Raw genomic sequence first — 111,880 nt, forward strand, 5'->3', positions numbered from 1 at the left:
GCAGGCCCACTACGGGCCCAGGGGAAGGCGATGACCGCGACCGACGGCAGGCTTGAGCTATTCCCGTGGGAAGTCCTCAACGAAGATGGGGAGCCCTGTGAAAGCGGGGTGTCAGACGACCGCGCGGCGGCTTCCCAGGCAGCGATCCGGGCGCTGGAGTCCCGCCCGGCGGGCTGGACGGCCCGTGTCTGGTCGGCTCGCCTCGACCCGTACAACCCCCTGCGGTACGACTACCGAAAGGTGATCGGCTGGGGGGAGCGCCAAGCCGAATCGGCCGGAGTCATCTGGAGGGACGACCACCAAACGCCTTGTCTTAGGCCTGGGCAGCGGCGAATGGATCGGGGTGGCCGGTCCGGCGTCTCGTCCCGGATCAGTCACCCCACCTAGACGGCAATCGGCGTCGTCGCGGCTTCTGAGTGCCGACCGCTCCGTGCCCTGTGGCTTTGCCTGGGTGCTGCTGGGGCGCGGCAGGGCCCGCCGGGCCTTGAGCGAGGAGAGCCGGCGGGTCTCCTACGTGAAGGAGGGCGAACATGGACGATCGTGAGCGCGCCCACCGACGCACCGAGCCCTTCAATCTGCTCGTCACAGCAGCGGCCGCAGCAGGTCCGCCGGGTCGATGCTGGGGAAGGGATCGGGAAGCTTGAGTTTCTCGCCGCACCTCGCCCGCGCCGCCTCGAGGTAGGTTCCCCCTTCGAGCCGCTGCAGGATCATCGTGAGATGCCGCTCGTCGTCCATCTCGACGACCATGAACCAGGGGATGCCCGCCTGGGCGTACAGCGCGTATTTCTTGATCCACTTCTGCCCCTGGTTGGACGGCGACCGGACCTCCACCACCATCCGCACGTGAGCCGCATCGTGGACGATGACCTTGTCGTCGGTCTCGGAGGTGACCACGATGTCGGGAATGAGGATCACGTCTTCGGCGATCCGCACGTTGATCTCGGTCTCGGTCACCAGGTCCGGCAGGCCCGCCGACTCCATGAGCGTGGCCAGCCGCCGCACGATCCGCTGATGGGGCTTGCCGGGCGCGGGGCTCACCAGCAGGCTCCCGCCGACCAGTTCGACCTTCGGGCCGTCCGACGGCAGCTTGAGGTACTCCTCCTCCGTCCATACGCCCGTGTGGCTCCAAGGCGCCGTGAAGTCGCCGCCCACAGCGAACACCACCATTCAGCCTCCCGACAGCGCCTCACCCAGTGTGACATGGACGGCATCGTAGGAGGCCGAACAACGCTTTGTAGCCGTTTCTACACAGAAAGTCCGGCTACTCCCACTCGATGGTGCCGGGGGGCTTGCTGGTGATGTCGACCACCACGCGGTTGATCTCGCGGACCTCGTTGGTGATGCGGGTGGAGATGCGCTGCAGCAGGTCGTACGGCAACCGGGCCCAGTCGGCGGTCATGGCGTCCTCGCTGGTGACCGGGCGCAGCACCACGGGGTGGCCGTAGGTGCGGCTGTCGCCCTGGACGCCGACGGAGCGGACGTCGGCCAGCAGCACCACCGGGAACTGCCAGATGTCGCGGTCCAGGCCGGCGGCCGACAGCTCCTCGCGGGCGATGGCGTCGGCCTCGCGGAGGATGTCCAGGCGTTCGCGGGTGACCTCGCCGATGATGCGGATGGCCAGGCCCGGGCCGGGGAAGGGATGGCGCCAGACGATCTCAGGAGGCAGGCCGAGCTGCTCGCCCAGGGCGCGGACCTCGTCCTTGAACAGGGTGCGCAGCGGTTCGACCAGCTTGAACTTCAGGTCCTCGGGCAGGCCGCCGACGTTGTGGTGGGACTTGATGTTGGCGGCGCCGGTGCCGCCGCCGGACTCCACCACATCCGGGTACAGGGTGCCCTGGACGAGGAATTCCACGTCGTCGTCCTCGCCGGAGTGGGCGGCGACGATCTCGCGGGCGGCCTGTTCGAAGACGCGGATGAACTCCCGGCCGATGATCTTGCGCTTGGTCTCGGGGTCGGTGACGCCGGCCAGCGCGCTCAGGAACCGCTCCTGGGCGTCCACCACGTGGAGCTGGACGCCGGTGGCCGCCACGAAGTCCTTCTCCACCTGCTCGGCCTCGCCCTTGCGCAGCAGGCCGTGATCGACGAAGACGCACGTCAGCCGGGAGCCGATGGCGCGCTGCACCAGCGCGGCGGCCACCGCCGAGTCCACCCCGCCGGACAGGCCGCAGATGGCGCGCTTGCCGCCGACCTGGGCGCGGATCGCCTCGATGGCCTCCTCGGCGATGTTGAGCATGGTCCAGTTGGGACGGCAGCCGGCCGCCTCGAACAGAAAGTGCCGCAGCACCGCCATGCCGTGCTCGGTGTGCACCACCTCGGGGTGGAACTGCACGCCGTACAGGCCGCGCTCGCGGTTCTCCATCGCGGCGACCGGGGTGACGGCGGTGCGCGCGGTGACGGTGAAGCCCTCGGGGGCGACGCTGGTGTGGTCGCGGTGCGACATCCACACCGGCTGCTTGGCCGGCAGCCCGCTCAGCAGCACCCCGCCGTCGATCACCTCGATGTCGGTGCGGCCGTACTCGGCGACGTCGGAGTTCTCCACCACCCCGCCGAGGGCCTGCGCCATGACCTGGTGGCCGTAGCAGATGCCCAGCGTCGGCACCCCGGTCTCCAGCAGCCCCTCGGGCGCGGACGGGGCGCCGTCTTCATACACCGAGGCCGGCCCGCCGGACAGGATGATCGCCTTCGGCCGCTTGGCCAGCATCTCCTCGACCGGCATGGTGCACGGGACGATCTCGCTGAACACATTGCACTCGCGTACGCGCCGCGCGATCAGCTGCGCGTACTGCGCGCCGAAGTCGACGACGAGAACGGTGTCGTGGGACTGCTCGACCTGCGCGAAGGGCACCGGGCAACGCCTTTCAAGGGATACGGGGCAGACCCCAAGTCTATGGCCGTATCGCCCCGGCCCATGCCGCCCGGTGCGAAGGGAGGACGGCGCGCCCGCGGGCCTGTGGGGTGGAAAGCAGGCCCGAGAGCGCGCCGTCCGGTCAGGTGATCTCGACGATCGGCAGCCGCAGCGCGGCCGGGGCGGCCTGGGGAACCACGGGGTTCTTGGGGGCCACCGGGGTGATGCGGCGATAGGGCGAGCCCAGCGGGGGACGCGGGTCCTGCTCGCCCTTGTTGGGCCACATCGCCATCGCACGCTCGGCCTGGGCGGTGATGGTCAGGGACGGGTTGACGCCCAGATTGGCCGAGATCGCCGAGCCGTCCACCACGTGCAGGCCCTCATGGCCATAGAGGCGGTGGTAGGGGTCGATCACTCCGGTCTGCGGGGAGTCGCCGATGGCGCAACCGCCGATGAAGTGCGCGGTGGTGGGGATGTCGCCGAGGTCCAGCCAGGACCCGCCGGGCATGCCGCCGATCTCCTCGGCCAGCAGCCGGGTGGCCTGGTGCCCGGCCGGGATCCAGGTGGGGTTGGGCTCGCCGTGGCCGCGGCGGGCCCGCAGTCCCCAGCCGAACAGGCCCTTGCGCGGGGTGACGGTGATGGAGTTGTCCCGCACCTGCATGACCAGGGCGATGATGGTGCGTTCCGACCAGTGCCGCAGGTTGAGCAGCCGGGGCAGCTGCCACAGGTGGGTGACGGCGTAGCCGAGGAACTTCAGCCAGCGCGGGGCCGCGCCGGAGCCGTCGGCGGACGGGCCGTCGATCAGCAGGGTGCGCAGCAGGCCCATGGCGTTGGAGCCCTTGCCGTAGCGGACCGGCTCGATGTGGGTGTCCTCGTCCGGGTGGAAGGAGGAGGTGATCGCCACGCCCGCCGAATAGTCGTCGCCCCGGCGGCGGAACCGCTCGGCGCCCAAGATCGCCTCGGAGTTGGTCCGGGTGAGCACGCCCAGCCGGTCGGAGATGCGCGGCAGGCGCCCGGTGGCCTTCATCCGGTGCAGCAGCTTCTGGGTGCCGTAGGTGCCGGCGGCGAACACCACCTGCTCGACCCGCAGGGTGCGGCGGTGCCGGCCGAAGGAGCCGGTGCGCACGATCTCCACCTCGTACCCGCCGCCCGGCAGCGGGGTCACCGAGCGCACGCCGGTCATCGGCATGATCTTGGCGCCCGCCTTCTCGGCCAGGTACAGGTAGTTCTCGGTGAGCATGTTCTTGGCGCCGTGCCGGCAGCCGGTCATGCACTCCCCGCACTCGTGGCAGGTGCGGCGGCGCGGGCCGATCCCTCCGAAGTAGGGGTCGTCGACCTCCTGCTTCGGCTTGTCGCCGAACAGCACCCCCACCGGGGTGAGGTGGAAGGTCTCGCCCCGTCCCATCCGCTCGGCGACCCGCTTCATCGCCCGGTCGGCGGGGGTCATGGTGGGGTTGGGCACCACGCCCAGCATCCGCTTGGCCTGGTCGTAGTAGGGCGCCAGCTCGGCCCGCCAGTCGGTGATGTGCCGCCACTGCGGGTCGTCGTAGAACGGCTGCAGCGGCTCATACAGGGTGTTGGCGTACACCAGGGAGCCGCCGCCGACACCCGCCCCGGCCAGCACCAGCACCCGGCCGCCCTTCTCGCCGCGCAGCAGGTGGATGCGCTGGACGCCGGTCAGGCCCAGCGCCGGCGCCCACAGGTAGCGCCGCAGCCGCCAGGAGTTCTTCGGCAGCGCCGCATGGCGCTCCCCCGGTCTGCCGGCCGGGTCGTCGAAACGGCGGCCGATCTCGGCCACGGCGACCTTGTAGCCCTTTTCGGTCAGCCGCAGCGCCGCGACGCTGCCGCCGAAGCCCGAGCCGACCACCAGCACATCGAAGTCGAATTTCACGTCCGCAGACATCCGATCTCGTCCTTCGGCTACCTGATCCGCAGCCGCTTCATGAGCTTGATCGCGGTCGCCATGCCGGTGGCGTAGCGGTCATAGCCCAGGAACGGCGGCGGGGCCAGCTCCACCAGGTGCTGGCTGGCAACAGTCTGCGGCTCGGTGTACTTGAGGATGCCCTCGGCACCGTGCCGGCGGCCCAGGCCGGACTGCTTCATGCCGCCCATCGGGGCGTCGTAGGAGGCGAACGCGGCGCCGTAGCCTTCGTTGATGTTCACCGTCCCGGCGTTGATGCGGGCGGCCAGGCGGCGGCCCCGGGCCACATTCCGCGTCCAGATGGAGGCGTTCAGGCCGTAGGCGGTGTCGTTGGCGAGGCGGACGACCTCGTCTTCGTCGGAGAACTTGTAGACGCTGACCACCGGGCCGAAGGTTTCGTTGGCGCACAGCTCCATGTCGCCGGTGACGTTCGTCAGCACGGTGGGCTCATAGAACAGCGGGCCGATGTCGGGGCGGGCCTTGCCGCCGGCCAGCAGCGTGGCGCCCTCCTTGAGGGCCTGCTCGACGTGCCGGCTGACGACCTCCAGCTGGCGCGGGTAGGTCAGCGAGCCCATGTCGGCCTCGTAGTCCAGCCCGGCGCCGAGCTTCATCGCCTTGACCTGCTCCACGAAGCGGGGCACGAACCGGTCGTAGATCTTCTCGTGGACGTACAGCCGCTCGATGGAGATGCACAGCTGCCCGGCGTTGGTGAAGCAGGCGCGCAGCGCGCCGCGGGCGGTGCGCTCGACGTCGGCGTCCTCCAGGACGATCATCGGGTTCTTGCCGCCCAGCTCCAGCGAGTAGCCCACCAGGCGGGGGGCGACCTTCTCGGCGATGGCCCGGCCGCCGCGGGTGGAGCCGGTGAAGGCGACGTAGTCGGCGTTCTCCAGCAGCGGGTCGCCGATCTCGGCCGGGTCGCCCACCACGATCTGCCACAGGTCGCGCGGCAACCCCAGGCTGATCAGCAGGTCCAGCACCCACAGGCTGGACAGGCAGGTCTGGGTGTCGGGCTTGTGGATCACCGCGTTGCCGGCCATCAGCGCCGGGGCGATGTCGCTGGCGCCCAGGCTGAAGGGGTAGTTCCAGGGCGAGATCAGCCCGACCACGCCTTTGGGCTTGCGCAGCTCCACCGTCCGGGTGGCCACCGGGAAGGCGCCCTGCCGCCGCCGGGGCTTGAGCAGCCGGGGCGCCCGCCGCGCGTAGTAGAGCGTGCACAGCGCCACGTCGAGGAACTCCTCATAGGCGTGCCGGCGGGCCTTCCCGGTCTCCATCTGGATGACGTCCAGGATCTCCTCGCGCCGGTCGACCAGGACGTCCACCATGCGCAGGAACGGCTTGACCCGCTCGCGCACCGGCAGCCGCTCCCAGGCCCGCTGGGCCTCGCGGGCGCGCTCGTAGGCGGCGCGCACGTCGTCGGCGTTCGACACCGGCACGGTGGCCAGCGGCTCCCCGGTGAAGGGGGCGGGAATGGTGGTGGTGCCGCCCGAGGCGGAGGTCACGTGAGAGGACAACCGCTCGATGAGGGCGGGGGCGAGCGTCAGCGCTGAGGCCGTAGGGGTTGCCATGGTGGCACCATATGACCACCCGGCCACTATTGACTACCTACCGGTAACCACAACTTGGTCACCGACCCTCTCAACTGCGGACGAAGTTCATCACCGGACGCCGAAACCGGGCCGAAAACCGTCCCGCCTGCCCGCTGTCGGCCAAGTGGCGGAATGACCATGCACTCGCGGTGTATCCCGGAATGAGCATCCAACGCGGGAGGGGAGAACCGCATGACCAGCGCACACCCGGGAGGCGAGGAGCAGGACAGGACACCGCCACGGCACACCGGACGCCGGGCGCACCGGCACCCGGCCGCCGCCAGGCGGCGGGAACGCACCAGGGAGGCCCTGCTGGAGGCGGCCCAGCGCCTGTGGGCCGAAGGCGGCATCCACGCAACATCGCTGGACGACATCGCCACGGCCGCCGGGCTCACCAAGGGCGCCGTCTACTCCAACTTCGCCGGCAAGGCCGACCTGGCGATGGCCCTGCTGGAGCGCTGCACCGCGGCCGGGTTCGGCACCGAGGCGCCCGAGCCGCCGCACGAGGACGGCGGCCGCCCGCCGCTGCAGCGGCTCCGGCACCTCGGCGAGCGCTACCGCCTGCGCCTGGAGACCGCGGAGGCCCGCCTGCTGGCCCTGCTGATGATGGAGTTCTGGCTGCTCGGCATGCGCGACTACGCCGCCGGCTGGCGGCTGGCCGACTGGTATGACGAGCGCCGCCGCCGGCTGGCCCGCGGCCTGCCCGGCACCGACGGCATCACCCCCGAGGACCGGGCCGCCCTGGTCATGGCGATGGACTTCGGGCTGACCGCCCAGCACCTGCTGGACCCCGACCGCGTCCCCGCCGACCTGTACGCCACCGGCCTGAATCTCCTCCTCGGCCCGCCCCTGCACCGGCCATCGCCCTAACGGCCGTCCGTCTTCGCCGGGCCGCCGTGCCGGAAAAGGCTCAGTAGGTGGGGACGATCTCCGGGGCGCCGCGGCGGCGGGCGTCGGCCTCCTGGTCGTCTTCTTGGTTTTGGGAGTCGCGTTCGGCCTCGACCCGCTTGCGGTAGTACTCGACCTCGCGGTCGATCTGGTCCTTGGACCAGCCCAGGACGGGGGCGAGGAGTTCGGCGGCCTCCTGGGCGACGCCGACGCCGCGGTCCCAGGCCTCGATGGAGATGCGGGTGCGGCGCGACAGCACGTCGTTGAGGTGGCGGGCGCCCTCGTGGGTGGCGGCGTAGACCACCTCGGCGCGCAGGTAGTCGTCGGCGCCGGTCAGCGGCTTGCCCAGGTCGGGACGCTCGGCGATCATCTCCAGCAGGTCGTCGATGAGGGTGCCGTAGCGCTGCAGCAGGTGCTCGATGCGGGCCACGTGCAGCCCGGAGCGGTCGGCCAGGCGCTGCCGGGCGTTCCACATGGCCTGGAAGCCCTCCCCGCCGACCAGGGCGATGCGGTCGGTGCAGGACTCGGCGACCCGGCGGTCCAGGCCGTGCACCACCGCGTCGATGGCGTCCTTGGCCATCACCCGGTAGGTGGTGTACTTGCCGCCGGCGACCAGGACCAGGCCGGGCACCGGGTGGGCGACCACGTGCTCGCGCGACAGCTTGGAGGTCTCCTCGGTCTCCCCCGTCAGCAGCGGCCGCAGCCCGGCGTAGACGCCCTCGACGTCGTCATGGGTCAGCGGGGTCACCAAAACCTCGTTGACCTTCGACAGCACATAGTCGATGTCGGCCTTGGAGGCCGCCGGGTGGACCTTGTCGAGGTTCCAGGCGGTGTCGGTGGTGCCGATGATCCAGTGCCGTCCCCACGGGATGACGAACAGCACCGACTTCTCGGTGCGCAGGATGATGCCGGTGGAGGAGTGGATGCGGTCCTTGGGCACCACCAGGTGGACGCCCTTGGACGCCTTGACGTGGATCTGGCCGCGGCCGCCCACCAGCTCCTGGATGTCGTCGGTCCACACCCCGGTGGCGTTGACCACCTGGCGGGCGCGGACCTCGCTCTTGTGCCCGGACTCCAGGTCCAGGATCCGCAGGCCGGTGACCCGCTCGCCCTCGCGCAGGAACCCGATGCACTGGGTGCGGGGGGCGATCTGCGCGCCGTACTGGGCGGCGGTGCGCAGCACGGTCACCACATAACGGGCGTCGTCGACCTGGGCGTCCCAGTACTGGATCGCCCCGACCAGGGCGTCCTTGCGCAGCGCCGGGGCCAGCTTGAGCGCCTTGCGGCGGCTCAGGTGCCGGTGGTGGGGCACGCCCCGGGTGCTGCCCATCTGGAACGCCAGCGCGTCGTAAAGGGCCACCCCGGCGCCCAGGTAGCCGCGCTCCCAGAAGCGGCGGGTGGTGGGCAGCAGGAAGGGAACCGGGCGCACCAGGTGCGGCGCGATGCGCTGCAGCAGCAGGCCGCGCTCGGTCAGCGCCTCGCGGACCAGGTCGAAGTTGTGCTGCTCCAGGTAGCGCAGCCCGCCGTGGATGAGCTTGGAGGAGCGGGAGGAGGTGCCGGAGGCGAAGTCGCGGGCCTCCACCAGCGCCACCGACAGGCCCCGGGTGGCGGCGTCCAGCGCGGCGCCCGCGCCCACGATGCCGCCGCCCACCACGACGACGTCGAACTCCTCGGTGGCCATTCGGTCCAGGGCCTGGGCGCGCTCGGCGGGACCCAGTCGTGAACTGCCCAATCCGGTGATCGGTGATCCGGCCATCGCGTCAGTCCCCCTGTCCCGAATGGTGCAGAGTGCTACTTACCCAACGGTAGGGTTCATACCCGGGCCGGACCACTGCTGCGAACGGCAGGCGAAGGTCACCCGCGCCCGCCCCCACGAGCGAAAAGGACGCCGAGAGCAGCGAAAAGCCCTCCCACCGGCGATGGGAGGGCTCTTCACGGCCGGCGCGCCCCCGGTGAAAACCGTGCGGCGGCACAGGACCCAGGGTGCGGCGTCACAGCTCGGGCGGGGTGATGACGACCTCCACCCGCTGGAACTCCTTCAGCTCGGTGTACCCGGCGGTGGCCATGGCGCGGCGCAGCGCCCCGATGAGGTTCATCGACCCGTCGGCGACATGGGACGGCCCGAACAGGATCTGCTCCAGCGTCCCGATCGTGCCGACCTCCAGCCGGGTGCCGCGGGGCACCTCGCCGTGGTGGGCCTCGCTGCCCCAGTGGTAGCCGCGGCCGGGCGCCTCGGTGGCCCGGGCGAACGGCGAGCCGATCATCACCGCGTCGCTGCCGCAGGCGAACGCCTTGGCGATGTCGCCGCTGTTGGTCATGCCGCCGTCGGCGATGACGTGCACGTACCGGCCGCCGGACTCATCCAGGTAGTCGCGGCGGGCCGCGGCCACGTCGGCGACCGCGGTGGCCATCGGCACCGCCACCCCCAGCACGGTGCGGGTGGTGTGCCCGGAGCCGCCGCCGAAGCCGACCAGCACCCCGGCCGCGCCGGTGCGCATCAGGTGCAGCGCCGCGGTGTAGGTGGAGCAGCCGCCCACGATCACCGGGACGTCCAGGTCGTAGATGAACTGCTTGAGGTTCAGCGGCTCGGCCCGGCTGGAGACGTGCTCGGCCGACACCGTGGTGCCGCGGATGACGAACAGGTCCACCCCGGCGTCGATCACCGCCTTGTGGAACTGCGCGGTGCGCTGCGGCGACAGCCGGGCCGCCACGGTCACCCCGGCCCGGCGGATCTCCTCGATCCGCCGGCCGATCAGCTCCTCTTTGATCGGCTCGGAGTAGACCTCCTGCAGCCGCCGGGTGGCGGTCACATCGTCCAGCAGCGTGATCTCGGCCAGCAGCGGCTCGGGGTCCTCATAGCGGGTCCACAGCCCCTCCAGGTCCAGCACCGCCAGTCCGCCCAGCTTGCCTATGGCGATCGCGGTGGCCGGGCTGACCACGCTGTCCATCGGCGCCGCCACCAGCGGCACCTCGAACCGGTAGGCGTCGATCTGCCAGGCGACGCTGACCTCCTCCGGGTCGCGCGTCCGCCGGGACGGCACGATGCCGATCTCGTCGAACGCATACGCCCGGCGGCCGCTCTTGCCCCGCCCGATCTCAAGCGTGTTCATGGCGCTCGCTCCGCTCGCGCGGCGAGCGGGCCGCGATGCGCGCCTTCCGGCCCGGCGGCGGTGCGGACCGCTTTGCGGTCGTCACCGTTCCTTCGGCCCGGATGCGCGCAGGCCCGCCCGCGATGGTCTTCAAGGACGTGTCGGCTCCAGGCCCGGGGTCTGCCGGACATCGGGCCTGGAGCATCATCTCAGCCGGGGGCCGCCCCGCCCGGGCCGGCCCGCCGCTGCTATGACCTGCGCTGGTAGTTGGGGGCCTCCACGGTCATCTGCACGTCGTGGGGGTGGCTCTCCTTGAGGCCGGCCGTGGTGATCTGCATCAACTGGCCCCGCTCCTGCAGCTCGGGGATGGTGCGGGTGCCGGCGTACCACATGGCCTGGTGCAGGCCGCCGACCAGCTGGTGGGCGACCGCGGCCAGCGGGCCGCGGTAGGGCACCTGCCCTTCGATGCCCTCGGGGATCAGCTTCTCCTCGCTGGTGACGTCGCCCTGCTGGTAGCGGTCCTTGGAGTAGGACTTGCCGCGCTCGCGGTTGCGCATGGCGCCCAGCGAGCCCATGCCCCGGTAGGACTTGTACTGCTTTCCGTGGACGAAGATCAGCTCGCCCGGGCTCTCCTCGACCCCGGCCAGCAGGCTGCCCAGCATCACGCTGGAGGCGCCGGCGGCGATGGCCTTGGCGATGTCGCCGGAGTACTGCAGGCCGCCGTCGCCGATCACCGGCACCCCGGCCGGCAGCGCGGCGCGGGAGGCCTCGTAGATCGCGGTGATCTGGGGGACGCCGACGCCCGCGATGACCCGGGTGGTGCAGATGGAGCCGGGGCCGACCCCGACCTTGACGCCGTCGGCGCCGGCGTCGATCAGCGCCTGGGCGCCGGCGCGGGTGGCCACGTTGCCGCCGATCACGTCCACGCCCCGGCAGTTGGCCTTGATCTTGGCGATGGTGTCCAGCACGCCCTTGGAGTGGCCCTGGGCCACGTCCACCACGATGACGTCGACACCCGCCTCGACCAGCGCCTGGGCGCGGGCGATGCCCTCTTCCCCGACGCCCACCGCGGCGCCGACCACCAGCCGGCCGTCGGCGTCCTTGGTGGCCCTGGGGTATTGCTCGCTTTTGACGAAGTCTTTGACGGTGATCAGCCCGCGCAGCCGGCCGGCGTCGTCGATCAGCGGCAGTTTCTCGATCTTGTTCTGGGCCAGCAGCCGGAACGCCTCCTCCTTGGAGACGTCCACCGGCGCGGTGATCAGCGGCATCGGGGTCATGACCTCGCGCACCGGCCGCGTCGGGTCGCTTTCAAAGCGGGTGTCGCGGTTGGTGACGATGCCCACCAGCACGCCCTCGGCGTCCACCACCGGGACCCCGGAGATCCGGAAGCGGGAGCACAACTGCTCCACATCGGCCAGGGTGTCGTCCGGGGAGCAGGTGACCGGCTTGGTGATCATGCCGTTCTCCGAGCGCTTGACCATGTCGGCCTGCTCGGCCTGCTCCTCGATCGACAGGTTGCGGTGCAGGATGCCGATGCCGCCCTGGCGGGCCATGGCGATGGCCATGCGGGCCTCGGTCACCGTGTCCATCGCCGCCGAGACCAGGGGGATGCGCAAGGTGATGTTGCGGCTGAGCCGCGTGGTGGTGTCGACCTCGCCCGGCTGGAGATCGGAGTAGGCCGGCACCAGCAGAACATCGTCGAACGTCAGCCCCGGAGGGAGGAACTTGTCGGGTTCCGCGGCGGGATTCATGGCTGCCTTCCCGGTCGTCGATTGGCCACAGGCGGTCTGTTGCGGCCCGGACACGGCGGTGTCCCCCCATCGTAGGGCGTGCCCGTCAAGGTCACTTGCCGGTGCGCGCACGCCCGCCACCGGGGACTATGCGAGAAACAACACACCACGCCGTCGGGAAAATCCCGGCATCCGGTGTCTTGCACAAGGTTGTGCCCGCGGGTTGACCACCTGCTCGTTGTGCGCAGTAGCGTGGGATTGTGCACGATGACGTCCCGCTCGACCCGTTCGCCGGCGACCCCAACGACCCGGCCGCAGCGCTCGGCGACCTCAGCGAGGAGATCACTCCGCTGAGCATGAGCGAACGCGAGGACGTGCTGGCCGACCTCGCCGACCTGGAGGTCTTCCGCGCGCTGCTGGAGCCGCTGGGGGTCCGCGGCCTGACCGTGGACTGCGGCGACTGCGGCAAGCAGCACTACATCGACTGGGACCTGCTGCACGGCAACCTGCGCCACCTGCTGGAGGAAGGGCTGCCGCGGGTGCACGAGCCCGCGCTGTCGCCCGACCCGGTCGACTATGTCAGCTGGGAGTACGCCCGCGGTTACGTGGACGGCGTGATCGACAGCGAGGAGGGCCGGAACAACCCCTGAGGGGGTCCGGTCAGGTCTCCTCGGGCAGGCCGCCGTCGGTTTCATCGGCCTGTGGCGGGGCCGCCGGCCGTTCCTCCGTGTTGTCCGGAGCCGGCTCCGATGGGTCGAGGCGGTCCTGGTCGGCGTGTGGTTCGCCCGGCTCGGGATCGGCGAAGGGCAGGAGGTCCTGACGCGGCTTGGGCGCGTCGCCCCCCGGCGCCTCCGGCTGCGCCCTGGGGGCTCGCCGCTCGCCGGACCCGCGCCGGTCCTCTCCCGCCCGGTCCTTGGGGAGTCGGTCTTCGTGGGGCTCGACGCGCAGGTCCGGCATGGGAGTGCGGAACGGCAGGGAACGCATCGGCCCGCCGTCGGCGGCGAGGACCGTGATGACGCCCTCGGCCGGGCGGGCGGTGTCCGGCCGTTCCCGGACCAGCCGGATCCGGGCGTGCGCCGCGGGTTCGCCGGCGGCCAGTTCTCCGGCGCCCGGTGCGCTTCCCGGCTGCTCGGCCGGCCCGTCCTGGGCGACGGCGACCCCGGTGGTGGCCAGCACCCCGGTCAGCAGCGGGCCGACGACGCCGAGCAGGACGACCTTGCGCGGCCCCCGCCGCGGTCCAGGCTCGGCGGCGGTGCCGTCCCCCTCGGCGGGGACGGGCCGCATGCGCCCGCCCGATCCGGGCCGCCGCTTTCCCGGGCGCGTGCTCTGCTGCGCCGGCGGCGCCGGCCGGCGCGGCAGGGACGGGTCGAAGGCTCCGGCGTCCACATCGGCGATCAGGGCCCGCAGCAGGGCGACGGCCGGGTCCGCCGGGTCGGCGGCGCCGGAGTCGGGCAGCGCGTCGCGGGCGGCCAGCGCCTCCACGATCGCGTCGCTGCGGCGCACCGCGGCCAGATCCCAGCACGCGGCCGTCGGACGGCCGGGACCGGCGGCGGCCGCACCGGCGGCACCGGTGGGAACCGAGGCGTCCTCGCTCCGCTCTGTCAAGCGCCCGACTCCTCACTGGCCATCGCCCGGAGCCGGGCCAGGGCCCGGTGCTGGGCGACCCGTACCGCTCCCGCCGTCATGCCCAGCACATTACCGGTCTCCTCGGCCGACAGCCCCGCCACCACTCGCAGCAGCACCAGTTCGCGCTGGTGCTCGGGCAGCCGGGTGAGCAGGTCGCGGGCGCGTTCGGCCTCGCTGTAGCGGACCACCGTCTCCTCTGGGCCGGGACGGTCGTCGGGGCCGTCCGGCAGGTCCTCGGTGGGCACCGCCGACCGCACCGCGCTGCGCAGCGCGTCGGCGATCTTGTGCGAGGCGATGCCGAAGACGAAGGACGCGAAAGGACGTCCCATGTCGCGATATCGGGGCAGGGCCGACAACACCGCGATACAGACTTCCTGGGCCACGTCGTCGGCGATGTGATAGTGCCCGGATATGCGCCCCAAACGGGCCCGGCAATAACGCACCACCATCGGCCGCACCTGACTGAGCAATACCTCGATCGCCCCGGGATCGCCCTGCACGGCCAGCGCGGTCAGATCTCCCAGATCCCCCTCATCGGAGGGCGCCGTCGCATGCAAGGCCCGGGCTTCGCTCGTCATCGCACGTCCCCCCGCTCCGATAGCCCCCGCGTCGTGTTCCCGGCGAAGCATCCCTCGGTCACGTAGAGCATGATGCCCAGCGCGGTCGGACATGTCTCCACTGTGCAAGACAACGGAATGGTCACAGTGCGCGGGCCCCCCGCCTAATATCACAAAACGCAATGATTCCATCCCGTAGGGTAATCTCTTTTGGTGCGGGATGGTCGCCGAACGGTCCGCATCGGCCCTCTCCACCCGTTGTGACCGGCAGAAGCCCGGCTTGAAAAGGCGCCGCCCGTCGCCGTTTCTCCGGTATTTCCGAAACAGTCTTCCGACACTTCGCCCGGTCGCGGGCTTTTCGGCCGAGGAGCGCAGGAAATTCTTTTTCAGTCCGCTGCGCCCCGCCCGGGCCGCGCCGGTTCCGCAGCCGTGATCACCCACCTGACCTGCGGAAACGGGACCGGCGCGGCACGCAAGAGGCCGGGCCGCCGCAAATCAGAAACCTCACCAAAAAGGGATCCCCGCCGCAGTCGGCGGGGATCCCCTGCGAACCGGTTGCATCCTCCCTGCTCAGGCGGCCTGCCGCCGCCGGAGCGGAGGGTCAGTGGCCGTGGCCGTGACCGTGGCCGTGACCCGCGGCGGGCTCCTCCTCCTCGGGCTTTTCGACCACCAGGGCCTCGGTGCTCAGCAGCATGCCGGCGATCGAGGCGGCGTTGGTGACGGCCGAGCGGGTGACCTTCACCGGGTCGATGACGCCCTGGGCCACCAGGTCGCCGTACTCGCCGGTGGCGGCGTTGTAGCCGTGGCCGACGGGCAGCTCGGCCACCTTGGCCGTCACGACGTAACCCTCCTGGCCGGCGTTCTCGGCGATCCAGCGGGCCGGCTCCACCAGGGCGCGGCGCAGCGCCTCGGCGCCGGTGGCCTCGTCGCCGGACAGCCCCAGCGTCTCGAAGCCCTCCTTGGAGACGTGCACCAGCGCGCTGCCGCCGCCGGCGACGATGCCCTCTTCGATGGCGGCGCGGGTGGCGGAGATGGCGTCCTCCAGGCGGTGCTTCTTCTCCTTCAGCTCCACCTCGGTGGCGGCGCCCACGCGCAGCACGCACACCCCGCCGGCCAGCTTGGCCAGCCGCTCCTGCAGCTTCTCGCGGTCCCAGTCCGAGTCGCTCTGCTCGATCTCGACCTTGATCTGGCGGATGCGGTCCTCGACGTCCTTGGGGTCGCCGGCGCCGTCGACGATGGTGGTGGTGTCCTTGGTGACGGTGACCCGGCGGGCCCGGCCCAGCTCCTCCAGGCCGATGGAGTCCAGCTTCAGGCCCAGCGCCTCGCTGATCACCTGGCCGCCGGTCAGCACCGCCATGTCGGCCAGCATCGCCTTGCGGCGGTCGCCGAAGCCGGGGGCCTTGACCGCGGCCGACACGAAGGTGCCGCGGATCTTGTTGGCCACCAGCAGCGCCAGCGCCTCGCCCTCGACGTCCTCGGCGATCACCAGCAGCGGCTTCTTGGTCTGGGCGACCTTCTCGGCGATCGGCAGCAGGTCCTGGACGTTGGAGATCTTGCCCTCGTGGATCAGCACGTAGGCGTCCTCCAGGACGGCCTCCATGCGCTCGGGGTCGGTCACCATGTGCGGCGACAGGTACCCCTTGTCGAACTGCAGACCCTCGGTGAACTCCAGCTCCAGGCCCATGGTGTGGGACTCCTCGACGGTGATCACACCGTCCTTGCCCACCTTCTCAAAAGCCTCGGCGATCAGCTCACCGATCTTGCGGTCCTGCGCGGAGATCGTCGCGACGTGGGCGATCTCCTCCCGCTCGCCGACCTCGCGGGCGGACTTGAGCAGCTGCTCGGAGACGTGGGCGGCGGCGGCGTCGATGCCGCGCTTGAGCGCCATCGGCGAGGCGCCGGCGGCCACGTTGCGCAGACCCTCGCGCACCAGCGCCTGGGCCAGCACGGTGGCGGTGGTGGTGCCGTCACCGGCCACGTCGTTGGTCTTGGTCGCCACTTCCTTGGCGAGCTGGGCGCCCAGGTTCTCGTAGGGGTCCTCCAGCTCCACCTCGCGGGCGATGGTGACACCGTCGTTGGTGATGGTCGGCGCACCGAACTTCTTGTCGATGACGACGTTGCGGCCGCGCGGGCCGATCGTCACCTTGACCGCGTCGGCGAGGGCGTTGACGCCGCGTTCCAGGGCGCGCCGCGCGTCCTCGTCGAACTCCAAGATCTTGGCCATGGAAAATTACGTCCTCTCCTGCGTCGAACCTTTTCCCTCACCCGGCCCATGCGCTGGCGGCCTTGGCCGGCGGGCGCCCGCGGGGATTTCGAAACGCACCGCCGGCGGCCGAAGCACGCCGCCGGCCGCGAAGACAAAGTGCCGGAAAAGGTTCACCGCCCCGGCCGCCCACGGGTCGATGCGAGGACGATCCCCACATCCCCGAAAGCTCCCCAAGGCACCCGATGCGCAATGGCGGACGGTGCGGGAGCCCCTGGCCGGCCGGGGCGGTGCATGGCGTTCAGCTGTGGCTTGAAATTACTTCTCGACGATCGCCAGCACGTCGCGGGCGGACAGCACGAGGTACTCCTCGTTGTTGTACTTGACCTCGGTGCCGCCGTACTTGCTGTAGAGGACGACGTCCCCGACCTTCACATCCAGCGGGACGCGGTTGCCCTTGTCGTCGACCCGGCCCGGGCCCACCGCCAGAACGGTGCCCTCCTGCGGCTTCTCCTTGGCCGTGTCGGGGATCACCAGGCCCGACGCGGTGGTGGTCTCGGCCTCAAGCGGCTGGACGACGATGCGGTCCTCGAGCGGCTTGAGAACAACCTTGGTGGCGGTCGTCACGATCTGACCTCCCCTTCGATGGTCCTCGACCGGCCATGAGCAGGGCCGATCGCACTGTGACAGAAGAGGCGACCTGGGACCGGCCTGTCGTCGCGGGTGCCAGACCGACCTTGTCGCATGATTGGCACTCTCAGGGTCCGAGTGCCAGTCATGGAGATTATGCCGTCCCCCTGACCTCGTCAACACAGGCGGGTTTGCGGTCACCGCACCGTCGCTTGCGGCTCGCAAGGCCGTCGGCCTGCCTTCTTCTCCTCGCCGTTTTCCCCGCCGTCCACACCCGCTGATCTGGAAAACCTTCCCGGCGCCCGGTGGGCGCGCCCCGTCGCATCAGTAGGGTCCGGGTGTGGATGTGGCGATATTCCGGCGGCTGCTGGAGGAGACCGGGCAGCGGGTGCTGGCCGAGGCGGCGCAGGCCGATCTGAGCACCACCGCACTGGTGGCGACCGCCTCCCGGCTGCGGGAGCGGTACCCGGCCGAGCTGGTGTCGGCGGCGCTCACCCAGGCGCGGCTGCGGGCCCGGGCGCACGAGAAGTTCGGCGCGGACGCCGCCCGCATGTACTTCACCCCGGCGGGCCTGGAGCAGGCCACCCGGGCGTGCGTGGCCGAGTACCGGGCGCGCCGGTTCGCCGACCGGCTGGGCGGCGGGCCGGTGCTGGACCTGGGCTGCGGCATCGGCGCCGACCTGATCGCCCGGGCCCGGGCCGGGTGCGCAGGCGTCGGCGTGGAGCGCGACCCGCTGACGGTGGAGGTGGCGCGGGCGAATCTGACGGCGCTCGGGCTGGCGGAGCGGGCCTTCGTGCGGCACGGGGATGCGACCGAGGCGGACCCCGCGGGGTTCGCCGCGGTGTTCGCCGACCCCGGACGGCGCACTCTGCGCGGCCGCGTGTTCGACCCCTCCTGTTATGAACCGCCGCTGGATGCGGTGCTGGATCTGGCCGGGCGGGCCCCGGCCGGGTGCGTCAAGGTGGCGCCGGGCATCCCGCACCAGGCCATCCCGCAGGAGGCGGAGGCGGAGTGGATCTCGGTCGGCGGCGACGTCAAGGAGGCGGCGCTGTGGACGGGGGCGCTGGCGGGACGGGCGCGGCGCCGGGCCACGCTGCTGGACGGGCGCGGCGGGGTGTGGACGCTGGCGGCGGCGCGGGATCCGGCGACCGCGCCGGTGCGGGAGTGGGGACGGTACCTGTACGAACCGGACGGGGCGGTGATCTGCGCCCATCTGGTGGCCGAGGTGGCGGCGGCGCTCGGCGGCGGGCTGGCCGATGCGCGCATCGCCTACATCACCGGTGACGACCTGGTCGCCACGCCGTTCGCCACCGCCTATGAGATAGAAGAGGTACTGCCGTTCTCGGTCAAGCGGCTGCGGGCCGTGCTGCGCCGGCGGCGGGTCGGGAGGCTGACCATCAAAAAGCGCGGATCGGCGGTGGACGTGCAGCGGCTGCGCCGGGAGCTGGGCTTTGCCGGCGGGGGCGGCCGGCGCGATGGGGAGGAGCTGACGCTGGTGCTCACCCGCGTGGGCGACTCCCCGGTGGCCCTGCTGACGCATCGACGGCCGCTGGACGTTTCGGCGAGCGGCCCGGCCGGAAGCGCCTGAGAACGGACGTTTCCACTTCTCCGGATACCGAATGGCATCCGCGAATTATGTCCGACAATCACCGGTCATGCCCGATCAATAACCGGGGCGACACGCCGGTCCCGTGAATTTTGCAACGTTCCTTCTCCACAAAATCACTCCCAATACCATTCGGAATCCGTTTTGATGGACCCCGTGACTCGTTCCCAGGCATCCGGAGCACCGGTGGAGGCGGTCTGCCCGCCCCCCGATGAGGCCACCCTGCGCTGGGTGGAGCAGTGCCTCGGCCCGGGTTCCAAGGTCAAGATGGTCCGCCCGCTGACCGGGGGCACGCGCCACGCCAACCACGCGCTGCTGGTGGAGAGCCGCTCCGGCCATCCGCACCGGCTGGTGCTGCGCCGCTGGACCCTTCCCGACCAGACCGCCGGGCAGGAGTTCTCTCCCGAACGGGAGATCGCCGCGCTGGCGCTGCTGGCCGGCTGCCGGCTGCCCACCCCGGAACTGGTGGCCGCAGACCCCGCCGGGGCCTACTGCGACGCCCCGGCGCTGCTGGTCACCCGGCTGATCGGCCATCCGCCCAACCCGGGGACCGAGGAGCTGTCGGAATACCTCATCCAGATGTCGGCCGCGCTGCTGGGGGTGCACTCGCTCAGCGGCGCCGCCACGATGCCGCCCTACCTGCCCTACAACCGGCTGCGGGAACGGGTGCCGCCCGCCCACGCCACCCGCCCCGAACTGTGGGAGCAGGCGTTCGAGCTGGCCGCCCGCCCCGCCCCGGAGGCCAGGCCGCACTTCATCCACCGCGACTACCAGCCGGACAACACGCTGTGGTCCTATGGGCGGCTGACCGGCGTCGTCGACTGGTCCAGCGCCTCCTACGGGCCGATCGGGGTCGACATCGCGCAGATGCGCTGCAGCCTGGCGCTGCGCTACGGCCTTTCGGCCGCCGACGCCTTCCTGGACTCCTTCGACCGGGTCAGCGGCGGCTACGTGCACGACCCCTACTGGGACCTGCGCAGCGTGCTGGACCTGCTGGCCCAGCCGGACGAGCGCCACCTCGGCCGGGCCTGCATCCCGCTGCTGGAGGCGCACCTGGCCGGTTCACTGGCCCGGCTGGGAGTGGCCGTCTGATCAAGGCCGCGTCCTACAGCCGGATCGTCTCCACCGGCAGCGCCGAGTCGGCGGGCAGGTCCAGCGCGGAAGGGGCGGCGCCGGCGGCCACCAGCTCGGCCCCCAGCGCGGCCACCATCGCCCCGTTGTCGGTGCACAGCCGCGGCCGCGGCACCCGCAGCCGCACCCCGGCGGCCTCGCAGCGCTCGGCGGCCAGCGCCCGCAGCCGGGAGTTGGCCGCCACCCCGCCGCCGATCAGCAGGTCCCGCACCCCGTGCTCGCGGCAGGCCGCCAGCGCCTTGGCGGTCAGCACGTCCACCACCGCCTCCTGGAAAGAGGCGGCCACATCGGCGACCGGCACCGGCCGCCCCTCCCGCTCGCGCGCCTCCACCCAGCGGGCCACCGCGGTCTTCAGCCCGGAGAAAGAGAAATCGTAGGTGCCGTCGTCGTACTTGCCGCGCGGGAAGGCGATGGCGTCCGGCCTGCCCTCCTTGGCCTTGCGGTCGATCAGCGGGCCGCCGGGAAAACCCATCCCCAGCACCCGGGCGATCTTGTCGAAGGCCTCGCCGGCGGCGTCGTCCACGGTGGCGCCCAGCGGGTGCACCTCGGCGGCCACGTCGGGCACCAGCAGCAGGGACGAGTGCCCGCCGGAGACCAGCATGGCCACGCACGGTTTGGGCAGCGGCCCGTGCTCGAGCTGATCGACGGCGACGTGAGCGGCCAGGTGGTTCACCCCATACAGGGGCTTGCCCAGCGCCAGCGCGTACGCCTTGGCGGCGGCCACCCCGACCATCAGCGCCCCGGCCAGTCCCGGGCCGGCGGTCACCGCGATCGCGTCCACGTCCGAGAAGGCCACTCCGGCCTCCTCCAAAGCCCGTTCCACGGTGGGGCCCATGGCCTCCAGGTGGGCGCGGGAGGCCACCTCGGGCACCACGCCGCCGAAGCGGGCGTGCTCATCCACGCTGGAGGCGACGGCGTCGGCCAGCAGCGTGGTGCCGCGGACGATGCCCACCCCCGTCTCGTCGCAGGACGTCTCGATCCCCAGCACCAACGGCTCGGAGTCGCGGATCACCTGTCTCCTCACTTCGCGAAGCCGACCGGGTGGGCGCCCGCGCCGCCCCGGCGGCGGCGCATGACGATGGCGTCGGTTCCGGACGGCTGGTAGTAGCGTTTGCGGACCCCGATGCGCTCGAACCCGAACCGCTCATACAGGGCCTGGGCGCGGTCGTTGTCGACGCGCACCTCCAAGAAGACCTCCCGGCAGCCGCGCCGCTCGGCCTCGGCCAGCAGCTCGCCCAGCAGCGCCCGGCCCACGCCCCGCCCCTGGCGGTCGGCGCGCACCGCGATGGTCTGCACATCGCCCTGGTCCCCGGCGGCGGCCAGCCCGGCGTAGCCGATGATCTCGCCGGAGTCGTCCTCGGCCACCACGTAGTGCCGGGTGTGCGGCTGGTGGCGCAGCTCATCGCGCAGCATCGACTCGCTCCAGGCGTCCTCGGGGAAGGTCGCCCGTTCCAGTTCCATGACGGCGGGCACGTCCGCCTCCGTCATGGCCCGCAGCGCGACGGTCATCGGGGGGTCACCCGCTTGCGGGGGCCGGGGGTCTTGGCGTCGGGGCGGCGCAGGTACAGCGGCTCGGGCGGCAGCAGCGGCGGCCCGTCCATGCCGGCCAGGCGGGTCACCGCGAGCTCGGCCAGCGCGGCGGCCGACGGCAGCAGCGGCTCGGCGTCGCCGGTGGCGCCCAGCTGGTCGGGGTAGAGCGCGGCGCCCTCGCCGATCACCGGCAGCTCTCCCGGTTCGATGCCCAGCTCGGCCGGCACCGCGGCCGGCGGTCCCACCGCCGGTTCGGTGGTGCGCACCCGCGCCGAGTCATAGCGCGCCCAGTAGACCTCCTTGCGGCGCGCGTCGGTGGCCACCACGAACGGCTTGTCCCGGCCGGAGGCCCAGGCGATGGCGTCCAGGGTGCAGACCCCGTGCACCGGGATCCGCAGCGCCCCGCCCAGTGCCCGCGCGGTCATCAGCCCCACCCGCAGCCCGGTGTAGGGGCCGGGTCCCACTCCCACGACCACGGCGCTGAGCTGGGCGGGGAGCACGCCCGCCTCCGCCAGCACCCCGGCGATCGAGGGGGTCAGCAGCTCCGCGTGACGGCGGGCGTCGACCGCCTCGGCGACGGCGCGCGGCAGCGGTCCCTCCCCGGGGACCCACTCATACAGCGCGACGGTGACCGCCGCGGTCGCGGTGTCGAAAGCCAGGACCAGCACGGCTTCAAAGCCTAGTGCAGCCGCATCAGGCCCCGGCCGGCTTCGCGCCCGCCCCCGTCAGCCGCCGCTGTCCAGCAGCTTCAGGGCGGCCTTGGCGGCCTCGACGGCGCCTTCGATGGCCGGGTCCTCGGCCAGCTCCTTGTCGCCGGTGCTGCCCGAGTAGTGCACGGTGATCAGGGTGTTGCCCTGCCGGACGTTGACGATCGCCTCACCGGAGTTCTGGGTGGAGTCGACCGCGTAGACCGCGTAGGCCTCCTCGCCCACACCCTCGATGGAGCGCTTTTCGGCCAGCCGCTGACCGGTCAGCAGGCCCTTGCCGGACTCGTCGGCGTCCCGCTCGTGCTGGAAGCGGCGGGTGGCCTCCTCCACCGCGTCGTTGCCGCCCGAGGGTGCGATGGCGCGCAGCTCGACGGTCAGCACTCGTTTCTTGCGCCCGGTGTAGACGCCCCACACGCACTGGTTCTGCCGGTCGCTGGCCTGGTAGGTGTCGGACTGGTTGCGGTCGGCGTTGGGGACCAGTTCGTCGGCGAGATCGTCGTCGATCGCCTGGCAGGCGTCGGGGACGAAGGTGCGTTCGCCGGTGCCAGGGGTGCCGGCCGAGGTGGCGGTGCCGCTGTTGGCCACGCCGCCGCTTTCCTGCCCGTCCCCGCCCATGCCCAGCACCAGGAAGACGGCCAGGATGCACACCACCACTCCGGTGGCGGCGCCCAGCAGGACCACGCCCAGCCGGCGGTGCGGCGGCCTGCTGTGCACGATCCGGTGGCTTCCGCTGCCGCCGCGCGGGTAGGAGCCGCTGCGGTAGGAACCGCTGCGCCGCTCGGCGGCGTACGAGCCGCTGTAGGAGCCGCTGCGCCGGCTCGCGGCATAGGAGCCGCTGCCCCGGTCGATCGTGTACTGGCCGCTGTGCCGTTCGGTCGCGTACGAGCCGCTGTAGGAGCCGCTGCGGCCGCTCGCCGCGTACTGGCCGCCGCCCGGCTCGGACGGGTACCCGCCGGTCGCGTAGGGGTCGGGCGAGTACCGGCCGCCCCGTCCGCTCACGGCATACGGGTCGCCGCCCCGGTTGACCGGGTACGGGCCGCTGCCATACCGGCCGTGCTCGTCGCGCAGATGCCCACCGGGCTGAGGACGCCCCGGATACGACGCACCGCGGCCAGGGGGCTCGCCGCCCTCACGCCCGCGGCCGTATCCGCCGCCGGCTCCAGGGGAGCCTTCACCGCCTGCGCGGTAGCTCCCGCTTCGATGGTTCCCACTCACCGGTTCTCACCCCTGGCTTGAGATATGTGTCACGAAGGTGAGGCTCGTACCGGCAAAGAGTAAGCCATATCACCGTAAAGCGGTTCAACGGCGGCAGCAGAAAAAACTTCGGCCTTCTTCGGACGCTACAACCTCTCCGGCAGCTCGGACCACCGGCTGCCAACGCCGGTGACCTTTACCTTCCGCTCCTCGCCGGAGGCGCCGTCGTTAACGATCAACACTTCGAGGCGTTCCTCGGAAAGATCCTCCACAAGCCCTTCGCCCCATTCCACCACCGTCACCGAGTCGGCCAGCGAGGTATCCAGGTCCAGATCGTCCAGCTCGGCGAAGCCGCCCAGCCGGTAGGCGTCCACATGGACCAGGGCCGGGCCGTCGCCGAGCGGAGGATGCACCCGGGCGATGACGAAGGTCGGCGAGGTGATCGCCCCGCGGACCTTCAGCCCTTCGCCGATGCCCTGGGTGAGGGTGGTCTTGCCCGCCCCCAGCCCGCCCGACAGCACCACCAGGTCACCGGCCCGCAGCAGCCCGGCCAGCCGTATTCCCAGCTCACGCATGTCGTCGGCGGTGGGCACGGACACGGTCACCGGCCCGCTCACCGCCTCCTTCGGCTCGCTCATGTGCGCTTCGTCTTCTCCATCCGCTCACCCGTGTCCCGGCCCGCCCGCCGCGCCGGGACATGCGGCTTTCGCCCGCCGGCGGCCGGCCCGCGCGCTTTCAGCCTAGGCCGCTTCGCGGCCTTTTCTTCCGGGGCCGAATCCCGGTTCGGGACGAGCCATGCGCCCCCTCCGGCGAACCGAGCCTTTTTCAGCACGCCGTCTCCGCGGGCCGAGACGAGGACGTCGCAGCCGGCAGCGGACACCACCCCGGCTCCCGCCCCCGGTGTCCTGGGCCATGTGCGGAAAAAGGTTCACCGGGTCAGGCCGACCGTTCGGCGGCGAGCGGGCGGACCCGTTCGATCAGGCGACGCAGTGCTCCGGTCACCACTCCGGGGTATTCCAGCAGCAGCACATGCCCGGCCTCCGCCACCTCGACCAATTCGCAATCCGGCAGCGCCTCGGCCAGCCGGCGGCCGTGCGAGGCCGGGGTCAGATGATCGCGTCCGCCGACCATCACCAGCGCGGGCACCTTGCCGATCGTGGCGAGGGCCGCGCTCTTGTCATGGGACATCAGCGCCGGGTGGAACTCGGCGATCACATCGATGGGGGTCGCCCGAATCATCTTTTCCAGGAAATCCACCACCGAAGGGCTGATGTATTTGTCGGCGAAAGCCGTGCGGCGGGTCACCATGAACGCCAGGTCGGCGCCGAGCTCCCGGCCCCGTTCCACCAGGCGGGGACGGCGTCCCAGCCCCTGCAGCACCGGCGAGGCCAGCGGCTGCACCAGCCTGGCCACCGCCAGCGGCAGGCCGAGTGTCATCTCCGTCAGCCGCCCGTCGGAGGTGTTGATCAGCGCCACCCCCACGACCTGCCCGCCATTGAACAGCTCAGGGTGCCGGTCGGCCAGCGCCATGATCGACATGCCGCCCATGGAGTGCCCCACCAGCACCACCGGCTCGTTGGGGGCGGTCACGGCGCGCAGCACCGCGTGCAGGTCCTCGCCGGTCTGGTCGATGGTGGCGTGCGCGGGCCGGCTGCGTCCGGACCGGCCGTGGCTGCGCTGGTCCCAGAACACCAGCCGCAGCGGCGGCGTGCCGCCGGCGGAGCCGCTGCGGCCCAGGTCGCGCCGCTGGTAGTGCCACACGTCCTGGTTGAGCGTGTAGCCGTGGCAGAACACCACGGTCAGCTCGGCGCCCTCGCCGGGCCGCTCGTCGATCTCCACGTGCAGCGGCACCCCGTCGTCGGCCGGCACGGTCAGCGGCCGGCCGCGCAGCTGCCCGAACGGCTCACCGGCCTCCGGGTCGGGGTCGAAGCGGCGGCGGCCGACGATGAAATGGCGCAGGCCGACCGCCGCGCCGAGCCCGGCGGCGCCGAGCCCGGCCAGGCCGAGCCGGCGTTTGCTCCTGCTATCCATGCGCGGTCCCTCCAGGCGGCCAAGCCTCTTTCACCTCACCGTCCGCGCAGGTCGGGAAAGGGTCCGCCGAACCCTTGGCAACACGCCGTCCGCGCAGGCCGGCACCGGGAACGCCGCCCGGGCTCCCGTCCCCGGCGGCGCGGGCCACGTGCTGCAAAAGGTTCACTGCCACCTCGCCCCCGAATAGACCCGGGGCACCCGCGTCCCGATCCGCGTGACGATCTCGTAGCTGATCGTGCCGAGCGCCTGCGCCCACTCCTGGGCGGTGGGCTCGCCGTGATCGCCGGGGCCGAACAGCAGCACCTCCTCCCCGGGGGAGGCCGTATCGTCGCCGAGGTCGATCACGAACTGGTCCATGCAGACCCGGCCGGCGATCCGGCGGCGCCGCCCGCCCGCCAGCACCTCCAGCAGGCTGGAGCCGTGCCGGGGCACGCCGTCGCCGTACCCGGCGGCCACCAGCCCCAGCGTGGTCTCCCGCTCGGTCACATAGGTGTGGCCGTAGGACACGCCGCTGCCGGCGGGCACCCGCTTGACCGCGGCCAGCTCGGCGACCAGCGTCATCGCCGGGCGCAGCCCGAAGGTCCCCATCTGGGGAACGGGGGTCAGCCCATAGATCGCGATGCCCGGCCGGACCAGGTCGTAGCGGGCCTCGGGCAGCGTCAGCGTCGCCGCCGAGTTGGACAGGTGCCGCACCTGCGGGCGCACCCCGGCCTTCTCGGCGTACTCGACGGCCTCCTTGAAGACGGCCAGCTGCCGGGCGATCGAGGGATGCCCTGGCTCGTCGGCGCAGGCCAGGTGGGACATCACCCCCACCACGCGCAGGTGCCCGGCGGCCTGGGCGGCCAGCGCCGCCTCCACCGTGGCCGGCCAGTCGGCCATGGTGGCGCCGCCGCGCGACATGCCGGTGTCGGCCTTCAGGTGCACCCGGGCGGGCCGTCCGGCGCGCTCGGCCGCCTCGGCGAGCCGGCGGGCCTGCCAGCCCGAGCCCGCGGTCAGGTCCACCCCCGCGGCCACCGCCTCCTCGAACGGCTCACCGCGGGTGGCCATCACCACCAGCACCGGGACGGTGATCCCGGCGGCGCGCAGCCGCAGCGCCTCGGCCACCCGGGCGACGCCGAGCCAGCCGGCCCCGCCCTCCAGCGCCGCGCGCGCCGCCTCCACCAGGCCGTGCCCGTACCCTTCGGCCTTGACCATGGCCATGGTCTCGGCCCCGCCCGCCCGCTCGCGCAGCAGCGCCACGTTGGCGCGGATGGCATCCAGGTCCACCCGTGCCTGTACCGGCTCCCTCATGCCACCCAAGTCTGCCGTCCCCCGACCGTCGCCGCCGGGCGCTCGCGGCTTTCCACCCCGCGGAGCGTCCCGTAAAAGAGCAGGTCAAGACAGGGTACGGAAAGCGTCGGGCAAGGCGGTAACGACATCGTGGGCGCCGATGGGCGCCTGGCCGGTGCGCGCGCCGGGCCCGGCGGCCGAGGCGGCCAGCCGTCCGGCCAGGCCGTGCAGGTAGGCGCCGGCCGTGGCGGCCTCCAGGGCGGTCATGCCGCCCGCCAGCAGCGCCCCGATCAGGCCGGAGAGCACATCCCCGGTGCCGGCGGTGGCCAGCCAGGGGGTGCCGGTGGGATTGACCCGCACCGGCCGGTCCTGCTCGGCGATCAGCGTGGTGGAGCCCTTGAGCAGCACCGTGGCCGACAGCTCGGCCGCCGCCCGCCGCACGTGCTCCAGCCGCCGCGCCTCGATCTCCTCCCGGCGGGCGTCCCGTCCCAGCAGCCTGGCCAGCTCCCCGGCGTGCGGGGTCAAGACGGTGGGGGCCTGGCGGCGCAGCAGGTCGCGGCGGCGGGCCAGCACGGTCAGGCCGTCGGCGTCCACCAGCACCGGCAGCTCGGTCCGCAGCACCGCCTCCACCAGCGCCTCGGCGCCCCGGTCGGTGCCCAGCCCGGGGCCGACCACCCACGCCTGGACCCGGCCCACCTTCTCCAGTGCCGCGGGGGTGCGTTCGATGATCGTGGTGACGGCCTCCGGCCAGCGCTGCCGGACCAGTTCCACCGGGCGCGGCACGGAGGCGAAGCGCACCATGCCGGCCCCGCCGCGCACCGCCCCGCCCACGCACAGCACCGCGGCGCCGGTGTAGCGCTCGCTGCCGGCCACGATGCCCACCACACCGCGCCGGTACTTGTCGGATTCGGGGGACGGCAGCGGGATGCGCAGGTCCTCGGGCCAGACCGCGACGACGTCGGGGTCGGGCAGGTCGGCGCCCAGCCCGATGTCGATCAGCTCGACGGTGCCGCAGCGGGCGGCGCCGGGGTCGATGAGCAGGCCGGGTTTGCAGGTCCCGAACGTCACGGTCACATCGGCGCGGACGGCCGCCCCGTCCACCCGTCCGGTCCCGGCGTCCACGCCGCTGGGCACGTCGCAGGCCACCACGATCGCGTCGGTGTCCTCGGTGAGGCGGGCCAGCGCGGCATACGGTTCGCGCAGCGCGCCCGTGCCGCCGATGCCGGTCAGCCCGTCGATCACCAGATCGGCGTGCCGGACGGCCGGTTCGGCCCGGCCGGCCGGCAGCACCCGCCCGCCGGCCTCGCGCAGCGCGGCCAGTCCCTGCGGGTGCGCCTTGGAACCGGCCAGCACGGCCTCCACGCGGGCGCCGCGGCGGGCCAGGCGGGCCCCGGCGTACAGGGCGTCGCCGCCGTTGTCGCCGCCGCCGACCAGCAGCACCACGTGTGCGCCGTACACCCGCGGCAGCAGCCGGCAGCAGACGGCGGCCAGCCCGGCCGCGGCCCGCTGCATCAGCGTGCCCTCCGGCAGGCGGGCCATCAGGGCCTGTTCGGCCGCCCGGACCTTGCCGACCTCATGCGCGTATCTCATGCTTCCCCACCGTGCCGGACTTCCCGCACCGCCTCGGCGATCACGATGGCGGTGGCGATGCCCCCGTCGTGGCTGAGCGAGACGTGCCAGCGGCCGACGCCGAGCCGGTGGGCGGCGGCGGCCACGGTGTCCCGGACGTGGAGGGTGGGCCGGCCGTCGGGGGCCCGGCGGATCTCCGCGTCCGTCCACCGCAGCCCGCCGGGCGCGCCGAGCGCCTTGGCCAGCGCCTCCTTGGCGGCGAACCGGGCGGCCAGTGAGCGCACCGCCATCGGCTGCTCGGCCTCGGTGAACAACCGGGCCCGCAGCCCGGGAGTGCGCCGCAGCGACTGCTCGAACCGGGCGATGTCGACGACGTCGATGCCCACACCCACGATCACTTACCCAAGACTGCCATGCATCCGTCCGGCCGGTGGGCGGTCCGGCCGAGCCGGCCGGAAAACCGGACAGCGGGCCCGCCGGCGTCCGGCAAAGCACACGGCGCCCCGCAATACCATCAATATGGAGATAACGCCTGGACGGTCACATCACTCTCTTTTTCGCGCAGCCCCCTTTTTTTGCTCTGAGCAATCACACATGACGACAATGATGTACTGTCGGCACCATTAACGCCTTTTCGCCGGCTCGCCGCCCGGACCTACGGCCGGCCGCCCCGGCCAGGTCACGCGCCCCGGCAGCGCGCATCCGTAGCGCCGCTACGGGGCCGGGCGCCGGGCGGCCGGCGGATGCCCGGCGGATAAAGACGCATTCCAATGAACGGTCATGGCAAGGCCGGGCGGTGGTGTAGGGTAACGCTGCAATATGCACCGCTTGATGCAAGCTTGATAGCAGGTGCGCCCGGCGCAGACCCCCACCTGAGTGTGGAACAGCACCATTGCCCGACGGACGGAGGCAGCGATGGCGACGTCGCGGACCCCCACCGTCCGCCAACGACGGCTGGGGGCGGAGTTGCGCCGCCTGCGCGAGGAGCGGAACCTGACCGGTGACGGGGTCGCCGAGACCCTCGGCTGGTCGCCGTCCAAGGTGAGCCGGATCGAAAACGCCCGGATCGGGGCGCGCGTCTCCGACGTGCGGCTGATGCTGGAGCTGTACCAGGTCGACCCGGCGCACCAGCGGGAGGTGCTGGCGCTGGCCGAGGAGGCCGGCCAGCGGGGCTGGTGGGCCCAGTACCCCGACCTGCCGCCCGAGTACGCGGCCTTCATCGCCCTGGAGGACGAGGCCGACGCGGCGCTGCAGTGCGAGAGCCAGGTGATACCGGGGCTGCTGCAGACCGAGGAGTACGCCCGGCATGTGATCCAGGGCTGGAACGCGATCGCCACGCTTCCCCCGCAGGCCCTGGAGCGCCGGGTGGAGGTGCGGATGCGGCGGCAGCGGCTGCTGACCCGCCCCAACCCGCTGCGGCTGTCGGTGGTGCTGGACGAATCGGTGCTGCTCCGGCGGGTCGGCGACCGGTCCACCATGTACGCCCAACTCAACCGGTTGCTGGAATTGGCCGCGCTGCCCAATGTGGACCTTCGCGTGCTTCCCCTCGACGGCCCGCATCAGCCGATCGTGGGCGAATCGTTCATTCTTTTGGAATTCTCTCCGGCATACGATGTGACTTTCCCGGACGTGGTGCACACCGAAAGTCTCACCGCCACGCAGTCCCAACACGAGTCGGTCACCCATAGTTACCGGCTGGCATGGGATAGTCTTGCACACCAGACTCTCGGGAGCGAAGAATCGCTGGAGCGAATCTTCCAAATCGCCCGGGAGCGGTGGCGGGTCTGACCGCCTTCTGGGCAGCACATCAGGTAACGATCCGAAAAGGATGGCACGCGTGAAAAGCGCTTTCTCCTTTCATTTCCCGGCGGCCTCCTGGCGACGGGGCTCGGCCTGCCACGCCAACAACACCTGCGTGGAGGTGGCCCGGCTGACCGCCGACTGCCTGGGCACCCGCGACAGCAAGCAGGGTGAGCACAGCCCCGTGCTGCGCTTCACCCCTCAGCAGTGGCGGGCCTTCGCCGAACAGGTCAAGGCCGGGGCCTTCGACCTGGCCTGATCCCCATCGCAGGCGGCCGGGCACGCGAGCCGGGAAGATCACCGGCTCACATTCTCCGGCGATCGTGTGACATACGAAAACACTGATGCCACAGAGAATGGGCCACGGATCTTCCCGGTCTCGCTCGCATCGCCACCGTCCGGCGCCGAAACTCCGCCCAAGCCGTTTCCCGAGCGGCCGGGCAACCTGCGGCGCGGCTTGTATTTCCCCGCGCCGCCGCCATCCTCGCATCGCTTCCGGTTCCGTTTGAGAACGCGCCGAGTGGGATACTTCAACGGCTTACGACACATTCTCCGGCGCGTGCCCCTGTTACCGTCCTGACAGTTCGAAATCGACCATTCCAGGCATTTCGAAAATATCGGGCGCCGCTGGGGCGTCTCGCCGGTACCGGATGAAAAGAGGTGGCAACCTGATGCCTGTGCAGTCCTCGTCCTGGAGGAAGAGCACCCACTGCGGCCCCAACCAGGCCTGCGTGGAGGCCGCCAGACTCGCCACGCACGTGGCCGTGCGCGACGGCAAGCGCTCCGACGGCCCGGTGCTCCGGCTCTCCCCGGCGGGCTGGCTGGCCCTGCTGTCCAGCGTCAGGGCCGGTGACCTGCCCGGCGAGAACTCCCCGTCCGCCGCACCGGACCGGCCCTAGCAGGTGAGGGGACCTCCCTCCTCCGCCCGACGCCAGGCGGAGGAGCCCCGCTCCACCCCCGCCTGCCTCCCGCCGGCCGGACGCCGCGGCCGAAGCTCACCGAACCTTCTTCAACGCGCCCTCTCCGCGGGTCGAGACGAGGGCCTCGCGGTCAGAGGCGATGCCGTGACCTGCACCGTCGCGGCACCGGAGACCACCCGGGCTCCCGTCCCCGGTGCCTTGGGCCACGTGCTGAAAAAAGGTCACTCCACCGTCACGGACTTGGCCAGGTTGCGAGGCTGGTCCACATCGTGCCCCTTGGCGCTGGCCAGCTCGCAGGAGAACACCTGCAGCGGCACCGTCGCCACCAGCGGCTGCAGCAGAGTGGGCACCGCCGGCACCCGGATCACGGTGTCGGAGTAGGGCACCACCGACTCGTCCCCCTCCTCGGCGATCACGATGGTGCGGGCGCCCCGGGCGCGGATCTCCTGGATGTTGGAGACGATCTTGTCGTGCAGCACCGCGCGGGCCCGCGGCGGCACCACCACCACGACCGGCAACCCCTCTTCGATCAGCGCGATCGGGCCGTGCTTGAGCTCACCGGCGGCGAAGCCCTCGGCGTGCATGTAGGCCAGCTCCTTGAGCTTGAGCGCGCCCTCCAACGCCACCGGGTAGCCCACGTGGCGGCCCAGGAACAGCACGCAGCGCTCGTTCGCCAGGGAGCGGGCCAGCTCGCGGACCGGCTCCATGGTCTCCAGCACCCGCTCGACCTTCTCCGGCATGGTGGCCAGCAGCTGCACCATGGCGAAGACCTCATCGCCCCACTTGGTGCCCCGCACCTGCGCCAGGTAGAGGGCGATCAGGTAGACCGCCACCAGCTGGGTCAGGAACGTCTTGGTGGCCGCCACCCCCACCTCGGGGCCGGCGTGGGTGTAGAGCACCCCGTCGCACTCGCGCGGAATCGTCGAGCCGTTGACGTTGCAGATGCTGAGCACCCTGGCGTGCTGCTCGCGGGCGTGCCGCACCGCCATCAGGGTGTCCATCGTCTCCCCGGACTGGGAGATCGCGATGACCAGGGTGGTGCGGGTCAGGATCGGGTCCCGGTAGCGGAACTCGCTGGCCAGCTCCACCTCGCACGGCAGCCCGGCCCAGTGCTCGATGGCGTACTTGGCGATCAGCCCGGCGTGGTAGGCGGTGCCGCAGGCCACGATGATGATCTTGTCGATCTCGCGCAGCTGCTCATCGGAGATGCGCATCTCATCCAGGGTCAGCCGCCCGTCGGTGCCGATGCGGCCCAGCAGGGTGTTGGCCACCGCACGCGGCTGCTCGGCGATCTCCTTGAGCATGAAGTACTCATAGCCGCCCTTCTCGGCGGCGGTCACGTCCCAGTCGACGTGGTACTCGCGCACCTCGGCGGGCTTGCCGTCGAAGTCGGTGACGGTCACCCCCTCGCGGCGCAGCTCCACCACCTGGTCCTGGGTGTGGGCGATGAACGCGGCCACATCGCTGGCCAGGAAGTTCTCCCCCTGGCCGACGCCCACCACCAGCGGCGAGTTGCGGCGCGCGCCCACCACCACGTCCGGGTCGTCGGCGTTCACCGCCACCAGGGTGAAGGCGCCCTCCAGGCGGCGGCAGACCCGGCGCATCGCCTCGGCCAGGGCCGGGGTGACGCGCAGCTCCTCCTCCAGCAGGTGGGCGACCACCTCGGTGTCGGTGTCGGAGGCCAGGGTGTGGCCGCGCTCGGTCAGCTCGGCGCGCAGCGCGGCGAAGTTCTCGATGATGCCGTTGTGGATGACGGCCACCTTGCCCGTGCAGTCCAGGTGCGGATGAGCGTTGTGGTCGGTGGGCGCCCCGTGGGTGGCCCAGCGGGTGTGCCCCATCCCGACCGTTCCCTCGGGGGTCGGCTCCTCCTCCAGCGCCTTGCGCAGGTTGCCCAGCTTGCCCGCCCGCTTGGCGGTGACCACCGCCCCGTCGCTCAGGATGGCCACGCCGCTGGAGTCATACCCCCGGTACTCCAGCCTCGCCAACCCCTCGACCACCACGTCCAACGCCGACTTTGAGCCAACGTAGCCCACGATTCCGCACATGACGGCCACACTACCCAGCCGTCGGGTCGCCGCTGTATCCCTGGCCGCCCAGGGGGCCGAACCTTTTTCAACACCTGGCCCAAGACGCCGGGGAGGCGGGCCCCGCCGGCGTCCGGTACCGCGGCCTCCCAGGTCACGGCATCGTCCCCGGCTGCGACGCCTCCGTCTCGACTCGCGGGGACGGGGTGCTGGAAAAGGCCCACGGCGCAGCCGTCTGGAAAATCACTCCGAAGGGAATCTCCTGATGATCGCGGTAATCGTCGACAAGTAACGGATCATGGAGTCACACGGCGGTGCCGGGGCTTTGTACTCTTCCACCCATGACATTGGGGTGGGACACCGTGCCGAGTCCCTTCGTAGAGATCTCCCGTGAGACCTGGCGGACGCTCCGAGCCGACGACCGGCTGCCGCTGACCCCGGGGGAGCTGAATGCGCTGCGCGGCCTGCGCGACCCGATCGACACCACCGAAGTCGAGGACATCTACCTGCCGCTGGCGCGGCTGCTCAGCCTGTTCTTCACCGCCGACGAGCGGCTGCGCGGCACGATCGGGGAGTTCCTGGGCGAGCCGGTCGGCCCCACGCCCTTCATCATCGGCATCGCCGGCAGCGTGGCGGTCGGCAAGTCCACCACCTCCCGGCTGCTGCGCACGCTGCTGGCCCGCCGTCCCGAACATCCGACGGTGGAGCTGGTCAGCACCGACAGCTTCCTGTACCCCAACGCGGTGCTGGCCGACCGGGGGCTGCTGGACCGCAAGGGCTTCCCCGAGTCCTACGACCGCAAGGCGCTGCTGCGCTTCGTCTCGGCGATGAAGTCCGGGGCCGAAGAGGTCACCATCCCGGTCTACTCCCACCTGGAGTACGACATCGTGCCGGGCGCCGAGCAGACGGTGCGGCGGCCGGACATCCTGATCGTGGAAGGGCTGAACGTGCTGCAGCCCCCCGCCCCCGGCTCGCAGGCCATATCCGACTTCTTCGATTTCTCCATTTACGTGGACGCGCGGATCGAGCACATCCGCCAGTGGTTCATCGAACGGCTGTTCGCGCTGTACCGGACGGCCTTCGTCAACCCGCGCTCGTACTTCCACCGCTACTCCCAGGTGGACCAGGACGAGATCGCCGCGTTCGCGCACCGGGTGTGGCGCGAGGTCAACGAGGTCAACCTGGTGTCCAACATCCTGCCGACCCGCGAACGCGCCACCCTCGTGCTGCGCAAGGACGCCGACCACAGCGTGCGGGGCATCCGGCTGCGCCGGATCTGACCGCCGGCGCCCGAACGTTCATCGGACCTTCCTCAACAGGCCGCCTCCGCAAGACCGCAAGGGGTGCCCCGCAGTCAGGGGCGATGCCGTGGCCTGCACCGTCGCGGCACCGAAGACCACCCCGGCTCCCGTCCCCGGTGCCTTGGGCCGCGTGTTGCCAAAGGCTCATTCGGCGCCGGTGACCGTCACGGTCCGCAGCCGCATCGCCGCCGCGACCGTGGCGAGCACGGTGACGCACACCAGCAGCAGCACCGCCGCCGGGGTGCGCACCGACGCGTGCACCGCGGAGGCGGAGGTGATCGCGTCGGCCACCGACAGGCCCCAATCCTGGATGGAGAGCGACCGGGCGCCCGGCACGAAAGCGCCCAGCAGCGACTCCCACACCAGCGCATACAGCAACCCGACCGTCACCGCGTTGCGGACGGCCACCGCCAGCGCCACGAACACCGCGGTGTAGGCGATGCCGGCCGCCAGCGTCCCGGCGGCGAACGCCGACGTCAGGCGGGCGGCATCGCCGACCAGCACCATGCCGGCCAGCACCGTCGGCACCACCGCGAACACCGCCACCAGCCCGATCGCCACCGCCAGCTTGGTGACCACCACCACGTGCCGGGGGATCGGCTTGGTCAGGATGTACATGATCTGGCCGTCGTCGATCTCCGGGCCGATCACCCCCGTCCCGGCGATCAGCGCCAGCAGCGGCAGCAGCGTGGCCAGCGCGAAGCGCTCCAGCACCCCGGCCGCGGTGCCCGTGTCGGTGTTGCCGGTCACCACCAGCGCCACCGCCAGCGCAAGCAGCATCATCGGCAGCGCCAGCAGCAGCCACACCCGCCGCCGGCCCAGCATCGCCCGCAGCGTGATCAGGGCGATCGTCGCGTTCATGGCAGCAGCATCCCCATTCGGCTCGTTCGGATCGGCGCGGCGGCGCTCACCGGTTCACCAGGTAGGAAAAGACGCTCTCCAGCGACTCGTCCGCCGGGGAGACCTCCCACAGCCGCACCCCCTTCTCGCGGGACAGCCGGGGCAGCAGCCAGGTGAAGCGGCGGAAGTCGGTGGCCTGCACCCGGATGCCCTTGCCGGTCAGCTCCACCGCGCGCGCCGAGCCGTCCGCGATGATCGCCGCGGCCAGCGCCCGGTCGTCGCTGGAGCGCACCAGGAACTGGTGCGGCCGGTCGCTCATCAGGCGGCGGATCGCCCGGAAGTCGCCGGAGGCGGCGTGCCGGCCGGCCACCACCACCTCGATGTGCCCGGCGACGCGTTCCACCTCCTCCAGGATGTGCGAGCTGAACAAGATGGTGCGGCCCTCGGCGGCCATCCGCCGGATCAGGTCCATCAGCTGCAGCCGCTGGCGCGGGTCCATGCCGTTGAACGGCTCGTCCAGCAGCAGCACCGGCGGGTCGTGCACCAGCGCCGAGGCCATCTTGATCCGCTGCTTCATGCCCTTGGAGTACTTGCCGATCCGGCGGTGCTGGGCGTGCGTCATCTCCACCAGGGCCAGCGCCCGGTCGGTGGCCGCGCCCGGGTCGGGCAGCTTGAACAGCTTGGCCATGGCCAGCACGAACTGCCTGCCGGTCAGGAAGTCATAGGCGGTCTCCCGCTCGGGCACCAGCCCCAGCCGCCGGTAGACGCCCGGGTTGTCCCACACCGGCTCGCCGTCCAGGGTGACGGTGCCGGAGGAGGGGGGCAGGAAGCCGCCCATCATGTGGATCAGGGTGGACTTGCCCGCCCCGTTGGGGCCCAGCAGCCCGGTCACCCCCGGCCCGATGCTCATCGAGACCCCGTTGACCGCCACCACGTTGCCGTACCAGCGGGACACGTTCTCCAACCGCAGCACGCTCACAGGTCGGCGCCCTTCCGGAAACGGCGGTACAGGACCGCGATCGAGACGGCCACCACGGCGACGCACAGCAGCAGCGCCACCGGGCCGCCCAGCGGGGCGGGGGGCACCGCCACCGCGGACTTCTGCGCGCCCAGCAGCCTCACCTGCACCGCGTCCACCAGGTTGAACGGGGTCAGCAGCCCCATCCAGCCGGCGAAGGCGAAGTTGGTGCGCGCCTCGGCGATGCCCTGGACGGTCAGCACGAACATGCTGGACAGCAGGTACACGGAGATCACCGCGGCCACCCCGAACCCGCGGCGCGGGGTGCAGGCCGCCACCGCCAGCGCCAGCGCCGACAGCACCACCGCATACAGCGCCGCGCCGGCCAGGGCGCTCAGGTAGCGCAGCGCGTGCCCGCCGGGGTCGGGCACCTGGTTGATCAGCCCGCCGGCGTACAGCACGGTGACCGGGACGGCCATCAGCATGAACATCGCGGTGGTCAGCGCCGCCAGCTTGGCCAGCGCGAAGTCCAGATGCCCCACCGGGCGGGAGAAGTACAGCGGCACCACGTGAAAGCGCAGCTCCCGGGAGGCCAGCACCGGCGCCTGGGTGGCCAGGAAGATCGCGATGACCGCCTGCAGGTAGGTGGCGTAGGCCGAGTACCGCCACAGCAGCTCCGGTTCCCTGCTGATGGCGACCACCGCCACGTCGGCCGCCGCCGGCAGCAGCATGATCGCCGCCAGCAGGAAGGGCATCACCTTGGCGCGGGCCGGCCGGCCCAGTCCCCAGGCGGCCCGCAGGTTGTGGACGTACAGCGAGCGCAGCACATAGGAACGGCCCAGCCGGCGCCCGTCATAGCGCCGGTATCCGATGTCGTGGATGGTTCCGCTCGTCATGCCCCGCTCCCCCTTCCATCGGCCGCTCCCCCGGGTGGCGGCGTCCACGGGTGGCCGCCCGGCGGCCCGGCGGGGGGCGATGTGAAGCCCACGGGCGCGGCCGGTGGGACGGGCGGCGCGGTCGCCGGGGGCGGCGGGCCGGGCATCGGCGGGGCCTGCCGCCAGGCGTCCTGCGGCGCGGTGAAGACCTCCTCGATGTGGTGGCGGCGGCGCTCCATGCGGATCAGGCACAGGTTCAGCTCGACCACCGCGTCCCGGATGAGGTCGTAGGTGTGCTCTCCGGCCACGTCCACCAGCAGCAGCCGCCCGTCCGGGCGCACCGACAGTCCCGCATCGGCCAGGCGGTGCCCGAGGGCGTCGCGGCCCTCCTCGACCTCCACCGCCAGCGTCCCGCTGTCGGCGGTGAACTCCGCCACGGGCTGGGAGCGCAGCAGCCGCCCGCCGTCGATGACCACCACGTGGTCGCAGGTGCGCTCCAGCTCTCCCAGCAGATGCGAGGTGACCAGCACGCTGATGCCGAACTCGGTGCCGATCCGCCGGATCAGCTCCAGCATCTCATCGCGCCCGGCCGGGTCCAGCCCGTTGGTGGGCTCGTCCAGGAACACCAGCTGCGGGTCGTGCACCAGCGCCTGGGCCAGTTTGACCTTCTGCCGCATGCCGGTGGAGTAGCCGCCGATCGGCCGGTAGCGCTCCTCGTGCAGCCCCACGTGCCGCAGCGTGTCGGCGGCGCGTTCGCGGGCCGCGGCGGGCGGCAGCCCGCTCATGCGGGCCATGTGCACCACGAAGTCGGTGGCCGACACATCCGGCGGCAGGCAGTCGTACTCGGGCATGTAGCCGACCCGCTCCCGGATCAGCGCGCCCTGATGGGCCACGTCCAGATCCAGCACCCAGGCGCGGCCGGAGGTGGGCGGCAGCAGCCCCAGCAGGATCTTGATGAGCGTGGACTTGCCGGCGCCGTTGGCGCCGACCAGCCCCACCACTCCCGGTTCCACGGCCACGGTGAGGTCGTTCAGAGCGGTCACCCCGGGAAACCTCATCGTCAGCCCTTGGGTGGCGATGATCGGCATGTCCCGAACCTAGTGGAACGGGCCGGGTGCCGTCTTCACCCCCAGGTCGGACTCCGGCTGGCGGCTTTGCTGCTTTCGGACGACCCGCAGGCCGGGCGCCGTTCGCCCGTCCCTACAGTGAACACCATTGATCACCGTAAAACGGGCATGAATGAACCGGAGATGAGGCGGTGAGGTGATGAACTTCCGGCGGCCGGGCCTGATCATGGCGGCCGCGGCGGTGGCGGCGTCCGGGTGCAGCGTCCACATCGACACCGGCGACCAGGGCCCTTCCGCAGGCGGCGTGAAACCGGACGCCGCCGCCGTCACGGCGGCCCGCAGGGATCTGCGGACGCTCGCGGTGGCCCCCGAGGGCGCCGGGCGCGGCTATGCGCGGGAGAAGTTCGGGCAGCGCTGGCGCGACATCGACCGCAACGGCTGCGACCAGCGCAACGACGTCCTGGCCCGCGATCTGCAGCAGGTGCGGCGGCGCGACGGCTGCGTCGTGGTGTCGGGCACGCTGCAGGACCCCTACACCGGCAAGACCATCTCCTTCCGCAAGTCGGATGCCGCCGAGGTGCAGATCGACCACATCTACCCGCTGGCGCTGGCCTGGCGGATGGGCGCCTACCGATGGAGCGCGCAGCGCCGCGAGCAGTTCGCCAACGACCACGACAACCTGCTGGCGGTGTGGGGCGTGCCCAACGGCCAAAAGGGCGACTCCGGGCCTGGCGAATGGCAGCCGCAGAAGGCCTACCAGTGCACCTACGGGGTCAAGTACATCGCCGTGGCCCGCAAGTACGGCCTGCCGGTGACCCGCGCCGACCGCGACGCCCTGGAGGACTTCCTCAACCGCTGCTGAGCGGGCGCACCGCCGGCGCTCCCCTCCCGTCCCGGGCAATAGCATCGGAGACGACCACGTTCATCGCCGATCAGGGGGAGACCATGGGGACCGAGCCGGACGGCCGGGACGAACCGCAGATCGAGACGCCGGCCGGCACCGGCTCAAGCGACAGGCCGCGCGTCCGCACCGAACGGGCGGTGGGCGCCCGCGCCACCGGCGCGGCGGTCACCGGGGCGTCGGCGACCGGGGTGACGCTGCGCGCCGGCGGCGGGCTCGGCTCGCTGGCCCTGGGCGCGATGACGCTGGGCGCCCTGGCGGTCGGGGCCGTCGCGATCGGCAGGCTGGCCATCAAGCGGGCGATCGTCCACCACCTGCAGGCCGGCACCGTGGAGATCGCGCACCTGAGGATCGGCCGCCTGGAGATCACCGAGGACTGAGCGCAGCCCAGAGCGTTCACCAGGCGTAACACCCGAAAAGACCGGTTCGCGGATGCAGCTGTCCCTTCCCCGCGGACAGCAACATGCCCGTGCCCTCCGGCTGCGCCGTCATGCTCTGGAGCATCCCGGTGGGGATCGGCCTGGTGATCATCGGTTTCATCGCCAGCGTCATCGGCTCGATCTCCCTGCCCTCCCTGCCGTCCTTCTCCAAGAAGGAGGAGGCCGAGGCGGCCCACCGGGCGCTCCAGGGCACGCGGGACGGCCACCGCATCTGTGGCGGCCGGCGATACGGCATGCGACTGGAACTCAAGCCGAACCCGGCGGGAGAACTGCGGGTGAACGGCACCGTCCCCCTCTTCGAGGGCCGCGACACCGAGGGGGCGGTGACCGGGCCCTTCTTCATCGGCGGTGAGCACTCCGGCGAGAAGCCGACGCTGGAGCCCGAGTTCTGGAAGGGCGGCAGCGCCCCCTCCGGCCAGGCGGCCTTCACCCTGCGGGCCGACGTCCCCTACGGCACGCCGACCGCCCTGAGCGGAAAGCTCAAGGAGACCGAGGCCGGGGGCCTCGGCTGCACCGCCTTCGAGGTCGCCAAGCGGAAGGCGAAGTGACCCGCCCCGACCGGTGAGCGGCCCACCCGCCGGCCGGGCCCGTCCGGTCACCGGGCCGGCGATCAGGCGGGACGGGCGGTGGAGACCGCCCGGTGAGGGCTCACAGGGCGGTGCGGACGACCTCGGCGAGGCGGTCGGCGACCCGCTGGGCCTGCTCCTGGGTGGGGGCCTCCACCATCACGCGGACCATGGGCTCGGTGCCGCTGGGCCGGATCAGCACCCGGCCGCCGTCGCCGAGCTCCTTTTCCGCCTCGGTGACGGCCTCGGCCAGCTCCGGGGAGGCGCCGACCTTGGTCTTGTCCACGCCGCGCACGTTGACCAGCACCTGCGGCAGCCGGTGCATCACCTTGGCCAGCTCCTCCAGGGAGCGCTCCCGGCGGGCCATGGTCGCCAGCAGGTGCAGGCCGGTCAGCAGCCCGTCCCCGGTGGTGGCGTGCTCCAGCATGATCACGTGGCCGGACTGCTCGCCGCCCAGGGTGTAGCCGCCGGCCTTCATCGCCTCCAGCACGTAGCGGTCGCCCACCGCGGTCTCCACCACGCCGATCCCGGCCTCGCGCATCGCGATCTTGAAGCCCAGGTTGGACATCACGGTGGCCACCACGGTGTCCCCGGCCAGCCGGCCCGCCTCGCGCAGCTCGGTGGCCAGGATCGCCATGATCTGGTCGCCGTCGACCACCTCGCCGGAGGCGGTGACCGCCAGGCAGCGGTCGGCGTCCCCGTCGTGGGCGATGCCGGCGTCGGCGCCCTGGGCGATCACCGCGGCCCGCAGCGCCTCCAGGTGGGTGGAGCCGCAGCCGGCGTTGATGTTGAGCCCGTCGGGGGCGTTCCCGATGGCGGTCACCTCGGCGCCGGCCCGGCGCAGCGCCTCCGGCGCGATGGACGAGGCCGCCCCGTTGGCGCAGTCCACCACCACGCGCAGCCCGTCCAGCGAGGCCGGCAGCGTGGACAGCAGGTGCGCCACGTATTGCTCGACCGCCCCGTGGGCGTCGCGGACGCGGCCCACGTCCGCCCCGGTCGGCCCCTGCCAGTCCGCGCCGAGCTGGGCCTCGATGCGGTCTTCGATCTCGTCGGCCAGCTTGTAGCCGCTGCGGTCGAAGAACTTGATCCCGTTGTCGGGCGCCGGGTTGTGCGAGGCCGACAGCATGACCCCCAGATCGGCCTCCAGGGCGCGGGTCAGGTACGCCACCGCCGGGGTGGGCAGCACCCCCAGCAGCAGCACGTCCACCCCGGCCCCGGCCAGCCCGGCGACCACGGCCGCCTCCAGGAACTCGCCGGAGGCGCGCGGGTCGCGCCCCACCACGGCCACCGGCCGGTGCCCGGCGAACGCGCCGGCCTCGCCCAGCACCCGCGCCGCCGCCACGGACAGGTCCATGGCCAGCCGTGCCGTCAGGTCACGGCCGGCGACCCCACGCACCCCATCGGTTCCGAACAAACGGCCCACAGCTCAACTCCCACCCGTCGGGTCTTGGACGCGGCCCGTACAGCGACGACCGCGCGGTGCCATACCGGCTCCACGCGGTCATATGACGCCCACGGCCGCCGCACCAGTTCGCAGTTCGCGTCATTCCATGACGGACGGCCACCAAACCCGGGGCCTCCGGCACGCGCGCAGCCCGGCGCCCGTTCACACCACAGGGCCGGTGCGGGCGCTCAACGGCCTCGCACCGGCCCCTGTCATCAGTCTTGTGCCGCAAGAGCAGCGCACGCCGCCGGGACGAGCCCGGCACGCGTCAGCGCTTGCTGTACTGCGGAGCCTTGCGGGCCTTCTTCAGGCCGGCCTTCTTGCGCTCCTTGACCCGGGCGTCCCGGGTCAGGAACCCGGCCTTCTTCAGGGTCGGCCGGTGGTCGGGGTCGATGATCTGCAGGGCGCGGGCGACGCCCATCCGCAGCGCACCGGCCTGACCGGTCACGCCACCGCCGCCGACGCGGGCGATCACGTCGAACTGGCCCTCGGCGCCGAGCTGGACGAACGGCTCGTTGACCATCTGCTGGTGAACCTTGTTGGGGAAGTAGTTCTCCAGCGTCCGGCCGTTGATCGTCCAGTTGCCGGTGCCCGGCATGACCCGGACCCGGGCGATGGCCTCCTTGCGGCGGCCGGTGGCCGAGGCCGCGCCGACCGCGACCGGCTGGGCCCCGTACTCGGCCGGGGCCTCGGGCGTCTCGGTGGTGTACTCCGACGGGTACTCCTCGTACTCGTCGTACTCGGCACCCTCGACGGGCGTCTCGATGCCGCTGTTCTCGGCCACTGTTCTCCTAGGGTCTTCTAGCCAGGGCGGCGGGCCCGATCGCGCTGCTCGGGTGCCCCGGCGGCCACTGTTTCAGGGTCGTGCCCGGCGGCTGCTCGGCGGGCCGCACCGGCGACCCGCCCCCCGCTCACTGCGCGATCTGGGTGATCTCGTAGGGGATCGGCCGCTGGGCCTGGTGCGGGTGGTCCGGGCCGGCGTAGACCTTCACCTTCTTGAACATCCGGCGCCCGAGCGAGTTCTTGGGGAGCATGCCCTTGATGGCCTTCTCGACCGCTCGCTCGGGGTGCTTGGCCAGGAAGTCCTTGTAGGTGATCGACCGCAGCCCGCCCGGGTAGCCGGAGTGGCGGTAGGCCCGCTTCTGCTCCCGCTTGTTGCCGGTCAGCGCCACCTTGTCGGCATTGACGACGATCACGAAGTCGCCGGTGTCCACATGCGGCGCGTAGATCGGCTTGTGCTTCCCCCGCAGCAGGGTCGCGACCTGGCTGGCAAGCCGACCCAGCACGACATCGGTCGCATCGATGACGTACCACTGACGCTGCACGTCAGCGGGCTTAGGGGTGTACGTGCGCACGGTCGTAAGCCTTCGTTTCTTGTCGACTTCACAGCGGATCCGGGGCACGCCCACCGGATCAACAATGGTCCGAAGCGACACCCTGGAGGCCGGGGCCCTGATACGGGCACACCGGTAGATGCAACGAACTGGCAGAATACCCAGCCCTGCGGGCATGGGTCAAAGCGAGCCGTCGCGAACAGTCTCCCGGCCAGTTTCCAGTATGCCGCATGCGAACCAGTGCCTTGTCACATTCCCCTGCGGCCACGGCATCCACTCTGTCCACATAGTTGCAAAGCATCCGTTTCACGGCACTTGGGGGGATATGGTGCGGAACCGATGCCGGATGACCCGTCCCCGCTCCGGAAGGCTCGACAGCGATGCGTTCCCCCCGCCATGGATCAGCCCCCCGCAAGGAATCCGGCCGCGGCTCCCGGCGCCGGCGCGCCCTGGTCACGACGGCGATCGTGACCGGTGCCGCGCTGGCCGTCGGCACCGGCGTGGCGCTGGACCGCCTGGTGGTGCCGGCGGTCACCGGTGAGCCGCAGAGCACCGGCGCGCTCCCCGCGCCCGGCCCTCGGGCCGATGCGGCCGAAGGCGCTCCCACCGGCCCCGCAAACGCCCCGGAAAGCGGCGCCACCGCGCCGCAGGCCCCCGACGAGCTCGCCCGGTCGTTCGCCGAGCAGTCCCAGCCCTTGAAGGAACTGCGCATGCGGCTGCGCGACCGCGACGGCGCGCAAAGCCCCAAGCCGGAAGGATCCGGCTCAGGCGGCGGCTCCGGCGACAGCGGCTCCGGCGGCGGTGACTCGGGCGGAGACTCCGGCGGCGGTGGCGGATCCGGCGGCTCCGGCGACGGCGGCTCCGGCGGCGACGCCTCCCCTCCGCCCTCCGGCCTGACCGGGATGGAGGCGCAGGTGGTGGAGCTGACCAACCAGGAACGCGCCAAGGCCGGCTGCCCGGCGCTGCGCGTGGACGGCCGCCTGGTGGCGGCCGCGCGGGCGCACTCGGCGGACATGGCCGCCAAGGGCTACTTCAGCCACACCTCCCCCAGCGGCGAGACCTTCGCCGACCGCATCAAGAAGGCCGGCTACCCCAGCCCGGGCGCCGAGAACATCGCCATGGGCTACCCCACCGCGGCCGCCGTCATGAAAGGCTGGATGAACAGTTCCGGCCACCGCGCCAACATCCTCAACTGCGGGCTGAAGGCGATCGGGGTCGGCGTGCAGACCGGCTCCGGCGGCCCGTGGTGGACGCAGACCTTCGGGTGGGCTTAAAGCCGTGACCTGCGACGACCGCCGTTCGGTCGTCCTCCCCTTCCGGCCCCGCCGGCGTGCCGTCGCGCCGCTCAAGCGCGGGCCAAGCCATGCAAATGCGAGGGTAGGGTCCAACACATGGGTTACCCGGGTGACCAAGGCAGTCCCGACGACCGTCCTCCCGAGCCGTACGGCCCGGAGCAGGCCGGCGCCGACCGCCCCGGCGGGGAGGGCGCCTCTCCCTTCTCCCCGCCGCCGGGCGCGTTCGCCGCGCGCCCCGGGGAGCGGTTCGGCGGCGAGTCCTTCGACCGGTCCTTCCCCACCGGACGGTTCGACACCGGGCCCGGCGGGCGATTCGGGCTGGGCTCCTTCGACGACGACGGCGCGGCCGCGCCGGACGGCGGGTCGGGCTTTGCGGACCGCCCCGGGGCCGGGAACCCCCCTTGGGCCTCTCCGTCGCCGCCGGAGCCGCCCCACCGTCCCGGCGACGGCGGCCCCGCGGGCCGGGAGCCCGCCGCCGGCCCCTCCGGCGGGGAGCTGTACGGCGCGATGGGCGAACGTTACTTCGCCGACGACGGCGGCTTCAGCGAGCCCGCCGGGCACCGCAAGCCCGACAAGGACGGCGCGGACTCCAAGCGCGGCCTGCCGCTGCCGGTGACCGTCGGCGGCGCCGTGCTGGCCGGGCTGCTGCTCGTCGGCGGCGGGTTCGCCGCCTCCTCCGCGCTCAAGGGCGGCTCGGGCGACGGCAAGGCGGCCGCCGCCCCGCAGCAGCCGACCGCCACGCCCACGGCGACCCCGACGCCCTCCCTTTCGGCGGCCCCGCTGAACATCAAGCTGAAAAGCCGCGCCACCGACCCCAAGCCGCTGACCCTCAAAGAGGTGTTCGGCAAGGCGTCCTTCACCGCCAAGGGCAAAAAGTACGTCCGCACGGCCTGGAAGCACGAGCGCAACTGCAGCAAGGCCGTCAACGGCGGCAAGCTCGCCGCGACCCTCAAAAAGGGCGGCTGCGTCCAGGTGCTGCGCGCCACCTACGCCCGCGCCGACGGCCTGCTCGTCGGCACCGTGGGCGTGCTGAACCTCAAGACCGACAAGTGGGCCAGGGCCGCCCAGAAGGCCGGCGCGGGACGGGACGCCTACCTGCAGCCGCTGCCCGGCACCGGGTACAGCAAGAAGATCGGCAAGGGCGCCGCGCTGGGGACCTCCCGCGCCCACGGGCACTACCTGATCATGACGTGGGTGCAGCGGCCCGACGGCAAGACCATCGCCAAGAAGTACCACCGGGTCGTATCCGACTTCCAGCAACAGATCATCCTCGGCAGCAACCTGGGCAGGGCCCTGCACTACCGGGGAATCGAAGGCAAACCCCTCACGGGCTGATCGCGGCGAATACCCTGTTTGGCTATGTCTGGACCTGAGGAGACCTCCGAGTCCGCGGTGGACTCGGCGTCCCCCGCCGAAGGCGCCCCGGCGACGCCCGCGCCGCCCAGCTTCGGGCGGGCCGGCGAGGCCGCCGCCGAGCCCGCGGCACGGCCGCAGGCGGCAAAGGCCACGGCGGAAGCGGAGCCGAAGCCGGCTGCGCCCACCTTCACCGTCCCGCTGTTCGGCCCGGACAAGCCCTGGTGGGCGGCCTCCGAGGAGGAACGGCAAGCGGCCGGGGCCGACTCCGGCCCCGCGGCGGACGCATCCGATGCCGAGGCCGCCGCGACCGAGGACGCCTCCCAGACGGACGGCCCCGCCGAGGAGGCGAAGCCCGCCGCCCCCGCGGCAGGCGGCCCCGCCGCCGAGGCCGCCGCGGAGCCCGCCGCCGAGCCGGCGCCGGGCGTCCTGGTGGCCGGGGTGGGCGTGCCCAGCGTGGACACCCGCGGCGCCGTCCCGCCCGAACCGATCAAGGAGCTGCCCGGCCCGTCCTTCCCGGACACCGACCCGGACGGCATCCCGCTGTACCCGGGCCCGCAGGAAGAGCACCGGCCCGAGCGGGAGGCCGGGCGGGAAAAGGCCCCCGCCGCCGAGGCGTCCACCGCCGAGCAGGTCTCCCAGGAGCAGGCCGAGCCCTCCCGGAACGGCAAGAGCGCGCCCGAGGCCCGGCAGACGCCCGTCCAGGACGCCGCATCGGACGATTCCGACGACTCCGACGGCGCGCTGACGCCCGACGCGGTGCTCCCACCCGGCGTCACGCCCCCCGAATACACCGGGCACCACCTCGACGGGCTGCCGCACACCACCTCCGCCGCGCCCGCCGACCAGCTGTCCGAAGGCGGGGTCATCCTGCTGCTGTCCCAGGCGCCGCCGCACGCCGCGCAGGAGCCTCCCCAGCACGGCCCCGAGCGGCGGCCGGCGTCCGCCGAGGCCGAGCAACCGGTGGTGCGCCGCCGCAACCAGCTGATGATCGCCGTGGTGGCGATCGTGATCGCGATACCGGCCATCGTGCTGGCCGGGTTCGGCCTGTTCTCCGGGTCGGGCGAGGAGAGCCCGCGCGCCGCCAAGCGCCCCTCCCGCAGCGCCTCCCCCGCCCCCGAACGCAGCGCGCCCGCCGCCCCGCCGGCGGCCTCGCCGGCCTCGCCGTCCCCCACCCGCACCGGCCCGTCCAGGATCGACAACGAGAAGACCGACCCCCGCCCGCTGGCGCTGGTGGAGGTGTTCCCCAGCAAGGAGATCGAGCTGGCCGACCGGGTCTTCCTGCGGGACATGACGTCGGTCAACCACCAGTGCGGGCTGACCGCCCGGGGCGCGATGATCGAGGCGCTGGAACGCGGGAACTGCCGCAGCGTGGTCCGCGCCACCTACGTCAACCGGGTCGGGACGATCGCCGTCACCGCCGGGGTGGCGGTCATGCCGACCCGCAAGGCGGCGCTGGCCGCCCACCGGGCCGGCGACCCGGCCGCCTACGAGTGGTTCCGCGGGATGCCCGGCGAGCGCTCCCCCGACATCGACCGGGCGGGCGGCCACGCCGCCGGCACGGTGCGGGGACGCTACATCGTCTACGCCTACGCCACCTACGCCGACGGCACCACGCCCAAACCCGGCGACCGGCTGCTCAAGCAGATCGCCGAAGAGTTCATCGCCTACGGGCTGCGCCCCATCGACAAACGCGCCGCGGAAGGCTCCTGACGGCCCCACGACGCCCGTAACGGGACGGGGGAGGGTCAGGAGTTCACCGGCGCCTCGGAGGCGTTCCCAGAGCCGCTGAGAGTGCGCACCTGCCGGGTCTGCAGGGCCCGGCGGGCCAGCTCCTCCTCATCGTCGGGGTAGCCGATCTCCTCCAGCGACAGCCCGTGCGCGGGCGCCACGTTCACCGCCGAGTCCCGCACCCCGGCGGCCAGCACCCGGGCGGGCCAGTCCACCTCCCGGCGCCCGTCGCCCACCGCCAGCAGCGCGCCGACCAGGGCGCGCACCATCGAGTGGCAGAAGGCGTCCGCCACCACCGTGGCCGCCGCCAACGCGGGCTCCTCGCGCCGCCACTCATAGCGCAGCAGCCGCCGGATGGTGGTCGCCCCCTCCCGCCGGCGGCAGAAGGCGGCGAAGTCGTGCTCGCCCAGCAGACGCGCCGCCGCCTCGTTCATCCGGTCCAGGTCCAGCGGGCGCGGATGCCACAGCACCTCCCGGCGGCGCAGCGGATCCACCCCGGCCTCCCGGTCGCAGACCCGGTAGACGTACCGCCGCCACAGCGCCGAGAAGCGGGCGTCGAAGCCGCGCGGGGCCACCGCGATGCGCCACACCCGCACATCCGGCGGCAGCAGCCCGGCCAGGCGGTGCACCAGCCGGTTGCTCACCGCCGCATACGCCCGCTCGGGGACGTCCACGTGGGCGACCTGGCCGCGGGCGTGCACCCCGGCGTCGGTCCGGCCCGCCACGGTCAGCGCCGGCGGCGGATCCAGCCGCAGCACCCGGCCCAGCGCCTCCTCGATGACGCCCTGCACGGTGCGCCGGTCGGGCTGCCGCGCCCAGCCGGAAAAGTCCGTGCCGTCGTAGCCGATGTCCAGTCGCAGCCGCACCAGTGCCGTCATGCTCATCCTCGTCCTGCGTCAAGCGCTCGCCGCACCGCACGCCGCAGACGTCCAGCAAAGCGGCAGGCCCGCCGTCCCAGCTGGGGCGGCGGGCCTGCCATGGCATGCCGAACCGACGTGCGGCGCCTTACTCGGCGTCCTTCTTGGTCTCGGTCTCCTCGGCCTCGGCGGCCTCCTCGCTCTTGGCCTCGGTCGCCTTCTCCTCGGCCTCGGCGGCCTTGCTCTCGGCGGCCTTGGTCTCGTCCTTGCCCTGGACGGTCTTGACCGCGCCGGCCCGCATCGGCTCGGAGACCAGCTCGATGACCGCCATGGGGGCGCAGTCGCCGCGCCGCGGCCCGATCTTGGTGATCCGGGTGTAGCCGCCCGGACGCTCGGCGAACTGCGGGGCGATCTCGGTGAACAGCGTGTGCACCACGCTCTTGTCCCGGATCACCCGGGCCACCAGGCGGCGGTTGTGCAGGTCGCCCTTCTTGGCCTTGGTGATCAGCTTCTCCGCGAACGGACGCACCCGCCGGGCCTTGGCCTCGGTGGTGGTGACGCGGCCGTGCTCGAACAGCGCGGTGGCCAAATTGGCCAGGATCAGCCGCTCGTGCGCGGGGCTGCCGCCGAGGCGGGCGCCCTTGGTGGGCTTGGGCATTGCGGTTTCCTTCCTGCGCCGGCCGTATCAGGTACCGGCGGCTCGTTCATGGACGGCCGTCCCGCCCGGCGCGCGGACGGGACGGCCCCGGGTACTGCGATCAGTACTGCTCGGTCTCGGCGTAGCTGGAGTCGTCGTCGCCGTAGCTGTCGGCCGCCACGCCCGGGTCGAATCCGGGCGGGGAGTCCTTCAGCGACAGGCCCATGTCGGCCAGCTTCTGCTTGACCTCCTCGATGCTCTTGGCACCGAAGTTGCGGATGTCGAGCAGATCCTGCTCGCTGCGCGCCACCAGCTCGCCGACCGTGTGGATGCCTTCGCGCTTGAGGCAGTTGTAGGAGCGGACGGTGAGGTTGAGCTCCTCGATGGGCAGCGCCAGATCGGCCGCCAGCGCGGCGTCCGTCGGCGAGGGGCCCATGTCGATGCCCTCGGCCTCCACGTTCAGCTCGCGGGCCAGCCCGAACAGCTCCACCAGCGTCTTGCCGGCGCTGGCCACCGCGTCGCGGGGCAGCATCGCCGGCTTGGTCTCCACATCCAGGATCAGGCGGTCGAAGTCGGTGCGCTGCTCGACTCGGGTCGCCTCGACCTTGTAGGTGACCTTCAGGACCGGCGAGTAGATGGAGTCGATCGGGATCCGGCCGATCTCCTGGCCCGGCTGCTTGTTCTGGGCGGCGGAGACGTAACCGCGACCGCGCTCGACGGTCAGCTCCATCTCCAGCTTGGCCTTGCTGTTGAGGGTGGCGATGTGCAGGTCGGGGTTGTGCACCTCGACACCGGCCGGCGGCGCGATGTCGGCGGCGGTGACCTGCCCGGGGCCCTGCTTGCGCAGGTACATCACCACCGGCTCGTCGTGCTCGGAGGAGACCACCAGCTCTTTGAGGTTCAAGATGATGTCGGTGACATCCTCCTTGACCCCGGGGATGGTGGAGAACTCGTGCAGCACCCCCTCGATGCGGATGCTGGTGACCGCGGCACCCGGGATGGACGACAGGAGCGTGCGGCGCAGCGAGTTGCCGATCGTGTAGCCGAAGCCCGGCTCCAGCGGCTCGATGATGAACCGGGACCGGTACTCGTCGATCTGCTCCTCGGTGAGTGTGGGACGCTGAGCGATGAGCATGGGGTGTCCTCCATACCGGCGACGCCCGCTATTTGACGCCGCCGTCGTTGTTCCACCCGGGTTCCTTCGACCCGGGCCATGGAATCGGCCGGTTCGCCTTCTTCCGACCGTACCCGGGCGGAGCGCGGGCCCCGCCCGGGCGGTGAGCCCTTACTTGGAGTAGAGCTCGACGATCAGCTGCTCCTGCACCGGCGTGTCGATCTGCTGCCGGGTGGGCAGGGAGTGGATCAGGATCCGCATGGTCGGCTCGGTGATGGCCTCCAGCCACGCCGGGGTCTGCCGCTCACCGGCCTCGGCGCGGGCCACCACGAACGGGGTCAGCTCGTGCGACTTGGGCTTGACCTCGATGACGTCGTTCTCGCTGACCAGGAACGAGGGGATGTCGACCTTGCGGCCGTTGACCTTGAAGTGGCCGTGCCGGATCAGCTGGCGGGCCATGTCGCGGGACTTGGCGAAGCCGGCCCGGTAGACCACGTTGTCCAGCCGCCGCTCCAGCAGCTGCAGCAGCACGTCACCGGTCTTGCCCGACTTGCGGTTGGCGATCTCGTAGTAGTTGTGGAACTGCTTCTCCAGCACGCCGTAGATGCGGCGGGCCTTCTGCTTCTCGCGGAGCTGCAGCAGGTACTCGGTCTCCTTGGGACGGCCCCGGCCGTGCTCGCCCGGCGGGTAGGGCCGGATCTCGATCGGGCACTTGGGCCCCTCGCACTTGCTGCCCTTGAGGAACAGCTTCATCTTCTCGCGCCGGCAGAGCTTGCAGTCCGCGCCGGTGTAACGAGCCATGGTCCTTCTTCCTCCCGGCCTCAGACGCGACGCCGCTTGGGCGGGCGGCAGCCGTTGTGCGGAACGGGCGTGACGTCCTGGATGGAGCCGACCTCCAGTCCGGTCGCCTGCAGCGAGCGGATGGCGGTCTCCCGGCCCGAGCCCGGGCCCTTGACGAAGACGTCGACCTTGCGCATGCCGTGCTCCATGGCCCGGCGGGCGGCGGCCTCGGCGGCCTGCTGAGCGGCGAACGGCGTGGACTTGCGGGAGCCCTTGAAACCCACGTGGCCCGCGGAGGCCCAGGAGATCACGTTCCCCTGCGGGTCGGTGATCGACACGATCGTGTTGTTGAACGTGCTCTTGATGTGGGCGTGCCCGTGGGCGATGTTCTTCTTCTCCTTGCGGCGCACCTTCTTGGCGCCGACCTTGCTCCTGGGAGGCATCGCTGGCGTCTACTCCTGTGAGGTCGTCGATCCGGTGGCGGGCCGGCCCACCGCGCTGGGTCCGCCGGGGCGGGCCCGGCCCGGTCGGACTACTTACTTCCGGCCGGCCTTCTTCTTGCCGGCCACCGTCTTCTTCTTGCCCTTGCGGGTCCGGGCGTTGGTCTGCGTGCGCTGGCCGCGCACCGGCAGCCCGCGGCGGTGCCGGATGCCCTGGTAGCACCCGATCTCGATCTTGCGGCGGATGTCGGCCTGCACCTCACGGCGCAGGTCGCCCTCGACCTTGTAGTTGGCTTCGATCCAGTCGCGCAGCTTGACCAGCTCCTCGTCCCCGAGCTGGTGGACGCGCAGATCGCCATTGACCCCGGTCTGCCGCAGGGTCTCCAGTGCACGAGTACGGCCGATGCCGTAGATGTAGGTCAGAGCGACCTCGATGCGCTTGTCGCGCGGGAGGTCGACACCAACGAGGCGTGCCATCGTGGGCAGTTCCCTTCCTTACACAGGCGGAGGTCTTGCCCATCGCGCCCCCGCCCCTGCCCGGGCGACGGCCCCGGCCTCCGTCCGGGGGTACCCCACACACAGCCGCGCCGTACGACCCGCTCCGGGTCGTACGGCCACCGTGTGAAGGTTGCGATGAGCTTGTGCGTGTCGTGCGTCAGCCCTGACGCTGCTTGTGCCGCGGGTCCTCGCAGATCACCATGACCCGGCCGTGGCGGCGGATCACCCGGCACTTGTTGCAGATCTTCTTGACGCTCGGCTTGACCTTCACTGTGGTCTCCTAGCGATCAGGGTCGCTCCCCCGCTGCCGGGCGGGGGAGAGGCAACCACAATGATCGTTTTCAGGGTTACTTGTAGCGGTAGACGATCCGGCCGCGGGACAGGTCGTAAGGGCTCAGTTCCACGACGACCCGGTCGTCTGGCAGGATCCGGATGTAGTGCATCCGCATCTTGCCGCTGATGTGGGCGAGCACCTTGTGGCCGTTGTCCAGCTCCACCCGGAACATGGCGTTCGGGAGGGACTCGACGACGGTGCCCTCGATCTCGATGGCCCCTTCTTTCTTGGGCATGTCCTCCGCGCTTCGCTGCTCGGCATCGTCTGGGGTTCGGCCCGGCTTCCCTGAATCCATCCAGGGACACGGCCACACCCGGTGCGCGTAGGCATGGGTCAACAGGCGACCGAAAACGGACCGACTCAGGAGTCTACGTCACCGGCCCGCCGAACGCGAAATCACACGGCGACATGACAACCGGCACCGCTCCCGTCCCCAGCTTACTCCCTAATCCGTTGTACCTTTCCTAAAGCAGGACTTTAAGGAGGATCGGCATGCCGAACTACGACTTCGAGCTGATCCTCAGTCGCCCGTTGCTGGAGGCCGAGCTCGACCCCCTCTTCCAGCTCACCCACGGCCTGGTGACCGTGGGGTTCGTGCGCGAGCTGCGCGGCAAGGAGCAGCGCGGCCAGGCCGGATGCCGCTGGCAGGCGCCCTCGCTGTCGGCGGCCATCATGGAGGTCATCGAACTTTTGGAGTCGCTCGAGCCGCCGGCGGAGGACGTCCCCCCGCTGCGGGTGCTGTCGGTGGAGGCCGACCCGCTGCTGTCGATGCGCGACATCGCCGAACGGGTGGGCCGTTCCCTGGAGTCGGTGCGGCTGTGCATCCGCGGCACCCGCGGCCCCGGCAACTTCCCGCCCTCGGAGACCACCAGCGCCGGGCACCGGCTGTGGCGGTGGTCGCGGGTGGCCGCCTGGTACGGCGTGGAGGACCCGCAGCTGCACGAGGCCGGCCCCACCTCCCAGGCCATCAACGGCTGGCTGGCGCTGCGGGACGTGGTGCCCCAGGTCGCCCCCGCACCGGAGGAGGTCACCTCGGCGCTTTCGGCGGTTCTTTCAAACGTGGCTTAAAACCTGTCAAGATCTCCCTGACGTTCTCCCCGGACGTCCTCGTGTGCGAGCACGGGCGCGTGACGGCGCCCACGGCGGGGAGAGACCGACGGGACGGCGCACGCCGCCCGCACCGGGCAAGCGCATCGGAAGAAGAAGATCAATGACGATCATCGCTCAGCTCAGCGACATCCACCTGGCCGCCGGGGCCGACGGCCGGGTCGACGATCGCTCCGGCCCGGTGCGCGCCCTCCGCAGCGCCGTCTCCAGCCTGCTGGCCCTGCCGCAGCGGCCGGACTGCGTGGTGCTCACCGGCGACCTGGCCGACCGGGGGCTGCCCGTCGAATACGAGCGGCTGCGCGCGCTGCTGTCGCCGCTGCCGATGCCCGTCTTCCCGCTGCCCGGCAACCACGACGACCGGGCCGCGCTGCGGGAGGCGTTCGCCGACCGCACCGCCGCCTGCGCCGCCCCCGACCCGCAGGCGCCCTTCCAGTACGCCGTCCAGGTCCGCGGGGTGCGCCTGGTGTGCTGCGACACCACCGTGCCCGGCGAGTCCCACGGGGAGCTGGACGAAGAACGCCTGCAGTGGCTGGACGCCGCCCTGGCGGCCGCCCCCGACGTCCCCACGGTGGTGGCCACCCACCATCCGCCCTTCCCCATCGGGGTGCGTTTCCTGGACGAGGCGGGGCTGCGCGATGCGGCCGCCCTCGGCGCCGTGCTGGCCCGCCACCCGCAGGTGGAACGGGTGATCAGCGGGCATGTGCACCGGGCCGCGGTCGGCCGCATCGGCGAGATCACCGCGGTCACCTGCCCCAGCACCTACCGGCAGATCTACCTGGACACCACCTCCCCCGGCCAGGCCGCGGTGACCGGCGAGCCGGGGGGGTTCAGCCTGCACCTGGTGGGCGAGGGCCGGCCGGGGGTGTCCCACTTCGTCCCCACCGGCGACTACCGGCCGCTGATGCACGTGGACTGAGTGGGCCTGGAACGGTCAAAAACGCCGGCCGCCGAGGAGAGTGCTGATCAGCAGCACCGCGCCCCAGGGCCCGGCCACCCAGATCCACCACGGGTAGACCAGCTCCCCGGTGAGCGCCAGCGCCAGCCAGATGGTGAAGTTGATCCCGCTGGCCATCGCCCAGGCGGCCCACACCGCCGCGATCCCCCGCCGGGAGAGCCCGCCGGCCGGTTCGCGCGGCGATGCCGCGGCGCCGGAGCGATGCGCCGGCGGCGCCGGGCGGGCCTGCAGGTCCTCCTCGGGCAGGTCGGCGGTGATGCCGGCCAGCTCCCCGTAGGTCTTGGCCGCGTAGACGGCCTCCAGCCGCTCCTGCAGTTCCTCCACGGTGATGCGGCCCACCGCGCAGTGCTCGCGCAGCGCCTCGGCGACCCGGTCCCGGTCGGCGTCCGAGGCGCGCATCCGGGGGTCGGGAGTGGTCATCGCGATCGCCCTCAGCCCCGGGCTCCGAGGCGGGCGAACCACTCCCGGCCCTCGTCCAGCGCGGTGAGCACCCGCGGGCCGTCCGGCGTCACCGCGAAGGTGTGCTCAAAGTGCGCCGAGTGCCGGCCGTCGGTGGTGACCACCGTCCAGCCGTCGGCCAGCTCGCGGGTCCGCTTGGTGCCGAGGTTGACCATCGGCTCGACGGCAAAGCACATGCCGGGCCGCAGCACCGGCCCGCGGCCGGGCTCCCCGTGGTTGGGGATCATCGGGTCCATGTGCATCTGGGTGCCGATGCCGTGGCCCCCATAGCCCTCCACGATGCCATAGCGGCCCTGAGAGCGAATGTAGGACTCGATCGCGTGCGAGATGTCGCTCAGGCGCGCCCCGGCCACTCCGGCCGCCAGACCGTGCCACAGCGCCGTCTCGGTGACCTCCAGCAGCCGGCGCCGCTCGGCGTCGATCTCGCCGACCGGGACGGTGATCGCCGCGTCCCCGTGCCAGCCGTCCACGATGGCGCCGCAGTCGATGGAGATGATGTCCCCCTCGGCCAGCACCTTGTCGGGCCTGGGGATGCCGTGCACGACCTCCTCGTTCACCGAGGCGCAGATCGTGGCGGGAAAGCCGTGGTAGCCCTTGAAGGAGGGGATGCCGCCATGCGAGCGGATGTGGTCTTCGGCGATGGCGTCCAGGTCGGCGGTGGTGATGCCGGGCTTGACCGCCTCGCGCAGCACTTCCAGCGTCCGGCCGACCAGCAGCCCGGCGGCCCGCATCGCCTCGATCTGCTCCGGGCTCTTGATCTGGATGACCGGACCGCGCCTGCGCCTACCCCACACGTGACTTCCCCTCCCATCGGTTCCGCGGGCACGCGGTCACCGCACACGCCGCGACGCCCGTCCCCCGCCGCCGGGCACGTGGCATCCAGACCACGGCCGGGCGGCCGGAGGCCGGGCGTCGCGGAACGCCGCTTGCGGAGCCGACGGGCGGTGCTCAGGCGCGGAAGTTGCGGATCGCCTGGAGCGCCCGCTCGGTGACCTCCTCAATCGGCCCGGTCGCGTCGATGCCGACCAAAATGCCCTCATCGGCATAGAACGACACCAGCGGTGCGGTCTGTTCCTGGTAGACCTCCAGGCGGTGCCGGACGACGTCCTCCTTGTCGTCGTCCCGCTGGAACAGCTGACCACCGCAATCGTCGCAGATGTCGTCCTGCTTGTCGTCCCAGTCGACGTGCCAGATCTTGCCGCATTGGCTGCAGGTGCGGCGACCGGACAGCCGGCGCACCACCTCCTCCTCGTCCACCCGCAGCTCCAGCACCACATCTAGCCGGGTGCCCCACTCGGAGTCGAGGATCTTCTTGAGGGTCTGCGCCTGCGGCACGTTGCGCGGGAAACCGTCCAGCAGGAACCCGTCGGCGGCATCCTTTTCGGCCAGGCGGTCACGGACCATGGCGATGGTGATCTCGTCGGGGACCAGATCACCCCGGTCCATGTACTGCTTGGCCTTGCGGCCGAGCTCGGTGCCACTGCTGACGTTGGCACGGAAGATGTCACCTGTCGAGATCTTCGGGACGGACAGGTGAGACGCGATGAACTGGGCCTGAGTCCCCTTGCCCGCACCAGGGGGGCCCACCAGGACGATACGCACTACCGGAGGAAACCCTCGTAGTTACGCTGCTGCAGCTGGCTTTCGATCTGCTTCACGGTATCCAGTCCAACGCCGACGACGATCAGGATGCTCGTCCCGCCGAACGGGAAGTCGTTGGTCGCCTTCAGGAGTGCGAAGGCCACCATCGGGATCAGCGAGACCAGTCCCAGGTACAGTGCGCCGGGTGTGGTGATCCGGGTCAGCACATAGTCCAGGTACTCGGCTGTGGGCCGTCCCGGACGGATGCCTGGGATGAACCCACCATACTTCTTCATGTTGTCGGCCACTTCAGTGGGGTTGAAGGTAATGGCCACGTAGAAGTACGTGAAGAAGATGATGAAGCCGAAGAAGACGGCCATGTGCCAGGGATTGTCCTGCTGCAGATAGGGCTGCAGCTTGATCATCCACTTGTTCTCCGGCCACAGCTGCGTCGCCAGCACCGGCAGGTACAGCAGCGACGAGGCGAAGATCACAGGGATGATGCCCGCCTGGTTGACCTTGAGCGGGATGTAGGTGGAGGTGCCGCCGTACATCCGCCGGCCGACCATCCGCTTGGCGTACTGGACGGGGATGCGGCGCTGGGCCTGCTCCACGAACACCACACCGGCCATGATCGCCAGGCCGACCACCAGCACCAGGGCGAAGGCGAACGCGCCCTTGCTGGTGTAGATCGCCCAGAACTGCGCCGGGAAGACCGCCACCACCTGGGTGAAGATCAGGATCGACATGCCGTTGCCGATGCCCCGGTCGGTGATCAGCTCGCCCAGCCACATGATCACCGAGGTGCCCGCGGTCATCACCACGACCATGGTGATGATGCTGAACAGGTCGGTCTTGTAGAGCACGTCCCCGACGGCGGCGCCCTGGAAGAGGTTGCCGGTCGCGGCCATCGCCACGATCCCGGTGGCCTGCAAGATGGCCAGCCCGATGGTCAGGTAACGGGTGTACTGTGTGATCTTGTTGGTGCCGGCCTGGCCCTCCTTCTTGAGGGCCTCCAGCCGCGGGATCACCACCGTCAGCAGCTGCAGGATGATGCTGGCGGTGATGTAGGGCATGATCCCCAGCGCGAACACCGACAGCTGCAACAGCGCCCCGCCGCTGAACAGGTCGACCAGGCCGTAGATCTGGCTCTGGTCGCCCTCGCGGGCGCTCTCCACCGCCTCCCGGATCGCCTCGGTGTTGACGTTGGGCGTCGGCAGCTGCGAGCCGATCCGGAAGATGACGATGATGAACAGCGTGAACAGGAGTTTCTTGCGCAGGTCAGGGGTACGGAACGCCCGCACGATCGCCGTTAGCACCAGTCCTCCTGCGCGAATCGATGTCTGCGGCCGCCAACGGGGCCGGGTCCTGCATGGGCCGCGCCGCGCCATGCGCTCACCGCATGGCGACGCGCCGCTCGAACTTGTCGCACTCTAACAGCAGACGCAACCGGGGCTCGCCCCCCGAACGCCACGGACCTTACGGCCCTCAGCGAACGGGCGCCCCGCATGTGAGCCCGCACAACCGGGCGCATGCGGGGCGTTTTCCGCGGCTCGGGAGGCACCTCCCGGGCCGCTGCGAGCCCCGGTCGCGTCATCGCTTTCGTCCCGTGCCTGTCACAGCACGTCGACGGTTCCGCCGGCGGCGGTGATCTTCTCCTTGGCGGAGGCGGAGAAGGCGTGCGCCTTCACCTGCAGCGCCACGGAGATCTCGCCGTCGCCGAGCACCTTGACCGGCTTGTTCTTGCGAACCGCGCCCTTGGCCACCAGGTCCTCGACGGTGACCTCACCGCCCTGGGGGTACAGCTCGGCCAGCTTCTCCAGGTTCACCACCTGGTACTCGACCCGGAAGCGGTTCTTGAAGCCCTTGAGCTTGGGAACCCGCCGGATCAGCGGCATCTGGCCGCCCTCGAAGCCGAGCGGCACGGTGTCGCGGGCCTTGGTGCCCTTGGTGCCGCGGCCGGCGGTCTTGCCCTTGGACGCCTCACCCCGGCCCTTGCGGATCTTCCGCTTGTTGGCGCCGGGGGCGGGGCGCAGGTCGTGCACCTTGAGGGGGCCGCCCTCGGTGACGTCCGCCATGATCAGTCGACCTCCTCGACGGTGACCAGGTGCGCCACCGTCCGGATCATGCCGCGCACCTGCTGGGTGTCCTCGCGGATCACGCTGTCGCCGATCCGCTTCAACCCCAGGGTGCGCAGCGTGTCACGCTGGTTCTGCTTCTCGCTGATCCGCGACTTGACCTGGGTGATCTTCAGCCGGCTCATGAGGCGACCTCCACCCGCGGCTCGGTGCCGGCGGCCCAGGCCCGCAGCATCGGGGCCGGGACCACGTCCTCCAGCGGCAGACCGCGCTTGGCGGCGATCTCCTCCGGCCGGCTGAGCTGCTTGAGCGCCGCCACCGTGGCGTGCACGATGTTGATCGCGTTCGCGCTGCCCAGCGACTTGCTCAGCACGTCCTGGATGCCGGCGGCCTCCAGGACCGCGCGCACCGGGCCACCGGCGATCACACCGGTACCGGGGCTGGCCGGGCGCAGCAGCACCACGCCGGCCGCCTTCTCGCCCTGCACGGCGTGCGGGATCGTGCCCTGGATCCGCGGCACCTTGAAGAAGTGCTTCTTGGCCTCCTCGACGCCCTTGGCGATCGCCGCGGGCACCTCCTTGGCCTTGCCGTATCCGACGCCGACCGTGCCGTTGCCGTCACCGACGACCACCAGGGCGGTGAAGCTGAAGCGCCGACCACCCTTGACGACCTTCGCGACGCGGTTGATCGCTACGACGCGCTCGATGTACGACTGTCCCTTGTCGGCGCCACCGCGGCGGTCGTCGCGGCGATCGCGACGGTCGCCACCCTGACCGCCACCGCGCCTTTGCGCTGCCATCAGTGGTTCCTTCCGTTGTCAGGGTTCGTGAGGGCCATCGTGTGCGATGCGTGGGCCTTCATCAGAACTCCAGCCCGCCCTCGCGGGCGCCGTCCGCCAGTGCGGCGACCCGCCCGTGGTACTTGTTGCCGCCCCGGTCGAAGACCACCTTGACGATGCCGGCCTCGCGGGCCCGCGCCGCCAGCAGCTCGCCGACCTTGCGGGACTTGGCGGTCTTGTCGCCATCGGCGGCGCGCAGCTCGGCCTCCATGGTGGAGGCGCTGACCAGCGTGTGGCCGATGGTGTCGTCGATCACCTGGGCGTACATGTGCCTGGTGGAACGGGTCACCACCAGGCGCGGCCGTTCGGGGGTCCCGATGACCTTCTTGCGGACCCGCAGATGCCGCCGGGCACGCGCCTTGGCCCGCGGCGAGTTCTTCCTGCGAGCTAGGGTCTTGGCCGCCATGACTACTTACCAGCCTTTCCGACCTTCTTGCGGACCTGCTCGCCCTCGTAGCGCACGCCCTTGCCCTTGTAGACGTCGGGCTTGCGGAACTTGCGGATCTTGGCGGCGGTCTCGCCGACCTTCTGCTTGTCGATGCCGTCCACGTGGATCAGCGCGTTGATCTGGTCACGACGCACGGTCTCGACGCGCAGGGTGATCCCCTCAGGCGCCGTGTACTCGATCGGATGGCTGTAGCCGAGCTTGAGCTCCACCTTGTTGGGGCCCTTGGAGGTGGCGGTGTAACCGACGCCGCGGACCTCCAGGGTCTTGGTGTAGCCCTTGGTGACGCCCTCGACCATGTTGGCGATGAGCGTGCGGGTCAGCCCGTGCAGCGCGCGGACGGTGTTGATGTCGTTGGGCCGGGTGACCTTGACCACGCCGTCGTCGAGCGTGACCTCGATCGGCTCGGCGACGGTGTGCTTCAGCTCTCCCTTGGGCCCCTTGACGGTGACCTCACGGCCGTCGATCTTGATGTCGACGCCGCTGGGGACGGGGATGGGAAGACGTCCGATGCGAGACATGTGCTACTTCCCTCCCCTCACCACACGTAGGCGAGGACTTCGCCGCCCACGCCGCGCTTCTTGGCCTGCTTGTCGGTCATCAGGCCGGAGGACGTGGAGATGATCGCCACGCCCAGCCCGCCCAGCACCTTCGGCAGGTTGTCCTTCTTGGCGTACACCCGCAGACCCGGCTTGGAGACGCGCTTGATACCGGCGATCGCGCGCTCCCGGGTCGGGCCGAACTTCAGGTCGATCACGAGGGTCTTGCCGACCTTGGCGTCCTCCACGTGCCAGCCGGCGATGTAACCCTCCTGCTGGAGGATCTCGGCGATGTGCGCCTTGATCTTCGAGTACGGCATGCTCACACTGTCGTGGTATGCCGCGTTGGCGTTCCGCAGACGCGTCAGCATGTCTGCGATCGGGTCGGTCATCGTCATGGCCTACAGGCCCCTCCCCACCGCGGTTTCCGCCCGCAGGCGGACCTTCGGCGTGGTCGTGGGCGCCGGCTCCTTTCCGGATGGGGAAAGTCCGCCGGGCGCCCGGTTGCTAATTCCTCAGGGTTACCAGCTCGACTTGGTGATGCCGGGCAGCTCGCCGCGGTGCGCCATCTCCCGGAAGCAGATCCGGCACAGGCCGAACTTGCGGTAGACCGAGCGCGGGCGCCCGCAGCGCGAGCACCTGGTGTAGGCGCGCACCTTGAACTTGGGCTTGCGGGCCGCCTTGGCGATCAGCGCCTTCTTCGCCATTCCTGGTTCTCCTCGCTCAGCTTTCCTTGAAGGGGAAGCCCAGGGCACGAAGGAGCGCCCGGCCCTCGTCGTCGGTCTTGGCGGACGTCACGATGGTGATGTCCATGCCGCGCTGGCGGTCCACGGTGTCCGGGTCGACCTCGTGGAACATCACCTGCTCGGTCAGCCCGAAGGTGTAGTTGCCATGGCCGTCGAACTGCTTGGGCGACAGGCCGCGGAAGTCGCGGATGCGCGGCAGCGCCAGCGTCAGCAGCCGGTCCAAGAACTCCCACATCCGGTCGCCGCGCAGCGTCACGTGCGCCCCGATCGGCATGCCCGCCCGCAGCTTGAACTGGGCGATGGACTTCTTGGCCCGGTTCACGCTGGGCTTCTGCCCGGTGATCATGGACAGGTCGCGGATGGCGCCCTCGATCAGCTTGGCGTCGCGGGCCGCCTCACCGACGCCCATGTTCACCACGATCTTCACCAGACCGGGGATCTGCATGACGTTGCGGTAGCCGAACTGCTCCTGGAGGGTCTTGGTGATCTCCTCCCGGTAGCGGATCTTCAGCCGCGGCACCGGCCGCTCGGTGATGGTCTCGGTCATCGTCAGATCTCCTTGCCGGTACGGCGCGAGATCCGGACCTTCGTGCCGTCCTCTTTGAACTTGTATCCGACCCGGACCGGCTTGCCGTCCTCGACCAACGCCACATTGCTGACGTGCAGCGGGGCCTCACGGGTGATGACCCCGCCGCCCTTGCCCTGCGGGTCGGCCTTGGTGTGCTTCTTGATGAGGTTGACGCCCTCGACGGTCACCCGCTGACGACGCGGGTCGGCGTGGATCACCTTGCCGATCGCGCCCTTGTCCTTGCCGGCGATGACGATGACCTCATCGCCCTTCTTGATCTTCATCTACAGCACCTCCGGGGCGAGCGAGATGATTCGCATGAACTTCTTCTCGCGCAGCTCCCGACCGACCGGGCCGAAGATGCGGGTGCCCCGCGGGTCGCCACCGTCCTTGATCAGGACGGCGGCGTTCTCGTCGAAGCGGATGTAGGAGCCGTCGGGGCGCCGGCGCTCCTTGCGGGTGCGCACGACGACGGCCTTGACGACGTCCCCCTTCTTCACGCTCGCGCCGGGAAGGGCGTCCTTCACCGTCGCGACGATGATGTCGCCGACTCCCGCGTAGCGCCGACCCGAGCCGCCGAGCACCCGGATGCACAAGATCTCCTTGGCACCCGTGTTGTCGGCGACCTTGAGTCGCGACTCCTGCTGGATCACGTCAACTCCTGTTCGTCACACCGGTTCTCCGCCGCGCGGGCGGAGCCTGGTGGAACCGGTAATTACTTGGCCTTCTCGAGGATCTCGACCACTCGCCACCGCTTGGTGGCCGACAGCGGCCGGGTCTCCATGAGACGGACGCGGTCGCCGATGCCGCACTCGTTCTTCTCGTCGTGCGCCTTGTACTTGCTCGTCCGCCGAATGATCTTGTGGTACTTGCGGTGCTTGACGCGGTCCTCGACCGCCACCACGACGGTCTTGTCCATCTTGTCGCTGACCACAATGCCTTCGGCGACCTTGCGGCTCGGACGCCGCTTGGCGCCCGCAGCGGGGGCCTGCTCACTCATCGCTCTTGTCCTCCTGCGCCGCCGGCTCCTCGGCGATCGTCACGATGCCCAGCTCCCGCTCGCGCATCACCGTGTAGATGCGCGCGATCTCGCGCCTGACCTGGCGCAACCGAGCGTAGTTGTCGAGCTGCCCGGTGGCCGCCTGAAAGCGGAGGTTGAAGAGCTCCTCCTTGGCCTCCTTGAGCTTGGCCACCAGCTGCTCTTCGGGCTCGGTCCGCAGCTCCTGGGCGGTAAGGCCCTTGGCCATCAGGACTCAACCACCTCTCGCTTGACGATCTTGCACTTCATCGGAAGCTTGTGGATCGCACGGGTCAGCGCCTCGCGAGCGACCTCCTCGTTGGGGTAGGAGATCTCGAACATCACGCGGCCGGGCTTGATGTTGGCCACCCACCACTCCGGCGAGCCCTTACCGGAGCCCATGCGGGTCTCGGCCGGCTTCTTGGTCAGCGGACGGTCCGGGAAGATGTTGATCCACACCTTGCCGCCACGCCGGATGTGCCGGGTCATGGCGATACGTGCGGCCTCGATCTGCCGGTTGGTCACGTAGGCGCCCTCAAGGGCCTGGATGCCGAAGTCGCCGAAGACGACCTTGGTCCCGCCCTTGGCCATCCCCTTGCGCTTGGGGTGGTGCTGCTTACGGTACTTGACCTTGCGAGGGATCAGCATGGATCACTCAGCTCCCCTCACCACTGGGAGCGGGCGCCGCCGACTCGGAAGCCGACTGTGCCTGCTGCTCGGAACTCTGCTGCTGGCGCTCGCCGCCGCGGCCCCGGCCACGGCGCTGGCTGCGGCGCTCACCGCGACCGCGGCGCTCACCGCCGGCACCGGCGCGCTGCTGGGCCGCGCGGGCCTCGCGCTCGGCGCGGGTGGTGGGGGCGTCGCCCTTGTAGATCCACACCTTGACGCCGATCCGGCCGAAGGTCGTCCGGGCCTCGTAGAAGCCGTAGTCGATGTCGGCGCGCAGCGTGTGCAGCGGGACCTGACCCTCGCGGTAGAACTCCGAACGGGACATCTCCGCCCCGCCGAGCCGGCCGCTGCACTGCACCTTGATGCCCTTGGCGCCGCTCTTCATCGCCGACTGGATGGCCTTGCGCATCGCGCGGCGGAAGGCCACCCGGCTGGACAGCTGCTCGGCCACGCCCTGGGCCACCAGCTGCGCGTCGATCTCGGGGTTCTTGACCTCGAGGATGTTCAGCTGGACCTGCTTGCCGGTCAGCTTCTCCAGGTCGCCCCGGATCCGGTCGGCCTCGGCGCCGCGCCGGCCGATGACGATGCCCGGCCGGGCGGTGTGGATGTCCACCCGGACGCGGTCGCGGGTGCGCTCGATCTCGACCTTGGAGATGCCGGCCCGCTCCATGCCCTTCTGGAGCATGCGGCGGATGGCGACATCTTCCTTGACGTAGTCCTTGTACAGCTTGTCGGCGTACCACCGGGACTTGAAGTCGGTGGTGATGCCGAGTCGGAACCCGTGCGGGTTGATCTTCTGACCCACTAGCGGGCCCTCCTCTTCCTGCCGCCGTTACCAGACGCCGCGTCCTCGCGGGACTCGACGACCACGGTGATGTGGCTGGTGCGCTTGTTGATCCGGTAGGCCCGGCCCTGAGCGCGCGGCCGGAACCGCTTGAGCGTGGGCCCCTCGTCGACCCACGCCCGGCTCACCACGAGCGTGTCACGGTTGAGCTTGAAGTTGTGCTCGGCGTTGGCGATGGCGCTCGCCAGCACCTTGCCCACCGGCTCGCTCGCAGCCTGGGGGGCGAACCGCAGCACCGTCTGGGCCTCCGCGGCGGGCAGGCCGCGGATGAGGTCCACCACGCGGCGGGCCTTTCTGGGCGTGACACGGACGTACCGCGCCTGGGCCCTGGCTTCCATCGCTGTTCCCTCTCTCCTACGATCCTGCTGCCGGTCAGCCACGGCGGCTGCGACGGTCTTCCTTGACGTGGCTGCGGAACGTCCGCGTGGGCGCGAACTCACCCAGCTTGTGACCCACCATGGCCTCGGTGATGAACACCGGCACGTGCTTGCGGCCGTCGTGGACGGCGATGGTGTGGCCGATCATCTCCGGGACGATCATGGACCGGCGCGACCACGTCTTGATGACGTTCTTGGTGCCCTTCTCGTTCTGGGCTTCCACCTTCTTCATGAGGTGGTCGTCCACGAACGGGCCCTTCTTCAGGCTACGTGGCATGGCCTACTCCTACCGCTTCTTCTTGGTGCGCCGACGGACGATCAGCCGGTCGCTGGCCTTGTTGGCCCGGCGGGTACGGCCTTCCTTCTTGCCCTTGGGGTTGACCGGGTGACGGCCACCGGAGGTCTTGCCCTCACCACCACCGTGCGGGTGGTCGATGGGGTTCATCGCCACGCCACGGACGCTCGGGCGCTTGCCCTTCCACCGCATGCGGCCGGCCTTGCCCCAGTTGATGTTGGACTGCTCGGCGTTGCCGACCTCGCCGACCGTGGCCCGGCAGCGCACGTCCACCATCCGCATCTCGCCGGAGGGCATGCGCAGCGTGGCGTACTTGCCCTCCTTGGCCAGCAGCTGGCAGCCGGTGCCGGCGGAGCGGGCCAGCTTGGCGCCGCCGCCGGGGCGCAGCTCGATGGCATGCACGATGGTGCCGGTCGGGATGTTGCGCAGCGGCAGGCAGTTGCCCGGCTTGATGTCCGAGCCCGGCCCGTTCTCGACGCGGTCGCCCTGCTTGAGCCCCTGCGGCGCGAGGATGTAGCGCTTCTCCCCGTCGGCGTAGTGCAGCAGCGCGATCCGCGCGGTGCGGTTGGGGTCGTACTCGATGTGCGCGACCTTCGCCGGGATGCCGTCCTTGTCGGCGCGGCGGAAGTCGATCACCCGGTACGCCCGCTTGTGGCCACCGCCCTGGTGCCGGGTGGTGATGCGACCGCGGTTGTTGCGCCCGCCCTTCTTCGGAAGGGGGCGGAGCAGCGACTTCTCCGGCTCGCGGCGCGTCAGCTCGACGAAGTCGGCGACGCTGGCGCCGCGACGACCCGGGGTCGTCGGCTTGTACTTACGGATGCCCATCTCTTTCGTTCATCCTGTCTTTGCGTGTTCTCCGGTGGCCGTCCGCCGCTCAGGCGGTGGGACCGCCGAAGATGTCGATCCGGTCGCCTTCAGCCAGTGCGACGATGGCGCGCTTGGTGTCCTTGCGCTTGCCGTAGCCGAACCGGGTCCGCTTGCGCTTGCCCTTGCGGTTGATGGTGTTGACGGAGGTCACCTTGACCCCGAACACCTCCTCCACCGCCTGGCGGATCTGGACCTTGTTGGCGTCCGGCCGGACGAGGAAGGTGTACTTGTTCTCGTCCAGCAGGCCGTAGCTCTTCTCCGAGACGACCGGCGCGATGATGATGTCCCGGGGATCGGCGATCTTGCTCATTCCTCGCCTCCTCCCTTCTTGGTCGCGCGTGCGATGAACGCGTCGTAAGCGGCCTTGGTGAAGACCACGTCGTCGCTCACCATCACGTCGTAGGTGTTGAGCTGGTCCTCCACCAGCAGATGCACGCTGGGCTCGTTGCGCAGGCTCTTCCAGGTCAGCTCATCGCCCCGGGCGGTGACCACGAGGACCCGCTTGGCCTGGGTGATCTCGCGCAGCGCCGCCAGCGCCACCTTGGTCTTGGGCACGTCGCCCTCGATCAGGTGGTCGACCACGTGCACCCGGCCGTGCCGGGCGCGGTCGGTCAGGGCGCCGCGCAGCGCAGCGGCCTTCATCTTCTTGGGCGTGCGCTGCCGGTAGTCGCGCGGCTGGGGACCGTGCACGGTGCCGCCGCCGACGAACTGCGGCGCGCGGATCGAACCCTGCCGGGCCCGACCGGTGCCCTTCTGCCGGTAGGGCTTCTTGCCGCCGCCGCGGACGTCGCCGCGGGTCTTGGTGGCGTGCGTGCCCTGCCGAGCGGCGGCCTGCTGGGCCACCACGACCTGGTGGATCAGCGGCACGTTGACCTTCGCGTCGAAGATCTCGGCGGGCAGTTCGACGTCGAGCTTGGCGGTCACTTGCCCGTTCCCTTCACTGCGTCGCGAACCAAGACGAGACCGCCGTTGGGACCGGGGACGGCGCCCTTGATGAGCAGCAGCCCCTTGTCCGCGTCGATGGCGTGGATGGTCAGGTTCTGCACGGTCTTGCGGACGTTGCCCATCCGCCCGGCCATGCGCAGACCCTTGAACACTCGTCCGGGGGTCGCGCAACCGCCGATCGATCCCGGCGAGCGATGCTTGCGCTGGGTGCCGTGCGAGGCGCCAAGGCCGCGGAAGCCGTGGCGCTTCATCACACCCGCGGTGCCCTTGCCCTTGGTGGTGCCGGTCACGTCGACCTTCTGGCCGGCCTCGAAGACCTCAACGGTGATCTCCTGGCCGAGGGTGTACTCGGCGGCGTCGTCGGTCCGCACTTCGACCAGGTACCGGCGCGGCGTGACCCCGGCCTTGGCGAAGTGGCCCGAGCGCGGCTTGTTCACCTTGCGCGGGTCCACCTGCCCATAGCCGAGCTGCACGGCGCTGTAGCCGTCCTTGTCGGGCGTACGGATCTGGGTAACGACGCACGGCCCGGCCTTGACGACGGTCACCGGGACGACCCGGCCCTCATCGTCGAACACCTGGGTCATGCCGAGCTTCTCGCCCAGGACGCCCTTCCTGTTCCTACTCATCGTGGGTGCGTCCTTTTAGAGCTTGATCTCGATGTCAACGCCTGCCGGCAGGTCGAGCCGCATCAGCGAGTCGACCGTCTTGGGCGTCGGATCGATGATGTCGATCAACCGCTTGTGCGTGCGCATCTCGAAGTGCTCGCGCGAGTCCTTGTACTTGTGCGGCGAGCGGATGACGCAGTACACGTTCTTCTCGGTCGGCAGCGGCACCGGGCCTGCGACCTTGGCGCCCGTCCGTGTCACCGTCTCGACGATCTTCTTCGCCGAGGAGTCGATGACCTCATGGTCGTAGGCCTTGAGCCGGATGCGGATCTTCTGTCCCGCCATGGTGGCCTCGGTGTCCTTTGCTGATAGTGCCGCTGGGTTTCTGCTCTCGTGGTGCGGCGGCCCGGCCGTGCTCCCGTGGCGGGAACGATTCCCCCGGTGAGGGGGAGGCGGCCGGGCCGCCGCTCCGACGGTGACTTACTTGATGATCTTGGTGACGCGACCGGCGCCGACAGTCCGGCCACCCTCGCGGATGGCGAACTTCAGGCCCTCCTCCATGGCGACCGGCTGGATCAGCTGGACGCGCATCTCGGTGTTGTCGCCCGGCATGACCATCTCGGTGCCCTCAGGCAGGTTGACCACACCGGTGACGTCCGTGGTCCGGAAGTAGAACTGCGGACGGTAGTTGTTGAAGAAGGGGGTGTGCCGACCGCCCTCGTCCTTGGACAGGACGTAGACCTGCGCCTCGAACTCGGTGTGCGGGGTGTTGGTGCCCGGCTTGATGACACACATCCCGCGCTCGACTTCCTCGCGCTTGGTGCCCCGCAGCAGCAGACCGACGTTGTCGCCCGCCTGGCCCTGGTCGAGGAGCTTGCGGAACATCTCCACGCCGGTGACGGTGGTCTTCAGCGACTCTTCCTTGATGCCGATGATCTCGACCTCGTCGTTGACGTTGATGACGCCGCGCTCGATCCGGCCGGTGACCACGGTGCCGCGACCGGTGATCGAGAACACGTCCTCGATCGGCATCAGGAACGGCTTGTCGGTGTCACGCTGCGGCTCGGGGACGTTCTCGTCCACGGCCTTCATCAGCTCGAGGATGGACTCGGCCCACTTCTGGTCGCCCTGCAGCGCCTGGAAGGCCGACACCCGCACGACCGGGACCTCGTCGCCCGGGAACTCGTACTCGTTGAGCAGCTCCCGGACCTCGAGCTCGACCAGCTCGAGGATCTCCTCGTCGTCGACCATGTCGCACTTGTTCAGGGCGACGACGATGTAGGGCACGCCCACCTGACGGGCCAGCAGCACGTGCTCCTTGGTCTGCGGCATCGGGCCGTCGGTGGCGGCCACGACCAGGATCGCGCCGTCCATCTGGGCGGCGCCGGTGATCATGTTCTTGATGTAGTCGGCGTGACCGGGGCAGTCCACGTGAGCGTAGTGGCGCGTCTCGGTCTGGTACTCCACGTGCGCGATGGAGATGGTGATACCGCGCTCACGCTCCTCGGGAGCCTTGTCGATCTCCTCGAACGGGGTGAACGGGTTGATGTCCGGGTACTTGTCGTGGAGCACCTTGGTGATCGCCGCGGTAAGCGTGGTCTTACCGTGGTCGATGTGCCCGATGGTGCCGATGTTCACGTGCGGCTTGGTCCGCTCGAACTTGGCCTTCGCCACTGGTGTCTCCTTGTTGCGTCTCGGCCGCAGACGCGACCGGTTGGTTCCGGGTGCACCGGGCGGCGACTGGGTCGCCGCCCGGCCGGTGATCTGGGCTGGGCCCGGGTGCTACTCGCCCCGCGCCTTGGCGATGATCTCCTGCGCGATGTTGCTCGGCACCTCCGCGTAGGAGTCGAACTGCATGGTGAAGACCGCCCGGCCCTGGGTCTTGCTGCGCAGATCACCCACGTAGCCGAACATCTCCGACAGCGGCACGATGGCCTTGACGACCCGCATGCCGGCGCGCTCGTCCATGGACTGGATGTGACCGCGGCGGCTGTTCAGGTCGCCGATCACGTCGCCCATGTTCTCCTCGGGCGTGGTGACCTCGACCGCCATCATCGGCTCCAGCAGCGTCGGTTCCGCCTTGCGGGCGGCTTCCTTGAACGCCATGGAACCGGCGACCTTGAAGGCCATTTCCGAGGAGTCCACCTCGTGGTAGGCACCGTCCTGCAGGGTGACCTTGACCCCCACCATCGGGTACCCGGCGAGCACGCCGAACTCGGCGGCCTCCTGGCAGCCGGCGTCCACCGAGGGGATGAACTCCCGGGGGATGCGGCCGCCGGTGATGTTGTTTTCGAACTCGTAGCCGTCGTTGCCGTCGCCCAGCGGCTCCAGGTCGATGACCACCCGGCCGTACTGGCCCGAGCCACCGGTCTGCTTCTTGTGGGTGTACTCCACGCCGGTGACCTTCTTGGTGATGGTCTCGCGGTAGGCCACCTGCGGGCGGCCCACGTTCGCCTCGACCTTGAACTCGCGCTTCATCCGGTCGACGAGGATCTCCAGGTGGAGCTCGCCCATCCCCCAGATGATGGTCTGGCCGGTGTCGGGGTCGGTGCGGACCTGGAAGGAGGGGTCCTCCTCGGCCAGCCGCTGGATGGCGGCGCCCAGCTTCTGCTGGTCGGCCTTGGACTTCGGCTCGATCGCGACGTTGATCACCGGGGCCGGGAAGGTCATCGACTCCAGGACCACCGGGTTCTTCTCGTCGCACAGCGTCTCGCCGGTGGTGGTCTGCTTCAGGCCCATCACCGCGACGATGTCGCCGGCGCCGACCCGCTCGATCTCCTCCCGCTTGTTGGCGTGCATCCGGTAGATCTTGCCGATGCGCTCCTTGCGGTTCTTGACCGAGTTGAGCACCGTGCTGCCGGACTCCAGCACGCCCGAGTAGACGCGCACGAAGGTCAGCTTGCCCAGGTGCGGGTCGCTCATGATCTTGAACGCCAGGGCGGCGAAGGGCTCGTCCTCGCTGGGCTTGCGGGCGATGACCTTCTCCTCATCGTCCATGGCGCTGCCCTCGATGGCCTCGATGTCCAGCGGCGAGGGCAGGTAACGGACGATGGCGTCCAGCAGCGGCTGCACGCCCTTGTTCTTGAAGGCGCTGCCGCACAGCACCGGGGTGACCTTGCCGGCGATGGTCGCCCGCCGGATGGCCGGGTAGAGCTGCTCGACGGTGGGCTCCACGCCCTCCAGGTACAGCTCCATGATCTCGTCGTCGGCCTCGGCGAGCACCTCGACCAGCTTGTCGTGCCACTCGGTGGCGGCGTCGACGTGGCTGTCGGGGATGTCGACCTCGTCGTACATCTCGCCGAGCTTGGCCTCGGGCTTCCAGATCAGGGCCTTCATCTTCACCAGGTCGATGACGCCCTTGAAGTCGGCCTCGGCGCCGACCGGAAGCTGCACCACCAGCGGGGTGGCGTTCAGCCGGTTGGCGATCATGTCGACGCAGCGGTGGAACTCCGCGCCGACCCGGTCCATCTTGTTGACGAAGCAGATCCGCGGCACGTTGTACCGGTCGGCCTGACGCCACACGGTCTCCGACTGCGGCTCCACACCCGCGACACCGTCGAACACCGCGACCGCGCCGTCGAGCACCCGCAGCGACCGCTCCACCTCGACGGTGAAGTCGACGTGGCCGGGGGTGTCGATGATGTTGATGGTGTGCTCGACCTGATCGACCGGCCACCGGCAGGTGACGGCGGCGGAAGTGATGGTGATCCCCCGCTCCTGCTCCTGCTCCATGAAGTCGGTGGTGGCGGAGCCTTCGTGGGTCTCACCGATCTTGTGGCTCATCCCGGTGTAGTACAGGATGCGCTCGGTCGTGGTGGTCTTGCCCGCGTCGATATGGGCCATGATCCCGATGTTGCGGACCTTGGCCAGGTCTACGCCGGTCTTGGTAGCCACTGTGCTCGCGTCCTCGCGTCGTTACTTCGTCGGTCGGTCCGCCGGGATCACCAGCGGTAGTGGGCGAAGGCCTTGTTGGACTCCGCCATCTTGTGCGTGTCCTCGCGCTTCTTGACCGAAGCGCCCAGACCGTTGCTGGCGTCGATGATCTCGTTCATCAGCCGCTCGGTCATGGTCTTCTCACGGCGGGCACGGGCGTACTGCACCAGCCAGCGCAGCGCCAAGGTGGTGCTGCGGGCGGGCCGGACCTCCACCGGCACCTGGTACGTCGCACCGCCGACCCGGCGGCTCTTGACCTCGATGGTCGGCTTGACGTTGTCCAGCGCGCGCTTGAGGGTGACGACCGGGTCGTTGCCGGTCTTCTCCCGGGCGCCTTCCAGAGCGTCGTAGACGATGCGCTGGGCGATGGAGCGCTTGCCGTCCTTGAGCACCTTGTTGATCAGCGCGGTGACCAGCGGCGAGTTGTACACCGGGTCGGGGACGAGCTGGCGCTTGCTAGCGGGGCCCTTGCGCGGCATTACTTCTCCTTCTTCGCGCCGTAGCGGCTGCGCGCCTGCTTGCGGTTGCGCACGCCCTGGGTGTCGAGCGAACCACGGATGATCTTGTAACGGACGCCCGGCAGGTCCTTCACCCGGCCGCCGCGAACCAGCACCATGGAGTGCTCCTGCAGGTTGTCGTGCAAACACCCCGGCGCTGGGGGCTGCCCTTGAGCGCAGGCGTCTTGTTCTTGGTCACCTTGTCCTGGCGGCCCTTGCGGACAAGCTGCTGGATCGTGGGCACCGCGTCTCCGTCTTCCTCATACCGAGCCGGTAAGTCTTCGAACTGCATGGCCCCCGCTCGGAAAATTCCTTACGAAGGCCGTCATCACCGCCCCTGACGAGGCTGTGACCTGCCGGTTTCCCGGCCTCTCCGACCCACGCGGTCGGGCGTGTCGCCCCTTCCGTTTTCACGTCAAGGCGTAACGCGACCGCCACGGCCCGCTACTGGACCGACAAGCCGGGGAGTGGACTGCGGCGCTAGGACTGGCTCCCATCAGGGCCTTGCCGGCGCGCACGCACATGTGCCCCGTTAGCCACGGGCACGAAGAAAGAGACTACCCAGCCCCGCGGCGTTGGTCAAAGCGAGCATGCCTCTACAACGCCCGCCCCGCCGGCCCCAAAACCCGGGCCCGGCCCTGCGAAAGCCGCACAGGTGAATTCGCTCGCCGTAACGAGCGGGCACCGGTGAAAGTTCCTGTTGGCATTGTGTCCCAGTTGTCCAGATGAGGGAAGAGGCACTTGTGTTGCTGGGACACGCCATGGCCGCCCGGTGCGCCGCCCGCTCAACGGTGCGTCCGCCCGCCGGCCCGCAGAGCACGGGGGCGGACGCCACAACTCACAGAACGAAGGCGATCAGCAGAACCAGCAGGACGACCACTATGCCAACGCCACCGAAGATCAGCAGCTTCTTCTTGCCGCCCTTGCCGCTCTCGGCGGACGATCCGCCGCCATAGGTGGAGGCGCCGTACTGACCCTGGCCCTGAGGCCGGCCGTACTGCTGGCCGTACCCCTGCTGGCCATAGGGCTGCCCCTGCGGACCATAGGGCTGCTGCTCGCCCTGGGGCTGGCCATAGCCTTGCGGGCCGTACTGCTGACCCGCGGGCTGCTGCTGGCCATAGGGCTGCTGAGGGTAGCCCTGCTGGCCGCCCGGAGCCCCGTACGGCTGCTGACCCTGCTGACCGTAGGGCTGCTGGCCGTACGGCTGCTGACCCTGCTGGTCCTGCTGCCAGGAGTGCTGCTCCGGGTAGGCGGGAGCCCGCTGCCCTTCCGCGCCGACGCCCGGGTCGAAGGCCTGGGTGGCTTGCGCGTCGGGGTCGGTGCCCTGAGCGGCGCCGTACCCCTGCCCGCCCTGAGACTGGGCGGCCGCCGGAGGCTCGTAGGGGCGCGGCTCCTCGGAGACCGCACCCGCGTACTGGCCGGGCTCGGGCGGCGGCACCATCACCGTGCGATCACCGGCGCCCTGCTGGGGCGGCTGGGCGGGCGGCTGGGACTGCTGCCAGGACCGCTGCTCGGCGGCGCCGGGAGCGCCCCACTGGTCCACGGACGTGGCCGGCGGGGACTGCGGAGGCTGCCACTGCTCCTGCTGCGGGGCGACGGGACGGTCGTGCGCCGAGGCGACCGGGACGTCGGTGCCCGGAGACCAGGCCACCGTGGCCTGATCCGCCACGGCCGGACGCTCGGGCTGCGGCTGCTGGTCGCCGGCGCCCGGCCCGGGAACGATCAAAGTGCGCTCGCCTCCGCCGGAGGCCGCCGGCGGCTCCTGCGGGCGGTCAAAGGACGGCGGCCGGTACGGGTCCGGCGGGCCGTACTGCTGCTCGGACTGCCCGTAGGGCTGCTGAGGCTGCTGCTGGGGCTGCTGACCGTAAGGCCCCTGCTGCGGCTGGCCGTACGAAGGCTGCTGCTGAGCAGGCTGCTGAGGCTGCCCCGGCCCGCCGTAGGGAGGCTGCTGCCCGTAGGGCTGCTGGGGCTGCTGACCGTAAGGCCCCTGCTGCGGCTGGCCGTACGGAGGCTGCTGAGCGGGCTGCTGAGGCTGCTGAGCACCGATCCCGGCGATCGGCTGCTCGATCATCGTGGGCGGCGCGGGCGGCACGGGCCGCTGCGGTCCCGTCCCGGAAGGGTCCTGGTTCCCCTGGTCGGGGGCGCTCGGCGGCGTGGCGCGGCGTGCGGGCGCGCCGAACACCACCGTGCGATCTCCTATCGGCCGCACCGGCTGCGCGGGCCCGCCCTGGCCGGCCCGCTCCGTCGCCTCGCCTTCCCCGCCGGCGGACGGTTCCTGGTCGTCAGGCGCTGACCACTGCGGTCCCTGCGTGCCGCTGTGCTCGGTCATCGTCGGGCTCCTTCAGCGCCGTTGCCTGGACTGCCCCGCCCAGGTCCATACTGCTGCACTTCGAGGCGCACGGCGCATAACGCGGCCTCCAAGCCTTCCTCGTCCCACGACGGCCTCACGCCATGGGCACTCGATTGTCCAGCGTGCCCGCCCGGCATGCGCCATCGCAAATCACCACGCTTCGATGGTCACCTCGTGGGACGTTCCCCACCCTGCCGAGGTTCGACCGATGCGCGCAGGAACGCCGGTCGCGCCGTGGATTCCGCCGGCCGACGGCCGATCGTCGCCCACCGGCACACCCGTCAGGATACCGATGGCCCGGTGATGAAGCGCCCACGTGCGTCATAGGGCCAGGCGTTGATCACACAGCCTTTGAGACCGAAGATCTGCTGTTGCATCACCGGGGCCGGACGTCCCTTGCGCGGACAGGTGACGTGGCCATGACCCAGCCGGTGGCCGACCTCGTGGTTGATCGCCAACGCCCGGTAAAGCGCGGGCCTGTCCTTGTAATAGGGGGTCAACAGCAGCCAGCGGCGAAGGTTGATCACCACGTCCCTGCCTCCGGCGCAGTTGACCTCGCCTTCGGTGTCCAGGCCGTAGCGGGCGCAGATCTCATCGACCGTGTCGGGAGAGGCCAGGCGCACCACGAAGTCGTAGCGGGAGGAGGAGACCCGTTTGAAGGCCCACTCGCCGCCGGCGGTCCACCCCCGCCGGTGGGCCAGGACGCCGTCCACGATGCGGGCGAACTCCGCCGCCTGCTGGCCGATGCCGTCTTCGACCTCCACCGCGTACCGCAGCAGCCTGCCGCGCCCGACCTTGGGGGTGGAGCCGGGCGCGCGGACGAACCGGCCGGTGCCCCGGCGGGGGACGGTGACGGGAGCGGCGGCCGGCGCGCTGAGGGCCGCCGGGAGCGCGGACTGGCGGACGGTTCCGGCCGCCGGCCCTGTGCTTTCACCGGACGGATAGACCCATGTGAAGGCGGTGACGGCAGCGGTGCTCAGGCACGCGAGCAAAAGCCCCATCAGGAATCCGCCGCCTCGCCTGCGGCGGTAGGCGCCGTGCAGGGCCTGCGGCCAGTCCTCCCCGAACGGGGACCCGCCGCCGGAATGCGGTTCGTACATGTGAGCGGGGTGGTGCCTACGGGCTCGCATAGAGCCGACAGCATGCCGACCCGAAACAACCCTCTAAAGGATCTTTACAGAGAATCACACAGTCCTGGAGATGATCTGCACTCTCGGCATGCCCGGCAGGACGGCCCCGTGCCCGGGGATGGGGAACGCCATACCCCCGGCCGCCGTCTCACCCCTCGCCCCGCAGCACGTCGATGGGCTCCAGCCGGGCGGCCCGCAGTGCCGGATAGGCCCCGGCCAGGAGCCCGATGAGCGCCCCGAACCCGATCCCGGCGAGCGGCAGCCAGGCCGCCAGCACGGGAGTCCAGGACTGCACGGCGGCGACCGCCACGGTGACGACCACCCCGAGGGAGGCGCCGACGATCCCGCCCAACAGCCCGATCGCGGCGGACTCGACCAGGAACTGCACGGCGATCTGCCGCCGCTGGGCGCCCAGGCTGCGGCGCAGGGCGATCTCGCCCCGGCGCTCCATGACCGACACCAACGTGGTGTTGGCGATGCCGAAGCCGCCGACGATCAGGGAGAGCCCGCCGAGCAGGACCAGCATCGCCTGGACGTCGCCGCTGACCCGGGCGCGTACCAGCGCGGGCTCGGGCGGCATCTGGGCCACCAGCGAGTCGGGCGCATGGGGGGCCAGTGCCGTCGGGGCCTGCCTGGCGATCAGCCTGGCCGCTCCGATCGCGGTGTCGATGTAGACCTTCTCGGGGTGGTCGAGCCCGTACAGGTCACGAGCGGTGCCGTCGGGAAGGATGATCGAGTCGGTCAGCGTGGCCTCCCGGGCGGCGGACTTCAGGATGCCGATCACGGTGAACGCCTCGTCCCCGATGAAGACCGCCGGGCGCAGCGCGGGCTGGGCGATGTTGAGCCGCCGGGCCAGGCCCTGCCCGATCACCGCCACCCTGCTGCGCCGCGCATCGTGGCCGCGGTCGAACCAGCGACCGGCGGCCAGCTCGCCGCGCACGGCGTGGCGCAGTCCCGGGGACGCGGCCAGCACCGGGGTCTGCGGCAGGGCCGCGGCGAGAGGATCCTCCAGTGCCACCGAGCGGATCGGCAAGTCGCCCGTCTCGATCTTGGTGAGGGTGCCGGCCGCGCGCACTCCGTTGAGCCGTTCCAGCCTGGTCTGGGCGTCCCAGGGCAGCACGCCGGCCGGCTCCTCTCCCGGCTCGCCGGCGTGGGCGGGCTGGACCACCACCTCGGTGGCGGCCAGTTCGTCGAACCGGGTGACGATGTGGTTGCCGGCGGTGGCGGCCAGTCCGAGCGTGGCGACCAGCGCGGCGATGCCCAGCACGGTGCCGGCGGCGGTGAGCGCCAGCCGGCCGGGCCGGACCAGCAGCCCGGCGGCGACCTCGGCGGCCAGGTCGGCCGGCAGCGGGATGCGCCGCAGGAACCTCATGCGCTCTCCGTGACCTCGGTGACCCTCCCGTCGTCGATGCGCAGCCGGCGCCGGGTCCGCCCGGCCACCACCGGATCGTGGGTGACGACGATCAGGGTCAGCCCCTGGGCGTGCAGCATGTCGAAGATCTCCAGGACCGTCTCGGCGGTGGCGCTGTCGAGGTTTCCGGTGGGTTCGTCGGCCAGCACCAGCGCGGGCTCGGTGACCAGTGCGCGGGCCACCGCGACCCGCTGGCGCTCGCCGCCCGACAGCTTCGTCGGATAAAAGTCCGCACGGGCCGCCAGACCGACCCGCTCCAGCGCCCGCCGCACCCGCTCGGGCCGCTTGCCGCGCGGCACGCCCGCATACATCAGGGCCAGCGCCACGTTCTCGGCGACGGTCCGGTGCGGCAGCAGGTAGAAGGCCTGGAAGACGAACCCGATCAGCTCGGCGCGCAGCCGGGTGCGGGCCCGATCCGACAGGCGGGCGGTGTCCTGTCCCTGGAGCAGGTACCGGCCGCCGGTGGGCCGGTCCAGCAGCCCGAGCAGGTGCAGCAGTGTGGACTTGCCCGAGCCGGAACGCCCGGTGATGGCCACATAGTCGCCCTTGTGGATGGTCAGGTCGGTGGGGCGCAGCGCGTGCACCGGCACCGTCCCCGGGTAGGTGCGGGTCAGCCCCTGCAGTTCCACAACGGGCGTCGCCCGGTCCGTCATCGCTCCGCCACCACCACCTCGTCGCCGGGAGCGAGCCGTCCCTGGACGGAACGCAGCTCGACCAGCCCTTCGGCGGCCAGGCCCGTCTCGACCCGCAGCTCGGTGATCGCGCCGTTCCGGAGCACCCGTACGTAGGTGGCGCCGTCGGCACGGGTGAACAGGGCCGCCTCAGGCACCGCCAGCACTTGTCCATCGGTCGTCTGGATGGGGATGCGCACCCGGACGTTCAGGTCGCCGCCCGCCTCGCGCAGGTCACCACGAGGCTTGATCCGGACCCGGTACATGCCCGGGGCTGCTCCGGAGGTGCCGGGGCGCTCGGCGATGGAGGTGATGGTGCCGCTCGCCTTGAGTCCGGTCATCGGGTCGTCGATCTCGACGGCACCGCCGACCTTGACCGACCGCCGGTAGGAGGAGGCCAGGTCGACGTCGATGCGGGGGGCGCCGCCGGAGAGAGTCAGCAGTGTGCCGTCGGGGGGCTTGCCGACTTTGGCCTTCACCGTGGTGACGGTCATCGGCAGTTCCTTGACGAACACCAGCTCGGCGCGGGGCACCCGGCTGCCGGTCGTGGCCTCGGCCTCGGCGAGTTCGCGCCGCGCGGCGGCCAGTTCGGCCTCGGCCTCCCGGACCGCCCGCCGCAGCGGCCCGGCGGCGTCCGGGGGCGCCCCGGCGAGTTCGGCCTGGGCGGCGCGGAGCGCCGCCGTGGCCCGGGTGACCCGTTCCCGGGCCGCCTCAAGCCGGGAGCGGTCCTCGGCGGTAGGCCCGGCCGGCTCATACCCGTGTTTGCCGTACCACTTCTCGACGGCGCGTTCGGTGGCGCCGTCGTAGCGGCCGTCGAGGCGGCCCGGGTCGAAGCCGAGCCGGGCCAGGGCGCGTTCGAGCTGCTCGACGTCCTCGCCCTTGTCACCGGGGCCCAGCGTCCGGTACATGGGGCGGGCGCCCTCCAGCAGGAACACCGGGCGGCCGGACACCTCGACGGCGATCGCACCCTCTTTGAGGGTGGCGTTCTGCTTGGGCACGCGTCCGGTGACGATGAGGGAGCCGGCCGTGGAGGCGTCCCCGCCGAAGGTGGCGTCGGCGACCAGCTCCACCCGCTGGGAAGCGGTGACGTCGCCGCGCGTGACCACGGCGTTGGACAGCACCCGGCGTTCCACCGGCGCGGTGATCAGGGAGGGTTCGGGGGCGCGGGCGGCACGTGCCACGTCGTCCGGCGAGCGGATGAACTGCCCGGCCGCCATGCCGAACGCCCCGCACAGCGTGCAGATCCCCATGACGGCCATCAGCGATCTGCGGCGCGCCGTCATGGCTTCGCCCGCTTTCACCCGCCCTCTTCCAGCTTGCGCAGGTGCTCATCGACCAGCTGGTCCCGCAGCCGCCCCAGCTGCCGGCCGCCGCAGCGGTCATCGGCCACCGCCACCTGGCGCTCGTACTGCTGCAGCTTGGTCAACTCGGCCTGCTGCCGCTCATCCAGCACATCCGCCAGCCGCACCCGCGTCCCCCTGGGCGCCTGGGCCTTGGCGGAGCGGTACAGCTCCCAGAAGGGACGGGCACGCTGCTCCAGCCCGGCCATCAGCTCCTTCCTGGTGGCGGCCTGGAATCCCTCCCTCGCCATGCAGGACGACCAGGTTTTCGTGGCCGACGCCAGGCGGGGGTCGGCGGCGGCTCGGCGTTCGGCCTCTTCCTGCACGCCGCTGAGGTCCCCGCGGACGGTGACCATTCCCGGCGGCGGGCCCAGCTCCTGGCGGGCCTTGCGCTGGCAGTCGGCGAAAGAACCGTCGTAGGCGGTCCGCCTGGCCGGGGAAAGGGAGGCGTAATAGGGGTCGACGGTCCCGTCGGCCGCATCGTCCTGGCCACCGAACATTTCCTCGATCCTGGTGGACAGGCCGAATCCGTCCTGTGCGGGCACCGGTTCCCGGGGGGCGGTGCTCGATCCGCCGCCGGAGAACCCGGGGGGCAGCCGGAAATCGGAGAAGCCGGCCCGGCGCATGCAGTCGATCAGGAATTGAGAGTGATTTCGCTGGTAGTTGGCGACGGCGTTCTTGTCCAGGGAATCGCGACGGGCTTTGGCCAGTGCGGTGCGCTGTTCATCGGTCAGGGAAGTGCTTTTGGCGGAGCCGGGGGCGGCCTCGCCGCCCCCGCACCCCGAGGCCATAGCCATGGCCACGGCGACCGCGGCCAATGACCTCAGCATCGGCATGTGTCAGTAACCCCAGGTGTAGTCCTGTGCATAGCCGTAGTCCACGGCGATGCGGATGGTGGCGGATCTGTCTCCGTTGCGGTCACGCCAGCTGTAGTTGGCGTACGCGCCGGTGGTACACGAGACGCCCTGGGTCGACCAGACGCCCGCGTCGTAGTACCTGGCGTAGGCGCACGATCCGTCCGTGCGCGCATCCAGCACCTTGCCGGCGTAATAGTTGTCGCCGTCGCACGTCGAGGCGTACTGCACCGTCTCGCGGGCGATCAGGTAGCCGTTGGCGTACAGCGACCCGGTGTCGGCCACTCCCTTCCCGCCACACAGCGCCTGCGCGGGCGCGGCGGTGAGCGCGACCGCCCCTGCCGCCGCGACGGCCACGGCCAGCGGGGCGGCGACCATGCCCGCCGGCCGGCCCCGGCCGGTCATCCGGCTCCGTTTGGACATTCCGGTACCTCCCGTCAGTCGGGTTCACGCGGCCCGGCCAGGCCACGCGAACCTGACGGTAGGTAAGGACCGTCGGCGGCGCCCCCGGCGCGAGACGGGGGTCGGGCCCTGGTCTCGGGACGGGGCCGAGGCTCATCGGGGACCTCCGGCGGGCAGTGCCCCCCGGTGCAGCGCGGCGATCAACTGCGCCCGGTCGCGGCAGCCCATCTTGCGCAGCACGTTGGAGACGTGGAACTTGACGGTGCTGACCGCCACCTGCAGCTCCCGGGCGATCTCGGAGTTGGTCAGCCCGCTGGACATCAGCCGCGCCACGTCCTGTTCCCGGGCGGTCAGCGCGGTGGCCGAAGCGGTCAGCCCGGCCGCCGAGTCGATGCCGTCCCGCAGCGTGGCCAGCATCCGGGGAGCCAGTTGCGGGGAGACCCAGCCGCTTCCGGCCAGTACGGCGCGGGCCGCCTCGACGAAGTCGCGGTCGGGGTCGTCCCTGTCCACCAGGCCGTCCACCCGGCCGGTCAGCAGGGTGGTCGCCAGGGTCGGATCGTCCGGACCGTCCAGGATCGCCAGGACCCGCGTCCCGGTGCCGGCCGGTGACGCCCGCAGCCGTCCGGCGGTCAGCACGGCGGCCTCCACGACCAGCAGTTCCGGGGATGCGCCACCGGTCCGAGGTGTCCGCCGGCCGGCCGCATCGCAGGGAACGACGGTCCAGCCGGGCCGGTCCAAAATGGAGTTCAGCCGATTCCGCAATGACGATGTGGCGATCCGGAGCACAATTTTCACCACGACAGACTGGTCTCCCCAGCAGGTCATGCCGGCACCACGGGAAAGTCGAACGCCAGGCTCTTTCCTCCGGTGCAGGAACGCGCCTGCTCGGTGCGGTCGCATCGGGCCCGGCGACTCTCCGCTTCCGGCGGTGGACATCGCCAGGAACTTAACAGGCACCAGGTTTGTGAAAACTGTGCGGGGCCGATTCAAGCATTGCTCGGCCGGCGAGCGGATCGGCGTGCCACCGGGTGATTCGCCATCTGTTCTGATGAAAGATTCCAGTCCAAAATGCCTGATCGTCATCTTCTCGGGATCCAGTCACCGGCCTTGGCCGATTTCGGCCATTGACTTTTTTCTGAGCATGGCGCCGGAGGATCGCGGGAAACAGCGTGCTGGAAATGCCCGGCAAACCCGCTGCATCGTTTCCCCTCTGGAAGGGACCGGCATCGTCCCGATCCGCCGTCGCGGGCGCCGAGGCAAGGCCGCAGCGCCGTCGAAAGGGTGCGGCTCGTTCCTCGACGGCCCGACGGGGGCCGTGTCGGGGCGGGCGGCCACCGCTTGCCGCCGTGGCGAGCGTCACGATGACACCGCCGCCGTGTCCCTCCGTGCCGGCCATGCCCGTTCACTCCGGCAGGCGGTCGACCCACGCCGCGTGGCTCACGGTCGTGGCATGGGTCCAATCGCCGGGGGCGAAGTCGCGGTTCACCCCGCCCGGTTCCACGACCACTGTTTCGGTGTGCACCGCCCGCCCGGAGTCCGGATGGATGATCAGCCGTTGCTCGATCACGCCGATACGCCGGTCGGACACCCGGACCGCCACCGCCGTGCCCCGGCCGCCTTCCAAATGGCGTCCGCCGCCGGCGGCCGGCTGTATCCCCTCGATCACCCGCACCCCTTCGATGCCGGCCATCAGACGGAACGCGGCGGCCCGTACCTGCGGCGTGACCGGCAGTTCCATCAGCAGCACGCTCAGCACGCCGAACAGCCGCTCGTCGGGGACCTTGTAGCGCCGGGCCAGGTGGTCCCTCAGCCGCGCGGGCTCCGCCGGGAAGTGCCGGAGCTCCCCCATTCGGATACGCATGGAAAATCCGGGGGCGAACCCCAGCGACCTCGCCTCGTCACCGGACACGGCGCTCCGCTGGGCCGGGCGCGGTCCGCTGACGTGCAACGTGAAGTTGCTCCCGCCCCGGCGCATCAGCGCCGGAACGGGCACCGTGCGGGGGGAGCCGGCCCGTTTCCAGGCGGCGGCGTCGGCCGCGCTCGCAGGCCGGACGCCCCTGTGCTGCTCTACCCGCAGGCCGGGCAGGTCCGGGGTACGGCCGATCCAGGACTCCTCGTACTGCTGCTCGCGCAGCGTGTACCTGGCGCCGGGCTCGCCCACCCGGAACTGGTCGGTCGAGAGCATCGCCACATGCCAGTAACGGCCGTCGCCACGCTGATCCCGAGCCGTCCGCTCCGCGGCGACCAGCAGGAACCGCCGCGCCTGAGGCGTCCCGCCCGCCTCGTGCGATAGGGGCGACGGCGCGGGTCCAAAAGACGCGGTCGCCAACAGAACCGCCCCGGCGGTGGTCACGGCAGCGGCCGTCGTCGCCAGCCCCAGGCGCAGTACCGTCCTGCGGTTCGGGCGGCGGGAGCGGTGGGAGCGGCCCGCCGCACGTTCGAGAAGGCGCCGGCGGCCCTCCTCCCGAACCGCGGGCGCCGGGTCGGCCGCCGGGGAGGGCTGGTCATGAAGCACGGCCACCAGTGTCAGCTCATCCATCGCGGGTCTCCTGACCAGAAATGAGGGGATTGCTCTCGCCCAGTGACCGGCGCAGTTTCCGGCGGGCCCGGTTCATCCGCGAACCCACGGTCCCGAGGGGGATGCCCAGCGCCTCGGCGACCTCGGCGTAGCTCAGCCCGCCCAGCACCACCAGCAGCAGCACGTCACGGTCGCCGGAGGCCAGTTTGCGGACGGCCGGCGCCAGGCGCAGCGCCTGCGCGGTGACCCGGGCGGCCACCCGGTCCCCGTGGTCTTCGGCCGCCTCGTGCGGAACCATCCGCGCCAATGCCCGGTATCTGCGTTTCTCGGCGCGGCGGTGCCGGGCGATCAGCGTGGTGGCGATCCCATACAGCCACGGTCGCAGCCGCCCGCGGGCGGCGTCGAAGTGGGCGCGTTTCTCAAAGGCGGTCAGGAAGACCTCAGCGGCCAGATCGTCGGCCACGTCCGCGCCCAGCCGCCGTGCCAGGTACCGGTGGATCTCGACGAAGTAGCGATCATAGACGGCCGCGAACAGCTCCGGCCGTTCCCGCGACCGCTCGATGAGTGCACGATCGTCCTGATCAGGGTCATCGCCGTGCACGGCGACTCGTACCGGCACGGTCATCGGCAACTCTCACGCATCCTGGGCCCTCTAGGCGTCCTTTTGGGTTCATCACCCTCTCCTTCGCCGCAAGGCCCGAGTTTCTTCACGGTCGCCCGCCGATGACGAAAGCCCCTCCCGGGGGACCCGGGAGGGGCTATGTGCCGTCAGGTGTCAGCGGTTGTACTGACCGAAGTCGTATTCCTCCAGCGGGACGGCCTCGCCGGAGCCCTGGCCGAAGGAGTACTCGGCGCCGTCGTCGTAGGACCCGACGGAGTACACCGCGGCCTTGGCCTCCTCGGTGGGCTCGACCCGGACGTTGCGGTACTGCGGCATGCCGGTACCGGCCGGGATGAGCTTGCCGATGATGACGTTCTCCTTCAGGCCCAGCAGCGGGTCGCTCTTGGCGTGCATGGCCGCCTCGGTGAGCACCCGGGTGGTCTCCTGGAAGGAGGCCGCCGACAGCCACGACTCGGTGGCCAGCGAGGCCTTGGTGATGCCCATCAGGACCGGACGGCCGGCGGCGGGGGTGCCGCCCTCGGCCACCACCTTGCGGTTGGTCTCCTCGAAGACCGGCCGCTCCACCAGGTCGCCCGGCAGCAGGTCGGTGTCGCCCGACTCCAGGATGTTCACCCGCTTGAGCATCTGGCGGACGATGATCTCGATGTGCTTGTCGTGGATCGACACGCCCTGCGAGCGGTAGACCTCCTGGACCTCCTGGACCAGGTGCAGCTGCACCGCGCGGGGGCCGAGGATGCGCAGCACCTCGTGCGGGTTCTGGGCACCCACGATGAGCTGCTGGCCGACCTCCACGTGGGCGCCCTCGCGGACCCCGTCCATCAGGCGGGCCCGCATCGGCACCTGGTAGGCGACCTCATCGGACCCGTCGTCCGGGACGATGATGATCTTCTTGGCCTTCTCGGTCTCCTCGATCTTGACCCGGCCGGCCACCTCGCTGATCGGGGCCACGCCCTTGGGGACGCGGGCCTCGAACAGCTCCTGCACACGCGGCAGACCGTGGGTGATGTCCGCCCCGGCCACACCACCGGTGTGGAAGGTCCGCATGGTCAGCTGGGTGCCGGGCTCGCCGATGGACTGGGCGGCGATGATGCCGACCGCCTCACCGACGTCCACCCGCTTGCCGGTGGCCAGCGAGCGGCCGTAGCAGGCGGCGCACACACCGATCTTGGACTCGCACACCAGCGAGCTGCGGGTGCGCACCTCCTCCACACCGGCCTCGATCAGCCGGGTGAGCACCGCGTCCGACAGGTCGGCGCCGGCCTGCACGATCACCGTGCCGTCCACCACGACGTCCTCGGCGATGGTCCGCCCGATCACGCTGGTCTCGGCGTGCGGCGGCCGGACCAGCGAGCCGTCGGGGGCCCGCTCGGCGGTGCGGACGGTGATGGTGCGGTCGGTGCCGCAGTCGGCCTCGCGGACGATGACGTCCTGGGCCACGTCCACCAGACGCCGGGTCAGGTAACCGGAGTCGGCGGTGCGCAGCGCGGTGTCGGCCAGACCCTTGCGGGCGCCGTGGGTGGAGATGAAGTACTCCACCACCGACAGGCCCTCGCGGAAGGAGGACTTGATCGGCCGCGGGATGGTCTCGCCCTTGGGGTTGGAGACCAGGCCGCGCATACCGGCGATCTGCCGGACCTGCAGCGGGTTCCCTCGGGCCCCGGAGTTGACCATCATCCACACCGGGTTGTCCTTCGGGAACGCCTTGGTCATGTCCTCCATGACCTCGGCGGTGGCGTGCGTCCAGATCTCGATGAGCTCCTGGCGGCGCTCCTCGTCGGTGATCAGGCCGCGGTCGTACTGGCGCTGCACCTTGTCGGCGCGGGCCTCGTACTCGGCCAGGATCCGCTCCTTGTTCGGGGGCGCCACCACGTCCTCGATCGCGATGGTCACGCCCGAGCGGGTGGCCCAGTAGAAGCCGCGGTCCTTCAGCTCGTCCAGCGCCGCCGCCACGACCACCTTCGGGTAGTTCTCGGCGAGCTGGTTGACGATCTGCGACAGCTGCTTCTTGCCCACTTCGATGTTGACGAAGGGGAAGTCGTCCGGCAGCGTCTCGTTGAACATGCAGCGGCCGAGCGTGGTCTCCAGCCGGTAGGGCTGGCCCGGCTCGTACCCCTCGGGGGCGACCCAGTCGCGCGGCGGCGGGGTGTCCTTGATCCGCACCTGGATCTTGGCCTGCAGGTCCAGCTCGCCCCGGTCGTAGGCCATCACGGCCTCGGCCGGCGAGGAGAAGGCCCGGCCCTCGCCCTTGGCGCCCTCCTTCATGGTGGTCAGCCAGTACAGGCCGATCACCATGTCCTGGGTGGGCATGGTGACGGGTTTGCCGTCGGAGGGCTTGAGGATGTTGTTGGTCGACAGCATCAAGATCCGCGCCTCGGCCTGGGCCTCGGCCGACAGCGGCAGGTGGACCGCCATCTGGTCGCCGTCGAAGTCGGCGTTGAAGGCGGTGCACACCAGCGGGTGGATCTGGATGGCCTTGCCCTCGACCAGTTGCGGCTCAAAGGCCTGGATGCCCAGTCGGTGCAGGGTCGGCGCCCGGTTCAGCAGCACCGGGTGCTCGGCGATGACCTCTTCGAGGACGTCCCACACCTGCGGGCGCTGCCGCTCCACCATCCGCTTGGCGGACTTGATGTTCTGCGCGTGGTTGAGGTCCACCAGCCGCTTCATCACGAACGGCTTGAACAGCTCCAGCGCCATCAGCTTGGGCAGGCCGCACTGGTGCAGCTTCAGCTGCGGGCCGACCACGATGACCGAACGGCCGGAGTAGTCGACGCGCTTGCCCAGCAGGTTCTGGCGGAACCGGCCCTGCTTGCCCTTGAGCATGTCCGACAGCGACTTGAGCGGACGGTTGCCCGGCCCGGTGACCGGGCGGCCGCGGCGGCCGTTGTCGAACAGCGCGTCGACGGCCTCCTGCAGCATCCGCTTCTCGTTGTTGACGATGATCTCGGGCGCGCCCAGGTCGAGCAGCCGCTTGAGCCGGTTGTTGCGGTTGATGACGCGCCGGTACAGGTCGTTCAGGTCGGACGTGGCGAACCGGCCGCCGTCCAGCTGGACCATCGGACGCAGGTCCGGCGGGATCACCGGGATGCAGTCCAGCACCATGCCCAGCGGGCTGTTGCGGGTGTTGAGGAACGCCGAGACGACCTTCAGCCGCTTGAGCGCGCGGGCCTTCTTCTGCCCCTTGCCGGTGCGGATGGTCTCGCGCAGCTTCTCGGCCTCGGCCTCCAGGTCGAAGTTCTGCAGCCGGGCCTGGATGGCCGCGGCGCCCATGCCGCCCTCGAAGTACTTGCCGAAGCGGTCGCGCATCTCGCGGTAGAGCAGCTCGTCGCCCTCCAGGTCCTGGACCTTGAGGTTCTTGAACCTCGTCCAGACCTCCTCCAGGCGGTCCAGCTCGCGCTGCGCCCGGTCGCGCAGCTGCTTCATCTCCCGCTCGGCGCTGTCGCGCAGCTTGCGCTTCTGGTCGGCCTTGGCGCCGGCCTCCTCCAGCTCCGCCAGGTCGGCCTCCAGCTTCTGCTGGCGGGCCTCGATCTGGGCGTCGCGGGCCTGCTCGATCTGCTGGCGCTCCACCGAGATGTGCGCCTCCAGCGTGGGCAGGTCGCGCTCGCGGCGCTCGGTGTCCACGCTGGTGATCATGTACGCGGCGAAGTAGATGATCTTCTCGAGGTCCTTGGGGGCCAGGTCCAGCAGGTAGCCCAGCCGCGACGGGACGCCCTTGAAGTACCAGATGTGGGTGACCGGAGCGGCCAGCTCGATGTGGCCCATCCGCTCGCGCCGCACCTTGGCGCGGGTCACCTCGACGCCGCAGCGCTCACAGATGATGCCCTTGAACCGGACGCGCTTGTACTTGCCGCAGTAGCACTCCCAGTCCCGGGTCGGGCCGAAGATCTTCTCGCAGAAGAGCCCGTCCTTCTCCGGCTTGAGGGTCCGGTAGTTGATCGTCTCCGGCTTCTTCACCTCGCCGTGGGACCACTGGCGGATGTCGTCGGCGGTCGCCAGACCGATGCGAAGCTCGTCGAAGAAGTTGACGTCAAGCAACAGTTTTCCCCTTGAGTTGATCAGACCTCTTCGACACTGCTCGGCTCACGCCGGGACAGGTCGATGCCGAGCTCCTCCGCGGCGCGGAAGACGTCCTCGTCGGTGTCGCGCATCTCGATGGACATGCCGTCGCTGGACAGCACCTCGACGTTGAGGCAGAGCGACTGCATCTCCTTGATGAGCACCTTGAAGGACTCGGGGATGCCGGGCTCGGGGATGTTCTCGCCCTTGACGATGGCCTCGTAGACCTTGACCCGGCCGAGGACGTCGTCGGACTTGATGGTCAGCAGCTCCTGCAGGGCGTAGGCGGCGCCGTACGCCTCCAGCGCCCAGACCTCCATCTCCCCGAAGCGCTGGCCGCCGAACTGCGCCTTACCGCCCAGCGGCTGCTGCGTGATCATGGAGTAGGGGCCGGTCGACCGCGCGTGGATCTTGTCGTCGACCAGGTGGAGCAGCTTGAGGATGTAGATGTAGCCGACCGAGATCGGGTCCTTGTACGGCTCGCCGGTGCGGCCGTCGAACAGCCGCGCCTTGCCGCCCGGACCGACCAGGCGCATGCCGTCCCGGTTGGGCAGGGTGCTCTCGATCAGCCCGGTGACGTCGTCCTCGCGGGCGCCGTCGAACACCGGCGTGGCGGTCTTGGTCCACGGCGGCGCCTCCGCGGCGCCCAGCGCCCGCAGCGTCCGCTTCCACTCGGCGTCGTCGCCCTCGATCTTCCACCCCTGGCTGGCGACCCAGCCGAGGTGGGTCTCCAGCACCTGGCCGACGTTCATCCGGCCGGGCACGCCCAGCGGGTTGAGGATGATGTCGACCGGGGTGCCGTCCTCCAGGAACGGCATGTCCTCGACCGGCAGCACCTTGGAGATGACGCCCTTGTTGCCGTGCCGGCCGGCCAGCTTGTCCCCGTCGGTGATCTTGCGCTTCTGCGCGACGTACACCCGGACCAGCTCGTTGACGCCCGGGGGCAGCTCGTCGCCCTCGTCGCGGGAGAACACCCGGACGCCGATGACCTTGCCCTGCTCGCCGTGCGGCACCTTCAGCGAGGTGTCGCGGACCTCGCGGGCCTTCTCGCCGAAGATGGCGCGCAGCAGCCGCTCCTCGGGGGTCAGCTCGGTCTCACCCTTGGGCGTGACCTTGCCGACCAGGATGTCGCCGGGGACGACGTCGGCGCCGATGCGGATGATGCCGCGCTCGTCCAGGTCGGCCAGGACCTCCTCGGAGACGTTGGGGATGTCCCGGGTGATCTCCTCCGGACCCAGCTTGGTGTCGCGGGCGTCGACCTCGTGCTCTTCGATGTGGATCGAGCTGAGCACATCGTCCTGCACCAGGCGCTGGGACAGGATGATGGCGTCCTCGTAGTTGTGGCCCTCCCAGGGCATGAACGCCACCAGCAGGTTCTTGCCGAGCGCCATCTCGCCCTGGTCGGTGCACGGGCCGTCGGCGATGACCTGGCCGGCCTCGACCCGCTGGCCCTCGTCCACGATGGGCTTCTGGTTGAAGCAGGTGCCCTGGTTGGAGCGCTTGAACTTGGCGACCCGGTAGGTGGTGCGGGTGCCGTCGTCGTTGAGGACGGTGATGTAGTCGGCGGAGACCTCCTCCACCACGCCGGGCTTCTCGGCCAGGATCACATCGCCGGCGTCGGTGGCGGCCCGGTACTCCATGCCGGTGCCCACCAGCGGGGCCTCGCTGCGCAGCAGCGGCACCGCCTGGCGCTGCATGTTGGAGCCCATGAGCGCCCGGTTGGCGTCGTCGTGCTCCAGGAAGGGGATCATGGCGGTGGCCACCGAGGTCATCTGCCGCGGGGAGACGTCCATGTAGTGGACCTCCTCCGGCGGCAGGTACTCGATCTCACCGCCCTTGGTGCGGACCAGCACCTTCTCCTCGGCGAAGGTGCCGTCGGGGTTGAGCGGCGAGTTGGCCTGCGCCTTGACGTAGCGGTCCTCTTCGTCGGCGGTCAGGTAGTGGATCTCGTCGGTGACCCGGCCGTCGACGACCTTGCGGTAGGGGGTCTCGATGAACCCGAACGGGTTGACCCGCCCGTAGGCCGACAGCGAGCCGATCAGGCCGATGTTGGGACCTTCCGGGGTCTCGATCGGGCACATCCGGCCGTAGTGGGACGGGTGCACGTCCCGGACCTCGAAGCCGGCCCGCTCCCGGGACAGACCGCCCGGGCCCAGCGCCGACAGCCGCCGCTTGTGGGTCAGCCCGGCCAGCGGGTTGGTCTGGTCCATGAACTGCGACAGCTGGCTGGTGCCGAAGAACTCCTTGATGGAGGCGACCACCGGCCGGATGTTGATCAGGGTCTGCGGGGTGATGGCCTCCACGTCCTGGGTGGTCATCCGCTCGCGGACCACCCGCTCCATGCGGGCCAGACCCAGCCGCACCTGGTTTTGGATCAGCTCGCCGACGGTGCGCAGCCGCCGGTTGCCGAAGTGGTCGATGTCGTCGATCTCGATCGGGACCGAGACGCCTTCGGGGCCGGCGGCGGTCAGCACCGCCTCCTCCTCGCCGGCGTGCAGCCGCACCAGGTACTCGATGGTGGCGACGATGTCGTCCTCGGTCAGGGTGCCCTGGTTCATGTCCAGGCGCAGCCCGAGCTTCTTGTTGACCTTGTAGCGGCCGACCTTGGCCAGGTCGTAACGCTTGGGGTTGAAGTACAGATTCTCCAGCAGAGCCTGCGCCGACTCCTTGGTCGGCGGCTCGCCCGGCCGGAGCTTGCGGTAGATGTCCAGCAGCGCGTCGTCCTGCCCGGAGGTGTGGTCCTTCTCCAGGGTGATGTTCATCGACTCATAAGCGCCGAAGTGCTCGCGGATGCGGGCCTCGGTCCAGCCGAGCGCCTTGAGCAGGACGGTCACCGGCTGCTTGCGCTTGCGGTCGATGCGCACACCGACGTTGTCGCGCTTGTCGATCTCGAACTCCAGCCAGGCCCCACGGCTGGGGATGATCCGGCAGCCGTAGATGTCCTTGTCGCTGGCCTTGTCCAAAGAGCGGTCGAAGTAGACGCCCGGCGAGCGCACCAGCTGGGACACCACGACACGCTCGGTGCCGTTGATGATGAAGGTGCCCTTGGGGGTCATGAGCGGGAAGTCGCCCATGAAGACCGTCTGGCTCTTGATCTCGCCGGTCGAGTTGTTGATGAACTCCGCCGTCACGAACATCGGGGCGGAGTAGGTCATGTCCTTGTCCCGGCACTCCTCGATGGAGTACTTGGGCGGTTCGAACCGGTGGTCCCGGAACGACAGCGACATGGTCCCGGAGAAGTCCTCGATCGGGCTGATCTCCTCGAAGATCTCCTCCAGGCCGGACTGGGTCGGGATGTCGCGCACCCCGGCCTTCAGGGCCGCCTCGACCCGGGCCTTCCAGCGCTCGTTGCCCAGCAGCCAGTCGAAGCTGTCGGTCTGCAGCGCGAGGAGGTCCGGGACTTCGAGTGGTTCCTTGATACGCGCGAAGGAAACGCGGTTCGGACCGGTCACGGTGTTCGAGGCGTTGCGCGAGGCTGCCAAGAGTGGTCCTTCCGAGGGCTCGCGGCGGTACTGGTGACGCGCAGATCAGACCATCGCCGAGCAAGGTCGTCAGGCAGGTTCCGCATCAGGTGCACGGACCGCACGCGGTTGGAGTCTTGCACGAGGATGGTCAGAGGGCAGCGCAAAGGAGCAGTGTAGCCGACCGCTACACTGCTGACAACTCTAGCGCAGCAGTATGCATCACAGTTGCCTCGCAGCATCGCTTGTCTGAGCCCCAGAGTCAAGACCGGCCAGCGGTATTTCCGCCGCTGACCAGCCGTGAGGAAAACCATAGTTTAGGAATCGGGGGCTCACGGCGACGCCCGTGACACGCCCGGCCCGCCTCGGAGATCTCCGGGACGGGCCGGGCGGGGCCGGGATCGGCCGGCCTCACATGACCTGAAGCTTCTCCACCAGCCAGCGGTCGCCGACCTTCCGCATGGTCAGCCGCAGCGTGTACTGGTTGGGCAACCGCTCGGCGGTGTCGGCCTTGGCGGTCTGCTGGTTGAGGAAGACCAGCGCCACCGCGGTGGAACCGGACACCCGCTCCACCCCGGTCTTGATCGCCACCCCTTCGGTGACGGTCTGCTGCTTGCGGGCGGTCTCGCCGACCTGCTCGGCCTGCTTGGCGAACTCCTCGCGGAACTTGCCGGTGGTGTGCCCGGTCGCCCGGCGCAGGTCGGAGTCGACGGTGCGGTAGTCGTAGGACGACAGGTCCTGGGCGGCCTGGGCCGCCGCGAACGCCACTTCCTTGCGGGCCTCCTCGGCGGCCTCCAGCTGCCCCTTCTTGTACACCAGGAAGCCCAGGGCGCCGCCCAGCGCCACCGCCAGGACCAGCAGGACCACGCCGGAGGCGCCGAGACCGGCCCGCACCACCACCCGCCGCTTGGCGGCGGCGGGCTCTTCGGCCGCCTCCTCGGCCGTCTCGTCGGCCGCCTCCTCGGTCGTCTCGTCGACCTTGGTCCGGTCGGCGACCGTGGCCTGGTCGTCCTCGTCGTCCTCCTCGTCGCCATCCTTGTCGAGCAGGACCTTTGTGGCCGCGGCGCCGTCCTCCTCGGCCTGGTCCTCAGCCTGGTCCTCGGCCGTGCCGGCGTCCGCGGTCTTCTCCTCCGCCTCCGCCGCCTCATCGCCGCCGGCGGCCTCAGCGGCCTCCTCGGCCTCGGCCTCGGCGGCCTCCGCCTCTGCCGCCTCCTCGGCCTCCCGCAGGGCGGCCCGGGCCTCCTCGGCGGCCTTGCGGGCCTGCTCGGCGAGTTCCTCGGCCCGGCGCGCGGCCTCCTCGGCCTTGCGCGCCTTCTTCTCGGCCCTGCTGCCCTTCTTCGGCTTGCCCGCCTCGCTCGTGGCGCGCCCGCCGCGACCCAGCATCGTCATGCGACCAGCCTCATGTTGGAGACGAGCCAGCGCCCGTCGGTACGGGTGAGATCAAAGCGCCAGCGGTAGTAGCGCGGCTGTCCCTCCTTGACGCTGGGGCTGGTGGTCACCGCGCTGACGGAGACGATCACCTCGGCGGAGTCGTCGTCCATCGACACCACGCCCGCCCGCACGTCCTGCACGCTGCTGGTGCTCTTGGCCTTCTCGGCCGACTGCCGGACGTCCTTGGACATGGTGGCCCACTGCTCCTTGGCCTCCCCGGTCAGCCCGTTCATCACCTGCTGCAGGCCCTTGTCGATGGTGCGGTAGTCCAGGCTGGCCAGGTTGATCGCGGTCTGCCGGGCGGACTGGGCGGCCTTGGCCCGCTCGTCCTCGCGGGCCTCGGCGCGCCACACCGACACGCCCACGACGGCCACGAACACGGCGAGCACCACGACGACCGTGCCCAGCAAGCCGGTCACCACGGGGATGCGGATCACCCGCGCCGAGGATCGGTCCGGGTCCCGCGACCGCCTGATCTTCACGCCATTGGCTCCTTATCGTGACAGCGGACCGAGCAGGAGCATCTTCCAGGAGGAGTCGCCCAGCAGCCGCTGCTGGCCGCCGCTGTACCCCAGCAGGTACTGCTTGCCGTCCGGCCCGTACACGGCTCCGGTCGCTGGATCATATCCAGCCAGCTGCACTGATCCGGACGAAACAGGCACATACAGGGTGTTTCCCGTGAGGGTGGTCAGGCCGCCCTGCTGCTCGTCCTCCTTGCTCGACGGCGAGGGCGTGGCCTGGGCCTGGGCGGTGCGCTCCTGCTGGGCCGCGGTGCGCTCGGGGAAGCCGGCGCCCTCGGTGGCGCCCTCGGGCACCCTCGGGTAGGGCCGGCGGGCCTCCGGCGGGGTGTTGCGGGCGCCGCGCACGACCTTGTCGGAGTTCTTCGGCTCCTTGCAGCTGATGTCGGTGCGGACCTTGCGCTTGCTGGTGTCCTGCGGCCAGCGGCGGTAGTCGGTGCCCGGGTAACCGGTGGTGCACGGCGCCGGGGCGTCCAGGTTGAGCACCAGGCCCAGGTGCTGGGTGCCGTCGCCGGGGGTCACCGTGAACGCGCCGGCCACGGTCATCGGGTAGAGGATGAACAACGACCGCAGCCCGGCGATGCGGGAGGTCATCACCTGCCCGGTGACGGTCATGTTGGCCAGCAGCACCGGCAGCGTCGGCGACAGCTCGTCGATCAGCTCGGTCGCCTCGGCGCTGGCCGGGACGGTGGCGTCCAGCGTGCTGCGCAGCGCCGGGTCGTCGCGCCGCAGCTGGGTGGTCAGCGTGTTGAGGTCGCGGGCGAAGGCGCGGATGTGACCGCCCATCTGCCGCTGGGTGTCCAGCACGGTGCGGCTGTTGTGCAGCAGCCGGGAGGTGTCGTCGTAGGACTCCTCGGCGGTCTGCAGCAGCCGGTTGCTGTCGTCGAGGATGGCCTGCAGGTCGGAGGCCGACCCGTTGAAGGCCTTGTCCAGCTCGTCCACGATCGTGCGCAGGTGCTGCGGGTTGACCGAGGAGATCAGCTTGTCGACGTTGCGCAGCAGCTCGGCGGTGGAGACCGGCAGCCGGGTGCGGTCGGCGGGGATGGTGTCGTACTTGCCGCCGTCGCCCAGGTAGGGGCCGCTGATCTTGCCGTCCGGGCCGGGCTTCTTGGTCGGCTGCAGGTCGATGTACTGCTCACCGACCGCCGAGCGGTTGGCCACCACTGCGACGGTGCCGTCCCAGGGGATCTTGTGGTCGCTGTCCAGCAGCAGCTTGACCCGGATCCCGGTGTCGGTCAGCTCCATCGGGCCGACCCGGCCGACCGTCACCCCGCGGTAGGTGACCTCGGCGTTGGTGAACACGCCGCCGGACTCGGTCAGGTCCACATAGGCCGTGTACTGGCGGCCCAGCGCCTCCCGGCCGATCCCGATGTAGCGGACCGCGACCACGCTGATCCCCACCACGGTGATCACCAGGAAGGCCAGCAGCTGGATCTTGACGCCGCGCTTGAGGATCACTGGTACCCCCCGGTCATCAGCCTGTAGAGGTCACTGGATGCGCCGGTGGGCCCCAGAGCCCGGGGACGCGCACCGGGCGTCGCCGAGGGGGTCGCCGTGGCGCCCGGGGACGGGGTGGCTCCCCCGGCACCGCCCGTGCCCTGCTGCTGCGGCAGGTCGGGCAGCACGCCCAGCGGCGGCTGCTGGACGCTCAGGCTCGGCGGCTTGAGCAGCAGCCGCATCTGCCGGCCCTGCTTGACCAGGTACTCCAGCTCGGTGCCGCCCAGCAGGTTCTGGGTCAGGTTCTTCATGTCCAGGTCGAGCGTCATGTGCAGGTTGCCGTAGTCGCCCCGCAGCACGTTGGCGAAGGTGGCCGGGAACGGGAAGGTCGTCATGGTCTCCAGGGCCTTGGGCAGGTTGGAGCCGGCCTTGTTGAGGTACTGCAGCGTGGTCTGCAGCGACTTGAGGTTGGCCACCATGTCGGCGTGCGAGGCGTTGATCACCCGCGTGGTGGTGCGGCTCAGCTTGTCCAAGCTGACCAGCATCCGGGTCAGGTCGGCCCGGTTCTGCTCCAGGATCTCGATGGCCGGGCCGGTCTGGTCGATGGTGGCGGTGATGGTGGCGCGCTCATCGGCCAGCTGCTTGCTGAGCCGGTCGATGCTGTCGATGGCCCGCACGATGGCGCCGCGGTGACGGTCCAGGGTGCCCACGAAGGTGTCCACCTTGTGCAGCACCGACTTGATGGTGTCGGTGCGGCCGTTCATCACCGCGTTCAGCTCCTGGGTGATGGTGGAGACCTGCTCCAGGCCGCCGCCGTTGAGCAGCAGCGACATCGCCGACAGCACCTCTTCGATCTCGGCGCCGCGGCCGGTGCGCGACAGCGGGATCAAATCGCCGTCGCCCAGCCGGTCGGCCGAGGGCGCCTCGCCCACCGGGGGCGACAGCGCCACGAACTTCTCGCCCAGCAGGCTGGTCTGGGTGATGGTGGCGCGGGCGTTGTCGGGCAGGTTGACGTCCCGGCGCAGCTTGAAGGTCACCACCGCCTGCCAGGACTGCCCCGGCGTGCTGCCGCGCTGCAGCTCCACCTTGGTGACCTTGCCGACCGACACGTCGTTCAGCTTGACCACCGACTGCGGCACCAGGTCCAGCACGTTGGCGAACTCGGCGCGCACCGTGATGGGCCGCTCGCCCAGGTCGGGGCCGCCCGGCAGCGGGATGGACTCCACCCCGGTGAACGAGCAGCCCGACAGGCCCACCGACAGGGCCGCGGCGGCCGCCGCCAGGCCGAGCCTGCCCGGCAGGCGGCGGGCCGCACCGTCAGAACGGGTCACCCGGCTCATCGGCCACCTCCCGGCAGCAGCGAACGGAAGTCGCGCTGCTGCGCATCGCCGCCAGAGTTGCTCGCCGCGCCGCCGGAGCCGGCCTTCTTGCCGCCCAGCACGCCCCCTCCGCCCTTGCGGGGGTTGCGCGGGTCGTCGGGCCCGTAGGCGTCCCGCGGGATCGGCTCGGGGTCGTAGTGCGTGGTCAGCGCGGTGATCCAGGACAGGTCCAGGCTCAGGTGGGTGAGCGCGTCGCCGAGGTGGTCGTAGGGCTTCATGAAGTCCAGGCACTGCTTGGCGGGGGTGCCCACCGAGTAGGCCAGCGAGCAGATCCAGTCGGCCAGGTTGGAGAAGTTGACCGACAGGTTGGCGCGGGTGCCGATGGTGCCGCTGATGGGGTCGTAGGCGCGGGCCAGGTTGTTGATGGCCATCGGCGCGGTCTCCAGGAACTCGGCGAACGACTTGCGCTGCTTGACCAGCACCGCGGTGATCTGGGCGAGCTTTTCGACGTCATCGCCCAGCCGCTCGCGGTTGTCCTTGATGAAGCGCTGGACGTTGCGCAGCGTGGGGCCCAGGGTGTTCAGCGCCGCCGACAGCTCCTCGCGCTCCTGGGCGAGCTGGCTGGACACCGCGGCCAGGTCCTGGTTGAACTGGCGGATCTGCCGGTCGGTGCGGACCATCGCGGCGGTGACGATCTGCAGGTTGCGGATGGTGGCGGCCACGTCGTCGCGGTCCTCGCTGAGGGTGGACAGCATCCGCGAGGTGTCGGCGATGGTCTGGCGCAGGTCCTCGCCCTGGCCCTCGAAGGTCTCGGCGCTGACCTGCAGCAGCCGCGACAGCGAGCCGTCGGCGTTGGCCCCCTCGGGGCCGAGCGCCTTGCTCAGGTCGTTGAGGCTGCCGCCGACCTCGTCCACCTCGACCGGCACGTGGGTGCGGTCGGTGCCCAAGGTGGCGTTGTCGGGCAGCGTCGGGCCCGTCCCCTTGTAGGCGGGGGCGAGCTGGACGAACCGGTCGGCGACCAGGGTCTGGTTGACGATCACGGCCTGCACGTCGGCGGGCACCTTGTAGCGGGCCTCATAGGTCATCTCGACCTTCACCGTGTCGCCGCGGGGGGTGACCTTGGTGACCTTGCCGACGCGCATGCCCAGGATCCGCACGTCCGAGCCCGGGTGCAGGCCCACGGCCCGCTCGAAGTAGGCCGTCACCCGGCGCTGCGGCGGCTCGTGGAGCACCACGACGGCCACGGCGACCAGCGCCGCGACGACGGCGATCACGCCGAGGAGAGTTCCGATTCTGCGCACGGTGGTGTCCTGCCTGCTCACGGGAGGAAGGGCAGCGGGTTGTCCTTGCTGGGCCGCGGGGTGCCGGCCTGGCCGCCGCCGCTGCCGCCGCTACCTTGGGCGTCCTTGACGGACACCGGGATCGGGAGGATGTTCTGGAGGTAGTTGTCGAACCAGCGGCCCGAACCGGTGGCGTCGGTGAACTGGCGGGTGAAGGGCCCGTACAGCTCCAGCATCCGGTCCAGGTTCTTCTGGTTGCGCAGCAGGATGTCGCTCACCCGCTCCAGGTTGGCCAGCATCGGCTTCAGCTCCGCCTCGTTCTCCGCGATCAGCGCGTTCACCTGCTGCGACAGCAGCACGGTGCGCACCAGCAGCTGGTGGATCACCTCGCGCCGGGCCCGCACCGCCTGCAGCAGGCGGTCGCCGTCCTCGATCAGGCGGGCGAAGTCGGCGTTGCGGTCGGCCAGCAGCTGGGAGACGCTGCGCGCCCGGTCGGCCAGCTCGTGCAGCTGGGCGTCCCGGGAGGAGATGGTCTCCGACAGCCGCCGCAGGCCCTTCAGCGACGCCCGGATCTCCTCGGGGGAGTTTTCGAAGGTGTCGGCCAGCACCTGGAAGGAGCGGGCCACCTCCGCGTGGTCGATCTGCCCGACCTGCTTGCTCAGGTCGTTGAGGGCGGGGACCACGTTGTAGGGGACGGAGGTGCGCTCCAGCGGGATCTCCCCGCGCAGCCGCCCGCCGCCGCGCGGGACCAGGGCCACATAGTGCGACCCCAGCATGGACTTGATCTTGATCTCGGCGCGGGTCAGCTCGCCCAGCCGGACGCCCTCCTCCTCGATCCGGAAGGTCACCTTGACGTGGTCGCCGGCCAGCTCCATGTCGGTGACCTTGCCGACCCGCACGCCGGCCACGCGGACCTCTTCGTCCACGCGCAGCCCGGCGGCCTCGCTGAAGCGGGCGGTGTAGTACTCGCCGCCGCCGATCAGCGGCAGCCGGTCGACATTGGCCGCCGCCAGCAGCAGCACCGCCAGCACCGCAAAGGAGATCAGCCCGATGGGCACCGGGTTGCGTTCCCGGAACGGCACTCTCATGGCCGCGCTCCCCTCTTGGCGTATCCGGCCCGGGCCGCGGCCCGAGCGCGCCGTTCGGCTCGCCGCTCAGGCATCGCTACTTGCACCTCGCGTTCTCGTTCTGCAGCCGCGGCGTCTGGTAGACCGGGCCGCCCGGCAGGGCGATCCGGGCGTCCAGCCCGCACAGGTAGAAGTTGAACCACGAGCCGTAGGAGGAGGCCGCCATCAGCCGCTCGATGCGGTCGGGGGTGCGCTTGAACAGCAGGTTCAAGTCCTTCTCGTGGTCGGCCAGGGTGTCGGCCAGTTTGTTGAGGTGGGCGATGTCGCTCTTGAGGCCGGGCCGCACGTCCTTGAGCAGTTCGGTGGTGGTCCCGGTGAGCTGGTTGATCGCCGCCACCGAGTCGAAGATCGCCTCCCGGTCGGCGGCCAGCCCGCTGACCAGCGCCCGCAGGTCCAGCACCATCTTGTTGACCTGCTCGTGCCGGGAGTCGATGGTGCCCAGCACGGTGTTGAGGTTGTCGATGACCTGGCCGATGACCTGGTCGCGGTCGGCCAGGGTGTTGGTCAGCGAGGCCACGTGCGCCAGCACGCTGTTGACCGTGCCGGCCTCCCCCTGCAGGGTCTGCACGATCTGCATGGCCAGCGTGTTGACCTGCTGCGGCTCCAGCGCCTTGAACAGCGGCCGGAACCCGTTGAACAGCACCGTCAGATCCAGCGCCGGGTGGGTGCGCTCGGCGGGGATGGTCTCGCCGGGGCGCAGGTACTCGCCGGCGTTGGCGGGGGCGGTGTCGGTCAGCTCGATGTAGCGCTGCCCGACCAGGTTGCGGTACCGCAGGTGCAGCTCCACCGAGCGGGGCAGCCCGGCGCGGAAGACGCCCTCCCGGCCGATGCTGAAGGTGACCTCGGCCTGGGTGCCGCGCAGCTTGATGTCCTCGACCTGGCCGACCCGCACGCCGGAGGCGCGCACGTCGTCGTTCTTCAGCAGGCCGGTCACGTCGGTGAAGATCGCCTTGTAGCGCACCGAGTCCACAAAGCGCACGTTGGCGATGGTCAGCGCCAGCACCGCGGTCACCAGCCCGGTGACCGTGACGAAGATGCCCAGTTTGAGGGCGGCGCTCGCGGTTCTCATCGCAGCGTCACCACCGATCCGTCATCCAGCAGCGGCCCGTACAGCAGCACCGCCGCGTCGGAGACCTGGTCGGCGGGGGTCCGGGTGAGGGGCCCCACGATGTTCTTGATCTGCTCCTTGGCGGACATCCGGCCGTCGGTGGTCACGAACACCCCGGAGACGGCGCGGTTGCGGTGTCCCGGCGGCAGCGGCTTGTCGGGGTCGTGCGGGTCCTTCCACCACAGGTCGTCCTCGGTTCCGTCCAGGGCCATCCAGTCGGGGAAGGGCACCTTGGGGTTGGGCAGCCCGTAGCAGCGCGGGCCGCGGTGGTCCTTCATCTCCGGCAGGTCCAGCGGGTTCTTGTAGGCCGGGCGCGGCTTGACGATCTCGACGGTCACGTTGAACGTCGGGGTCTTGCCGCCGCCGGCCTCCTCGGCCCGCGGCTGCAGCTTGACCACGCCCTCGAACACGCACGGCAGCGACGGGGAGTAGCGGGCGAACAGCTGCAGCACCTCGCGGTTGGCGATGTTGAAGCCGACGATCTTGGGACCGTTCTCCTGCATGAACCGGTCGCCCTTGACCCCGAGCCCGGTGACCGCGGGGATCAGCGTCTCGATGGTCCGTTCCTTGTCGGTGATGGTCTTGCTGGTGACGTTGAGGTTGCGCAGCGTCTGCAGCAGGTCGGGGGCGGCCGAGTTGTAGATGTCGGCCACGTCCGCCAGCGCGCGCAGGTCGTACACCAGCGCATCCAGGTCGGGGTTGACCTTGGTCAGCAGGGAGTCCAGCCGCTCCAGGGTCTGGCCGATCTGGTCGCCGCGGCCCTGCAGGGCGGTGGCCAGGGCGTTGAGCGTGGTGTTCAGCTTGGCCGGCTCGACCGCCCGCAGCAGCGGCAGCAGGTTGTTGAGCACCTGGTCGACTTCCACCGCCACCTGGGAGGTGTCCTGCTGGATCACCGCGCCCGAGCGCAGCGGGGTGCTGCTGCGATCGGCGGGGATCTGCAGGTCGACGTACTTTTCGCCGAACAGCGTCTTGGGCAGCAGCCGCGCGGTGACGTTGGAGGGGATCAGCTTGGCCTTGTCGGGGTCCAGCGCCAGCTCCAGCACGGCGCCGTCGGCGGTGGCGCGGGTGGCGCGGACCTCGCCGACGATCAGCCCGCGCACCTTGACGTCCGAGCGCGGCAGCAGCTGCAGCCCGGCCCGCTGGGTGCGCACCTTGACGTTGACGGTGGGGGTGAGCGCCTTGTTGAACTGCGCCACCGCCAAGACCAGCAGCAGGGCGATCACGCAGATCATGGCCAGGCCGTAGATCCGGTAGCGCGCCCGCTGCGACAGACCACCTGTAGCAGTCATCTCTCGTCCGTCACCCCGCGATCCGTACGGTGGTCGTCGCGCCCCAGATCGCCATGCCCAGGAACAGGTCGGCGAGGTTGATCACCACGATGCTGGTGCGCACCGCCCGGCCCACCGCCACGCCGACGCCGGCCGGGCCGCCGCTGGCGTGGAAGCCGTAGTAGCAGTGGATCAGCATGACGAGGATGGCGAAGACGATCACCTTGCCGAACGACCAGAGGATGTCGTACGGCGGTAGGAACAAGTTGAAGTAGTGGTCGTAGGTGCCGGTCGACTGGCCGTAGAAGACGGTCACGATCAGCCGCGTGGCCAGGTAGGAGGCCAGCAGGCCCACCACGTACAGCGGGATCACCGCGATCATCCCGGCCAGCAGCCGGGTGGTGACCAGGAACGGCACGGTGGGAACCGCCATGACCTCCAGCGCGTCGATCTCATCGGAGATCCGCATGGCGCCCAGTTGCGCGGTGAAGCCGCAGCCCACCGTCGCCGACAGGGCCAGTGCGCTGACCAGCGGCGCCAGCTCCCGGGTGTTGAAGTAGGAGGAGACGAACCCGGTGTAGGCGGCGGTGCCGATCTGGTTGAGGGAGTTGTAGCCCTGCAACCCGACCTGGCTGCCGGTGAAGAACGTCATGAAGCCGACGATCGCCACGCTGCCGCCGATCACCGCCAGGCCGCCGGTGCCCAGGCTGACCTCCGCCAGCAGGCGCGCCACCTCGGTGCGGTAGCGGCGCAGCACCCGCAGCGTCCAGGCGAAGGCGCGGGCATAGAACGACAGCTGGTGGCCGAAGTCCTCGACCCGGTTCAGGGGCTTGCCGATCACCCTCGCGAGGGCCCGGCCGCTCTTGGGAGGGGCCGCCATCACATCCCCTTCTGCGGAACGAGCTGGAAGTACAGGGCGCTGATCACGAAGTTCTCCACGAAGAGCAGCATGAAGGTGATGACCACGGTCTGGTTCACCGCGTCACCCACGCCCTTGGGGCCGCCCTTGGCGTTCAGTCCCTTGTAGGCCGCCACCAATCCGGCGGTGAGACCGAAGATGAACGCCTTGACCTCGGCTTGGATCAGGTCCGGAAGCTGGGCCATGGCGTTGAAGGAGGCCAGGTAGGCGCCGGGCGTGCCGTCCTGCAGCACCACGTTGAAGAAGTAGCCGCCGACCAGGCCGACCACCGACACCAATCCGTTGAGGAACAGGCCGATGAAGGCGCAGGCCCACATCCGCGGCACCACCAGGCGGTGCAGCGGGTTGATGCCCAGCACCTCCATGGCGTCGATCTCCTCGCGGATCTTGCGGGAGCCGATGTCGGCGCACATGGCCGAGCCGGCCGCGCCGGCGATCAGCAGCGCGGTGACCAGCGGGCTGGCCTCGCGCACGATGGCCACCACGGCGGTGGCGCCGGTGAACGACTGCGCGCCCAGCTGCCGGATCAGGCCGCCGACCTGCAGCGACAAGATCGCGCCGAACGGGATGGCGACCAGCATGGTGGGGATCGCCGTCACCGAGACGATGAACCAGGCCTGCTCGATGAACTCGCGCCACTGCAGGGGGCGCTTGAACATCACCCGGAAGGCGTCCAGGCACAGCGCGAAGAACCGGCCGGGCTCCTTGACGGTGATGTTGAGCAGGCCGTCGCCGAACTTGGCCAGCCGGCCGGAGCCGGCCGGCTCCTTGCTGGTCTGTCCCCCTCCCTGGCTCGCGCCGATGTGGGGAGTGGTCATCAGCTCTCCTCGAGCGTGGAGACCTCCACCGGGCGGTGGAGGAGATGCGGCATGACGCCGCTCCGATCAGTACACGGACGGTTACGTCCAGTGCCGGGTCCATGGACATGCGAGCCCTGGGAGAGCCGCCGGGAAGTCCGGTCCGGCTCGTCCCGAGGGCCGCCGGACGGCGAGGCGGGGGAGCGTCCCCGCCTCAGCCGCGCAAGCGAATCACCTGTGCGGACCTCCTGCGGGGGGAGCGCCCTGCGGGGGCGGGCCGGGCGGCGGGACCTGGCCCGGCCCGGCGGCGGCTCCGACGGTCCCGCCCTGGGCGGCCACGAGGCGCGGCCACTCCTCGATCCAGTTGCGGCCCATCTCGTCGATGAACGAGCCGGGCGGCGGCTGGATGCCGTGGGCGCGCAGCCAGGCGCCGGGCGGGTGCTGCGCCGGGCGGATCCGCCCGTCGCTGGGCATCAGCTGCGGCGGGATCGGGGGGAGCCGGCCGGGGTCGGCTCCCATCTTGGCCTCGGCCTCCAGTTCGGAGACGTCCTTTTCCTCGGACATGCCGATGGGGCCCACCCGGCGGGCGTTGAGGAACTGGCGGACCACCGGCTCCTCGCTGGACAGCAGCATCTCCCGCGGCCCGAACATCACCAGCTCGCGGCGGAACAGCAGCCCGATGTTGTCGGGCACCGTGCGGGCGGTGTTGATGTCGTGGGTGACGATCAGGAAGGTCGCGTTGATCTGCGCGTTGAGGTCGACGATCAGCTGGTTCAGGTAGGCGGTGCGGACCGGGTCCAGACCGGAGTCCGGCTCGTCCACCAGCAGGATCTCCGGTTCCAGCACCAGTGCCCGGGCCAGGCCGGCGCGCTTTTTCATACCGCCGGAGATCTCGCCGGGGAGCTTGCGCTCGGCGCCGATCAAGCCCACCATCTCCATCTTCTCCATGACGATGCGCTTGATCTCGGCCTCGGTCTTGTTGGTGTGCTCGCGGAGCGGGAAGGCGATGTTGTCGAACAGGTTCATCGACCCGAACAACGCGCCGTCCTGGAAGAGCACCCCGAACAGCTTGCGGGTCTCATACAGCTCGCGTTCCGACAGGTACGGCAGGTTCCGGTCGCCGACCCAGATGTTGCCGCGGTCCGGCTTGAGCAGACCGACCAGCGACTTCAGGAACACGGACTTGCCCGTGCCCGAGGGCCCCAGGAGAACGGAGATCTCTCCCGCGGGCAGGGTCAGCGATACGTCCTGCCAGATGACCTGGCGGCCAAAGGACTTGGTGAGTCCTTCGACTCGGATCTCGACGCCCACTCGTCACCTTCCGTCCAGGCCGGGGGGTTCCCGGAACCAAAGTTCGAGCGTTCTGGGCGAGGCCCATGAACCTGAGCTGTCGTCACACGTGGCGTCCACCGGGTTACTACTAACGGGTAGCTGTGGCGGGTGCCACTACCGTAGCGGTCAATCTTGGAAATGGAAGAGGTTCAGCACAGGATCTGTGGCAAACCATAACGTCGTAAGCCAATCGTTACTTACCGGACGTCATCGCCCAGTCACAGCAGAACTGCACCTCAGGACTCTTCCCCAGAAGACCTGCGGGACGGCAGCGGCGCACACCACGGCACACCACCGTCGGCGTGAGATTACGCCGACGTGTGACGACTCACAAGCCCCACAGGCCCCTGGAGCACATCAAAGTGGGGTTGAAGAGTACAAGACGCCACAATCCCGGACACCGGCTCCCCCGCCCCGGCCCCGGAAAACACGACGGGCGGCCGCCCTCGCCCCCGCGGGGGTGAGGACGGCCGCCCGGGACGTCCGCCTCGGCCGGGACGGGCCCACAGCGCCCGTCCCGGCGAAGGGAAGCCGTTACTTGACGGTCACCGTCGCGCCGGCCTTCTCCAGGGCCTCCTTGGCCTTGTCGGCGGTCTCCTTGTTGACCTTCTCCAGCAGCGGCTTGGGCGCGCTGTCCACCAGGTCCTTGGCCTCCTTCAGGCCCAGGTTGGTCAGCGCCCGGACCTCCTTGATGACCTGGATCTTCTTGTCGCCGGCGGCCTCGAGGATGACGTCGAACTCGTCCTTGTCGGGCGCGGCCTCAGCGGCACCGCCCGCGGCGGCGCCACCGGCCGCCGGGGCGGCGGCGACCGCCACCGGAGCGGCGGCCTTGACGTCGAACTTCTCCTCGAACGCCTTCACGAACTCCGACAGCTCCAGGAGGGTCATCTCCGAGAAGACGTCGAGCAGTTCCTCGGTGCTCAGCTTGGCCATGTGCGTTTCCTCCGTACGGGTCTGAACATGCGATCCTGCGGACCGCGGGGCTTGGTCCTCGGTGGACCGCCTACTCGGCGGCCTCGGCCGGTGCGGCGCTCTCGCCCGCCTCCTCGCGCTTGGCCCGCAGCGCCTCGGCGAGCTGGGCCACCTGCGTGGGCAGCGCGTTGAAGACCGCGGCGGCGTTCGCCATCGACGCCTTCATCGCGCCCGCCAGCTTGGCCAGCAGCACCTCGCGCGACTCCAGGTCGGCGAGCTTGGTGATCTCGGAGGCGTCCATCGGCTTGCCGTCGATGACGCCGCCCTTGATCACCAGCAGCGGGTTTTCCTTGGCGAAGTCACGCAGCCCCTTGGCGGCCTCGACCACATCGCCCTTGACGAAGGCGATCGCCGAGGGGCCCGCCAGCAGCTTGGTGAACTCCTCATCGACCCCGGCGTTGTTCGCCGCGATCCGGGTCAGCGTGTTCTTCACCACGGCGAACTTGGCATTGTCACCGAGGTTGCGGCGCAGTTCGCCCAGCTGCGCCACGGTGAGCCCGCGGTACTCGGTCAGTACGGCGCCGCTGGAGCTTTTGAACTCTTCGGTGAGTTCGGCGATCGCGGCAGCCTTGTCGGCCCTCGCCATGGGCCTCCTTTCCGATTACCCAGGGTTCCAGGCCACCGGATGAAGGGCCGGAGAAAACGCACAACGCCCCGGCGCAGGCGCACGGGGCGTCACAGGCGGCCGCGCCATGGGCACGGACGCAACGTCGCTCTCGTCTCGCCTGCGCGGGCCGTCCGCTTTCTCAGCGGACCTTCGGCCGCCCCTGGGGGGCGACGACCGGCGGTCTTCGGCAGAAGACCAGGGTACGCGGCCGGGCCCCGGCCGCCAAATCCGGCGGACCCGGCCGCGCGAGGCTCACCGCTCAGGACCCGGGGAAGCGGGGCGCCCCAAGGTCGTCCAGGAAGCTCGAGAAGTCGCCCACCTGGTCCGCCGGGGGGGCGCTGACCTGCACCGGCCTGCCGTAGTCGGAAAAGTGGCTGGTGACGTCGACGGTGCCCAGCGACATGTCGGCCTTGACGATCTGCTTGCGCGGCAGGCCCTGCTCGTCCACCCAGATGTCGATGGTCATCTTCCCGGCGCCGAGCTTCTCCAGCCCCTTCTCCAGCTCCTGGCGGTCCTTGTCGCTCAGCGCGCCCAGGCCCGCGTTGGAGTCGACCGTGCCGGCGTAGTGGGTGGTCCGCACCCCCTCCACCACCTCCTCGCCCACCTTGTGCACATCCGGCGAGGCGGTCAGCATCTGGGCCATCTGCGCCGGGCCGTACTGCTTGGCCTGCGCCAGGGCCTCGGCCCCGGTATCGCCCAGCGACATCTTCAGCCAGGGCTTGCTCCCGCCGCCCTGCGGCAGATTCAGCTTCATGTAGATGGTGCCGCCGATCATGACCATTTCCGTCGGACGCTGCGCGGCCTGGGCGCCCAGGCCGTCCAGACCCGACATCGTGGTGGTGACCGTGCCCTTCATCGCCGGCTCCGGCCGCAGCCTGACCTGCATCCTGCTCTCGGTCCTGGTCTCCACCTTCTGGGACTGGACGGTCATGTTGGCCGTGGAGACCATGCGCATGCTGTAGGTGTCGGCCTGCTCGGTCTTGTCGGAGACCTGGGCCATGAACTGGGCCGCGGCCGCCTTGAACGCGCCACCGGCGCCCTGGTCCTGCGTGCCCTCCTCTCCCAGGCACCCGGTGAGCGTGAGCAGCAGGGCCCCGCTCATGGCCACCGTCGCGGTCAGCCGGCGGCGTGCGGTCACTCGGCGGTGCATCGTCAGGTCCTTCCCGTGGCGGATCTCGGTACGACTTTCGGTACGAGGCCGCACGCTATCTTGCGATCAGCCGCGTTCTGGGGGATTGGGACCCATTCCGGCCGCCGGGCGGTGACCGGTTCCGGCCGCTACCGGCCGCGCAGGAACTGCCCGATCCGGTCGGTCACATCGCCGACCTGGTCGGCGGGCGGCGGGTTCACCGTCACCGCGTCCCCGTAATCGCGGTACAGCACGGTCATCGTCGAGGTGTCCCGGCCGTCGGCGGTCCCCTTGACCACCAGCTTGCGGGGCAGGTCCGCCGCATCGACCCACACATCGAAGCTCAGCCGGTCCGAGCCGCTCGCGGTGTACCAGCGGCCGATCCGCTCCCGCGCCGCGGGATCCAGCCGGTCCAGCGCGTCCTGGACGGTCACCGTCCCGGCGTAGTGGACGGTCTTGACGCCCTCGACCTCCTCCTCGCCGACCCGGCGCACGTCCTTGGAGGCGGTGAGCATCTTGGTCTGCTCGGCGGGGTTGATCCGCCGCACCGCATCGGTCAGCTCATCGAAGCCGAAGCCGACGACCCGCCCGGCCGCGTCCACGTTCACCCGCAGCCACGGCTTGCCGCCGGTGATCATCTGGGCGAGCCGGGGCACCTTGGCGTACAGCGTGCCGTCCGTCAAGATCGCCTGGACGCCGGCGCCGGGCAGGCTCTGGCCGGACAGCCTCACCTCCCCCAGCGTGACGCTGAAGGCCAGATCGGGCCGCAGCCGCACATCGCCCGACCCCCGGATGACCGAGCCGGGCTCCCCGGTGTCGGTGATCGTCAGCTCGGCCTCGAAGGTGTCGGCCCGGCCGGTCTGCTGCGACGCCTTGACCAGTGCCACATCGGCCGGGAGGACGGCCGTCCCGGAAGGGGCGTCCCCGGAGCCGCCCAGGCATCCGGTGAGGGAGAAGACCACGGCGGCGCTCGCTGCGGCGGCCACCGGCGCACGGCGGGCCATTCGGCGTCCCATCTGAAGACCTCTCTGTCACGCTTCGTCGATCCGGCGCCCCGGAGGAGGGATCCACCGGATTTCAGTGTGTTCGGACAGGTCTTAGGCCATCATCCCCCGCCGGTACCAATGCGCACCCGCCTCGTACGTCTCAGGTCGTACCGCCCGGGGAGGCCCCGGCCGCCCAAAGCCCAAAAGGGGCGTCCCCGGGAAAGGCCCCGGGGACGCCCCCTGTGTCGCGTCCGATGGTTCTCAGACCAGTTCCGCGGTCAGGTTGCGGACCAGGTTGGGGTCGACCGGGATGCCCGGCCCCATCGTGGTCGTCATGGTGATCTTCTTCAGGTACCGGCCCTTGGCCGCGGTCGGCTTGAGCCGGATGATCTCATCCAGCGCGGCGGCGTAGTTCTCCACCAGCTGGCGGTCCTCGAAGGAGGTCTTGCCGATGATGAAGTGCAAATTGGCGTGCCGGTCCACGCGGAACTCGATCTTGCCGCCCTTGATGTCGGTCACCGCCTTGGCCACGTCCATGGTGACGGTGCCGGTCTTGGGGTTGGGCATCAGGCCGCGGGGACCGAGGATCCGGCCCAGCCGGCCGACCTTGCCCATCATGTCCGGGGTGGCCACCACCGCGTCGAAGTCCAGGAAGCCGCCCTGGATCCGCTCGATGAGATCGTCGGTGCCGACGTAGTCGGCGCCGGCGCTGCGGGCCTCCTCGGCCTTGGCGCCGCCGGCGAAGACCAGCACCCGGGCGGTCTTACCGGTGCCGTGCGGCAGGTTGACGGTGCCGCGGACCATCTGGTCGGCCTTGCGCGGGTCCACGCCGAGCCGGATGGCGACCTCGACGGTGGCGTCGAACTTGGTGCCGGAGGTCTTGCGGGCCAGCGCCACCGCCTCGGCGGGCGTGTAGAGCCGGCTCTTGTCGACCAGCTCGGCGTTCTTGCGGTAGGTCTTGCTGCGCTTCATGTACTGCTCCCTGGGATGAGAGTTCGTGGTGCGGGCCTGCGCCGGGCCCTCCCACGGCGGGTGCCGGGTGCGGCGGTTACTTGATCTCGATGCCCATCGACCGGGCGGTGCCGGCGATGATCTTCTCGGCGGCCTCCAGGTCCCGGGCGTTCAGGTCCGGCATCTTGGTCTGGGCGATCTCGCGGACCTGGTCGCGGGTGATGGAGCCGACCTTGGTCTTGTGCGGCTCGCTGCTGCCCTTCTCCACCCCGGCGGCCTTGAGGATCAGCTGGGGCGCCGGCGGGGTCTTGGTGACGAAGCTGAAGGAGCGGTCCTCGTAGATGGTGATCTCTACGGGGACGACGTTGCCGCGCTGGGACTCCGTGGCAGCGTTGTACTGCTTGCAGAAGTCCATGATGTTGACGCCGTGCGGACCGAGCGCGGTACCGACCGGCGGCGCCGGAGTGGCCTGGCCCGCCTGCAGCTGGATCTTGACGAGGGCCTTGACCTTCTTCTTGGGAGGCATGCGCGCCTTCCTCTCGTTCCTGTTTCGCCTAGTCCCGACTCCCGCATCGCGGGCAACGTGGCGGCCGGAACACATCCGCCACGTAGGGACCTTGGGATTCCCGCCCGCGCGGACGCGGCACCGCCCTGCCCGCCGCGGCGGGGCGGCCGACGACCGCACGGCCTGAGTCGTCCCCGCACGCACCGGGGACGACCCGGGCCCACGCGGGGAGGTCAGATCTTGGAGACCTGGTTGAAGGACAGCTCGACCGGGGTCTCCCGGCCGAAGATCGACACCAGGACCTTGAGCTTTTGCTGCTCGACGTTGATCTCGCTGACCGTGGCCGGCAGGGTCTGGAACGGGCCGTCCATGACGGTGACCGACTCGCCGACCTCGAACTCCACCGTGCTGGTGACCTTGGTCTGCTCCTTGGCCTTGCCCTTTTCCTCCTCCGGCGGCGGGGCCAGCAGCTTGGCCACCTCGTCCAGGCTCAGCGGGGAGGGCTTGTTGAGCAGGCCCACGAAACCGGTGACGCCGGGGGTGTTGCGGACCGCGGCCCACGACTCGTCGGTCAGCTCCATGCGGACCAGGATGTAGCCGGGCAGCATCTTCTCGTTGACCTTCTGACGCTTGCCCTGCTTGATCTCGGTGACCTCGTGCTGGGGCACCTCGACCTGGAAGATGTAGTCCTCCATGTTGAGGGACTGGGTCCGGGTCTCGATGTTGGCCTTGACCCGGTTCTCATAGCCGGCGTAGGAGTGCACCACGTACCACTCCCCCGGCAGCATCCGCAGTTCCCGCTTGAAGTCCTCGTACGGGTCCTTGGCCGGGGCCTGCTGAGCGGCCTCGGCTTCCTCCTCCTGGAGGCTTTCCGCCGGCTCGACCGCAGCCTCCTGCGCGGACCCGGCCTCGTCGGCGGCCTCGTCGTAGGGCTGTGGGAACTCGGACACGGTGGCTCTTCTCTCGTATCGGTGACGGAACGCGTATCGGCGATGTGGGTGCCTGAGACCGGCCGCGGGAATGTTCTGCGGCGGCTCGGCGGGGCCGGGACGGCTCAGCCGAAGACGGCGAAGACGCCCTTTTGCAGCCCCCAGTCCAGACCGGCGACGAACGCCATCATGACCAGCACGAAGACCAGCGACACCAGGGTGTAGTTGATCAGCTCGCTGCGGGTGGGCCAGATCACTTTGCGCAGCTCGGCGATGATCTGGCGGACGAACAGAACCGGAGAGGTCCGCTTGCGCGCGGACTTCTTCTCCTTGTCCTTGTCCTCGGTCGCGGCGGGCTCGCCGCGCATCTCAGTCGCCATCGCCGTCACCCATCGGTCGTGAACCAACCACTGATCCGTGGCCCGTGGCCGTGCGCGCCCGCTTCCGCGGCGTGCCCCTCGATGCCCCGCTCAGGCGTGGCGGCGATGAAGGACGCACTGGTGCGGGCACCGCACTTCGCAGGGCAGGAGGGACTCGAACCCCCAACCGCCGGTTTTGGAGACCGGGACTCTACCAATTGAGCTACTGCCCTCTGCTCCTCGATCGCGATCGAGGATGGCGTCTTACAGCTTACGGCCTACCGCGAGGGCAGAACAGTGAGCTGAAGACCCGCCACTAAGTCGATGAGTGTACGTGCAGTGCCCGCCAGAGTCGAACCAGACGCCCCCCGCGCAGGTCATCGGCCCTTACCAGCCGCCGGTTCCAGCGGCGTGGGCGTCCCGCCCGCCCCCTGCCGGCAGGTCTGAAACCATGGGTGTCATGAGCAGTGAAAGACGTCGCATCTCCGCGCGCATCGCCGCGATCTCCGAGTCGGCCACGCTCGCCGTGGACGCCAAGGCCAAGGCGCTCAAGGCCCAGGGCCGGCCGGTCATCGGGTTCGGCGCGGGCGAACCGGACTTTCCCACCCCCGACTACATCGTCGAGGCCGCGGTGACCGCCTGCCGCGTGCCGCGCTTCCACAAGTACACCCCGGCCGGGGGGCTGCCGGAGCTGCGCGCCGCCATCGCCGAGAAGACCGCCCGCGACTCCGGGCTGCAGGTGGACGCCTCCCAGGTGCTGGTCACCAACGGCGGCAAGCAGGCGGTCTACGAGGCGTTCGCCGCGCTGCTGGACCCCGGGGACGAGGTGCTGGTGCCCACCCCGTACTGGACGACCTACCCGGAGTCGATCAAGCTGGCCGGCGGGGTGCCGGTGTTCGTGACGGCCGATGAGAGCACCGGCTACCGGGTGAGCGTGGAGCAGCTGGAGGCGGCCCGCACCGACCGCACCAAGGTGCTGCTGTTCGTCTCCCCCTCCAACCCCACCGGCGCCGTCTACACCCGCGACCAGATCGCCGAGATCGGCCGCTGGGCGGCCGAGCAGGGCCTGTGGGTGATCACCGACGAGATCTACGAGCACCTGGTCTACGGGGACGCCGAGTTCCACTCCATGCCGGTGGTGGTGCCGGAGCTGGTCGACCGCACGCTGGTGCTCAACGGGGTCGCCAAGACCTACGCGATGACCGGCTGGCGGGTGGGCTGGATGATCGGCCCGCAGGACGTCATCAAGGCCGCCACCAACCTGCAGTCGCACGCCACCTCCAATGTGGCCAACGTCTCACAGGCGGCGGCGCTGGCGGCGGTGACCGGCGACCTGTCGGCGGTGGCCGAGATGCGCAAGGCGTTCGACCGGCGCCGCCGGACCATGGTGCGGATGCTGAACGAGATCCCCGGCGTGGTCTGCCCCGAGCCGGAGGGCGCCTTCTACGCCTACCCGTCGGTCAAGGCGCTGCTGGGCAAGGAGATCCGCGGCAAGCGCCCGGCCACCACCGTGGAGCTGGCCGAGCTGATCCTCACCGAGGTGGAGGTGGCGCTGGTGCCCGGCGAGGCGTTCGGCACCCCCGGCTACTTCCGGCTCTCCTACGCCCTGGGCGATGAGGACCTGGTCGAGGGGGTCAGCCGGGTGGCCAAGCTGCTGTCGGAGGCGAGCTGAGCGCTCCGGCCGCCGAGCCCCGGTCCGGTTTCTCCTTCCCGGGCACGCCGCGGCCGAGGGCGATGCCTTGAGACCGCGCGCCGGGAAGACCCGCTGTGAACGCCCCGCCCTCGCACGGGCCGGGGCGTTCGCGGCCTGCGAAACCGGTCGCGGCGGGGACTATGCCCGCCTCCGCCGGTGCGGGCGGGCCATGCCCCGACTGGTCCGAACGGGTGGTCTTGACATGACCCGTGCCCGTACGGGCGGGCGCATCCGGCAAAGTTAGGTCATGCAGGCCGACTCCCTTTCCGTCCGTCCGATTCACACGCTGCCCAAGGCCCATCTGCACCTGCACTTCACCGGCTCGATGCGGCACAGCACGCTGGTGGAGCTGGCCCGGCGGCACGGGGTGCACCTGCCGGACGCGCTGGTGGAGGACTGGCCCCCGAAACTGCGCGCCACCGACGAACGCGGCTGGTTCCGCTTCCAGCGCCTGTACGACATCGCCCGTTCGGTGCTGCGCGAGCCCGACGATGTGCGCCGGCTGCTGCTGGAGGCGGCCGAGGACGAGGCCGCCGAGGGGTCGGGCTGGCTGGAGATCCAGGTGGACCCCAGCGGCTATGCGCACCGCTTCGGCGGGCTGACGCCCACCGTGGAGCTGGTGCTGGACGCCGCCCGGCAGGCCGAGGCCGCCACCGGGGTGGGCATCGGCGTGGTGATCGCCGCCAACCGCACCCGGCACCCCCTGGACGCCCGGACGCTGGCCCGCCTGGCGGCCCAGTACGCCGGGCGGGGAGTGGTGGGGTTCGGGCTGTCCAACGACGAGCGGCGGGGCCGGGCCTATGAGTTCGAAGGGGCCTTCCGCATCGCCCGCCGCGCCGGGCTGCTGTCCACCCCGCACGGCGGGGAGCTGCTCGGCCCGGCCAGCGTCCGCGAGTGCCTGGAGTTCCTGCACGCCGACCGGCTGGGGCACGGGGTGCGGGCGATCGAGGACCCGGCGCTGCTGGAGCGCATCGTGGAGCGGGGCGTGACGCTGGAGGTCTGCCCGACCTCCAACGTGGCGCTGGGGGTGGCGCCGTCGGCCGCCGCGGTGCCGGTGCGCGCCCTGTTCGAGGCCGGTGCCCGGCTGGCGCTGGGCGCCGACGACCCGCTGCTGTTCGGCTCCCGCCTGGCCAGGCAGTACGAGCTGGCCCGCACCGAGCACGGTTTCACCGACGCGGAGCTGGCCGAGCTGGCCCGCGCCTCGGTGCACGGCTCGGCGGCCCCCAGCGAGGTCCGCAGGCGCCTGCTGGCCGGCATCGACGCCTGGCTGGCCTCCCCCGTCCCCTGCGACGATCGCATGCCCCAGTCGGCGTTCTCCTAAAGGCCCGGTTCGGCGGTGGCCGTCCTCAGGCGCCGTTCCACAGGCCCTGGCGTTCCAGGTGGGCGATGAGCAGCTCCCCGGCCCGCATGATGT

115 protein-coding genes, 1 tRNA gene and 1 pseudogene (2 of these 117 cut by a window edge) are annotated in these 111,880 nt (G+C 70.6%); 19 read left to right on the forward strand and 98 right to left on the reverse strand.

The window, feature by feature from the left end; all coding sequences use genetic code 11:
* Positions 1-34: the 3' end of a hypothetical protein gene (locus BUE48_RS21130; RefSeq protein WP_286990807.1), read on the forward strand. The gene continues 230 nt to the left of window position 1, outside the view; 34 of the gene's 264 nt are visible here — the last part of the coding sequence; its start codon lies beyond the left edge, outside the window; it ends in the stop codon at positions 32-34.
* A gap of 548 nt (positions 35-582) precedes the next feature.
* On the opposite strand, the gene BUE48_RS21135 is transcribed toward BUE48_RS21130, so the two are convergent.
* From BUE48_RS21135 to BUE48_RS21150, 4 genes are all read right to left on the reverse strand, one after another.
* Positions 583-1,167 carry a Uma2 family endonuclease gene (locus tag BUE48_RS21135; protein ID WP_286990808.1) on the reverse strand — a complete coding sequence of 195 codons (585 nt, stop codon included), beginning with the start codon at positions 1,165-1,167 and terminating at the stop codon, positions 583-585.
* 94 nt (positions 1,168-1,261) lie between these two features.
* Positions 1,262-2,845, reverse strand: a complete 1,584-nt coding sequence (guaA, locus tag BUE48_RS21140; protein WP_012854557.1) for a glutamine-hydrolyzing GMP synthase — start codon at positions 2,843-2,845, stop codon at positions 1,262-1,264.
* Positions 2,846-2,987: 142 nt separating this feature from the next.
* Positions 2,988-4,748, reverse strand: coding sequence for a GMC family oxidoreductase (locus BUE48_RS21145; RefSeq protein ID WP_012854558.1), 1,761 nt, complete (start codon positions 4,746-4,748; stop codon positions 2,988-2,990).
* Between the two features lie 17 nt (positions 4,749-4,765).
* Complete coding sequence (locus BUE48_RS21150; RefSeq protein WP_012854559.1) at positions 4,766-6,331, reverse strand: succinic semialdehyde dehydrogenase; 1,566 nt, start codon at positions 6,329-6,331, stop codon at positions 4,766-4,768.
* Between the two features lie 213 nt (positions 6,332-6,544).
* Here BUE48_RS21150 and BUE48_RS21155 point away from each other — a divergent pair, with 213 nt between their 5' ends.
* Complete coding sequence (locus BUE48_RS21155) at positions 6,545-7,222, forward strand: TetR/AcrR family transcriptional regulator (RefSeq protein ID WP_012854560.1); 678 nt, start codon at positions 6,545-6,547, stop codon at positions 7,220-7,222.
* 40 nt (positions 7,223-7,262) lie between these two features.
* Here BUE48_RS21155 and glpD read toward each other — a convergent pair whose 3' ends face one another.
* The 3 genes from glpD to guaB all read right to left on the reverse strand — a co-directional run bounded on the left by glpD (position 7,263) and on the right by guaB (position 12,080).
* Entirely contained in the window at positions 7,263-8,996 is a 1,734-nt protein-coding gene (gene glpD, locus BUE48_RS21160) for a glycerol-3-phosphate dehydrogenase (RefSeq protein ID WP_012854561.1), read from the reverse strand.
* 235 nt (positions 8,997-9,231) lie between these two features.
* Positions 9,232-10,350, reverse strand: a complete 1,119-nt coding sequence (locus BUE48_RS21165) for a GuaB3 family IMP dehydrogenase-related protein (protein WP_012854562.1) — start codon at positions 10,348-10,350, stop codon at positions 9,232-9,234.
* Positions 10,351-10,577: 227 nt separating this feature from the next.
* Complete coding sequence (gene guaB / locus BUE48_RS21170; protein ID WP_012854563.1) at positions 10,578-12,080, reverse strand: IMP dehydrogenase; 1,503 nt, start codon at positions 12,078-12,080, stop codon at positions 10,578-10,580.
* A gap of 239 nt (positions 12,081-12,319) precedes the next feature.
* On the opposite strand from guaB, the gene BUE48_RS21175 reads away from it, so the two are divergent.
* Positions 12,320-12,709 (forward strand): DUF5319 domain-containing protein, encoded by a 390-nt coding sequence (locus BUE48_RS21175; protein ID WP_012854564.1) that lies wholly within the window; start codon positions 12,320-12,322, stop codon positions 12,707-12,709.
* A 10-nt stretch (positions 12,710-12,719) separates the two neighbouring features.
* On the opposite strand, the gene BUE48_RS21180 is transcribed toward BUE48_RS21175, so the two are convergent.
* The 4 genes from BUE48_RS21180 to groES form a co-directional block, all read right to left on the reverse strand.
* Positions 12,720-13,664, reverse strand: coding sequence for a hypothetical protein (locus tag BUE48_RS21180; RefSeq protein ID WP_286990809.1), 945 nt, complete (start codon positions 13,662-13,664; stop codon positions 12,720-12,722).
* Positions 13,661-14,263 carry a sigma-70 family RNA polymerase sigma factor gene (locus BUE48_RS21185; RefSeq protein ID WP_012854566.1) on the reverse strand — a complete coding sequence of 201 codons (603 nt, stop codon included), beginning with the start codon at positions 14,261-14,263 and terminating at the stop codon, positions 13,661-13,663. Before BUE48_RS21185 ends, BUE48_RS21180 begins: the two co-directional genes overlap by 4 nt.
* Before the next feature lie 580 nt (positions 14,264-14,843).
* A complete protein-coding gene (gene groL, locus BUE48_RS21190; protein ID WP_012854567.1) occupies positions 14,844-16,466 on the reverse strand; it encodes a chaperonin GroEL in 1,623 nt (540 codons plus the stop codon).
* 297 nt (positions 16,467-16,763) lie between these two features.
* Positions 16,764-17,072, reverse strand: a complete 309-nt coding sequence (groES, locus tag BUE48_RS21195; protein ID WP_012854568.1) for a co-chaperone GroES — start codon at positions 17,070-17,072, stop codon at positions 16,764-16,766.
* A 343-nt stretch (positions 17,073-17,415) separates the two neighbouring features.
* Here groES and BUE48_RS21200 point away from each other — a divergent pair, with 343 nt between their 5' ends.
* Together BUE48_RS21200 and BUE48_RS21205 are read left to right on the forward strand one after the other, a co-directional pair.
* Positions 17,416-18,663 (forward strand): class I SAM-dependent methyltransferase, encoded by a 1,248-nt coding sequence (locus tag BUE48_RS21200; protein WP_286990810.1) that lies wholly within the window; start codon positions 17,416-17,418, stop codon positions 18,661-18,663.
* A gap of 165 nt (positions 18,664-18,828) precedes the next feature.
* Positions 18,829-19,773, forward strand: a complete 945-nt coding sequence (locus BUE48_RS21205) for a phosphotransferase family protein (protein ID WP_012854570.1) — start codon at positions 18,829-18,831, stop codon at positions 19,771-19,773.
* Between the two features lie 13 nt (positions 19,774-19,786).
* Here the strand turns inward: BUE48_RS21205 and tsaD are convergent, their stop codons facing one another.
* The 9 genes from tsaD to BUE48_RS21250 all read right to left on the reverse strand — a co-directional run bounded on the left by tsaD (position 19,787) and on the right by BUE48_RS21250 (position 28,510).
* Positions 19,787-20,824 carry a tRNA (adenosine(37)-N6)-threonylcarbamoyltransferase complex transferase subunit TsaD gene (tsaD, locus tag BUE48_RS21210; RefSeq protein ID WP_286990811.1) on the reverse strand — a complete coding sequence of 346 codons (1,038 nt, stop codon included), beginning with the start codon at positions 20,822-20,824 and terminating at the stop codon, positions 19,787-19,789.
* Between the two features lie 8 nt (positions 20,825-20,832).
* Positions 20,833-21,321: a ribosomal protein S18-alanine N-acetyltransferase gene (rimI, locus tag BUE48_RS21215; RefSeq protein WP_012854572.1), complete on the reverse strand. Its 489-nt coding sequence runs from the start codon at positions 21,319-21,321 to the stop codon at positions 20,833-20,835.
* A complete protein-coding gene (gene tsaB, locus BUE48_RS21220; protein WP_286990812.1) occupies positions 21,318-22,010 on the reverse strand; it encodes a tRNA (adenosine(37)-N6)-threonylcarbamoyltransferase complex dimerization subunit type 1 TsaB in 693 nt (230 codons plus the stop codon). The genes rimI and tsaB overlap by 4 nt, the downstream gene beginning before the upstream one ends.
* Before the next feature lie 57 nt (positions 22,011-22,067).
* Entirely contained in the window at positions 22,068-23,048 is a 981-nt protein-coding gene (locus BUE48_RS21225) for a hypothetical protein (protein WP_286990813.1), read from the reverse strand.
* A 341-nt stretch (positions 23,049-23,389) separates the two neighbouring features.
* Positions 23,390-23,881, reverse strand: a complete 492-nt coding sequence (tsaE, locus tag BUE48_RS21230) for a tRNA (adenosine(37)-N6)-threonylcarbamoyltransferase complex ATPase subunit type 1 TsaE (protein ID WP_012854575.1) — start codon at positions 23,879-23,881, stop codon at positions 23,390-23,392.
* Positions 23,882-24,179: 298 nt separating this feature from the next.
* Positions 24,180-25,274, reverse strand: a complete 1,095-nt coding sequence (locus tag BUE48_RS21235; RefSeq protein ID WP_012854576.1) for an alpha/beta fold hydrolase — start codon at positions 25,272-25,274, stop codon at positions 24,180-24,182.
* 162 nt (positions 25,275-25,436) lie between these two features.
* Positions 25,437-26,564 carry an alanine racemase gene (gene alr, locus BUE48_RS21240; protein WP_012854577.1) on the reverse strand — a complete coding sequence of 376 codons (1,128 nt, stop codon included), beginning with the start codon at positions 26,562-26,564 and terminating at the stop codon, positions 25,437-25,439.
* Between the two features lie 84 nt (positions 26,565-26,648).
* Positions 26,649-28,133 carry an NAD(P)H-hydrate dehydratase gene (locus tag BUE48_RS21245; protein WP_286990814.1) on the reverse strand — a complete coding sequence of 495 codons (1,485 nt, stop codon included), beginning with the start codon at positions 28,131-28,133 and terminating at the stop codon, positions 26,649-26,651.
* Entirely contained in the window at positions 28,130-28,510 is a 381-nt protein-coding gene (locus BUE48_RS21250; protein ID WP_012854579.1) for a holo-ACP synthase, read from the reverse strand. Before BUE48_RS21250 ends, BUE48_RS21245 begins: the two co-directional genes overlap by 4 nt.
* Before the next feature lie 517 nt (positions 28,511-29,027).
* Between BUE48_RS21250 and BUE48_RS21255 the strand changes: the two genes are divergently transcribed.
* The 3 genes from BUE48_RS21255 to BUE48_RS21265 all read left to right on the forward strand — a co-directional run bounded on the left by BUE48_RS21255 (position 29,028) and on the right by BUE48_RS21265 (position 30,811).
* The gene (locus BUE48_RS21255) at positions 29,028-29,900 is read left to right on the forward strand and encodes a helix-turn-helix domain-containing protein (RefSeq protein ID WP_012854580.1); all 873 of its coding nucleotides are present in this window, start codon (positions 29,028-29,030) and stop codon (positions 29,898-29,900) included.
* A 49-nt stretch (positions 29,901-29,949) separates the two neighbouring features.
* Positions 29,950-30,171 carry a DUF397 domain-containing protein gene (locus tag BUE48_RS21260; RefSeq protein ID WP_012854581.1) on the forward strand — a complete coding sequence of 74 codons (222 nt, stop codon included), beginning with the start codon at positions 29,950-29,952 and terminating at the stop codon, positions 30,169-30,171.
* Between the two features lie 412 nt (positions 30,172-30,583).
* A complete protein-coding gene (locus BUE48_RS21265) occupies positions 30,584-30,811 on the forward strand; it encodes a DUF397 domain-containing protein (RefSeq protein WP_012854582.1) in 228 nt (75 codons plus the stop codon).
* Positions 30,812-31,053: 242 nt separating this feature from the next.
* On the opposite strand, the gene glmS is transcribed toward BUE48_RS21265, so the two are convergent.
* On the reverse strand, positions 31,054-32,877 hold the full coding sequence (gene glmS / locus BUE48_RS21270) for a glutamine--fructose-6-phosphate transaminase (isomerizing) (protein ID WP_286990815.1): 1,824 nt from the start codon (positions 32,875-32,877) through the stop codon (positions 31,054-31,056).
* Positions 32,878-33,197: 320 nt separating this feature from the next.
* Between glmS and coaA the strand changes: the two genes are divergently transcribed.
* Positions 33,198-34,136 carry a type I pantothenate kinase gene (gene coaA / locus BUE48_RS21275; RefSeq protein ID WP_012854584.1) on the forward strand — a complete coding sequence of 313 codons (939 nt, stop codon included), beginning with the start codon at positions 33,198-33,200 and terminating at the stop codon, positions 34,134-34,136.
* 165 nt (positions 34,137-34,301) lie between these two features.
* Here the strand turns inward: coaA and BUE48_RS21280 are convergent, their stop codons facing one another.
* Genes BUE48_RS21280 through BUE48_RS21295 form a run of 4 tightly spaced genes read right to left on the reverse strand, consistent with a single transcriptional unit; the run spans position 34,302 to position 37,918 of the window.
* Positions 34,302-35,018: an ABC transporter permease gene (locus BUE48_RS21280; protein WP_286990816.1), complete on the reverse strand. Its 717-nt coding sequence runs from the start codon at positions 35,016-35,018 to the stop codon at positions 34,302-34,304.
* Positions 35,019-35,064: 46 nt separating this feature from the next.
* On the reverse strand, positions 35,065-35,976 hold the full coding sequence (locus BUE48_RS21285) for an ABC transporter ATP-binding protein (protein ID WP_286990817.1): 912 nt from the start codon (positions 35,974-35,976) through the stop codon (positions 35,065-35,067).
* The gene (locus BUE48_RS21290) at positions 35,973-36,851 is read right to left on the reverse strand and encodes a hypothetical protein (RefSeq protein ID WP_012854587.1); all 879 of its coding nucleotides are present in this window, start codon (positions 36,849-36,851) and stop codon (positions 35,973-35,975) included. Before BUE48_RS21290 ends, BUE48_RS21285 begins: the two co-directional genes overlap by 4 nt.
* A complete protein-coding gene (locus BUE48_RS21295) occupies positions 36,848-37,918 on the reverse strand; it encodes an ABC transporter ATP-binding protein (protein ID WP_012854588.1) in 1,071 nt (356 codons plus the stop codon). The genes BUE48_RS21290 and BUE48_RS21295 overlap by 4 nt, the downstream gene beginning before the upstream one ends.
* Positions 37,919-38,096: 178 nt before the next feature.
* On the opposite strand from BUE48_RS21295, the gene BUE48_RS21300 reads away from it, so the two are divergent.
* The 3 genes from BUE48_RS21300 to BUE48_RS21310 all read left to right on the forward strand — a co-directional run bounded on the left by BUE48_RS21300 (position 38,097) and on the right by BUE48_RS21310 (position 39,786).
* On the forward strand, positions 38,097-38,759 hold the full coding sequence (locus BUE48_RS21300) for an HNH endonuclease family protein (protein ID WP_286990818.1): 663 nt from the start codon (positions 38,097-38,099) through the stop codon (positions 38,757-38,759).
* A gap of 83 nt (positions 38,760-38,842) precedes the next feature.
* Positions 38,843-39,178, forward strand: coding sequence for a hypothetical protein (locus tag BUE48_RS21305; RefSeq protein WP_286990819.1), 336 nt, complete (start codon positions 38,843-38,845; stop codon positions 39,176-39,178).
* Positions 39,179-39,261: 83 nt separating this feature from the next.
* A complete protein-coding gene (locus BUE48_RS21310) occupies positions 39,262-39,786 on the forward strand; it encodes a hypothetical protein (RefSeq protein ID WP_286990820.1) in 525 nt (174 codons plus the stop codon).
* Between the two features lie 100 nt (positions 39,787-39,886).
* Here BUE48_RS21310 and glmM read toward each other — a convergent pair whose 3' ends face one another.
* The 3 genes from glmM to rplM form a co-directional block, all read right to left on the reverse strand.
* Complete coding sequence (glmM, locus tag BUE48_RS21315; RefSeq protein WP_012854592.1) at positions 39,887-41,227, reverse strand: phosphoglucosamine mutase; 1,341 nt, start codon at positions 41,225-41,227, stop codon at positions 39,887-39,889.
* A gap of 289 nt (positions 41,228-41,516) precedes the next feature.
* Positions 41,517-42,032, reverse strand: a complete 516-nt coding sequence (gene rpsI, locus BUE48_RS21320) for a 30S ribosomal protein S9 (RefSeq protein ID WP_012854593.1) — start codon at positions 42,030-42,032, stop codon at positions 41,517-41,519.
* Between the two features lie 127 nt (positions 42,033-42,159).
* The gene (gene rplM, locus BUE48_RS21325; RefSeq protein WP_012854594.1) at positions 42,160-42,603 is read right to left on the reverse strand and encodes a 50S ribosomal protein L13; all 444 of its coding nucleotides are present in this window, start codon (positions 42,601-42,603) and stop codon (positions 42,160-42,162) included.
* 359 nt (positions 42,604-42,962) lie between these two features.
* On the opposite strand from rplM, the gene BUE48_RS21330 reads away from it, so the two are divergent.
* The 3 genes from BUE48_RS21330 (at position 42,963) to BUE48_RS21340 (ending at position 46,943) form a co-directional block, all read left to right on the forward strand.
* Positions 42,963-43,856 (forward strand): CAP domain-containing protein, encoded by an 894-nt coding sequence (locus tag BUE48_RS21330; RefSeq protein WP_286990821.1) that lies wholly within the window; start codon positions 42,963-42,965, stop codon positions 43,854-43,856.
* Between the two features lie 117 nt (positions 43,857-43,973).
* Positions 43,974-45,212, forward strand: coding sequence for a hypothetical protein (locus BUE48_RS21335; RefSeq protein WP_012854596.1), 1,239 nt, complete (start codon positions 43,974-43,976; stop codon positions 45,210-45,212).
* A gap of 24 nt (positions 45,213-45,236) precedes the next feature.
* The gene (locus BUE48_RS21340; protein ID WP_012854597.1) at positions 45,237-46,943 is read left to right on the forward strand and encodes a hypothetical protein; all 1,707 of its coding nucleotides are present in this window, start codon (positions 45,237-45,239) and stop codon (positions 46,941-46,943) included.
* Between the two features lie 35 nt (positions 46,944-46,978).
* Here BUE48_RS21340 and truA read toward each other — a convergent pair whose 3' ends face one another.
* From truA to infA, 8 genes are all read right to left on the reverse strand, one after another.
* Positions 46,979-47,839: a tRNA pseudouridine(38-40) synthase TruA gene (gene truA, locus BUE48_RS21345; RefSeq protein ID WP_148233075.1), complete on the reverse strand. Its 861-nt coding sequence runs from the start codon at positions 47,837-47,839 to the stop codon at positions 46,979-46,981.
* Positions 47,840-47,966: 127 nt separating this feature from the next.
* Entirely contained in the window at positions 47,967-48,476 is a 510-nt protein-coding gene (rplQ, locus tag BUE48_RS21350; RefSeq protein ID WP_012854599.1) for a 50S ribosomal protein L17, read from the reverse strand.
* Between the two features lie 100 nt (positions 48,477-48,576).
* Complete coding sequence (locus BUE48_RS21355; RefSeq protein WP_012854600.1) at positions 48,577-49,590, reverse strand: DNA-directed RNA polymerase subunit alpha; 1,014 nt, start codon at positions 49,588-49,590, stop codon at positions 48,577-48,579.
* Positions 49,591-49,740: 150 nt separating this feature from the next.
* Positions 49,741-50,370, reverse strand: a complete 630-nt coding sequence (gene rpsD, locus BUE48_RS21360; protein WP_012854601.1) for a 30S ribosomal protein S4 — start codon at positions 50,368-50,370, stop codon at positions 49,741-49,743.
* A 20-nt stretch (positions 50,371-50,390) separates the two neighbouring features.
* Positions 50,391-50,792: a 30S ribosomal protein S11 gene (gene rpsK / locus BUE48_RS21365; RefSeq protein WP_012854602.1), complete on the reverse strand. Its 402-nt coding sequence runs from the start codon at positions 50,790-50,792 to the stop codon at positions 50,391-50,393.
* 93 nt (positions 50,793-50,885) lie between these two features.
* Entirely contained in the window at positions 50,886-51,266 is a 381-nt protein-coding gene (rpsM, locus tag BUE48_RS21370) for a 30S ribosomal protein S13 (RefSeq protein WP_012854603.1), read from the reverse strand.
* Between the two features lie 178 nt (positions 51,267-51,444).
* On the reverse strand, positions 51,445-51,558 hold the full coding sequence (rpmJ, locus tag BUE48_RS21375; protein ID WP_012854604.1) for a 50S ribosomal protein L36: 114 nt from the start codon (positions 51,556-51,558) through the stop codon (positions 51,445-51,447).
* A gap of 76 nt (positions 51,559-51,634) precedes the next feature.
* Positions 51,635-51,856 carry a translation initiation factor IF-1 gene (infA, locus tag BUE48_RS21380; RefSeq protein WP_012854605.1) on the reverse strand — a complete coding sequence of 74 codons (222 nt, stop codon included), beginning with the start codon at positions 51,854-51,856 and terminating at the stop codon, positions 51,635-51,637.
* 257 nt (positions 51,857-52,113) lie between these two features.
* Between infA and BUE48_RS21385 the strand changes: the two genes are divergently transcribed.
* Positions 52,114-52,689, forward strand: a complete 576-nt coding sequence (locus tag BUE48_RS21385) for a hypothetical protein (RefSeq protein ID WP_012854606.1) — start codon at positions 52,114-52,116, stop codon at positions 52,687-52,689.
* 142 nt (positions 52,690-52,831) lie between these two features.
* On the forward strand, positions 52,832-53,644 hold the full coding sequence (locus tag BUE48_RS21390; RefSeq protein ID WP_012854607.1) for a phosphodiesterase: 813 nt from the start codon (positions 52,832-52,834) through the stop codon (positions 53,642-53,644).
* Between the two features lie 15 nt (positions 53,645-53,659).
* Here the strand turns inward: BUE48_RS21390 and BUE48_RS21395 are convergent, their stop codons facing one another.
* From BUE48_RS21395 to BUE48_RS21695, 61 genes and pseudogenes are all read right to left on the reverse strand, one after another.
* The gene (locus tag BUE48_RS21395) at positions 53,660-54,103 is read right to left on the reverse strand and encodes a DUF1707 SHOCT-like domain-containing protein (protein ID WP_286990822.1); all 444 of its coding nucleotides are present in this window, start codon (positions 54,101-54,103) and stop codon (positions 53,660-53,662) included.
* Positions 54,104-54,114: 11 nt separating this feature from the next.
* Positions 54,115-54,936: a type I methionyl aminopeptidase gene (gene map, locus BUE48_RS21400; protein ID WP_012854609.1), complete on the reverse strand. Its 822-nt coding sequence runs from the start codon at positions 54,934-54,936 to the stop codon at positions 54,115-54,117.
* A gap of 154 nt (positions 54,937-55,090) precedes the next feature.
* Complete coding sequence (locus BUE48_RS21405) at positions 55,091-55,744, reverse strand: adenylate kinase (RefSeq protein ID WP_012854610.1); 654 nt, start codon at positions 55,742-55,744, stop codon at positions 55,091-55,093.
* Complete coding sequence (secY, locus tag BUE48_RS21410) at positions 55,744-57,042, reverse strand: preprotein translocase subunit SecY (protein ID WP_012854611.1); 1,299 nt, start codon at positions 57,040-57,042, stop codon at positions 55,744-55,746. Before secY ends, BUE48_RS21405 begins: the two co-directional genes overlap by 1 nt.
* A gap of 297 nt (positions 57,043-57,339) precedes the next feature.
* Positions 57,340-57,801 (reverse strand): 50S ribosomal protein L15, encoded by a 462-nt coding sequence (gene rplO, locus BUE48_RS21415; protein ID WP_012854612.1) that lies wholly within the window; start codon positions 57,799-57,801, stop codon positions 57,340-57,342.
* A gap of 2 nt (positions 57,802-57,803) precedes the next feature.
* Positions 57,804-57,986 (reverse strand): 50S ribosomal protein L30, encoded by a 183-nt coding sequence (rpmD, locus tag BUE48_RS21420; RefSeq protein WP_012854613.1) that lies wholly within the window; start codon positions 57,984-57,986, stop codon positions 57,804-57,806.
* Complete coding sequence (gene rpsE / locus BUE48_RS21425; protein ID WP_012854614.1) at positions 57,983-58,600, reverse strand: 30S ribosomal protein S5; 618 nt, start codon at positions 58,598-58,600, stop codon at positions 57,983-57,985. Before rpsE ends, rpmD begins: the two co-directional genes overlap by 4 nt.
* Before the next feature lie 61 nt (positions 58,601-58,661).
* Positions 58,662-59,045: a 50S ribosomal protein L18 gene (gene rplR, locus BUE48_RS21430; RefSeq protein WP_012854615.1), complete on the reverse strand. Its 384-nt coding sequence runs from the start codon at positions 59,043-59,045 to the stop codon at positions 58,662-58,664.
* Between the two features lie 2 nt (positions 59,046-59,047).
* A complete protein-coding gene (rplF, locus tag BUE48_RS21435; protein ID WP_012854616.1) occupies positions 59,048-59,605 on the reverse strand; it encodes a 50S ribosomal protein L6 in 558 nt (185 codons plus the stop codon).
* 17 nt (positions 59,606-59,622) lie between these two features.
* Entirely contained in the window at positions 59,623-60,021 is a 399-nt protein-coding gene (gene rpsH / locus BUE48_RS21440) for a 30S ribosomal protein S8 (RefSeq protein WP_012854617.1), read from the reverse strand.
* Positions 60,022-60,144: 123 nt separating this feature from the next.
* On the reverse strand, positions 60,145-60,330 hold the full coding sequence (locus tag BUE48_RS21445) for a type Z 30S ribosomal protein S14 (RefSeq protein WP_012854618.1): 186 nt from the start codon (positions 60,328-60,330) through the stop codon (positions 60,145-60,147).
* A 16-nt stretch (positions 60,331-60,346) separates the two neighbouring features.
* Entirely contained in the window at positions 60,347-60,916 is a 570-nt protein-coding gene (gene rplE / locus BUE48_RS21450; protein WP_012854619.1) for a 50S ribosomal protein L5, read from the reverse strand.
* A 2-nt stretch (positions 60,917-60,918) separates the two neighbouring features.
* Positions 60,919-61,221 (reverse strand): 50S ribosomal protein L24, encoded by a 303-nt coding sequence (rplX, locus tag BUE48_RS21455; protein ID WP_012854620.1) that lies wholly within the window; start codon positions 61,219-61,221, stop codon positions 60,919-60,921.
* Positions 61,222-61,590, reverse strand: a complete 369-nt coding sequence (gene rplN / locus BUE48_RS21460; protein ID WP_012854621.1) for a 50S ribosomal protein L14 — start codon at positions 61,588-61,590, stop codon at positions 61,222-61,224.
* A gap of 62 nt (positions 61,591-61,652) precedes the next feature.
* Positions 61,653-61,937: a 30S ribosomal protein S17 gene (gene rpsQ / locus BUE48_RS21465; RefSeq protein ID WP_012854622.1), complete on the reverse strand. Its 285-nt coding sequence runs from the start codon at positions 61,935-61,937 to the stop codon at positions 61,653-61,655.
* A complete protein-coding gene (rpmC, locus tag BUE48_RS21470; RefSeq protein ID WP_012854623.1) occupies positions 61,930-62,184 on the reverse strand; it encodes a 50S ribosomal protein L29 in 255 nt (84 codons plus the stop codon). The genes rpsQ and rpmC overlap by 8 nt, the downstream gene beginning before the upstream one ends.
* On the reverse strand, positions 62,184-62,603 hold the full coding sequence (rplP, locus tag BUE48_RS21475) for a 50S ribosomal protein L16 (protein WP_012854624.1): 420 nt from the start codon (positions 62,601-62,603) through the stop codon (positions 62,184-62,186). Before rplP ends, rpmC begins: the two co-directional genes overlap by 1 nt.
* Before the next feature lie 7 nt (positions 62,604-62,610).
* On the reverse strand, positions 62,611-63,429 hold the full coding sequence (gene rpsC, locus BUE48_RS21480) for a 30S ribosomal protein S3 (RefSeq protein WP_012854625.1): 819 nt from the start codon (positions 63,427-63,429) through the stop codon (positions 62,611-62,613).
* Positions 63,429-63,806, reverse strand: coding sequence for a 50S ribosomal protein L22 (gene rplV / locus BUE48_RS21485; protein ID WP_286990823.1), 378 nt, complete (start codon positions 63,804-63,806; stop codon positions 63,429-63,431). The genes rpsC and rplV overlap by 1 nt, the downstream gene beginning before the upstream one ends.
* A gap of 34 nt (positions 63,807-63,840) precedes the next feature.
* A complete protein-coding gene (rpsS, locus tag BUE48_RS21490) occupies positions 63,841-64,122 on the reverse strand; it encodes a 30S ribosomal protein S19 (protein WP_140174774.1) in 282 nt (93 codons plus the stop codon).
* A 9-nt stretch (positions 64,123-64,131) separates the two neighbouring features.
* A complete protein-coding gene (rplB, locus tag BUE48_RS21495; protein ID WP_140174776.1) occupies positions 64,132-64,965 on the reverse strand; it encodes a 50S ribosomal protein L2 in 834 nt (277 codons plus the stop codon).
* 49 nt (positions 64,966-65,014) lie between these two features.
* Positions 65,015-65,317: a 50S ribosomal protein L23 gene (rplW, locus tag BUE48_RS21500; protein WP_140174778.1), complete on the reverse strand. Its 303-nt coding sequence runs from the start codon at positions 65,315-65,317 to the stop codon at positions 65,015-65,017.
* A complete protein-coding gene (rplD, locus tag BUE48_RS21505; RefSeq protein WP_140174780.1) occupies positions 65,314-65,931 on the reverse strand; it encodes a 50S ribosomal protein L4 in 618 nt (205 codons plus the stop codon). Before rplD ends, rplW begins: the two co-directional genes overlap by 4 nt.
* Positions 65,928-66,578 carry a 50S ribosomal protein L3 gene (gene rplC / locus BUE48_RS21510; RefSeq protein WP_140174782.1) on the reverse strand — a complete coding sequence of 217 codons (651 nt, stop codon included), beginning with the start codon at positions 66,576-66,578 and terminating at the stop codon, positions 65,928-65,930. Before rplC ends, rplD begins: the two co-directional genes overlap by 4 nt.
* Positions 66,579-66,593: 15 nt before the next feature.
* Positions 66,594-66,902: a 30S ribosomal protein S10 gene (gene rpsJ / locus BUE48_RS21515; protein ID WP_012854632.1), complete on the reverse strand. Its 309-nt coding sequence runs from the start codon at positions 66,900-66,902 to the stop codon at positions 66,594-66,596.
* 135 nt (positions 66,903-67,037) lie between these two features.
* Complete coding sequence (gene tuf / locus BUE48_RS21520; RefSeq protein WP_286990824.1) at positions 67,038-68,231, reverse strand: elongation factor Tu; 1,194 nt, start codon at positions 68,229-68,231, stop codon at positions 67,038-67,040.
* A 108-nt stretch (positions 68,232-68,339) separates the two neighbouring features.
* Positions 68,340-70,451 carry an elongation factor G gene (fusA, locus tag BUE48_RS21525; protein ID WP_286990825.1) on the reverse strand — a complete coding sequence of 704 codons (2,112 nt, stop codon included), beginning with the start codon at positions 70,449-70,451 and terminating at the stop codon, positions 68,340-68,342.
* Between the two features lie 47 nt (positions 70,452-70,498).
* Positions 70,499-70,969, reverse strand: coding sequence for a 30S ribosomal protein S7 (gene rpsG, locus BUE48_RS21530; protein WP_012854635.1), 471 nt, complete (start codon positions 70,967-70,969; stop codon positions 70,499-70,501).
* A pseudogene (locus tag BUE48_RS21535) lies at positions 70,969-71,231 on the reverse strand (30S ribosomal protein S12). The gene rpsG and the pseudogene BUE48_RS21535 overlap by 1 nt, the downstream one beginning before the upstream one ends.
* A gap of 594 nt (positions 71,232-71,825) precedes the next feature.
* Positions 71,826-73,316 (reverse strand): hypothetical protein, encoded by a 1,491-nt coding sequence (locus BUE48_RS21540; protein ID WP_012854637.1) that lies wholly within the window; start codon positions 73,314-73,316, stop codon positions 71,826-71,828.
* Positions 73,317-73,618: 302 nt separating this feature from the next.
* Positions 73,619-74,437 (reverse strand): DUF3152 domain-containing protein, encoded by an 819-nt coding sequence (locus tag BUE48_RS21545; protein ID WP_286990826.1) that lies wholly within the window; start codon positions 74,435-74,437, stop codon positions 73,619-73,621.
* Positions 74,438-74,615: 178 nt separating this feature from the next.
* Complete coding sequence (locus BUE48_RS21550; RefSeq protein WP_286990827.1) at positions 74,616-75,839, reverse strand: ABC transporter permease; 1,224 nt, start codon at positions 75,837-75,839, stop codon at positions 74,616-74,618.
* Complete coding sequence (locus BUE48_RS21555) at positions 75,836-76,531, reverse strand: ABC transporter ATP-binding protein (protein ID WP_012854640.1); 696 nt, start codon at positions 76,529-76,531, stop codon at positions 75,836-75,838. Before BUE48_RS21555 ends, BUE48_RS21550 begins: the two co-directional genes overlap by 4 nt.
* Positions 76,528-77,850, reverse strand: coding sequence for a peptidoglycan-binding protein (locus BUE48_RS21560; RefSeq protein WP_012854641.1), 1,323 nt, complete (start codon positions 77,848-77,850; stop codon positions 76,528-76,530). Before BUE48_RS21560 ends, BUE48_RS21555 begins: the two co-directional genes overlap by 4 nt.
* Positions 77,847-78,725 (reverse strand): hypothetical protein, encoded by an 879-nt coding sequence (locus tag BUE48_RS21565; RefSeq protein ID WP_012854642.1) that lies wholly within the window; start codon positions 78,723-78,725, stop codon positions 77,847-77,849. Before BUE48_RS21565 ends, BUE48_RS21560 begins: the two co-directional genes overlap by 4 nt.
* Before the next feature lie 3 nt (positions 78,726-78,728).
* On the reverse strand, positions 78,729-79,166 hold the full coding sequence (locus BUE48_RS21570; protein WP_012854643.1) for a hypothetical protein: 438 nt from the start codon (positions 79,164-79,166) through the stop codon (positions 78,729-78,731).
* Positions 79,167-79,298: 132 nt separating this feature from the next.
* A complete protein-coding gene (locus BUE48_RS21575; protein WP_012854644.1) occupies positions 79,299-79,781 on the reverse strand; it encodes a response regulator transcription factor in 483 nt (160 codons plus the stop codon).
* A 766-nt stretch (positions 79,782-80,547) separates the two neighbouring features.
* The gene (locus BUE48_RS21580; RefSeq protein ID WP_012854645.1) at positions 80,548-81,684 is read right to left on the reverse strand and encodes a CU044_5270 family protein; all 1,137 of its coding nucleotides are present in this window, start codon (positions 81,682-81,684) and stop codon (positions 80,548-80,550) included.
* Entirely contained in the window at positions 81,677-82,288 is a 612-nt protein-coding gene (locus tag BUE48_RS21585; RefSeq protein ID WP_012854646.1) for an RNA polymerase sigma factor, read from the reverse strand. The genes BUE48_RS21580 and BUE48_RS21585 overlap by 8 nt, the downstream gene beginning before the upstream one ends.
* 150 nt (positions 82,289-82,438) lie before the next feature.
* On the reverse strand, positions 82,439-86,317 hold the full coding sequence (locus tag BUE48_RS21590) for a DNA-directed RNA polymerase subunit beta' (RefSeq protein WP_286990828.1): 3,879 nt from the start codon (positions 86,315-86,317) through the stop codon (positions 82,439-82,441).
* 20 nt (positions 86,318-86,337) lie between these two features.
* On the reverse strand, positions 86,338-89,820 hold the full coding sequence (gene rpoB, locus BUE48_RS21595; protein WP_286990829.1) for a DNA-directed RNA polymerase subunit beta: 3,483 nt from the start codon (positions 89,818-89,820) through the stop codon (positions 86,338-86,340).
* 390 nt (positions 89,821-90,210) lie between these two features.
* Positions 90,211-91,188: an Rv1363c family protein gene (locus BUE48_RS21600; RefSeq protein WP_286990830.1), complete on the reverse strand. Its 978-nt coding sequence runs from the start codon at positions 91,186-91,188 to the stop codon at positions 90,211-90,213.
* A complete protein-coding gene (locus BUE48_RS21605; RefSeq protein WP_012854650.1) occupies positions 91,185-91,712 on the reverse strand; it encodes an Rv1363c family protein in 528 nt (175 codons plus the stop codon). The genes BUE48_RS21600 and BUE48_RS21605 overlap by 4 nt, the downstream gene beginning before the upstream one ends.
* A 12-nt stretch (positions 91,713-91,724) precedes the next feature.
* Positions 91,725-93,206 carry an MCE family protein gene (locus tag BUE48_RS21610; protein ID WP_286990831.1) on the reverse strand — a complete coding sequence of 494 codons (1,482 nt, stop codon included), beginning with the start codon at positions 93,204-93,206 and terminating at the stop codon, positions 91,725-91,727.
* A complete protein-coding gene (locus BUE48_RS21615) occupies positions 93,203-94,525 on the reverse strand; it encodes an MCE family protein (RefSeq protein ID WP_286990832.1) in 1,323 nt (440 codons plus the stop codon). Before BUE48_RS21615 ends, BUE48_RS21610 begins: the two co-directional genes overlap by 4 nt.
* Positions 94,522-95,826, reverse strand: a complete 1,305-nt coding sequence (locus BUE48_RS21620) for an MCE family protein (protein WP_012854653.1) — start codon at positions 95,824-95,826, stop codon at positions 94,522-94,524. Before BUE48_RS21620 ends, BUE48_RS21615 begins: the two co-directional genes overlap by 4 nt.
* Positions 95,823-96,872, reverse strand: coding sequence for an MCE family protein (locus BUE48_RS21625; protein ID WP_012854654.1), 1,050 nt, complete (start codon positions 96,870-96,872; stop codon positions 95,823-95,825). Before BUE48_RS21625 ends, BUE48_RS21620 begins: the two co-directional genes overlap by 4 nt.
* 76 nt (positions 96,873-96,948) lie before the next feature.
* Positions 96,949-97,980 carry an MCE family protein gene (locus tag BUE48_RS21630; protein WP_012854655.1) on the reverse strand — a complete coding sequence of 344 codons (1,032 nt, stop codon included), beginning with the start codon at positions 97,978-97,980 and terminating at the stop codon, positions 96,949-96,951.
* Positions 97,977-99,308, reverse strand: coding sequence for an MCE family protein (locus tag BUE48_RS21635; RefSeq protein WP_012854656.1), 1,332 nt, complete (start codon positions 99,306-99,308; stop codon positions 97,977-97,979). Before BUE48_RS21635 ends, BUE48_RS21630 begins: the two co-directional genes overlap by 4 nt.
* Before the next feature lie 10 nt (positions 99,309-99,318).
* Positions 99,319-100,167 (reverse strand): MlaE family ABC transporter permease, encoded by an 849-nt coding sequence (locus BUE48_RS21640; RefSeq protein ID WP_012854657.1) that lies wholly within the window; start codon positions 100,165-100,167, stop codon positions 99,319-99,321.
* Positions 100,167-101,024, reverse strand: a complete 858-nt coding sequence (locus BUE48_RS21645) for an MlaE family ABC transporter permease (protein ID WP_286990833.1) — start codon at positions 101,022-101,024, stop codon at positions 100,167-100,169. The genes BUE48_RS21640 and BUE48_RS21645 overlap by 1 nt, the downstream gene beginning before the upstream one ends.
* Positions 101,025-101,234: 210 nt before the next feature.
* On the reverse strand, positions 101,235-102,314 hold the full coding sequence (locus tag BUE48_RS21650; RefSeq protein WP_286990834.1) for an ABC transporter ATP-binding protein: 1,080 nt from the start codon (positions 102,312-102,314) through the stop codon (positions 101,235-101,237).
* 555 nt (positions 102,315-102,869) lie between these two features.
* A complete protein-coding gene (gene rplL, locus BUE48_RS21655) occupies positions 102,870-103,268 on the reverse strand; it encodes a 50S ribosomal protein L7/L12 (protein ID WP_286990835.1) in 399 nt (132 codons plus the stop codon).
* A 70-nt stretch (positions 103,269-103,338) separates the two neighbouring features.
* Positions 103,339-103,893: a 50S ribosomal protein L10 gene (rplJ, locus tag BUE48_RS21660; protein WP_012854661.1), complete on the reverse strand. Its 555-nt coding sequence runs from the start codon at positions 103,891-103,893 to the stop codon at positions 103,339-103,341.
* A 280-nt stretch (positions 103,894-104,173) separates the two neighbouring features.
* Positions 104,174-105,064 (reverse strand): SCO4651 family lipoprotein, encoded by an 891-nt coding sequence (locus tag BUE48_RS21665; protein WP_012854662.1) that lies wholly within the window; start codon positions 105,062-105,064, stop codon positions 104,174-104,176.
* A gap of 128 nt (positions 105,065-105,192) precedes the next feature.
* A complete protein-coding gene (locus BUE48_RS21670; protein ID WP_286990836.1) occupies positions 105,193-106,059 on the reverse strand; it encodes an SCO4651 family lipoprotein in 867 nt (288 codons plus the stop codon).
* 231 nt (positions 106,060-106,290) lie between these two features.
* Complete coding sequence (gene rplA / locus BUE48_RS21675; RefSeq protein WP_012854664.1) at positions 106,291-107,001, reverse strand: 50S ribosomal protein L1; 711 nt, start codon at positions 106,999-107,001, stop codon at positions 106,291-106,293.
* Positions 107,002-107,077: 76 nt separating this feature from the next.
* Complete coding sequence (gene rplK / locus BUE48_RS21680; RefSeq protein ID WP_012854665.1) at positions 107,078-107,506, reverse strand: 50S ribosomal protein L11; 429 nt, start codon at positions 107,504-107,506, stop codon at positions 107,078-107,080.
* Positions 107,507-107,718: 212 nt separating this feature from the next.
* Positions 107,719-108,435 (reverse strand): transcription termination/antitermination protein NusG, encoded by a 717-nt coding sequence (gene nusG, locus BUE48_RS21685; protein WP_012854666.1) that lies wholly within the window; start codon positions 108,433-108,435, stop codon positions 107,719-107,721.
* Between the two features lie 104 nt (positions 108,436-108,539).
* Positions 108,540-108,794, reverse strand: a complete 255-nt coding sequence (gene secE / locus BUE48_RS21690; RefSeq protein ID WP_012854667.1) for a preprotein translocase subunit SecE — start codon at positions 108,792-108,794, stop codon at positions 108,540-108,542.
* Positions 108,795-108,933: 139 nt separating this feature from the next.
* Positions 108,934-109,006, reverse strand: a tRNA-Trp gene (locus BUE48_RS21695).
* Between the two features lie 227 nt (positions 109,007-109,233).
* On the opposite strand from BUE48_RS21695, the gene BUE48_RS21700 reads away from it, so the two are divergent.
* The gene (locus BUE48_RS21700) at positions 109,234-110,445 is read left to right on the forward strand and encodes a pyridoxal phosphate-dependent aminotransferase (RefSeq protein ID WP_174315335.1); all 1,212 of its coding nucleotides are present in this window, start codon (positions 109,234-109,236) and stop codon (positions 110,443-110,445) included.
* Positions 110,446-110,713: 268 nt separating this feature from the next.
* Complete coding sequence (locus BUE48_RS21705; protein WP_012854669.1) at positions 110,714-111,787, forward strand: adenosine deaminase; 1,074 nt, start codon at positions 110,714-110,716, stop codon at positions 111,785-111,787.
* A 25-nt stretch (positions 111,788-111,812) separates the two neighbouring features.
* Here the strand turns inward: BUE48_RS21705 and BUE48_RS21710 are convergent, their stop codons facing one another.
* Positions 111,813-111,880, reverse strand: the 3' end of a protein-coding gene (locus BUE48_RS21710) for a GntR family transcriptional regulator (protein ID WP_012854670.1). It continues 613 nt past the right edge of the window; only the last 68 of its 681 coding nucleotides appear in the window; its start codon lies beyond the right edge, outside the window; its stop codon occupies positions 111,813-111,815.

Source organism: Thermomonospora sp. CIF 1 (assembly GCF_001896795.1).
GTDB classification, from domain to species: domain Bacteria; phylum Actinomycetota; class Actinomycetes; order Streptosporangiales; family Streptosporangiaceae; genus Thermomonospora; species Thermomonospora curvata.

Coding starts and splice junctions, on each gene's coding strand:
- BUE48_RS21135 (WP_286990808.1), bottom strand. CDS start 1,167: ATGGTGGTGTTCGCTGTGGGCGGCGACTTCACGGCGCCTTGGAGCCAC.
- BUE48_RS21145 (WP_012854558.1), bottom strand. CDS start 4,748: ATGTCTGCGGACGTGAAATTCGACTTCGATGTGCTGGTGGTCGGCTCG.
- BUE48_RS21150 (WP_012854559.1), bottom strand. CDS start 6,331: ATGGCAACCCCTACGGCCTCAGCGCTGACGCTCGCCCCCGCCCTCATC.
- BUE48_RS21155 (WP_012854560.1), top strand. CDS start 6,545: ATGACCAGCGCACACCCGGGAGGCGAGGAGCAGGACAGGACACCGCCA.
- glpD (WP_012854561.1), bottom strand. CDS start 8,996: ATGGCCGGATCACCGATCACCGGATTGGGCAGTTCACGACTGGGTCCC.
- BUE48_RS21165 (WP_012854562.1), bottom strand. CDS start 10,350: ATGAACACGCTTGAGATCGGGCGGGGCAAGAGCGGCCGCCGGGCGTAT.
- guaB (WP_012854563.1), bottom strand. CDS start 12,080: ATGAATCCCGCCGCGGAACCCGACAAGTTCCTCCCTCCGGGGCTGACG.
- BUE48_RS21185 (WP_012854566.1), bottom strand. CDS start 14,263: ATGACGAGCGAAGCCCGGGCCTTGCATGCGACGGCGCCCTCCGATGAG.
- groL (WP_012854567.1), bottom strand. CDS start 16,466: ATGGCCAAGATCTTGGAGTTCGACGAGGACGCGCGGCGCGCCCTGGAA.
- BUE48_RS21205 (WP_012854570.1), top strand. CDS start 18,829: ATGGACCCCGTGACTCGTTCCCAGGCATCCGGAGCACCGGTGGAGGCG.
- rimI (WP_012854572.1), bottom strand. CDS start 21,321: ATGACCGTCGCGCTGCGGGCCATGACGGAGGCGGACGTGCCCGCCGTC.
- tsaE (WP_012854575.1), bottom strand. CDS start 23,881: ATGAGCGAGCCGAAGGAGGCGGTGAGCGGGCCGGTGACCGTGTCCGTG.
- BUE48_RS21235 (WP_012854576.1), bottom strand. CDS start 25,274: ATGGATAGCAGGAGCAAACGCCGGCTCGGCCTGGCCGGGCTCGGCGCC.
- alr (WP_012854577.1), bottom strand. CDS start 26,564: ATGAGGGAGCCGGTACAGGCACGGGTGGACCTGGATGCCATCCGCGCC.
- BUE48_RS21245 (WP_286990814.1), bottom strand. CDS start 28,133: ATGAGATACGCGCATGAGGTCGGCAAGGTCCGGGCGGCCGAACAGGCC.
- BUE48_RS21255 (WP_012854580.1), top strand. CDS start 29,028: ATGGCGACGTCGCGGACCCCCACCGTCCGCCAACGACGGCTGGGGGCG.
- BUE48_RS21265 (WP_012854582.1), top strand. CDS start 30,584: ATGCCTGTGCAGTCCTCGTCCTGGAGGAAGAGCACCCACTGCGGCCCC.
- glmS (WP_286990815.1), bottom strand. CDS start 32,877: ATGTGCGGAATCGTGGGCTACGTTGGCTCAAAGTCGGCGTTGGACGTG.
- coaA (WP_012854584.1), top strand. CDS start 33,198: ATGACATTGGGGTGGGACACCGTGCCGAGTCCCTTCGTAGAGATCTCC.
- BUE48_RS21280 (WP_286990816.1), bottom strand. CDS start 35,018: ATGAACGCGACGATCGCCCTGATCACGCTGCGGGCGATGCTGGGCCGG.
- BUE48_RS21290 (WP_012854587.1), bottom strand. CDS start 36,851: ATGACGAGCGGAACCATCCACGACATCGGATACCGGCGCTATGACGGG.
- BUE48_RS21295 (WP_012854588.1), bottom strand. CDS start 37,918: ATGCCGATCATCGCCACCCAAGGGCTGACGATGAGGTTTCCCGGGGTG.
- BUE48_RS21300 (WP_286990818.1), top strand. CDS start 38,097: ATGAACTTCCGGCGGCCGGGCCTGATCATGGCGGCCGCGGCGGTGGCG.
- BUE48_RS21305 (WP_286990819.1), top strand. CDS start 38,843: ATGGGGACCGAGCCGGACGGCCGGGACGAACCGCAGATCGAGACGCCG.
- BUE48_RS21310 (WP_286990820.1), top strand. CDS start 39,262: ATGCCCGTGCCCTCCGGCTGCGCCGTCATGCTCTGGAGCATCCCGGTG.
- BUE48_RS21330 (WP_286990821.1), top strand. CDS start 42,963: ATGCGTTCCCCCCGCCATGGATCAGCCCCCCGCAAGGAATCCGGCCGC.
- BUE48_RS21335 (WP_012854596.1), top strand. CDS start 43,974: ATGGGTTACCCGGGTGACCAAGGCAGTCCCGACGACCGTCCTCCCGAG.
- BUE48_RS21340 (WP_012854597.1), top strand. CDS start 45,237: ATGTCTGGACCTGAGGAGACCTCCGAGTCCGCGGTGGACTCGGCGTCC.
- truA (WP_148233075.1), bottom strand. CDS start 47,839: ATGACGGCACTGGTGCGGCTGCGACTGGACATCGGCTACGACGGCACG.
- rplQ (WP_012854599.1), bottom strand. CDS start 48,476: ATGCCCAAGCCCACCAAGGGCGCCCGCCTCGGCGGCAGCCCCGCGCAC.
- BUE48_RS21355 (WP_012854600.1), bottom strand. CDS start 49,590: ATGCTCATCGCTCAGCGTCCCACACTCACCGAGGAGCAGATCGACGAG.
- rpsD (WP_012854601.1), bottom strand. CDS start 50,370: ATGGCTCGTTACACCGGCGCGGACTGCAAGCTCTGCCGGCGCGAGAAG.
- rpsK (WP_012854602.1), bottom strand. CDS start 50,792: ATGCCTCCCAGGAGCAAGGTCGGCGCCAAGAAGGTGCGCCGCAAGGAG.
- rpsM (WP_012854603.1), bottom strand. CDS start 51,266: ATGGCACGCCTCGTTGGTGTCGACCTCCCGCGCGACAAGCGCATCGAG.
- infA (WP_012854605.1), bottom strand. CDS start 51,856: ATGCCCAAGAAAGAAGGGGCCATCGAGATCGAGGGCACCGTCGTCGAG.
- BUE48_RS21385 (WP_012854606.1), top strand. CDS start 52,114: ATGCCGAACTACGACTTCGAGCTGATCCTCAGTCGCCCGTTGCTGGAG.
- BUE48_RS21390 (WP_012854607.1), top strand. CDS start 52,832: ATGACGATCATCGCTCAGCTCAGCGACATCCACCTGGCCGCCGGGGCC.
- BUE48_RS21395 (WP_286990822.1), bottom strand. CDS start 54,103: ATGACCACTCCCGACCCCCGGATGCGCGCCTCGGACGCCGACCGGGAC.
- rplO (WP_012854612.1), bottom strand. CDS start 57,801: ATGGCGGACGTCACCGAGGGCGGCCCCCTCAAGGTGCACGACCTGCGC.
- rpmD (WP_012854613.1), bottom strand. CDS start 57,986: ATGAGCCGGCTGAAGATCACCCAGGTCAAGTCGCGGATCAGCGAGAAG.
- rpsE (WP_012854614.1), bottom strand. CDS start 58,600: ATGGCAGCGCAAAGGCGCGGTGGCGGTCAGGGTGGCGACCGTCGCGAT.
- rplR (WP_012854615.1), bottom strand. CDS start 59,045: ATGGCGGCCAAGACCCTAGCTCGCAGGAAGAACTCGCCGCGGGCCAAG.
- rplF (WP_012854616.1), bottom strand. CDS start 59,605: ATGTCTCGCATCGGACGTCTTCCCATCCCCGTCCCCAGCGGCGTCGAC.
- rpsH (WP_012854617.1), bottom strand. CDS start 60,021: ATGACGATGACCGACCCGATCGCAGACATGCTGACGCGTCTGCGGAAC.
- BUE48_RS21445 (WP_012854618.1), bottom strand. CDS start 60,330: ATGGCGAAGAAGGCGCTGATCGCCAAGGCGGCCCGCAAGCCCAAGTTC.
- rplE (WP_012854619.1), bottom strand. CDS start 60,916: ATGACCGAGACCATCACCGAGCGGCCGGTGCCGCGGCTGAAGATCCGC.
- rplX (WP_012854620.1), bottom strand. CDS start 61,221: ATGAAGATCAAGAAGGGCGATGAGGTCATCGTCATCGCCGGCAAGGAC.
- rpsQ (WP_012854622.1), bottom strand. CDS start 61,937: ATGAGTGAGCAGGCCCCCGCTGCGGGCGCCAAGCGGCGTCCGAGCCGC.
- rpmC (WP_012854623.1), bottom strand. CDS start 62,184: ATGGCCAAGGGCCTTACCGCCCAGGAGCTGCGGACCGAGCCCGAAGAG.
- rplP (WP_012854624.1), bottom strand. CDS start 62,603: ATGCTGATCCCTCGCAAGGTCAAGTACCGTAAGCAGCACCACCCCAAG.
- rplV (WP_286990823.1), bottom strand. CDS start 63,806: ATGGAAGCCAGGGCCCAGGCGCGGTACGTCCGTGTCACGCCCAGAAAG.
- rpsS (WP_140174774.1), bottom strand. CDS start 64,122: ATGCCACGTAGCCTGAAGAAGGGCCCGTTCGTGGACGACCACCTCATG.
- rplB (WP_140174776.1), bottom strand. CDS start 64,965: ATGGGCATCCGTAAGTACAAGCCGACGACCCCGGGTCGTCGCGGCGCC.
- rplW (WP_140174778.1), bottom strand. CDS start 65,317: ATGAGCAAGATCGCCGATCCCCGGGACATCATCATCGCGCCGGTCGTC.
- rplC (WP_140174782.1), bottom strand. CDS start 66,578: ATGAGTAGGAACAGGAAGGGCGTCCTGGGCGAGAAGCTCGGCATGACC.
- rpsJ (WP_012854632.1), bottom strand. CDS start 66,902: ATGGCGGGACAGAAGATCCGCATCCGGCTCAAGGCCTACGACCATGAG.
- rpsG (WP_012854635.1), bottom strand. CDS start 70,969: ATGCCGCGCAAGGGCCCCGCTAGCAAGCGCCAGCTCGTCCCCGACCCG.
- BUE48_RS21540 (WP_012854637.1), bottom strand. CDS start 73,316: ATGACCGAGCACAGCGGCACGCAGGGACCGCAGTGGTCAGCGCCTGAC.
- BUE48_RS21545 (WP_286990826.1), bottom strand. CDS start 74,437: ATGTACGAACCGCATTCCGGCGGCGGGTCCCCGTTCGGGGAGGACTGG.
- BUE48_RS21550 (WP_286990827.1), bottom strand. CDS start 75,839: ATGAGGTTCCTGCGGCGCATCCCGCTGCCGGCCGACCTGGCCGCCGAG.
- BUE48_RS21555 (WP_012854640.1), bottom strand. CDS start 76,531: ATGACGGACCGGGCGACGCCCGTTGTGGAACTGCAGGGGCTGACCCGC.
- BUE48_RS21565 (WP_012854642.1), bottom strand. CDS start 78,725: ATGCCGATGCTGAGGTCATTGGCCGCGGTCGCCGTGGCCATGGCTATG.
- BUE48_RS21570 (WP_012854643.1), bottom strand. CDS start 79,166: ATGTCCAAACGGAGCCGGATGACCGGCCGGGGCCGGCCGGCGGGCATG.
- BUE48_RS21580 (WP_012854645.1), bottom strand. CDS start 81,684: ATGGATGAGCTGACACTGGTGGCCGTGCTTCATGACCAGCCCTCCCCG.
- BUE48_RS21585 (WP_012854646.1), bottom strand. CDS start 82,288: ATGACCGTGCCGGTACGAGTCGCCGTGCACGGCGATGACCCTGATCAG.
- BUE48_RS21600 (WP_286990830.1), bottom strand. CDS start 91,188: ATGACGATGCTGGGTCGCGGCGGGCGCGCCACGAGCGAGGCGGGCAAG.
- BUE48_RS21615 (WP_286990832.1), bottom strand. CDS start 94,525: ATGAGCCGGGTGACCCGTTCTGACGGTGCGGCCCGCCGCCTGCCGGGC.
- BUE48_RS21625 (WP_012854654.1), bottom strand. CDS start 96,872: ATGAGAGTGCCGTTCCGGGAACGCAACCCGGTGCCCATCGGGCTGATC.
- BUE48_RS21630 (WP_012854655.1), bottom strand. CDS start 97,980: ATGAGAACCGCGAGCGCCGCCCTCAAACTGGGCATCTTCGTCACGGTC.
- BUE48_RS21635 (WP_012854656.1), bottom strand. CDS start 99,308: ATGACTGCTACAGGTGGTCTGTCGCAGCGGGCGCGCTACCGGATCTAC.
- BUE48_RS21640 (WP_012854657.1), bottom strand. CDS start 100,167: ATGGCGGCCCCTCCCAAGAGCGGCCGGGCCCTCGCGAGGGTGATCGGC.
- BUE48_RS21645 (WP_286990833.1), bottom strand. CDS start 101,024: ATGACCACTCCCCACATCGGCGCGAGCCAGGGAGGGGGACAGACCAGC.
- rplL (WP_286990835.1), bottom strand. CDS start 103,268: ATGGCCAAGCTGAGCACCGAGGAACTGCTCGACGTCTTCTCGGAGATG.
- rplJ (WP_012854661.1), bottom strand. CDS start 103,893: ATGGCGAGGGCCGACAAGGCTGCCGCGATCGCCGAACTCACCGAAGAG.
- BUE48_RS21665 (WP_012854662.1), bottom strand. CDS start 105,064: ATGCACCGCCGAGTGACCGCACGCCGCCGGCTGACCGCGACGGTGGCC.
- BUE48_RS21670 (WP_286990836.1), bottom strand. CDS start 106,059: ATGGGACGCCGAATGGCCCGCCGTGCGCCGGTGGCCGCCGCAGCGAGC.
- rplA (WP_012854664.1), bottom strand. CDS start 107,001: ATGAAGCGCAGCAAGACCTACCGCAAGAACGCCGAGCTGGTCGACAAG.
- rplK (WP_012854665.1), bottom strand. CDS start 107,506: ATGCCTCCCAAGAAGAAGGTCAAGGCCCTCGTCAAGATCCAGCTGCAG.
- secE (WP_012854667.1), bottom strand. CDS start 108,794: ATGGCGACTGAGATGCGCGGCGAGCCCGCCGCGACCGAGGACAAGGAC.
- BUE48_RS21700 (WP_174315335.1), top strand. CDS start 109,234: ATGAGCAGTGAAAGACGTCGCATCTCCGCGCGCATCGCCGCGATCTCC.
- BUE48_RS21705 (WP_012854669.1), top strand. CDS start 110,714: ATGCAGGCCGACTCCCTTTCCGTCCGTCCGATTCACACGCTGCCCAAG.